The sequence below is a fragment of the Streptomyces sp. CNB091 genome (assembly GCF_000377965.1).
The window spans coordinates 1-112,979 of the sequence record NZ_KB899002.1 but is presented as its reverse complement, the minus strand read 5'-3'; the positions used below and the strand labels follow the sequence as shown (position 1 = coordinate 112,979).

At 72.4% G+C, this 112,979-nt stretch carries 104 protein-coding genes and 4 tRNA genes (1 of these 108 running past the window's edge); 72 read left to right on the top strand and 36 right to left on the bottom strand.

Annotated elements, in window-relative coordinates; genetic code table 11:
• The 8 genes from D581_RS0122840 to D581_RS0122805 form a co-directional block, all read left to right on the top strand.
• Positions 1 to 307: the 3' end of a helix-turn-helix transcriptional regulator gene (locus D581_RS0122840; RefSeq protein WP_018959519.1), read on the top strand. 647 nt of this gene lie to the left of the window's left edge; only the last 307 of its 954 coding nucleotides appear in the window; its start codon lies beyond the left edge, outside the window; the stop codon is at positions 305 to 307.
• Positions 308 to 320: 13 nt separating this feature from the next.
• Positions 321 to 1,277: a WYL domain-containing protein gene (locus D581_RS0122835; protein ID WP_018959518.1), complete on the top strand. Its 957-nt coding sequence runs from the start codon at positions 321 to 323 to the stop codon at positions 1,275 to 1,277.
• 22 nt (positions 1,278 to 1,299) lie between these two features.
• Positions 1,300 to 1,611: a hypothetical protein gene (locus D581_RS0122830; RefSeq protein WP_018959517.1), complete on the top strand. Its 312-nt coding sequence runs from the start codon at positions 1,300 to 1,302 to the stop codon at positions 1,609 to 1,611.
• 75 nt (positions 1,612 to 1,686) lie between these two features.
• Positions 1,687 to 1,884 (top strand): hypothetical protein, encoded by a 198-nt coding sequence (locus D581_RS0122825; protein WP_018959516.1) that lies wholly within the window; start codon positions 1,687 to 1,689, stop codon positions 1,882 to 1,884.
• A 219-nt stretch (positions 1,885 to 2,103) separates the two neighbouring features.
• Positions 2,104 to 2,400 (top strand): Sec-independent protein translocase subunit TatA, encoded by a 297-nt coding sequence (tatA, locus tag D581_RS0122820; RefSeq protein WP_018959515.1) that lies wholly within the window; start codon positions 2,104 to 2,106, stop codon positions 2,398 to 2,400.
• 49 nt (positions 2,401 to 2,449) lie between these two features.
• Positions 2,450 to 3,415, top strand: coding sequence for a twin-arginine translocase subunit TatC (tatC, locus tag D581_RS0122815; RefSeq protein WP_026290806.1), 966 nt, complete (start codon positions 2,450 to 2,452; stop codon positions 3,413 to 3,415).
• An 18-nt stretch (positions 3,416 to 3,433) separates the two neighbouring features.
• Entirely contained in the window at positions 3,434 to 4,327 is an 894-nt protein-coding gene (locus tag D581_RS0122810; RefSeq protein ID WP_018959513.1) for a diacylglycerol kinase, read from the top strand.
• A 94-nt stretch (positions 4,328 to 4,421) separates the two neighbouring features.
• On the top strand, positions 4,422 to 7,262 hold the full coding sequence (locus tag D581_RS0122805) for a DEAD/DEAH box helicase (RefSeq protein WP_026290805.1): 2,841 nt from the start codon (positions 4,422 to 4,424) through the stop codon (positions 7,260 to 7,262).
• A gap of 196 nt (positions 7,263 to 7,458) precedes the next feature.
• Here D581_RS0122805 and D581_RS0122800 read toward each other — a convergent pair whose 3' ends face one another.
• Positions 7,459 to 7,896 (bottom strand): SPW repeat protein, encoded by a 438-nt coding sequence (locus D581_RS0122800; RefSeq protein WP_026290804.1) that lies wholly within the window; start codon positions 7,894 to 7,896, stop codon positions 7,459 to 7,461.
• 249 nt (positions 7,897 to 8,145) lie between these two features.
• A complete protein-coding gene (locus tag D581_RS0122795) occupies positions 8,146 to 8,793 on the bottom strand; it encodes a fasciclin domain-containing protein (protein ID WP_018959510.1) in 648 nt (215 codons plus the stop codon).
• A gap of 304 nt (positions 8,794 to 9,097) precedes the next feature.
• Here D581_RS0122795 and D581_RS0122790 point away from each other — a divergent pair, with 304 nt between their 5' ends.
• Genes D581_RS0122790 through D581_RS0122770 form a run of 5 tightly spaced genes read left to right on the top strand, consistent with a single transcriptional unit; the run spans position 9,098 to position 14,583 of the window.
• Positions 9,098 to 10,453, top strand: coding sequence for an FAD-dependent oxidoreductase (locus D581_RS0122790; protein ID WP_026290803.1), 1,356 nt, complete (start codon positions 9,098 to 9,100; stop codon positions 10,451 to 10,453).
• Positions 10,450 to 11,172, top strand: a complete 723-nt coding sequence (locus tag D581_RS0122785) for a DUF1365 domain-containing protein (RefSeq protein WP_026290802.1) — start codon at positions 10,450 to 10,452, stop codon at positions 11,170 to 11,172. Before D581_RS0122790 ends, D581_RS0122785 begins: the two co-directional genes overlap by 4 nt.
• Positions 11,169 to 12,434 carry a class I SAM-dependent methyltransferase gene (locus tag D581_RS0122780; RefSeq protein ID WP_018959507.1) on the top strand — a complete coding sequence of 422 codons (1,266 nt, stop codon included), beginning with the start codon at positions 11,169 to 11,171 and terminating at the stop codon, positions 12,432 to 12,434. The genes D581_RS0122785 and D581_RS0122780 overlap by 4 nt, the downstream gene beginning before the upstream one ends.
• A complete protein-coding gene (locus D581_RS0122775; protein ID WP_018959506.1) occupies positions 12,431 to 13,783 on the top strand; it encodes an SAM-dependent methyltransferase in 1,353 nt (450 codons plus the stop codon). Before D581_RS0122780 ends, D581_RS0122775 begins: the two co-directional genes overlap by 4 nt.
• Positions 13,780 to 14,583 carry a DUF1295 domain-containing protein gene (locus D581_RS0122770; protein WP_018959505.1) on the top strand — a complete coding sequence of 268 codons (804 nt, stop codon included), beginning with the start codon at positions 13,780 to 13,782 and terminating at the stop codon, positions 14,581 to 14,583. The genes D581_RS0122775 and D581_RS0122770 overlap by 4 nt, the downstream gene beginning before the upstream one ends.
• A 72-nt stretch (positions 14,584 to 14,655) precedes the next feature.
• Here D581_RS0122770 and D581_RS0122765 read toward each other — a convergent pair whose 3' ends face one another.
• The 5 genes from D581_RS0122765 to D581_RS0122745 form a co-directional block, all read right to left on the bottom strand.
• Positions 14,656 to 16,023 carry a cryptochrome/photolyase family protein gene (locus D581_RS0122765; RefSeq protein WP_018959504.1) on the bottom strand — a complete coding sequence of 456 codons (1,368 nt, stop codon included), beginning with the start codon at positions 16,021 to 16,023 and terminating at the stop codon, positions 14,656 to 14,658.
• A gap of 50 nt (positions 16,024 to 16,073) precedes the next feature.
• Positions 16,074 to 16,829, bottom strand: coding sequence for an anti-sigma factor (locus D581_RS0122760; protein ID WP_018959503.1), 756 nt, complete (start codon positions 16,827 to 16,829; stop codon positions 16,074 to 16,076).
• Positions 16,826 to 17,410 carry a sigma-70 family RNA polymerase sigma factor gene (locus D581_RS0122755; protein WP_018959502.1) on the bottom strand — a complete coding sequence of 195 codons (585 nt, stop codon included), beginning with the start codon at positions 17,408 to 17,410 and terminating at the stop codon, positions 16,826 to 16,828. Before D581_RS0122755 ends, D581_RS0122760 begins: the two co-directional genes overlap by 4 nt.
• A gap of 113 nt (positions 17,411 to 17,523) precedes the next feature.
• Positions 17,524 to 17,961, bottom strand: a complete 438-nt coding sequence (locus tag D581_RS0122750) for an ABA4-like family protein (protein ID WP_018959501.1) — start codon at positions 17,959 to 17,961, stop codon at positions 17,524 to 17,526.
• The gene (locus D581_RS0122745) at positions 17,958 to 18,875 is read right to left on the bottom strand and encodes a hypothetical protein (RefSeq protein ID WP_486585873.1); all 918 of its coding nucleotides are present in this window, start codon (positions 18,873 to 18,875) and stop codon (positions 17,958 to 17,960) included. The genes D581_RS0122750 and D581_RS0122745 overlap by 4 nt, the downstream gene beginning before the upstream one ends.
• A gap of 208 nt (positions 18,876 to 19,083) precedes the next feature.
• Here D581_RS0122745 and D581_RS0122740 point away from each other — a divergent pair, with 208 nt between their 5' ends.
• A complete protein-coding gene (locus tag D581_RS0122740; protein ID WP_018959499.1) occupies positions 19,084 to 19,788 on the top strand; it encodes a MerR family transcriptional regulator in 705 nt (234 codons plus the stop codon).
• Positions 19,789 to 19,996: 208 nt separating this feature from the next.
• On the opposite strand, the gene D581_RS0122735 is transcribed toward D581_RS0122740, so the two are convergent.
• The gene (locus tag D581_RS0122735; RefSeq protein ID WP_018959498.1) at positions 19,997 to 20,848 is read right to left on the bottom strand and encodes a siderophore-interacting protein; all 852 of its coding nucleotides are present in this window, start codon (positions 20,846 to 20,848) and stop codon (positions 19,997 to 19,999) included.
• A 52-nt stretch (positions 20,849 to 20,900) separates the two neighbouring features.
• Complete coding sequence (locus tag D581_RS0122730) at positions 20,901 to 21,809, bottom strand: 5'-3' exonuclease (protein WP_018959497.1); 909 nt, start codon at positions 21,807 to 21,809, stop codon at positions 20,901 to 20,903.
• Between the two features lie 320 nt (positions 21,810 to 22,129).
• Here D581_RS0122730 and D581_RS0122725 point away from each other — a divergent pair, with 320 nt between their 5' ends.
• The 4 genes from D581_RS0122725 to D581_RS0122710 all read left to right on the top strand — a co-directional run bounded on the left by D581_RS0122725 (position 22,130) and on the right by D581_RS0122710 (position 27,373).
• A complete protein-coding gene (locus D581_RS0122725; RefSeq protein WP_018959496.1) occupies positions 22,130 to 23,206 on the top strand; it encodes a betaine/proline/choline family ABC transporter ATP-binding protein in 1,077 nt (358 codons plus the stop codon).
• A complete protein-coding gene (locus D581_RS0122720) occupies positions 23,199 to 25,820 on the top strand; it encodes an ABC transporter permease/substrate binding protein (RefSeq protein WP_018959495.1) in 2,622 nt (873 codons plus the stop codon). The genes D581_RS0122725 and D581_RS0122720 overlap by 8 nt, the downstream gene beginning before the upstream one ends.
• A 163-nt stretch (positions 25,821 to 25,983) precedes the next feature.
• On the top strand, positions 25,984 to 26,538 hold the full coding sequence (locus D581_RS0122715) for a helix-turn-helix domain-containing protein (protein ID WP_018959494.1): 555 nt from the start codon (positions 25,984 to 25,986) through the stop codon (positions 26,536 to 26,538).
• A 124-nt stretch (positions 26,539 to 26,662) separates the two neighbouring features.
• Positions 26,663 to 27,373, top strand: coding sequence for a helical backbone metal receptor (locus D581_RS0122710; RefSeq protein WP_018959493.1), 711 nt, complete (start codon positions 26,663 to 26,665; stop codon positions 27,371 to 27,373).
• Here the strand turns inward: D581_RS0122710 and D581_RS0122705 are convergent.
• Positions 27,312 to 28,499 (bottom strand): TDT family transporter, encoded by a 1,188-nt coding sequence (locus tag D581_RS0122705; RefSeq protein ID WP_018959492.1) that lies wholly within the window; start codon positions 28,497 to 28,499, stop codon positions 27,312 to 27,314. The genes D581_RS0122710 and D581_RS0122705 overlap by 62 nt on opposite strands.
• Positions 28,500 to 28,569: 70 nt before the next feature.
• Between D581_RS0122705 and D581_RS0122700 the strand changes: the two genes are divergently transcribed.
• Complete coding sequence (locus D581_RS0122700; protein WP_018959491.1) at positions 28,570 to 29,505, top strand: LysR family transcriptional regulator; 936 nt, start codon at positions 28,570 to 28,572, stop codon at positions 29,503 to 29,505.
• A gap of 58 nt (positions 29,506 to 29,563) precedes the next feature.
• Positions 29,564 to 30,538, top strand: coding sequence for a DUF2510 domain-containing protein (locus tag D581_RS0122695; RefSeq protein WP_018959490.1), 975 nt, complete (start codon positions 29,564 to 29,566; stop codon positions 30,536 to 30,538).
• Positions 30,539 to 30,602: 64 nt separating this feature from the next.
• Here the strand turns inward: D581_RS0122695 and D581_RS0122690 are convergent, their stop codons facing one another.
• Positions 30,603 to 31,805 carry an amino acid deaminase/aldolase gene (locus tag D581_RS0122690; RefSeq protein WP_018959489.1) on the bottom strand — a complete coding sequence of 401 codons (1,203 nt, stop codon included), beginning with the start codon at positions 31,803 to 31,805 and terminating at the stop codon, positions 30,603 to 30,605.
• Between the two features lie 1,043 nt (positions 31,806 to 32,848).
• Between D581_RS0122690 and D581_RS0122685 the strand changes: the two genes are divergently transcribed.
• Positions 32,849 to 33,718: a hypothetical protein gene (locus tag D581_RS0122685; protein ID WP_026290799.1), complete on the top strand. Its 870-nt coding sequence runs from the start codon at positions 32,849 to 32,851 to the stop codon at positions 33,716 to 33,718.
• Entirely contained in the window at positions 33,715 to 34,896 is a 1,182-nt protein-coding gene (gene mycP / locus D581_RS0122680; RefSeq protein WP_018959487.1) for a type VII secretion-associated serine protease mycosin, read from the top strand. The genes D581_RS0122685 and mycP overlap by 4 nt, the downstream gene beginning before the upstream one ends.
• Before the next feature lie 115 nt (positions 34,897 to 35,011).
• Here mycP and D581_RS0122675 read toward each other — a convergent pair whose 3' ends face one another.
• Positions 35,012 to 35,962: a DMT family transporter gene (locus D581_RS0122675; RefSeq protein WP_018959486.1), complete on the bottom strand. Its 951-nt coding sequence runs from the start codon at positions 35,960 to 35,962 to the stop codon at positions 35,012 to 35,014.
• Between the two features lie 65 nt (positions 35,963 to 36,027).
• On the opposite strand from D581_RS0122675, the gene D581_RS0122670 reads away from it, so the two are divergent.
• The 3 genes from D581_RS0122670 (at position 36,028) to D581_RS0122660 (ending at position 38,250) form a co-directional block, all read left to right on the top strand.
• Entirely contained in the window at positions 36,028 to 36,633 is a 606-nt protein-coding gene (locus D581_RS0122670) for a TetR/AcrR family transcriptional regulator (protein WP_032752888.1), read from the top strand.
• A 59-nt stretch (positions 36,634 to 36,692) separates the two neighbouring features.
• Positions 36,693 to 37,421, top strand: coding sequence for an SseB family protein (locus D581_RS0122665; RefSeq protein WP_018959484.1), 729 nt, complete (start codon positions 36,693 to 36,695; stop codon positions 37,419 to 37,421).
• Positions 37,422 to 37,536: 115 nt separating this feature from the next.
• The gene (locus D581_RS0122660; protein WP_018959483.1) at positions 37,537 to 38,250 is read left to right on the top strand and encodes an MIP family channel protein; all 714 of its coding nucleotides are present in this window, start codon (positions 37,537 to 37,539) and stop codon (positions 38,248 to 38,250) included.
• Between the two features lie 87 nt (positions 38,251 to 38,337).
• On the opposite strand, the gene D581_RS0122655 is transcribed toward D581_RS0122660, so the two are convergent.
• A complete protein-coding gene (locus D581_RS0122655; RefSeq protein ID WP_018959482.1) occupies positions 38,338 to 38,700 on the bottom strand; it encodes a DUF1844 domain-containing protein in 363 nt (120 codons plus the stop codon).
• 364 nt (positions 38,701 to 39,064) lie between these two features.
• On the opposite strand from D581_RS0122655, the gene infC reads away from it, so the two are divergent.
• The 12 genes from infC to D581_RS1000000142215 all read left to right on the top strand — a co-directional run bounded on the left by infC (position 39,065) and on the right by D581_RS1000000142215 (position 50,236).
• Positions 39,065 to 39,790 (top strand): translation initiation factor IF-3, encoded by a 726-nt coding sequence (gene infC, locus D581_RS0122650; RefSeq protein ID WP_469224443.1) that lies wholly within the window; start codon positions 39,065 to 39,067, stop codon positions 39,788 to 39,790.
• 120 nt (positions 39,791 to 39,910) lie between these two features.
• Entirely contained in the window at positions 39,911 to 40,105 is a 195-nt protein-coding gene (rpmI, locus tag D581_RS0122645) for a 50S ribosomal protein L35 (RefSeq protein WP_003970213.1), read from the top strand.
• Between the two features lie 107 nt (positions 40,106 to 40,212).
• Positions 40,213 to 40,596 carry a 50S ribosomal protein L20 gene (rplT, locus tag D581_RS0122640; RefSeq protein ID WP_007457565.1) on the top strand — a complete coding sequence of 128 codons (384 nt, stop codon included), beginning with the start codon at positions 40,213 to 40,215 and terminating at the stop codon, positions 40,594 to 40,596.
• Positions 40,597 to 40,741: 145 nt separating this feature from the next.
• The gene (locus D581_RS0122635) at positions 40,742 to 41,587 is read left to right on the top strand and encodes a TrmH family RNA methyltransferase (RefSeq protein ID WP_018959480.1); all 846 of its coding nucleotides are present in this window, start codon (positions 40,742 to 40,744) and stop codon (positions 41,585 to 41,587) included.
• Between the two features lie 172 nt (positions 41,588 to 41,759).
• Positions 41,760 to 42,938: an ATP-binding protein gene (locus D581_RS0122630; protein ID WP_018959479.1), complete on the top strand. Its 1,179-nt coding sequence runs from the start codon at positions 41,760 to 41,762 to the stop codon at positions 42,936 to 42,938.
• 168 nt (positions 42,939 to 43,106) lie between these two features.
• Positions 43,107 to 44,246 (top strand): phenylalanine--tRNA ligase subunit alpha, encoded by a 1,140-nt coding sequence (pheS, locus tag D581_RS0122625; RefSeq protein WP_018959478.1) that lies wholly within the window; start codon positions 43,107 to 43,109, stop codon positions 44,244 to 44,246.
• Positions 44,246 to 46,759 carry a phenylalanine--tRNA ligase subunit beta gene (gene pheT, locus D581_RS0122620; RefSeq protein ID WP_018959477.1) on the top strand — a complete coding sequence of 838 codons (2,514 nt, stop codon included), beginning with the start codon at positions 44,246 to 44,248 and terminating at the stop codon, positions 46,757 to 46,759. The genes pheS and pheT overlap by 1 nt, the downstream gene beginning before the upstream one ends.
• A gap of 417 nt (positions 46,760 to 47,176) precedes the next feature.
• Positions 47,177 to 48,529: an NsdA family TPR-like regulatory protein gene (locus D581_RS0122615; protein WP_018959476.1), complete on the top strand. Its 1,353-nt coding sequence runs from the start codon at positions 47,177 to 47,179 to the stop codon at positions 48,527 to 48,529.
• Between the two features lie 86 nt (positions 48,530 to 48,615).
• On the top strand, positions 48,616 to 49,146 hold the full coding sequence (locus D581_RS0122610) for an NUDIX hydrolase (RefSeq protein WP_026290797.1): 531 nt from the start codon (positions 48,616 to 48,618) through the stop codon (positions 49,144 to 49,146).
• A 190-nt stretch (positions 49,147 to 49,336) separates the two neighbouring features.
• Positions 49,337 to 49,516 (top strand): hypothetical protein, encoded by a 180-nt coding sequence (locus D581_RS0122605; RefSeq protein ID WP_018959474.1) that lies wholly within the window; start codon positions 49,337 to 49,339, stop codon positions 49,514 to 49,516.
• A gap of 43 nt (positions 49,517 to 49,559) precedes the next feature.
• On the top strand, positions 49,560 to 50,021 hold the full coding sequence (locus D581_RS0122600; RefSeq protein WP_486585872.1) for a hypothetical protein: 462 nt from the start codon (positions 49,560 to 49,562) through the stop codon (positions 50,019 to 50,021).
• A gap of 83 nt (positions 50,022 to 50,104) precedes the next feature.
• Entirely contained in the window at positions 50,105 to 50,236 is a 132-nt protein-coding gene (locus tag D581_RS1000000142215) for a hypothetical protein (protein WP_018959472.1), read from the top strand.
• Positions 50,237 to 50,795: 559 nt separating this feature from the next.
• Here D581_RS1000000142215 and D581_RS0122590 read toward each other — a convergent pair.
• The 4 genes from D581_RS0122590 to D581_RS0122575 all read right to left on the bottom strand — a co-directional run bounded on the left by D581_RS0122590 (position 50,796) and on the right by D581_RS0122575 (position 54,748).
• A complete protein-coding gene (locus tag D581_RS0122590) occupies positions 50,796 to 51,542 on the bottom strand; it encodes a methyltransferase domain-containing protein (RefSeq protein ID WP_018959471.1) in 747 nt (248 codons plus the stop codon).
• A 17-nt stretch (positions 51,543 to 51,559) separates the two neighbouring features.
• On the bottom strand, positions 51,560 to 52,675 hold the full coding sequence (gene rsgA / locus D581_RS0122585; protein ID WP_032752886.1) for a ribosome small subunit-dependent GTPase A: 1,116 nt from the start codon (positions 52,673 to 52,675) through the stop codon (positions 51,560 to 51,562).
• A 492-nt stretch (positions 52,676 to 53,167) separates the two neighbouring features.
• Positions 53,168 to 53,719, bottom strand: a complete 552-nt coding sequence (locus D581_RS1000000138675; protein WP_469224447.1) for a serine hydrolase domain-containing protein — start codon at positions 53,717 to 53,719, stop codon at positions 53,168 to 53,170.
• A gap of 168 nt (positions 53,720 to 53,887) precedes the next feature.
• On the bottom strand, positions 53,888 to 54,748 hold the full coding sequence (locus tag D581_RS0122575) for a 3-hydroxybutyryl-CoA dehydrogenase (RefSeq protein ID WP_026290794.1): 861 nt from the start codon (positions 54,746 to 54,748) through the stop codon (positions 53,888 to 53,890).
• A 200-nt stretch (positions 54,749 to 54,948) separates the two neighbouring features.
• On the opposite strand from D581_RS0122575, the gene D581_RS0122570 reads away from it, so the two are divergent.
• A complete protein-coding gene (locus D581_RS0122570) occupies positions 54,949 to 56,253 on the top strand; it encodes a glycoside hydrolase family 10-like protein (protein ID WP_469224448.1) in 1,305 nt (434 codons plus the stop codon).
• A 159-nt stretch (positions 56,254 to 56,412) separates the two neighbouring features.
• Here D581_RS0122570 and D581_RS0122565 read toward each other — a convergent pair whose 3' ends face one another.
• The gene (locus D581_RS0122565; protein WP_018959466.1) at positions 56,413 to 56,616 is read right to left on the bottom strand and encodes a DUF1918 domain-containing protein; all 204 of its coding nucleotides are present in this window, start codon (positions 56,614 to 56,616) and stop codon (positions 56,413 to 56,415) included.
• A 47-nt stretch (positions 56,617 to 56,663) separates the two neighbouring features.
• On the bottom strand, positions 56,664 to 57,704 hold the full coding sequence (locus tag D581_RS0122560) for a DMT family transporter (RefSeq protein ID WP_078625904.1): 1,041 nt from the start codon (positions 57,702 to 57,704) through the stop codon (positions 56,664 to 56,666).
• Here D581_RS0122560 and D581_RS0122555 point away from each other — a divergent pair.
• The 4 genes from D581_RS0122555 to D581_RS0122535 all read left to right on the top strand — a co-directional run bounded on the left by D581_RS0122555 (position 57,703) and on the right by D581_RS0122535 (position 61,354).
• Positions 57,703 to 59,157 (top strand): aminotransferase-like domain-containing protein, encoded by a 1,455-nt coding sequence (locus tag D581_RS0122555; protein ID WP_018959464.1) that lies wholly within the window; start codon positions 57,703 to 57,705, stop codon positions 59,155 to 59,157. The two genes, D581_RS0122560 and D581_RS0122555, sit on opposite strands and share 2 nt — an antisense overlap.
• Before the next feature lie 63 nt (positions 59,158 to 59,220).
• Positions 59,221 to 59,796 carry a histidine phosphatase family protein gene (locus tag D581_RS0122550; protein ID WP_018959463.1) on the top strand — a complete coding sequence of 192 codons (576 nt, stop codon included), beginning with the start codon at positions 59,221 to 59,223 and terminating at the stop codon, positions 59,794 to 59,796.
• Between the two features lie 358 nt (positions 59,797 to 60,154).
• The gene (locus D581_RS0122540; RefSeq protein ID WP_018959462.1) at positions 60,155 to 60,652 is read left to right on the top strand and encodes a peptidylprolyl isomerase; all 498 of its coding nucleotides are present in this window, start codon (positions 60,155 to 60,157) and stop codon (positions 60,650 to 60,652) included.
• A gap of 162 nt (positions 60,653 to 60,814) precedes the next feature.
• Positions 60,815 to 61,354, top strand: coding sequence for a hypothetical protein (locus D581_RS0122535; protein WP_018959461.1), 540 nt, complete (start codon positions 60,815 to 60,817; stop codon positions 61,352 to 61,354).
• Positions 61,355 to 61,408: 54 nt separating this feature from the next.
• On the opposite strand, the gene D581_RS0122530 is transcribed toward D581_RS0122535, so the two are convergent.
• Entirely contained in the window at positions 61,409 to 61,807 is a 399-nt protein-coding gene (locus D581_RS0122530; protein ID WP_018959460.1) for a DUF5997 family protein, read from the bottom strand.
• Between the two features lie 58 nt (positions 61,808 to 61,865).
• On the opposite strand from D581_RS0122530, the gene D581_RS0122525 reads away from it, so the two are divergent.
• Both D581_RS0122525 and D581_RS0122520 read left to right on the top strand, forming a co-directional pair.
• A complete protein-coding gene (locus D581_RS0122525; protein ID WP_018959459.1) occupies positions 61,866 to 62,702 on the top strand; it encodes a LysR family substrate-binding domain-containing protein in 837 nt (278 codons plus the stop codon).
• 177 nt (positions 62,703 to 62,879) lie between these two features.
• On the top strand, positions 62,880 to 64,271 hold the full coding sequence (locus D581_RS0122520) for a hypothetical protein (RefSeq protein WP_063738209.1): 1,392 nt from the start codon (positions 62,880 to 62,882) through the stop codon (positions 64,269 to 64,271).
• Here the strand turns inward: D581_RS0122520 and D581_RS0122515 are convergent.
• From D581_RS0122515 to D581_RS0122505, 3 genes are all read right to left on the bottom strand, one after another.
• The gene (locus D581_RS0122515) at positions 64,250 to 65,248 is read right to left on the bottom strand and encodes a MerR family transcriptional regulator (RefSeq protein ID WP_018959457.1); all 999 of its coding nucleotides are present in this window, start codon (positions 65,246 to 65,248) and stop codon (positions 64,250 to 64,252) included. The genes D581_RS0122520 and D581_RS0122515 overlap by 22 nt on opposite strands.
• Before the next feature lie 3 nt (positions 65,249 to 65,251).
• Positions 65,252 to 65,986: a HEAT repeat domain-containing protein gene (locus D581_RS0122510; protein WP_018959456.1), complete on the bottom strand. Its 735-nt coding sequence runs from the start codon at positions 65,984 to 65,986 to the stop codon at positions 65,252 to 65,254.
• 84 nt (positions 65,987 to 66,070) lie between these two features.
• Positions 66,071 to 66,679 (bottom strand): GOLPH3/VPS74 family protein, encoded by a 609-nt coding sequence (locus D581_RS0122505; RefSeq protein ID WP_018959455.1) that lies wholly within the window; start codon positions 66,677 to 66,679, stop codon positions 66,071 to 66,073.
• A gap of 184 nt (positions 66,680 to 66,863) precedes the next feature.
• Between D581_RS0122505 and D581_RS1000000142210 the strand changes: the two genes are divergently transcribed.
• Positions 66,864 to 67,193 (top strand): deoxyxylulose-5-phosphate synthase, encoded by a 330-nt coding sequence (locus D581_RS1000000142210; protein WP_078625909.1) that lies wholly within the window; start codon positions 66,864 to 66,866, stop codon positions 67,191 to 67,193.
• Positions 67,194 to 68,562: 1,369 nt separating this feature from the next.
• Positions 68,563 to 68,907 (top strand): hypothetical protein, encoded by a 345-nt coding sequence (locus D581_RS0122495; protein ID WP_018959453.1) that lies wholly within the window; start codon positions 68,563 to 68,565, stop codon positions 68,905 to 68,907.
• A gap of 85 nt (positions 68,908 to 68,992) precedes the next feature.
• Here the strand turns inward: D581_RS0122495 and D581_RS0122490 are convergent, their stop codons facing one another.
• Together D581_RS0122490 and D581_RS0122485 are read right to left on the bottom strand one after the other, a co-directional pair.
• The gene (locus D581_RS0122490; protein WP_018959452.1) at positions 68,993 to 70,570 is read right to left on the bottom strand and encodes an MFS transporter; all 1,578 of its coding nucleotides are present in this window, start codon (positions 70,568 to 70,570) and stop codon (positions 68,993 to 68,995) included.
• Positions 70,571 to 70,643: 73 nt separating this feature from the next.
• Positions 70,644 to 71,228, bottom strand: a complete 585-nt coding sequence (locus tag D581_RS0122485) for an NADPH-dependent FMN reductase (protein ID WP_018959451.1) — start codon at positions 71,226 to 71,228, stop codon at positions 70,644 to 70,646.
• Between the two features lie 141 nt (positions 71,229 to 71,369).
• Here D581_RS0122485 and D581_RS0122480 point away from each other — a divergent pair, with 141 nt between their 5' ends.
• A complete protein-coding gene (locus D581_RS0122480) occupies positions 71,370 to 74,723 on the top strand; it encodes a BTAD domain-containing putative transcriptional regulator (protein WP_018959450.1) in 3,354 nt (1,117 codons plus the stop codon).
• Positions 74,724 to 75,021: 298 nt separating this feature from the next.
• Here D581_RS0122480 and D581_RS0122475 read toward each other — a convergent pair whose 3' ends face one another.
• Complete coding sequence (locus tag D581_RS0122475; protein ID WP_026290792.1) at positions 75,022 to 75,375, bottom strand: VOC family protein; 354 nt, start codon at positions 75,373 to 75,375, stop codon at positions 75,022 to 75,024.
• A gap of 199 nt (positions 75,376 to 75,574) precedes the next feature.
• On the opposite strand from D581_RS0122475, the gene argC reads away from it, so the two are divergent.
• From argC to D581_RS1000000139035, 6 genes are all read left to right on the top strand, one after another.
• A complete protein-coding gene (argC, locus tag D581_RS0122470; protein ID WP_026290791.1) occupies positions 75,575 to 76,603 on the top strand; it encodes an N-acetyl-gamma-glutamyl-phosphate reductase in 1,029 nt (342 codons plus the stop codon).
• Positions 76,600 to 77,754 (top strand): bifunctional glutamate N-acetyltransferase/amino-acid acetyltransferase ArgJ, encoded by a 1,155-nt coding sequence (argJ, locus tag D581_RS0122465; RefSeq protein ID WP_018959447.1) that lies wholly within the window; start codon positions 76,600 to 76,602, stop codon positions 77,752 to 77,754. Before argC ends, argJ begins: the two co-directional genes overlap by 4 nt.
• Entirely contained in the window at positions 77,751 to 78,680 is a 930-nt protein-coding gene (gene argB, locus D581_RS0122460; protein ID WP_018959446.1) for an acetylglutamate kinase, read from the top strand. The genes argJ and argB overlap by 4 nt, the downstream gene beginning before the upstream one ends.
• Complete coding sequence (locus tag D581_RS0122455; RefSeq protein WP_018959445.1) at positions 78,677 to 79,894, top strand: acetylornithine transaminase; 1,218 nt, start codon at positions 78,677 to 78,679, stop codon at positions 79,892 to 79,894. The genes argB and D581_RS0122455 overlap by 4 nt, the downstream gene beginning before the upstream one ends.
• A gap of 25 nt (positions 79,895 to 79,919) precedes the next feature.
• Entirely contained in the window at positions 79,920 to 80,462 is a 543-nt protein-coding gene (locus D581_RS0122450; protein ID WP_018959444.1) for an arginine repressor, read from the top strand.
• Between the two features lie 365 nt (positions 80,463 to 80,827).
• Positions 80,828 to 82,804, top strand: a complete 1,977-nt coding sequence (locus tag D581_RS1000000139035) for a protein kinase domain-containing protein (protein WP_158688624.1) — start codon at positions 80,828 to 80,830, stop codon at positions 82,802 to 82,804.
• A 73-nt stretch (positions 82,805 to 82,877) separates the two neighbouring features.
• Here the strand turns inward: D581_RS1000000139035 and D581_RS0122440 are convergent, their stop codons facing one another.
• On the bottom strand, positions 82,878 to 83,585 hold the full coding sequence (locus tag D581_RS0122440) for a L,D-transpeptidase family protein (RefSeq protein ID WP_026290790.1): 708 nt from the start codon (positions 83,583 to 83,585) through the stop codon (positions 82,878 to 82,880).
• A 208-nt stretch (positions 83,586 to 83,793) separates the two neighbouring features.
• On the opposite strand from D581_RS0122440, the gene D581_RS0122435 reads away from it, so the two are divergent.
• The 3 genes from D581_RS0122435 (at position 83,794) to D581_RS0122425 (ending at position 87,632) form a co-directional block, all read left to right on the top strand.
• A complete protein-coding gene (locus D581_RS0122435; protein WP_018959442.1) occupies positions 83,794 to 84,990 on the top strand; it encodes an argininosuccinate synthase in 1,197 nt (398 codons plus the stop codon).
• A 134-nt stretch (positions 84,991 to 85,124) separates the two neighbouring features.
• Positions 85,125 to 86,552, top strand: a complete 1,428-nt coding sequence (gene argH / locus D581_RS0122430; RefSeq protein ID WP_018959441.1) for an argininosuccinate lyase — start codon at positions 85,125 to 85,127, stop codon at positions 86,550 to 86,552.
• A gap of 108 nt (positions 86,553 to 86,660) precedes the next feature.
• Positions 86,661 to 87,632 carry an aldo/keto reductase gene (locus D581_RS0122425; RefSeq protein WP_018959440.1) on the top strand — a complete coding sequence of 324 codons (972 nt, stop codon included), beginning with the start codon at positions 86,661 to 86,663 and terminating at the stop codon, positions 87,630 to 87,632.
• A gap of 43 nt (positions 87,633 to 87,675) precedes the next feature.
• On the opposite strand, the gene helR is transcribed toward D581_RS0122425, so the two are convergent.
• The gene (gene helR, locus D581_RS0122420) at positions 87,676 to 89,841 is read right to left on the bottom strand and encodes an RNA polymerase recycling motor ATPase HelR (RefSeq protein ID WP_018959439.1); all 2,166 of its coding nucleotides are present in this window, start codon (positions 89,839 to 89,841) and stop codon (positions 87,676 to 87,678) included.
• Between the two features lie 260 nt (positions 89,842 to 90,101).
• Between helR and D581_RS0122415 the strand changes: the two genes are divergently transcribed.
• Positions 90,102 to 90,653, top strand: coding sequence for a TetR/AcrR family transcriptional regulator (locus D581_RS0122415; protein WP_018959438.1), 552 nt, complete (start codon positions 90,102 to 90,104; stop codon positions 90,651 to 90,653).
• Entirely contained in the window at positions 90,650 to 92,194 is a 1,545-nt protein-coding gene (locus D581_RS0122410; RefSeq protein WP_018959437.1) for an MFS transporter, read from the top strand. Before D581_RS0122415 ends, D581_RS0122410 begins: the two co-directional genes overlap by 4 nt.
• Before the next feature lie 96 nt (positions 92,195 to 92,290).
• Here D581_RS0122410 and D581_RS0122405 read toward each other — a convergent pair whose 3' ends face one another.
• Entirely contained in the window at positions 92,291 to 92,962 is a 672-nt protein-coding gene (locus tag D581_RS0122405; protein WP_026290789.1) for a lysophospholipid acyltransferase family protein, read from the bottom strand.
• A gap of 263 nt (positions 92,963 to 93,225) precedes the next feature.
• On the opposite strand from D581_RS0122405, the gene D581_RS0122400 reads away from it, so the two are divergent.
• The 3 genes from D581_RS0122400 to D581_RS0122390 all read left to right on the top strand — a co-directional run bounded on the left by D581_RS0122400 (position 93,226) and on the right by D581_RS0122390 (position 95,623).
• Positions 93,226 to 94,395 (top strand): glycerophosphodiester phosphodiesterase, encoded by a 1,170-nt coding sequence (locus D581_RS0122400; RefSeq protein ID WP_018959435.1) that lies wholly within the window; start codon positions 93,226 to 93,228, stop codon positions 94,393 to 94,395.
• A gap of 134 nt (positions 94,396 to 94,529) precedes the next feature.
• The gene (locus D581_RS0122395; protein ID WP_018959434.1) at positions 94,530 to 95,102 is read left to right on the top strand and encodes a sigma-70 family RNA polymerase sigma factor; all 573 of its coding nucleotides are present in this window, start codon (positions 94,530 to 94,532) and stop codon (positions 95,100 to 95,102) included.
• A 17-nt stretch (positions 95,103 to 95,119) separates the two neighbouring features.
• Positions 95,120 to 95,623, top strand: coding sequence for a GNAT family N-acetyltransferase (locus D581_RS0122390; RefSeq protein ID WP_018959433.1), 504 nt, complete (start codon positions 95,120 to 95,122; stop codon positions 95,621 to 95,623).
• A gap of 42 nt (positions 95,624 to 95,665) precedes the next feature.
• On the opposite strand, the gene D581_RS0122385 is transcribed toward D581_RS0122390, so the two are convergent.
• Both D581_RS0122385 and D581_RS0122380 read right to left on the bottom strand, forming a co-directional pair.
• The gene (locus D581_RS0122385) at positions 95,666 to 96,106 is read right to left on the bottom strand and encodes a hypothetical protein (RefSeq protein ID WP_018959432.1); all 441 of its coding nucleotides are present in this window, start codon (positions 96,104 to 96,106) and stop codon (positions 95,666 to 95,668) included.
• A gap of 1 nt (position 96,107) precedes the next feature.
• Complete coding sequence (locus D581_RS0122380) at positions 96,108 to 96,467, bottom strand: hypothetical protein (protein WP_018959431.1); 360 nt, start codon at positions 96,465 to 96,467, stop codon at positions 96,108 to 96,110.
• A gap of 597 nt (positions 96,468 to 97,064) precedes the next feature.
• Between D581_RS0122380 and D581_RS0122375 the strand changes: the two genes are divergently transcribed.
• The 8 genes from D581_RS0122375 to D581_RS0122340 all read left to right on the top strand — a co-directional run bounded on the left by D581_RS0122375 (position 97,065) and on the right by D581_RS0122340 (position 108,530).
• Positions 97,065 to 98,162: a methionine ABC transporter ATP-binding protein gene (locus D581_RS0122375; protein WP_018959430.1), complete on the top strand. Its 1,098-nt coding sequence runs from the start codon at positions 97,065 to 97,067 to the stop codon at positions 98,160 to 98,162.
• The gene (locus D581_RS0122370; RefSeq protein ID WP_018959429.1) at positions 98,159 to 98,830 is read left to right on the top strand and encodes a methionine ABC transporter permease; all 672 of its coding nucleotides are present in this window, start codon (positions 98,159 to 98,161) and stop codon (positions 98,828 to 98,830) included. Before D581_RS0122375 ends, D581_RS0122370 begins: the two co-directional genes overlap by 4 nt.
• Positions 98,831 to 98,914: 84 nt before the next feature.
• Positions 98,915 to 99,781, top strand: a complete 867-nt coding sequence (locus tag D581_RS0122365) for a MetQ/NlpA family ABC transporter substrate-binding protein (protein WP_018959428.1) — start codon at positions 98,915 to 98,917, stop codon at positions 99,779 to 99,781.
• Positions 99,782 to 99,882: 101 nt separating this feature from the next.
• The gene (locus D581_RS0122360; protein WP_018959427.1) at positions 99,883 to 100,569 is read left to right on the top strand and encodes a GNAT family N-acetyltransferase; all 687 of its coding nucleotides are present in this window, start codon (positions 99,883 to 99,885) and stop codon (positions 100,567 to 100,569) included.
• Positions 100,570 to 100,743: 174 nt separating this feature from the next.
• Positions 100,744 to 101,982, top strand: coding sequence for a precorrin-6y C5,15-methyltransferase (decarboxylating) subunit CbiE (cbiE, locus tag D581_RS0122355; RefSeq protein ID WP_018959426.1), 1,239 nt, complete (start codon positions 100,744 to 100,746; stop codon positions 101,980 to 101,982).
• A 333-nt stretch (positions 101,983 to 102,315) separates the two neighbouring features.
• Positions 102,316 to 106,062: a nicotinate-nucleotide--dimethylbenzimidazole phosphoribosyltransferase gene (gene cobT / locus D581_RS0122350; RefSeq protein ID WP_018959425.1), complete on the top strand. Its 3,747-nt coding sequence runs from the start codon at positions 102,316 to 102,318 to the stop codon at positions 106,060 to 106,062.
• 260 nt (positions 106,063 to 106,322) lie between these two features.
• Entirely contained in the window at positions 106,323 to 107,642 is a 1,320-nt protein-coding gene (gene cobA / locus D581_RS0122345; RefSeq protein ID WP_018959424.1) for a uroporphyrinogen-III C-methyltransferase, read from the top strand.
• 69 nt (positions 107,643 to 107,711) lie between these two features.
• A complete protein-coding gene (locus D581_RS0122340; protein ID WP_018959423.1) occupies positions 107,712 to 108,530 on the top strand; it encodes a TrmH family RNA methyltransferase in 819 nt (272 codons plus the stop codon).
• A 55-nt stretch (positions 108,531 to 108,585) separates the two neighbouring features.
• Here the strand turns inward: D581_RS0122340 and D581_RS0122335 are convergent, their stop codons facing one another.
• On the bottom strand, positions 108,586 to 109,920 hold the full coding sequence (locus D581_RS0122335) for a serine/threonine protein kinase (protein WP_018959422.1): 1,335 nt from the start codon (positions 109,918 to 109,920) through the stop codon (positions 108,586 to 108,588).
• Positions 109,921 to 110,537: 617 nt separating this feature from the next.
• On the opposite strand from D581_RS0122335, the gene D581_RS0122330 reads away from it, so the two are divergent.
• The 3 genes from D581_RS0122330 (at position 110,538) to D581_RS0122320 (ending at position 112,454) form a co-directional block, all read left to right on the top strand.
• A complete protein-coding gene (locus D581_RS0122330) occupies positions 110,538 to 110,744 on the top strand; it encodes a hypothetical protein (RefSeq protein ID WP_018959421.1) in 207 nt (68 codons plus the stop codon).
• A 349-nt stretch (positions 110,745 to 111,093) separates the two neighbouring features.
• Entirely contained in the window at positions 111,094 to 112,074 is a 981-nt protein-coding gene (locus D581_RS0122325; RefSeq protein ID WP_018959420.1) for an aminoglycoside phosphotransferase family protein, read from the top strand.
• A 65-nt stretch (positions 112,075 to 112,139) separates the two neighbouring features.
• Entirely contained in the window at positions 112,140 to 112,454 is a 315-nt protein-coding gene (locus D581_RS0122320) for a TFIIB-type zinc ribbon-containing protein (protein WP_018959419.1), read from the top strand.
• 118 nt (positions 112,455 to 112,572) lie between these two features.
• Here D581_RS0122320 and D581_RS0122315 read toward each other — a convergent pair.
• From D581_RS0122315 to D581_RS0122300, 4 genes are all read right to left on the bottom strand, one after another.
• A tRNA-Val gene (locus tag D581_RS0122315) sits at positions 112,573 to 112,647 on the bottom strand.
• Positions 112,648 to 112,679: 32 nt separating this feature from the next.
• A tRNA-Val gene (locus D581_RS0122310) sits at positions 112,680 to 112,751 on the bottom strand.
• Between the two features lie 19 nt (positions 112,752 to 112,770).
• Positions 112,771 to 112,842, bottom strand: a tRNA-Val gene (locus D581_RS0122305).
• A 1-nt stretch (position 112,843) separates the two neighbouring features.
• Positions 112,844 to 112,917: transfer RNA gene (locus D581_RS0122300), tRNA-Cys, on the bottom strand.
• Positions 112,918 to 112,979: the final 62 nt, after the last annotated feature.

Below are 112,979 nucleotides of genomic sequence, written 5' to 3'. Positions count from 1 at the left end.
CCGCGCCGGGGCCTTCAGCGCCGAGGTGCCCGACGTCGTCACCGTCCGCGAGACCGTCGAGAGCTGGGCCGGCGAGACCGCGACCCGTACCGCCCGGATCAGGCTGCGCGCCGGAGCCGGCTACCCGCTGCGGTCGCGGGCGATAGCCGTGAGGGAACGCGGCGACGGCTGGGACGAGCTGGAGATCCCGTACGGGCACGGACTCGACGCCTGGCTCGTGGAGTTCGGCCCGGACGTCGTCGTGGAGGAACCCGCCGATCTGCGGGCCGATGTGGTGGACCGGCTCCGTGCCGTGGCCAAGGACTAGGGGCAGGGAAACGATGGCCACGAACGCGATCGACCAGACCCGCCGGATGCTGTCCCTGGTGACGTATCTGCGCGAACGCCCCGGCGCCCACGTCCAGGACGTGGCACGCGCCTTCGGGATCACCGAGGACGAGCTGATCTCCGACCTCGACGTCCTGCCCATGTGCGGCACCAGCTTCCGCGGCGGCGACCTCCTCGACATCGACACCGACGGCGACCGGATCTGGTGGCACAACCCGGACGACGTCGCCGAGCCGCTCCGCCTCGCCGCCGACGAGGCCACCGCGCTGCTCGTCGCGGCCCGCGCCGTCGCCACCCTGCCCGGCCTGCGCGAGAGCGACCGGCTCGCCCTCGTCCGCGCCACCGCCAAGCTGGAGACGGCGGCCGGCGAGTCCGGCGCGGCCAGCTCCCGCCTCTCGGTGACCTTCGAGGCGGAGGGCGGCGTCTTCGCCGACGTCGACCGGGCCATCTCCGAGCGCCGCCGGCTCTGGCTGCGCTACTACTCGCCCGCCCGCGACGAACTCACCGAGCGCGAGGTCGACCCGATCCGGCTCTTCGCCGTCGGCCACACCTATATGGAGGGCTGGTGCCGGCTCTCCGAGGCCCGCCGGACCTTCCGGCTGGACCGGGTTGCCGAGATCCGCCTCCTCGACGCCCCCGCCGCCCCGCCCGAGCTGGAGCTGCGCGACCTGTCCGCGGGGCTGGTCCAGCCCGCCGCCGAGGACCCGGAAGTCGTGATCGAGGTCGGCACCGGCGGCCGCTGGGTCGCCGAGTACTACCCGCACGACTCCGCCGACGAGCTCCCCGACGGCGGCCTGCGGATCACCCTGCGCACCCCGGACCCGGCCTCCCTGCGCCGGCTCGCCCTGCGCCTCGGCGGCGACGGCCGCATCGTCACCCCGCCGGAGCTCGCGGACAGCGCCAGCGAGGCCGCCCGCGAGGCACTCGCCGCCTACGAGGACGCGGTCTGAGACCCGAGGAGGGGAGACGACGATGAACCGGACGCCCCTGTTCGCGGCCACCACCCCCGGGATCCGCCCGGCGCCCCTGCCCGGCGCCGGACCCGTCCCGGTGCCCGTACCCGCCGCCGTACGCTTCCGGGCCGCCTGCCCCGACTGCCGCGGGCGCTTCGAGCTGGCCGCCGCGGCACTGCGCCTCGCGATCGGCGCCACCAGCCGCACCACCTTCTACACCTTCACCTGCCCCGAATGCGGCGCCTCGGTCCGTAAGCCCGCCGGGGAGCGCATCATCGAACTGCTCACCGGCGGCGGCGTACGGACGCTGCGCCTGCACACCGCCCAGTAGCGACCCGACCGCCGCGCTCGTCGGAAGCCCCGTAGGAAGTCCTGTAGGAAGCCCCGTAGGAAGAGGCACCGTCGTATGTTCTGGCCCATGCTCGCCATCGCCCTGGGGTTCCTGGGCATCGCCGTGCTCGGCGTGCTCGGCGTCAAGGTCTTCGTCGAGGCCCAGCGTCTCGGCCGGCAGGTCACGGTCACCACGGAGCGGATCAACCGGGCGTCCGAGGACCTCGAACGGGCGGCCACCCGCCTCGCGACCACCGGCGAAGGCCTGCGATAACGGCCCTTGAGGCCTGATGTTCGCCCGCACCGGGGGGTACGCTGCATGGGTCGGCCCAGGCTAGGGAGGCGCGGGTCGCAAGCAGGAGTACGCACGGGCATTGCCTCGCGTTTACCCCTGCGGGTTACGATCGCTGCCAAGCGCAACGATCGGACGTATGCCCGGTCGAACGGGTAGCGAGCCCACCCTCCAGCCGCCTCAGTGAGAAGGAAGTCGCACATGATCGGCAATCTGAAGCCCCTCGAGATCGTTCTGATCATCGCTGTCATCCTGCTGCTCTTCGGTGCCAAGAAGCTTCCCGACATGGCGCGCTCGCTCGGCAAGTCGGCCCGCATCCTCAAGAGCGAGGCCAAGGCCATGAAGAAGGACGACGCGCCGGCCGCGGCGCCCACGACGGAGACCGTCGAGGACCCGACGCCCCCGCAGTCCACCACCGCGCGCACCATCCAGGCCGCTCCGGGAGACGTCACCAGCTCCCGTCCGGTCAGCGAGGCCAAGCCCACCACCCAGAGCTGACAGCTGACGCGCTCCGCCGACAGCCGCCGCACGAGACGAGGGAAGTGGGTTGCTCAAGTCTGCCCGCAAGCAGGATAAGGACGACGAGGGGCGGATGCCTCTCCTCGATCACCTGCGTGAGCTGCGTAACCGGCTGCTGAAGGCCGTGCTGGCGATCTTGATCGCCGTCATCGGGGCCGCCTTCTTCCATAAGGAGATCTTCGAGTTCTTGATGAAGCCGATCCTTGATTCGGTCGGCTGCAAGAACGGCGTCGAAACGATGGTCAACGGCCGCCCGTGCGCGGAAATGACCACCAACGGCCTGCTGTCGCCCTTCACCATCGCGCTGAAGGTGTCCCTCATGGCGGGCGTTCTCCTCGCCACGCCTGTCTGGCTGTACCAGCTCTGGGCTTTCGTCGCTCCCGGTCTCCACCAGAAGGAGAAGCGGTATTCCCTGGGCTTCGTGGCCGCGGGAGTTCCGCTGTTCGCCGCAGGTGCCTACCTCGCGTACACGATCCTGCCGCAGACGGCCGAGATCATGCTCGGCTTCACGCCGGACAACGTGACGAACCTCCTGCCGCTCGACGACTTTCTCGACCTGATCACCCGCATGGTGATCGTCTTCGGCCTCGCCTTCGAACTGCCCCTGCTGCTCATCGCCCTCAACATGACCGGGGTCCTCACCGGCACCCGCATGTTGCGCTGGTGGCGCGGCATGATCATCGGCCTCACCGGATTCGCGGCCATCGCGACCCCCGGTGGCGAGCCCATCTCCATGCTGCTTCTCGCCGGGCCGCTCGCGGTCCTCTATTTCATCGCCGTCGGTTTCTCCCTGCTGAACGACAAGCGGCGCAACCGCAGGAACCCCGACGCCGAGCTCAGTGACGACGAGGCATCGGATCTCGATCTGACGCCCGAGCCCGTCGGGAGCGTGGAGCGTGTCTCCGGCTCTCGCCCCGCACTCCCGGGGCAGGCGTCCGGTGAGGCGGACGGTCCCGGATCGCACCGGATGAACGGTTACGACGACATCACCTGACCTTGTAGGGTCCGGCGGGTGACCAGCGAGATCACCCTCTTCGTCAATCCCACCGCAGGACGCGGCCGGGGCGCGCACGCCGCGCAGCCGGCCGCTTCCGCTCTGCGGGACGCCGGATTCTCCGTCGTGACGGTGCTGGGCCAGGACGCCGACGACGCCCTGCGCCGGGCCCGTGAGGCCGTCGCGGCGGGGACCGGGGCGCTGATAGCCGTGGGCGGGGACGGGCTGGTGTCCCTCGCCCTCCAGGCCGTCGCCGGGACCGCCACCCCGCTCGGCGTCGTCGCCGTCGGCACCGGCAACGACTTCGCCCGCGCGCTGGGGCTGCCGATATGCGACCCGGCCGCCGGCGGGCGGCTGGCCGCGCGGGCGCTCAAGGAGGGCGGTCACCGCGACATCGACCTCGGGCGGGTCGGGGAGCGCTGGTTCGGCTCGGTCCTCGCCTCCGGCTTCGACTCCCGGGTCAACGACCGGGGCAACCGGATGCGGTTCGTCGGCGGCCGGTTCACGTACGACCTCGCGATCCTCGCCGAACTCGCCGCCTTCCGGCCGATCCCGTACCGGATCCGGCTCGACGGGGGAGAGCCCGCCGAGATCGAGGCCACCCTCATAGCGGTCGGCAACGGAACCACGTACGGCGGGGGCATGCGGATCTGTGCCGACGCCGAGATGGACGACGGGCTCTTCGACGTGACCGTGGTGGGACGGTGCACCCGCACCACGCTCCTCAAGGTCTTCCCGAAGGTCTACAAGGGCACGCATCTGGGTCACCCGGCCGTCACCGTGCACCGGGTCTTTTCGATCGAGCTGGCGGCGGCCGGGGTCACGGCGTACGCGGACGGTGAACCGCTGGGCGAGCTGCCGCTCACCGCCACCTGCGTACCGGGGGCCGTGCGGGTGCTCACCGGGGGCTGAGCAGGCGCCGGCCGGGCCCGGGCGCGGGGACGGGCCGAGCGGCATTTAAAGATCGGGCTGAGTGTCAGAGGTGACGGGTAGGCTCGTACGCAAGATGACAGAGGACCTCTCACCAGCTGAGCGATACCAGGCGTCTCAGGTCCGTGCGGCCGAGATGGCGACGGCCCTCGGGCCCTTCCGCGAGATGTACGAGTTCGGTCTGGACCCGTTCCAGATCGAGGCCTGCCAGGCCCTGGAGGCGGGCAAGGGGGTGCTGGTCGCGGCCCCCACCGGGTCGGGCAAGACGATCGTCGGCGAGTTCGCCGTGCACCTGGCGTTGGAGCAGGGCCGCAAGTGCTTCTACACCACACCGATCAAGGCGCTCTCCAACCAGAAGTTCGCCGATCTGGTCAAGCGCTACGGCGCCGACAAGGTCGGTCTGCTGACCGGTGACAACAGCGTCAACTCCGAGGCGCCGGTGGTCGTGATGACCACCGAGGTCCTGCGGAACATGCTGTACGCGGGCTCCCAGTCGCTGTCCGGCCTCGGCTATGTGGTCATGGACGAGGTGCACTACCTCTCCGACCGCTTCCGGGGCGCGGTGTGGGAGGAAGTGATCATTCACCTCCCCGAGTCGGTGACGCTGGTCTCCCTGTCGGCGACCGTCTCCAACGCGGAGGAGTTCGGCGACTGGCTGGACACCGTGCGCGGCGACACCGAGGTCATCGTCTCCGAGCACCGTCCTGTGCCGCTCTGGCAGCACGTGATGGCCGGACGCAAGATGTACGACCTCTTCGAGGAGGCGACCGATCACGGAGGCCGGGGCGCCGGACGGCGTGAGGTCAACCCCGACCTGGTCCGTCTCGCCCGGCAGGAGAGCCAGAACGTCTACAACCCCCGTGACCGCCGCCGGGGCAAGATGGTGCGCGAGGCCGACCGTGAGCGCGAGAGGCGTCAGCGCGGCCGGATCTGGACGCCCGGCCGGCCCGAGGTCATCGACCGGCTGGACAACGAGGGCCTGCTCCCCGCCATCACCTTCATCTTCAGCCGGGCCGGCTGCGAGGCCGCCGTCCAGCAGTGTTTGTACGCTGGTCTGCGGCTCAACGACGAGGACAAGCGCCGGCTGGTCCGGGAGATCGTCGAGGAGCGGACCGCGTCCATCCCCGGCGAGGACCTGCACGTCCTGGGTTACTACGAGTGGCTCGAAGGCCTGGAGCGGGGCATCGCCGCACACCACGCGGGCATGCTGCCGACGTTCAAGGAAGTCGTCGAGGAACTGTTCGTCCGCGGTCTGGTGAAGGCCGTCTTCGCCACCGAGACGCTGGCGCTCGGCATCAACATGCCCGCGCGCTCCGTGGTGCTGGAGAAGCTCGTCAAGTGGAACGGTGAGCAGCACGCCGACATCACCCCCGGCGAGTACACCCAGCTCACCGGCCGGGCCGGACGCCGCGGCATCGACGTCGAGGGCCACGCGGTGGTCCTGTGGCAGCGTGGCATGGACCCGACGGCGCTGGCCGGCCTCGCGGGCACCCGTACGTACCCCCTGCGCTCCAGCTTCCGCCCCTCGTACAACATGGCGGTCAACCTGGTGCAGCAGTTCGGGCGGCACCGCTCGCGGGAGCTGCTGGAGACCTCGTTCGCCCAGTTCCAGGCGGACAAGTCCGTCGTGGGGATCTCGCGTCAGGTCCAGCGCAACGAGGAGGGCCTGGAGGGCTACCAGGAGGGCATGACCTGCCACCTCGGTGACTTCGAGGAGTACGCGCGCCTGCGGCGCGACCTCAAGGACCGTGAGACGGAGCTGGCCAAGCAGGGCGCGGCGCAACGTCGGGCGGCGGCGGCCTCCTCGCTGGAGAAGCTGAAGGCCGGGGACGTCATCCATGTGCCGACGGGGAAGTTCGCGGGGCTCGCCCTCGTGCTGGACCCGGGGCTCCCCGCCGGGCGGGCCAACGGGCACCGCGGGTTCGACCACCACGACGGACCGCGTCCGCTGGTGCTGACCGCCGAGCGCCAGGTCAAGCGGCTGGCCTCGATGGACTTCCCGGTGCCGGTGGAGGCGCTGGACCGGATGCGCGTCCCGAAGTCGTTCAACCCGCGCTCGCCGCAGTCCCGGCGTGATCTGGCCTCCGCGCTGCGGACGAAGGCCGGGCACGTCGTGCCCGACCGGCACCGCAAGGGGCGGGCGCCGGCCGCCGACGACCGCGAGATCGCGCGGCTGCGGACCGAGCTGCGCGCCCACCCGTGCCACGGGTGCGACGAGCGGGAGGACCACGCGCGGTGGGCCGAGCGCTACCACCGACTGCAGCGGGACACCCGGCAGCTGGAGAAGCGGATCGAGGGGCGGACGAACACGATCGCCCGGACCTTCGACCGGATCGTCGCGCTCCTCACCGAGCTGGACTACCTCCGGGGCAACGAGGTCACCGCGAACGGGCGGCGGCTGGCCCGGCTGTACGGGGAGCTGGATCTGCTCGCCAGCGAGTGCCTTCGGGAGGGCGTCTGGGAGGGGCTCAACCCCGCTGAACTGGCGGCTTGCGTATCGGCGCTGGTGTACGAGGCGCGGCAGGCCGACGACGCCGTCGCGCCGAAGCTGCCGTCCGGTCCCGCCAAGCTCGCCATGGGTGAGATGGTGCGGATCTGGGGGCGGCTGGACGCCCTGGAGGAGGACTTCAAGATCAACCAGACGGAAGGGGTCGGGCAGCGTGAACCCGATCTCGGCTTCGCCTGGGCGGTCTACATGTGGGCCTCCGGCCGGACGCTGGACGAGGTGCTGCGCGAGGCGGAGATGCCGGCGGGGGACTTCGTACGGTGGTGCAAGCAGGTGATCGATGTGCTGGGGCAGGTGGCCGCGGCGGCTCCTCGCGATGCGGGAGAGGGGGCGAGTTCCGTGGCGAAGAACGCGCGTAAGGCGGTGGATGCGGTGTTGCGGGGGGTCGTGGCGTACAGCTCTGTCGGCTGACGGCCGTGGGGTGGGTCGTGCGGGTGCGCCTGCGGCGGGCTTGTTCCCCTACCCATCCCCGAGCTCTCAACTTCGTTCGAGCAGGGGAGACCCCACTCTTCCCGGAACCGGGGCTCTGCCCCGGACCCCGCTCCTCAAGCGCCGGAGGGGCTGGAGTGGGCTCGACGAGGAGCGGGGCCGTCTGGGTGCTTCGGGGTCAGGTCTTGCGGGTTTTGGCCGCTGCTCCCGCGCAGACCATGCCCAGCAGTACGGTCAGGCCGCCGACGATGATGTTGTTGACCACGATTCCGGCGTCCGGGCTGCTGCCCACCACCCAGCTCGACACGATGATCCACGCGCCCATGGCGCAGATCGCCCAGCTCAGGCCGTACATGCGCTCCGGCATCGCCGTGAAGCCGAGAGCCAGTACCGCGATGGCGATGCCCATCACCAGGTTGTGCGTGACCAGGGCCGGCTGGCTGGCCGTGAAGTGGAGCACCCACGGGGAAACGGCGCAGTAGAGGCCGACGAGGAACACCGGCGCGTCCACCAGCGCCACATCGCGACCACCCATCACCCGGTCGTACCGCGCACGCATTTCGGAGGCATCGGGGTGGCCCGATATGTCACTCCTCGCGTGTGAGACGTTGCTCATGAGATTTCGTCTCCTTCGTCTCGCGGGCCCCGCCGCCGCGCGGATCGATGTGGCAGGCACCCTCATCCCCATAGTGCTCTTATCTGGCACTTATGTGTACTTTTCGGGCGATTTTATCGGTGGGGATTCTCAGGTGCTCCGAGGTCAGCGCCGCGATCCGACGGTAGGCAGCGCCCGCGCACGACGAGGGGCGGGGAGACGCGGCGTACCGCGGCTCCCCGCCCCTCGTCCGTGGGGGATCAGTGGGGGCTACTTCGGGGGCATCAGGACCGAGTCGACGATGTAGACCGTGGCATTGGCGGTCGGGACGTTGCCGCAGACGACCTTCGATGCGTCGTTCACGGTGTACTCGACGCCCGAGCCGGCCGTGGTCAGCTTGCTCTTCTCCAGCGTGTCGAAGGAGCCCTTCTCCAGCTGCTGGGGCGTCAGCTTCTCGCCCACCACGTGGTAGGTGAGGACCTTGGTGAGCTCGGCCTTGTTCGCCAGCAGTGCGTCCAGGTCGGCCTTCGGGATCTTGGCGAAGGCGTCGTTGGTCGGGGCGAACACCGTGATGTTCTCCGCGTTGTTGAGCGTGTCGACCAGGCCTGCCTGCTTGACGGCGGCCACCAGCGTCGACAGCTCCTCGTTGTTCGAGGCGGCCGTGGCGACCGGGTCCTTCGCCATGCCGTCGAACGAGCCCGCGCCTTCCGTCGGCACCGACGAACAGGCCGGGCCGAACGGCTCGTCCATGGTCGCCGAGTCATCGGCCGAGGGGCTCGCCGGCGCGGACGAGCTGGGGGTCGAACCTGCCGCCGAGTCCTTGGAGGAGTCGTCCGACGAGCAGGCGGTCAGGGCGAGCGGCAGCACGGCCGCTGCGGAGACGGCGACGGCTGCGCGGCGGAAGAGGAGCGTGTTCATGGCGTTTCTCCTGGATCGAAGGTCTGGTGCGAAGAGAGAAAGAGAAAAGAAAAGGGGGCGTGGGGCATGCGGCCTGCGGGACCGGCGGGGCGGAAGTGCCCCGGCCGATCGCGCGTCGTTCCGAATCTGCTCTCACACAAGGGGTTCGACGCCGGTCGGCCAGCGGATTGGTCCGGGACCCTCATTCACCCGTTCGGAGTAGATCCGTCGGCCGACCAATCCATCCGGCCACCGGCCACGAATGCCGGGTGAGGAGCGCTCCAGCAGCGCTCCGACCTGTGTGGAAGGACCGGAGGGAGCCGGAATGGCAGGGGAACGACGGCGGACGGCGGTGGTCGGATCCGGAGTGGCGGGACTGACCGCCGCCCACGTTCTCCGGAACGCCCACGAGGTGACGCTGTACGAGGCGGAGGACCGCGTCGGAGGCCACGCCCACACGCATGACCTGATCGCGTCCGACGGCCGGGTGCACCGTGTCGACTCCGGGTTCATCGTGCACAACCGGCGGACCTATCCCCGTCTGCTGCGGCTCTTCGACGAACTGGGCGTCGCCACCCAGGAGTCCGAGATGTCGATGTCCGTACGGTGCGAGGGATGCGGCCTCGAATACGCCGGGGCGCGCGGCCCGGCCGGGCTCTTCGCGCAGCCGCGCTCCGCCGTGCGCGGCCCCTACCTGCGGATGCTCGCCGAGGTGCCGCGCTTCCACCGCGCGGCCCGGGCCCTCCTGGAACTGCCGGAGAGCGGGACGGGCGGGGCGGGCGGGACGGGTGGGACGAGCGAGACGGGCGAGACGGGCGAGACGGGCAGGACGGGCGAGACGGGCAGGACGGGCGGGATGACGCTGGCGGAGTTCGCCCGGCGCGGGCGCTTCTCGCCCTACTTCCACGCCCACTTCCTCACGCCCATGGTCTCCGCCGTCTGGTCCTGCGACCCGGTCACCGCCCTGCGCTACCCGGCCCGCTACCTCTTCCGCTTCCTCGCCCACCACGGCATGCTCGCCGTCGGCGGCTCCCCGGTCTGGCGCACCGTCACCGGCGGCTCGCGCGCCTACGTCGACCTCCTCGTCAAGCAGCTCACCGCCGTGCACAGCTCGACCCCGGTACGCGCCATCACCCGGCACGCGGACGGCGTCGAGATCACCACGGAGGACGGCACGAGAACCCCGTACGACTCCGTCGTCATCGCCACCCACCCCGACCAGGCGCTGCGGCTGCTCACCGACTCCACCGACGCCGAGCGCGACACGCTCGGCGCGTTCCACTACTCCCGCAACCCGACGCTGCTGCACACGGACACCACGCTGCTGCCGCGCGCCCGGGGGGCCAGGGCTTCCTGGAACTACCTGATGCCCTCGTGCGCCGCCGACGCCGACCGCGTCACCGTCAGCTACGACATGAACCGGCTTCAGCGGCTCGACGCGCCCGAGACCTTCGTCGTCACGCTGAACGGCTCCGACCGCGTCGACCCCGCCTCCGTACGCGCCCGCATGGTCTACGAGCACCCCGTCTACACACCCGAGTCCGTCGCCGCGCAGGACCGCCTGCCCGCCCTCTCCGGTCCCGTCACCGCCTACGCGGGGGCGTACCACGGCTGGGGGTTCCACGAGGACGGCTGCCGTTCGGGGGTCGAGGCCGCGGAGGCCCTGGGGGTGAGGTGGTGAACGCCCTCTATCCGTGCACGATCACGCACGTACGGAACCGGCCGACGAGGTACGCGTTCCGGCACCGTACGTATCTGTGGCTCATCGACCTCGACCGGCCGCCCCGGCTGCCCCGCCTCCTGCGACCGCTGGCCCGGTTCGACCCCCGCGACCACTTCGGCGGCACCGCCCCCACCATCCGGGCCGGGCTGGAGCGCTTCCTGCGGGCGCGGGGCGTGGAGCTGGGCGAGGGCACCGTCACCATGCTCACCCAGGCCCGGGTGTTCGGCCACGTCTTCAACCCGATCACCGTCTACTGGTGCCACCGGGCCGACGGGAGCCCCCTCTGCGTCGTCGCCGAGGTGCACAACACGTACGGCGGACGCCACGGCTACCTCCTGCGCCCCGACAAGCATGACCGGGCCGTGGCCGACAAGGAGTTCTACGTCTCGCCGTTCTTCCCCGTGGACGGCGGCTACCGGATGCGGCTGCCCGAGCCCGGGCCCCGGCTCGACCTGAGCATCCACCTGGAGCGCGACGGAGCCCGCCCGTTCACCGCGACCGTCCGGGGCCGGCGTCGGCCCGCCGCCCCCCGGGAGCTGGTGCGGCTCGCCCTGCGCCACCCCCTCTCCACCGTCCTCGTCTCCGCCGCGATCCGCCTGCACGGCATCCGGCTCTATCTGCGCGGGCTCCCCGTGCAGCCCCGTCCCCCGCACCGCCCACAGGAAGGCATGCAGTGACCGCGCCCACCTCCGCGCCGCCGGCAGAGCACACCCCCGGGACCGACCCGCAACGCTGGCCCGACATCGTCGAGCAGCCCCGGGCCTCCCGCGCCCGGACCGCCCTCGCCGAGCGCATCGTCCGCCACGCGCTCGGCCGCCTTCCTCTGCGCGCCCGCCTCGCGGGCCGGGACGCCATAGGCCTCGGCGGGCCGCTCATGGACATCCGCGACCCCGACGCCTTCTTCCGGCGGATCGGCGCGAGCGGACTCATCGGCTTCGGCGAGTCCTACATGGCGGGGGAGTGGGACGCGCCCGACCTGGTCGGCGTGCTGACCGTGCTGGCCGACCACGCCGCCGACCTCGTCCCCCGGCCGCTGCAACGCCTGCGCGGCGTCTGGGCGCTGCGCAGGCCCGCCGCGCAGCTGAACACCCCCGAAGGCTCCCGGGACAACATCAGCCACCACTACGACCTGTCCAACGAGCTGTTCGCCCTCTTCCTCGACGAGACGCTCTCCTACTCCTCCGCCGTCTTCCGCGGCTTCCCCGCCGAACACGACCTGCTGCCCGCCGCCCAGCACCGCAAGATCGACCGGCTGCTGGACGCCGCCGGGGTCACCGAGGGCACCCGCCTCCTGGAGATCGGCACCGGCTGGGGCGAACTGGCCATTCGCGCGGCGGCCCGCGGCGCCCGGGTCGTCACCGTCACCCTCTCCGCCGAACAGCGCGAACTGGCCCGCGCCCGGATCCGCGAGGCCGGGTACGAGGACCGCGTCGAGGTGCGGCTGAGCGACTACCGCCACGTCACCGGCGACTACGACGCGATCGTCAGCGTCGAGATGGTCGAGGCGGTCGGCGAGGAGTTCTGGCCGGTCTACTTCCAGACCCTGGACCGGCTGCTCGCCCCCGGCGGGCGGGTCGCCCTCCAGGCCATCACGATGCCCGATGACCGGCTGCGCGCCAGCCGCTCCACGTACACCTGGATCCACAAGTACATCTTCCCCGGCGGACTGCTGCCCTCCACCGAGGCCGTGGAGCGGATCACCACCGGCCACACCCGCCTGCGCACCACGCAGCGCATCCGCTTCGGCGCGCACTACGCCGAGACGCTCCGGCTGTGGCGGGAGAGGTTCACCGGGCGGGCGGCCGAGGTCGACGCCCTCGGCTTCGACGCCGTCTTCCGCCGGATGTGGACCTTCTACCTCGCCTACTCCGAAGCGGGCTTCCGCTCCGGCTATCTCGATGTGCAGCAGCTGCTTCTGACCCGCGAGGAGACCGCGTGACCACCACCGCACCCCAACCCCCCGCCCGGCGAACCCCGACCGGGGCCGCCCAGCGCGTCGAACCGCTGATCGAGCGGTTCCTCGGCGGCCCGCCGCCGGTCCGGGTACGGATGTGGGACGGCAGCGAGACCGGGCCCAGGGACGCCCCCACCGTCCATGTGCGGACCCGCAGAGCGCTGCGCCGCCTGCTGTGGGAGCCGGGCGAACTCGGCCTCGCCGAGGCCTACATCACCGGCGACATCGACCTCGACACCGATCTCGGCGAAGGGCTGCGCGCCATGCGCCGCGCCGCGCGCGACCGCGGCCTGACCGCGCCCGCGCCCGCCCTCGCCGACCGGCTCAGGGCGGCGGGCCTCGCCCTGCGGCTCGGCGCGGTCGGCCCCCGGCCACCGGTGCCCGCCGCCCGCGCCGGACTGCGCGGGGCCCTGCACAGCAAGGCCCGGGACCGGGCGGCGATCAGCCACCACTACGACCTGTCCAACGCCTTCTACACGCTGCTCCTCGACGAGACGATGGCGTACTCCTGCGGCTACTGGACCAGCGAGGCGCCCGGCTACGGCCCGGCCGACGCGCAGCGTGACAAGCTGGAGCTGATCTGCCGCAAGCTCGGACTGCGCCCCGGCGCCCGGCTGCTGGACATCGGCTGCGGCTGGGGTTCGCTGACCCTGTACGCGGCGGAGCGCCACGGTGTCCGCGTCACCGCCGTCACCCTCGCCGCCGAACAGGCCGCGTACGTACGGGAGCAGGTCACCGCACGTGGCCTCGGCGAGCTCGTCGAGGTGCTGAACATCGACTACCGGGACATCGCGGGGCGGCCGGAGACCCGGGGCGCGTACGACGCCGTGTCCACGATCGAGATGGGCGAGCACGTCGGGGACGCCGAGTACCCGGCGTTCACCGCGATCCTGCACGACGTGCTGCGGCCGAAGGGCCGGGCCCTGGTCCAGCAGATGTCCCGGGGGACGACCGCGCCGGGCGGCGGCGCGTTCATCGAGTCGTACATCGCCCCGGACATGCACATGCGGCCGCTCGGTGAGACCGTCGCCCTGCTGGAGGGCGCCGGTCTTGAGGTGCGTGACGTCGAATCGCTGCGCGAGCACTACGTGTGGACGGTGGAGGCCTGGCGGCGCACCCTGGAGGAGCGCTGGGCACAGTTCGTCGCGCTGGTGGGGGAGGAGACCGCGCGGGTGTGGCGGCTCTACCTCGTCGGCGGCGCGCTCGCGTTCGAGGAACGCCGGATGGGCGTCGACCAGATCCTCTCCGTACGGCCCGACCCGGTCGGCTCCGCCGCGATGCCGCCCACCCGGCGCGACTGGTACGCGCCGGGTGCCCCGGAGGTGAGCCCGTGAGCGGCTTCGGCTGGTCCGCGTTCGCGAGCGGGCTCGCGGGCGCGGCCATCGCCGCGCTCGGCGTCATGCTCGTCACCTTCGCCGTCGCCCTGAAGAAGGGCGTGCACCGGATCGTCGACGTCGCCTGGGGCATCGGGTTCGCCGTCGTCGCCCTGGTCTCCTACGGCCTGTCGGCGGGCGACGGCGACGACGGCCGCCGGCTCCTGGTCACGGCGCTGACCGTGGTCTGGGGGCTGCGCCTCGCCGTCCACATCGGCCGGCGCGGACGGGGCCACGGAGAGGATCCGCGCTACGAGAAGATGCTGGCCAAGGCTCCCGGCAACCCGAATCTCTACGCCCTGCGCAAGGTGTATCTCCTCCAGGGGGCGCTGGTCTGGCTGGTCTCGCTCCCGGTGCAGGCCGCGCAGTACCTCACCGCGCCGCTCGCCTGGTGGGCCTGGTCGGGGGCGCTCCTGTGGGCGGTCGGTCTGGCCTTCGAGGCGATCGGCGACGCGCAGCTCGCCCGGTTCAAGGCCGACCCCGCCAACAGGGGGAAGATCATGGACCGGGGGCTGTGGTCCTGGACCCGCCACCCGAACTACTTCGGCGACTTCTGCGTCTGGTGGGGCCTCTTCCTCTTCGTCTGCCAGGCCCCCGCCGCCGCTGCCGTCACCGTCGTCGCCCCGCTGGTGATGAGCTTCCTGCTGACCAAGGGCAGCGGCGCGGCCCTGCTGGAGCGTCATATGGCCGACCGGCCCGGGTTCGACGCCTACGTGGCGCGGACGAGCGGCTTCTTCCCCCGGCCGCCGCGCCGGGCCTGAGCACATCGAGGAGGGCCCCGTTCCGCGGGCCTGCGGAACGGGGCCCTCCTCGTGCGTCGTGCCGTCGTCCGGTCAGTCCAGGCCCCGGGCGCGTTCGAAGCGGGCCCGGGCCTCGGCCAGGTCCACCACCGGGTCCGGGTAGTCCAGGCCCGCAATGTCCAGGCCCTGAAGCTTCCAGGGCTCGTGGATCGCGGCCCCCTCCAGCTCCGCCAGCTCCGGCACCCAGCGCCGTACGTAGGCGCCGCGCGGATCGAAGCGCTTGCCCTGGATCACCGGGTTGAGCACGCGGTTGGGCCGGGTGTCCGTGCCGGTGCCCGCCACCCACTGCCAGTTGAGCTGGTTGTTCGCCAGGTCGCCGTCGACCAGCAGGTCCAGGAAGTGCCGGGCGCCCACCCGCCAGTCCACGTACAGCGTCTTGGTGAGGAAACTCGCGGCCAGCATCCGGCCCCGGTTGTGCATCCAGCCCTCGTGCGCGAGCTGCCGCATCGCCGCGTCCACCAGCGGATAGCCCGTACGCCCGGACTTCCAGGCGTCGATCTCGTCCTCGTCGGAGCGCCAGCGGTCGTGGCGCGGCCGGTAGTCGGACCAGGAGGCGTCCGGCCGGTCCGCGAGGACCTGGTGGTGGAAGTCGCGCCAGGCCAGTTGCCGTACGAACGCCTCGCCGCCGGGCCCGCCCTTCTCCCGGGCACGGTGGACCAGTTCGGCGGCGGAGACCGTACCGAAGTGCAGATGCGGGGAGAGCCGGGACGTCGCGTCGCCGGCCAGGTCGTCGTGGCCGTCCGCGTAGTCGGCCATCGGCCCGTTCAGCCAGGCTGTCACCAGCTTGCGGCCCGCCTCCTCGCCGCCCCGGGCGAGGCCGGGGGAGAGGTTCTCGACGGTGTCCCGGTCCGGGAGCGGGTCGCTCGCCACACCGTCCGGCACCCGCACCGTGCGGGGAGCGGTCAGTGTGCCCCGTACTCCCTCCGCCTCCCAACGGCGGAAGTACGGGGTGAACACCGCGAAGTGGTCCTTGCCGCCCGTCGGGACCACCCGGCCCGGCGCGAGCGCGGTGACCACCGCGTCGTGGACGCGCAGCTCGCCGCCGGTGCCCGCCAGGGCCTCCCGGATCCGTTGCTCGCGCCGCGTCGCGTACCGGCTGACCCCGGCGGCGACGTGCACGGCGGCCGCCCCGGTCTCCTCGGCCACCCGCCTCACCGCCTCGGCCACCTCGCCCCGGCGGACGACCAGCCGGCCGCCCCGGTGGCGGAGTCCGGCGTCCAGGGCGGCCAGGCAGTCGGCGAGGAAGGCCAGCCGGTTGGGCGCGTCGAACCCGGCGCGGTGGACGGCGTCGTCCCGGACGAACAGCGGGACGACCTCGTCCGCGTCCCGCAGGGCGGCACGCAGCACCGGGTTGTCGTGCAGCCGCAGATCGGAGGTGAACAGCACCACCGCGACACTCATGGAACAAACGCTCCCTTGCATGGTTCGTGGGTGAGTGGGCAGGTGAGCGGTCAGGCCGTCGGGAAGTTCATCAACGCCACCGGGGACGACGTCGGTTCGTCGGAGCCTCCGGCGGGCTCGACCGTGATGCCCATCCCGGACGCCCGGTCCACCGGCCCGTCCAGCAGGACCGCGTCGTCGCTCGCCTTCGGGTCCATCAGGCCGGCCGAGCGCATCGTGCCCTCGTCGTTGAACCAGAGCTGGTAGACCTTGCCGCTCGGCGGCCGGTCCATCCCCGAGGCCAGGAACACGGCACGGTTCTGGCTCCGCGAGACGACGACGGTGCCGTGCGCGCCGCCCGTCAGCTCACTCGACGTGGTCTTCGCGTCCGGGGCCGAGAGCACCTGGGCCAGCTGCTCGTTCTGCCGCTGCGCCTGGTTCGCCTCCTGCCGCGCGTCCTGCGCCACCTGGTTCTGCCAGACCGCGACCCCGCCGAACGCGGCGGCCGCGGCGACGCAGGCGGCGAGCGCGTAGGAGTACCACCGGCCGGCGGTGCGTCCGCCCCCGCCGGTCCGTGCCCGTCTGCCGGGCGCCGGAGCCTCCTGGCGTACGGTCGTGATCTCCCGCAGCACGCGGTCGCGCAGCTCGCGCGGCGGGGTCTCGGCGACGGCGAGGCCGAGCCGGGCGGCGGTGGCCGACAGCTCCCGCACCTCCTGGGTGCAGGCCTCGCAGTCCTCCAGGTGCCGCTCGAACGCCTGCCGTTCGGAGTCCGGCAGCGCGTGCAGGGCATAGGCACCGGTCAGCGTGTGCAGTTCGGCCGTACTCATGCGCTCACCCCCAGGCAGTCGCGCAGGCGGATGAGGCCGTCGCGGAGTCGTGTCTTGATGGTGCCCAGCGGCACGGCGAGCAGCTCGGAGACCTCACGGTAGGTCAGGCCCCGGTAGTAGGCCAGGGTCACCGACTCCCGTTGCAGCTCGGACAGGGTGCGCATACAGCGCCGTACCTGTTCCCTCTCCAACCGGGTCTCGACCTGCTCGGACACCTCGTCGAAGGCGGGCGTCCGGTCCAGCAGCGCCGCCTTGTGCTCCCGGGCGGCGGCGGCCTCCGCCGAGCGGACCCGGTCGACTGCCCGGTGGTGGGCCACGGTCAGCACCCAGTTCATCGCGCTGCCCCGGGAGGCCCGGAAACGGGGCGCGGTGCGCCACACCTCCACCAGCACCTCCTGCGCCACCTCCTCCGACTGGGCCGGATCGCGGAGCACGCTGCGCACCAGGCCGAGCACGGGCCCGCTCACCGCGTCGTACACCGAGGCGAACGCGTCCTGGTCGCCCCGCGCGACCCGCACCAGGAGTTCCTGGAGGTCGGGGCCGGGCGAGGGCACCCCACTGATGTGTACGGCTTCCTTCACGCGGGTTTCCTCCCGGGACGATCGTCGCTTCCGGCAGTGATTCGGAGCCGACGGCCGTACGGATTGGTCGGATGCCCGCGATCTTCGCAGACCGGGCCCCGGGAGGACGTGACTCAGCCGGTGGGCGTTTCGCGCCGTCGCAGGCGGACGGCGCGGACGGCGAGGAAGATCGCCAGCCCGAACGGCGACAGCAGGATCGTCAGGACCAGAAGCGGCCCCATCAGCAGGGGCGACAGCCCCAGCTTCCGGCTCTGGAGGTACATCCACTGACCGAGCAGCAGGTCCCAGGCGAGCACCTGTGCCCAGATGGTCCCCGCGCCGCCGGCCAGCGCCGTCAGATCACGGAACGCGTCGAGGTCCGGGCTGCTCACCGCCGTCCAGAGCTCCGGGAACACCGGCACGGCCATGACGACGTAGACGGCGAGCACGGGCAGCACGGTCAGCGGCGAGGCGGCGACGCGCGCGGTGCCGGACCAGGTGGGGGCGAAGATCATCAGCAGCCAGAACGGGGCGGCCAGATAGAACGTGATCTCGAACAGTGCGCCGGTCATGCCACGGGCTCCCTGTCGTCGGCGGTGTTGGAGGAGGGGTGGTCCGGGGCGGCCGTGCGCAGCGCGCTCCACGTTGCGCACGCCACCGCCGCGAGGACGGCTCCGGCGGCGGCCAGCGTGGCACCGTCCGGGTGGATCAGCGGCTGCCCCCGGAGCGCCTGCCAGGTGATGAGCGCGACGAGCGCCGCGTAGCCGGTCACGGCGACCCGCACGAGACGCAGCCGCACCCCGGCGTCGCGCAGCGGGGCGAAGCGGGGTGCGAGGAGCACCAGGACGATCACGAGGAGCGGCAGCAGTTGGAGGGCGTGCATGCCCACGAAGTGCGGGGCCCGCAGATCTCCGCCGGTCGTCGACCAGCCGGTCAGCGGCATGGCAGGGCCGCCGTCCGGTACGCCCACGGAGTGCGCGCCGACGATGTCGGCGGTGTCGAGGTTCCCCGCCGCCCGCTGGCTCTCGCTCGGCAGCGGCATCAGGAAACCGAGGGCCGCACCGGCCAGGGCGATCAGCAGCCCGCCCCGGACGGCCAGGGCCGTCGCCCGGTCGGCGAGGCGGGTGCGCAGCAGCAGGACGGCGATCACCAGGGTGGCCGCCCACAGGACGACGATGGTCACCCCCATCGCGTCCCACAGCACCGCGTCGAACGTGGTCGCGAAATTGAAGTGGCTGCGTCGGCCCCGGACGACCTGCACCGTGATCAGCACCATCTCGGTCAGACTCGTCAGGGCGACGACGTGCCCCGCCCACCGGCCGGCCCGCCGCCCCCGGGTGAGATGGGCCAGCATCCAGGCCAGGGTCAGGCCGTACGCGGCGAAGGACACGGCGAACTTGAACGGCTTCGCCCAGATCGGCGCCCCCACCAGGACCCGGTCGTCGACCACGAGGCCCACGGCGGAAACGAGGGCCATGACGGCCATCGCGGCGGAGAAGACGACTAATGGACGATGCCAGGAACGCCATGACGACATGAGGGACCCCCTGTGTGTTGATGCGGTGAGTATTGGATAGTCGCGCTGTCTGCTATCCGATAGAGGGACTGTCTATGATGAGGGCGGTTTCTGGCAAGGGTGAAAGGGCGAACACACGGTGCGCATCGGTGAATTGAGTCGCAGGTCCGGGGTCCCGGTGCCGACGATCAAGTACTACCTACGGGAAGGGCTGCTGCCCGCAGGGGAGTTGACCAGCCCGAATCAGGCCCACTACGGCCCCGGGCACGAGCGCAGGCTGCGCCTGATCCGGGCGCTCCTGGATGTGGGCGGCCTCTCGCTCGCCGGCATCGGTGAGGTCCTGGCGGTCATGGACGACCCCGAACAGCCGGTGCACAAGGTCCTCGGCATCGCGGCGGACGGCGTCACCCCGGCAGGTGGGGAGGGCGCGGGGCCGGAGCTGGAGGAGGCGCGGGAGGAGGTGGCCGGGCTGCTGTTGCGGCGCGGCTGGCATGCCGACGAGCGGGGTTCCGCCGCCGAGTCCTTGGCGGGGGTGCTGGCCGCGCTGCGCAGGGCTGGGCACGGCGGATACATCGCCCTGCTGGACGTCTACGCGGATGCCGCCGAGCCGCTCGCCCGCGCCGACCTCGACTACGTACAGCGGCGGGTGGCCCGCGAGGACCTGGTCGAGAGCGTCGTCGTGGGCACCGTCCTCGGCGAGGCGATGTTCGGCGCGCTGCGGAGGCTGGCGCACATCGATGTGTCCTACCGGCGCTTCGAGTCCCCGCAGAACCTCTCGGGGCCGGTCGATCGGGAGGACTCCCGCGCCACGGAAGAGGGCGCGGGCGGGGAGTGGGGCGGCGGGGCCGGGGGCGGCGGTGCGGAGCCGGGCCCTGCGGGCTGACCCCGGTGCGGGCCCGGTGTGCGGCCCGGCGGGTGCGTTGCGGTGTGCGTGGGCGGCCCCGGCGCGGCCGCCACGCGTCGGGCCACCCCCGAAGTGCGGGCCCTGTCCGCCGCAGATACGGCGGACAGGGCCCGGTGGTCCGTTCGGCAGGGCCGCCCGGCGCGGGCCCGGCAGATGACCCAGGGGGCGGCCGGCGTCGGGGCGGGTGCTACGGAGCGGTCGTGCCGCTCTCCTGCTCGCGCTCCACCTGCTCGTTCCACTCGCGCTTGACGGCGCGCCAGGCGTCGTCGTTCTGGCCGAGACGCCAGTAACCCGAGATCGACAGCCGCGCCAGGGGGATCTGCCGCTCCACGCGCAGATACCGCCGGATCTCCTTCACGAAGCCCGCCTCCCCGTGCACGAAGGCCTGGATCTCGCCCTCCGGGAAGTCCAGCCCCTTCACGGCGGCGGTCAGCAGCTCGCCGACGGGCCGGTCGCCACGGTGCAGCCAGGTCACGGCCACCCCGTCGGGCGTCACGATCTTCTGCTCCTCGGAGGCGTCCGACACCTCGACGAAGGCGTGTACCAGCGCACCCGACGGCATCTGCTCCAGCGCCGCCGCGATCGCCGGCAGCGCGCTCTCGTCGCCGACCAGCAGGTGCCAGTCCGCCGACGCCTCGGGACCGTAACCGCCGCCGGGGCCGAGGAAGGTCACCTGCTCACCCACCCGGGCCCGCTGCGCCCACGGTCCCGCGAGTCCCGCGTCGCCGTGCACGACGAAGTCGACGGCCATCTCCCGGGCGGCCGGGTCCCACGAGCGCACCGTGTACGTACGGGTGGTGGGCCACAGCTCGCGTGGGTACCGCTCCCGGATCGCGGCCATGTCGAACGGGTGCGCGTAGTCCGCGCCCTCGGGCGCGAAGCACAGCTTGATGTAGTGGTCGGTGAAGCCGGAGAGGGCGAAGTCCGCGAGCCCTTCGCCGCCGAGGACCACCCGCACCATGTGCGGGGTGATCTGCTCGGTGCGCACGACCTGCGCCCCCTGAGCCTTGGGTCCCTGCCGCGCCGGCCGCTCTGCCACGAGGTACTCCCTGATTCGAAAACTTGAGCTTAGGTATGCCTAAGTTAACACCTCAGTGCTGAAGGGTGGTGAGGAGCCGCTGAAGCGCTCCGCCCAGCCCCCACTGCTCCGCCAGCGCCTCCAGGGCGGCGGGGTCGCGCGGCTCGCGGGGCAGCGCCGGGTCGAAGTCGGGCAGGGGGACGTCCCCGGCCACCCGGACCACCTTCGGCGCGACGGCCACATAGGCGCGCGACTCGTCCAGCCGCTTGCGCTGCGAGGGCGTCAGCTTCGCCTTCGGATCGTCCACCGCCGCCATGATCCCGGCGAGATCGCCGTACGCGTCCAGCAGCTTCGCCGCCGTCTTCTCGCCGATGCCGGGGACGCCCGGGAGCCCGTCGCTCGGGTCGCCGCGGAGCAGCGCCAGGTCGACGTAGCCCGCGCCGTCCACGCCGTACTTCTCGCGGAGCCAGGCCTCGTCGGTCACCTGAAGGGTGCCGACGCCCTTGAGCGGGTAGAGCACGCGCACCTGGCGGGCGTCGTCGACCAGCTGATACAGATCGCGGTCGCCGGTGACGATGTCCACCGGCCCGGTCGCCCGCCCCGCGAGGGTGCCGATGACGTCGTCCGCCTCGTACGGCGTGACGCCGACCCGGGCGATCCCGAGCGCCGCCAGCACGTCCTCGATGATCGGGACCTGCGGGGACAGCGTGTCGGGGATCTCCTCCTCGTCCGTCTGCCCGGCGGGCGTCTCCTCGGCGACCCGGTGCGCCTTGTACGTCGGGATCAGGTCGACCCGCCACTGCGGCCGCCAGTCGTTGTCCCAGCAGGCGACCAGATCGTCCGGCCGGTGGTCCTGCACCAGGCGGCCGATGAAGTCGAGGAGGCCGCGCACGGCGTTCACCGGCGTACCGTCCGGCGCGCGCACCGAGTCGGGTACGCCGAAGTAGGCGCGGAAGTAGAGGGAGGCGGTGTCGAGGAGCATCAGGCGTCGCGTCACAGACCCGATGATGCCCCACCGCACCGACAGTCGCTCCGGGTAACCGCTTACTGTCGCTCCGTCGCAGGTCAGTGACGTGGGTCACTGTTGTGTTTGGGCTGTGTAAGCGAGGGCAGGCGCGCCACCGGAGCGAACCACGTCGCATTTTCAACTAGTGCATGTGCCACGCGGACAGAACCCGCACCGCTCCACGGTCTGCCGGAGGGGGTGGCAGACCGTTTTTCGGTTCAACGCGTGAGGTGTATGTGTCCAGGCTGCAAGCCGAACACTTGTACAAAGTCTTCGGAAGACGACCCGATGAGGCCGTGCGGAAGCTCGAGAGCGGCTCCGACCGCGACGAGTTGCGCGCCGAGGGAACGACCGCAGCGGTGATCGACGCCTCGTTCACCGTGGAGCCGGGGCAGATCTTCGTCGTCATGGGGTTGTCCGGCTCGGGCAAGTCCACCCTGCTGCGGATGCTCAACGGTCTGCTCGACCCCACCGCGGGCCGGGTGCTCTTCGACGGCCAGGACCTGACCGCCCTGAGCCCCCGCGAACTGCGGCACGTCCGCTCCACCAAGATCAGCATGGTGTTCCAGCACTTCGCGCTCTTCCCCCACCGGAGCGTCCTGGACAACGCCGCGTACGGCCTGGAGGTCCAGGGCGTGCCGCGCGAGGAACGTGAGGTGCGCGCCACCGAGGCGCTGCGGATGACCGGCCTCGAAGGCTGGGAGAAGTCCTGGCCCGACGAGCTGTCCGGCGGTATGCAGCAGCGCGTGGGCCTCGCCCGCGCGCTGGCCACCGACGCCGACCTGCTGCTCATGGACGAGTCCTTCAGCGCGCTCGACCCGCTGATCCGCCGTGACATGCAGGACCAGCTGCTGGAGCTCCAGAAGCGCCTGAAGAAGACCATCGTCTTCATCACCCACGACCTCAACGAGGCCATGCGCCTGGGCGACCGGATCGCCGTCATGCGCGACGGGGAGATCGTCCAGCTCGGCACCGCCGAGGACATCCTCGTCACCCCGGCCAACGACTACGTCGCCTCCTTCACCCAGGACGTCGACCGCTCGCGGGTCCTCACCGCCGGCGCGATCATGGCCGAGGCCCACACCGTGATGGGCACCATGGCGGCGGACGGCAAGGAACTGCGCACCCCGCAGGACGTGCTGGCCGCGGCCCCCGCCACGGTCCCGGAGTCCACGCCGATCATCGACCTGTTCACGCCCTGCTCGCAGAGCTCGAACCCGGTCGCCGTGACCGACGCCAAGGGCAAGCTCGTCGGCGTCGTCCCCAGCTCCCGGCTGCTCGCCGTCCTCGGTGAGCCGATGACCCCGGCCGAGCCCCCTCGCGACACCGAACCCGCGGCAGCGGACGGCGCGAAGAAGGTGGCCAGTGTTTAGGCTCCCCCTCGGCGAATGGGTCGACTCCGCGGTCGACTGGCTGCAGACCCACCTCGCCTGGCTCTTCGACGCCATCAGCTCCATCGTCAGCGGCATGTTCGACGGCATAGCAGCCGTCCTGTCCGCCCCCGCACCGCTGCTCTTCGCGGGCATCGTCGCCGTCATCGCCTGGTGGCTGCGCGGCCTGCCCGCGGCGCTGCTCACCTTCGTCGGGTTCGCCCTCATCGACTCCGTCGAACTGTGGGACGAAGCGATGGACACCCTCACCCTGGTGCTCGTCGCGACCCTGGTCACCCTGGTCATCGCCGTGCCGCTGGGCATCTGGGCCTCCCGGTCCAGGACGGTCAGCGCGATCACCCGGCCGGTCCTGGACTTCATGCAGACCATGCCCGCCATGGTCTACCTGATCCCCGGCGTCATCTTCTTCGGCGTCGGCGTGGTCCCCGGCATCATCGCCACCATCATCTTCGCCCTGCCCCCGGGCGTCCGGATGACCGAACTCGGCATCCGCCAGGTCGACGGCGAACTCGTCGAGGCGGCCGAGGCCTTCGGCACCACCTCGCGCAACACGCTGCTGCGCGTCCAGCTGCCGCTCGCCCTGCCCACGATCATGGCCGGCATCAACCAGGTCATCATGCTCGGCCTGTCCATGGTCGTCATCGCGGGCATGGTCGGCGGCGGCGGCCTCGGCGGCTCCGTCTACCGCGCCATCGGCAACGTCGACGTCGGCCTCGGTTTCGAGGCGGGCATCTCCATCGTCATCCTCGCCATGTACCTGGACCGGATGACCGGCGCGCTCGGCGCCGAGGTCTCCCCGCTGGGCCGCCGCGCGGTCGCCAAGGCCCAGGCCATGGCCGAGGGCTGGAAGATCTGGACCTACCGTCCGCAGCCCCGTGTCGCGGCCGTCGGCATCGTCGTCCTCGCGCTCGTCGCGGGCAGCATGAGCATGTTCGGCGGCTCGAAGGACGACACCGCCGGCCAGGTCGCGCGGATCGGCGACGGCAAGAAGGTCAGCATCGGCTACATCCCGTGGGACGAGGGCATCGCCTCCACGTTCCTCTGGAAGGAGATGCTGGAGCGGCGCGGCTTCGAGGTCGACGTCAAGCAGTACGAGGCCGGCGCGCTGTACACCGGTATGGCCAACGGGCAGATCGACTTCCAGACCGACTCGTGGCTGCCGGTCACCCACGCCAGCTACTGGGCGAAGTACAAGGACCGCCTGGAGGACCTCGGAGCGTGGTACGCCCCGACCTCGCTGGAGCTCGCCGTCCCCGCGTACATGAAGGACGTCCAGACGATGGACGACCTGAAGGGCCGGGCGTCCGAGTTCAAGGGCCGGATCGTCGGCATCGAGCCGAGCGCCGGCGAGATGGGCCTGCTCAAGGACAAGCTGCTGCCGGGCTACGGCCTGGACAAGGAGTACAAGCTCATCGACGGCTCCACGCCGTCCATGCTGGCCGAGCTGAAGCGCGCGTACGCCAAGAAGGAGCCGATCGTGGTTCCGCTCTGGTCGCCGCACTGGGCGTACAACGAGTACGACCTCACCAAGCTGAAGGACCCCAAGGGTCTCTGGGGCAAGGGCGACGGCGTCCACACCCTGGCGCGCAAGGGCTTCTCCGCCGAGAACCCCGTGGTCAGCAAGTGGCTCAAGGACTTCAAGATGAGCGAGAAGCAGCTCACCAGCCTTGAGGCCGAGATCCAGAAGTCCGGCTCCGGCAAGGAGCAGGAAGCCGTCCGCACCTGGCTGAAGGACAACCCGGGCGTCGCCGACAAGTGGTCCCCGGTCCCGAAGGACGCCAAGGCCGACGGCGGCAAAGACGAGCGTGACCGTGCCGTCGAGGTCGCCTGGTTCCCCTGGGAGGAGGACATCGCCGCCACGTACCTGTGGAAGGCGGTCCTGGAGGAGCGCGGCTACAAGATCAACCTCAAGCAGTTCGAGGTCGGCCCGATGTACGCCGCGATGTCACGCGGCCAGATCGACGTGCAGTTCGACGGCTGGCTGCCGTACACCCAGAAGAATTACTGGGACAAGTACGGCGACAAGCTGACCGACCTCGGCTCCTGGTACGGGCCGACCTCCATCGAGGTCGCCGTCCCCGACTACGTCAAGGACGTCAAGACCCTCGACGACCTCAAGGGCAAGGGCTCCGACTTCAAGGGCCGGATCGTCGGCATCGAGCCCGGCACCGCCACCATGGAGAACCTCAAGAAGAACGTCCTGCCGAGTTACGGCCTGGACAAGGAGTACGAGGTCCTCGACTCCTCCACGCCCGGCATGCTGGCCGAGCTGAAGCGCGCGTACGCCAAGAAGGAGCCCATCGCCGTCCTGCTGTGGACCCCGCACTGGGCGTACAACGAGTACGGCATGACCAAGCTGAAGGACCCGAAGAAGGCGTTCGGTGAGGGCGACCGCCTGCACACCATCGCCTCCAAGGAGTTCCCGAAGCAGTACCCGCAGCTGACGAAGTGGTTCAAGGACTTCAAGCTCACCGAGAAGCAGCTCGGTGGCCTGGAGAACGAGATCCAGAAGCGCGGCGTGGGTCACGAGGAGGAAGCCGTGAAGGCCTGGATGGACGACAACCCGGGCATCGCGGACACCATGGCGCCCCAGTAAGGGCCCACGGGCACGAAAGCAGCAGGTCGTGAGGGGTGGTCCCCGCCTTCGGGCGGGGCCACCCCTTCCGGCTGCCCGGGGGCGTTTACCGGACGTCGTGCGCAACCATGTGCGTAAGGTGCTGGCAACCGGGAGGATGGCGGAGGCGGGAGGGAGCCGGGACATGGACGACAAGGACACACCGCGGGTGGGCGCCGCCGTCCGCCGACGGCGCAGAACCCTGGGACTCACGCTGGCCGCGGTCGCCGCGCGCAGCGGCCTCTCCGTGCCCTTCCTCAGCCAGATCGAGAACGAGCGCGCCCGCCCCAGCGCCCGCTCCCTGGACCGGGTCGCCGAGGCGCTGGAGACCACCACCAAGAAGCTTCACGCCGCCGCCGACTCCGCGCGCGCCGTCGACGTCGTCCGGGCCGAAGGGGTCGAGGGGGGCGAGGGCGTACGCCGCCTGGTGCGCGGCCGGCACCAGCTCAGCGCCCTGGAGTTCACCGGCGAACCGGACCTCGGCCGTGAGTTCCAGCACCGCAACGACGAACTGATGTACGTCGTCGCGGGCGCCGTGGACGTCGAGGCCGAGGGCCAGGTCCACCGCCTGGAGCACGGCGACACCCTGTTCCTCTCCGGCGGGGTCCGCCACCGCTGGCGCGCCACCGTGCCCGGCACCCGGCTGCTGGTCGTCGCGGTGGCCGAACACATCGACGCCACGTTCGACTCGCGCCGCTGAGCCCGTACGCCGTCCGTACGGTGCTTAGCCTGTACGCCGTCCGTACGGTGCCGAGCCCGTACGGGTCCGTACGGGGCCGTCCGTACGGGGAGAATCCGCCCCTCCTCCAGCGAAAGGCCCGTCCGTGCGTGTCGTCTCCCTGGTCCCCTCGCTCACCGAGGCCGTCGCCCACACCGCACCCGGGCTGCTCGTCGGGGTCACCGACTGGTGCACGCACCCCGCGGATCTCACCGCCGCCCGCGTCGGCGGCACGAAGAACCCGGACGTGGCCGCGATCGCCGCCCTCGCCCCCGACCTCGTGATCGCCAACGAGGAGGAGAACCGGGCCCCCGACCTCGAAGCGCTCCGGACGGCCGGACTCGACGTCCTGGTCACCGAGGTCCGCACCCTGGATCAGGCACTCGCCGAACTGCACCGGGTCCTCGTCGACGGCTGCGGGCTGGCCCGGCCCCGCTGGCTGGACGAGGCGGAGGCCGCCTGGGCCGCGCTGCCCGTGCCCTCCGGAAGCCCGCGCCCCGCCGCCGTACCGATCTGGCGGAGGCCCTGGATGGTTCTCGGCCACGACACCTTCGCCGGCGACCTCCTCGCCCGCCTCGGCATCCGCAACGTGTACGCCGACCACGCCGAGCGCTACCCGCGCATCCCGCTCGACGAGCTGAACGCCTCCGGGGCCGAGCTGATCGTGCTGCCCGACGAGCCCTACCGCTTCACCGCGGACGACGGGCCCGAGGCCTTCCCCGCCCTGCCCGCCGCACTCGTCGACGGGCGGCTGCTCACGTGGTACGGGCCGTCGCTGGCCGAGGCGGCACGGGCGCTGCCGTCAGCGCTCCGCTGAGCACCCCGAGCGCCGTCCGCGTCCCGGCCGCCGCCCAGGCCGCCACCAGGAGGACGTACAGCCCCACCGCCAGCCAGGTCAGCGCGTCGAGCCCCGTGTGCCGCGCCAGACCGGCCGCGCCCGTCACACACGTGCCGACGGGGAAGGTGAACGCCCACCACGTCATCGCGAACCCCATGCCGTTCCGGGCGGCCCGCACCACCATCGCGGTCGCCAGGGCCAGCCACAGCAGCGCGAAGCCCATCACCGGCACCCCGTACAGCACGGCGAACGCGCCGAACGCGGAGGCGTAGGGGGCCCCGACCGCCCCCGGGGCGACGGCGGCCAGTTGGTTGACGGCGGTCGTCGACTGTCCGAGCGGGCCCAGCACCAGAAAGAGCGTCGGGGTCAGCGCGAGCGGCAGCGGACCGTGGTGGACCAGCCGGGAGAAGACCAGCGGCAGTACGACCAGCGTGGCCAGCAGCGACAGGCCGAACATCGCGTAGCAGGCCAGCAACAGCGCCTCGCGCCCCTGTCCGGCGGCGACGTGCGGCACCAGCAGTGCGCCCTGCGAGGCCGACACCATCGGGGCGACCAGCGGCAGCAGCCACACCGGCGACGCGGTTCCGGGCGCGGGGCGGTGGCGTACGACCATCAGATACGGCACCACGACAGCGGCTACCAGGCCGATCGCCGTACCCGCCACGAACAGCACCACGTCCACCGCGAGCGCGGCCCGCGCCCCCACCACGTCCTGGCCCACCGTCAGCGTGGCCCCGCCGACGGCCAGCAACGCCATCGACAGACAGCCGTAGAACGGGGCGACGGCCGGGTCCAGCAGATGGGCGCGGGCCTGGTCGCGGTGGCGGAGCCAGTGCCCGGCACGGGCGGCGAGGACGGCCAGCAGCAGCACGGCCGACAGCGCCCACACCACGGTGCACGCGGCCCGCAGCCCGGGAACGTCCCCCGGAAGCATCGCGCCGGCGCTCGCGACGATCGCGGTGCCCATGACACTCGCGTACCAGTTGGGGCCGATGTGCCGGAGGGACGGCAGCCGCGTCGCGTCCCCGGGCGCCTTGGCCGGGCGGGTCGGAAGCGCGGCGGGCGGCGACGGTGCGGCGGTCCGGGTCACCGGAAAGATGGTCATGCCACGATTCTTCGCGGCGGGGCCCCCGCCCACCAGGGACCCCGCGCCTATGAGGTCATAAGCTGGCTTTATGACCGGCGACGACGCACACGCACCCCACGTTTCCCTCTCCCACCGGGTCCCCGACCTCGGGGCGCTGCAACTGCTGCTCGCCGTCGCCCGGCACGGCAGCCTCGGACGGGCCGCACGGGACGTCGGCATCACCCAGCCCGCCGCCTCCAGCCGCGTCCGGTCCATGGAACGCCAGCTCGGCGTCGCCCTCCTGGACCGCTCCCCACGCGGCTCCCGGCTCACCGACGCGGGCGCCCTGGTCACCGACTGGGCACGCCGGGTCGTCGAGGCGGCGGAGGCCTTCGACGCCGGCGCCCAGGCGCTGCGCGACCGCCGCGACTCCCGGCTGCGGGTCGCCGCCAGCATGACGATCGCCGAGTACCTGCTGCCGGGCTGGCTGATCGCGCTGCGCGGCGAGCGGCCGGACACCGCGGTCTCGCTCCTCGTCGGCAACTCGGCGGCCGTCGCCCGCCGCCTGGTCACCGGCGAGGCCGACCTCGGCTTCGTCGAGGGCCTGTCGATACCGGAGGGCCTCGACGGCACCGTCATCGCCCACGACCGCCTCGTCGTCGTGGTCGCCCCCAGCCACCCCTGGGCCCGCCGCCGCACCCCACTGCTGCCCGGCGAACTCGCCGCCACCCCGCTGATCCTGCGCGAACACGGCTCCGGCACCCGCCAGGTCCTGGACGCGGCGCTCGCCGTGCACGGCGGACTGGCCCAGCCCCTGCTGGAGCTCTCCTCGACCACGGCGGTCAAGGGCGCGGCGGAGAGCGGCGCGGGCCCCTGCGTCCTGAGCGAACTGGCCCTGGGCGAGGAGTTGTCGTCCCGACGCCTCGTCAAGGTCCCCATCGCGGGCGTACGGCTGCGACGCCAACTGCGCGCGGTCTGGCCCGGGGGCCACCGCCCCACCGGCCCCGCCCGCGACCTGCTGTCCCTGACCGGCCGCGACGCCTGACCCCGCGAACCCTCCGAACCCCGGCCGCCGTGTCGGAGCCGGACCCTAGAGTGGGGGCATGAGCTACGCGACGCCGCCCGGCTGGTATCCGGACACGGGCGCACCCGGCTTCGAGCGCTGGTGGGACGGGACGGCCTGGACCGCGCACACCCGCCGGTCCGACGCTGCCCACGCCGCACCGGGACAGCCGCCCGCACCCGCGGCGTTCGGCCCGCCGTCGCCTCCGCTCCCGCAGCGGCGCGGCCCCCGGGACGAGGCCGGCGGCGGCCCCCGGACGAAGGTCCTGGCGATCACGCTCTCCGGGGTGCTGGTCCTGGGCGCGGCCGTCGCCGGGGCCGTGCTGCTCGGGCGCGACGAGGGCGGTAACCCCGCGGCTCCGACGACGACCGCCTCGCCCCAGGCCCCCGTCACCGCCCCCACGGCCACCGCCTCCTCCGCCGAGCCGGCCCAGGACTCCGACTCGGACGAGGACCCCACTGTCCTCGTCGACCAGCTCAACGGGGTCACCCTGCCGGTGCCCGAGGGCTGGGAGAAGCCGGAGAGCACTTCCGACGACGCCGCCACCATCCGCACCGAGCAGTCCTACGACTGCCCCGGAGGCGCGGCGTTCTGCTACCACGGCACGGTCACCACCCGCACCGCCCGGGGCGGCGAGACCGACGTCAGAGCCCTGGCCGAGGCCGACATCGTCACCGCGGCCGACAAGGCCTACGAGGAGGACAGCCTCGGCCGGCGCACCCACGGCGGCATCACGTCCCACAAGGTGCTCAAGACGCAGGAGCTGACCGTCGCCGGCCGCACCGGCTACCTGGTGCGCTGGCAGGTCACCACCGGCAAGGGGCCCGGCGGGTACGTGCAGTCCCTGGTCTTCCCCTCCTCGGTCGGCGCCGGGACACCGGTGATCGTCCGGTTCGCCTTCGACGCCGGGGCACCCGGCCTGCCGCTGTCCCTGATGGACACCATCACCCGGGGCATCCGCCCGCTCGGCGACAGCGCGACGAGCGGTGGAGTGGGCGCGTCCATCGGCCCGTGAAGCCCGCATCGCGCGTGAAGCCCGTATCGCCAGCGGGCCCGAGGGCCGGCCCGCCGGCCCGAGGTCAGAGGAAGGTCTGCCCCTCGCCCCGGTACGTCGGAACGCTCGCCGTGACCCTGTCGCCCTCGACCAGGTGCAGCGCGTCGAAGCGCTCGCACAGTTCCCCGGCCTTGGCGTGCCGGAACCACACCTTGTCGCCGATCAGCAGGTCGTCGGCGGGGGAGCCCCGCAGCGGCGTCTGTACCTCGCCCGCGCCCTCCTGCGCGCCGTAGCGCAGCCCCTCCGGCAGATACGGCACCGGCGAGCGGTCGGCGCCGGCCGGACCCGACGCCGGATAGCCGCCCCCGAGTACCGTCACCACGCCGACGCCGGGCCGGCGCACCACGGGCTGCGCGAACAGGGCCGCCGGCCGGCCGGTGAACGACGTGTAGTTGTCGAAGAGCCGGGGCACGTACAGCCCCGAACCCGCCGCGATCTCCGTCACCGCGGCCTCGGCGGCCGTGTGCTGCACACTGCCGGTCCCGCCACCGTTGACGAACTCCAGCTCCGGTGCGACCGCGCGGACCGTCCGGACCACCTCGGCCCGGCGCACCGCCAGCTCCTTGCGGGCGGCCGACTGCATCAGCCGGATCGCCCGGGACAGCAGCGGTCGCCCCGCCAGCGCGTCGCCGACCCCGGCGACATGCCCCTCGTACGCCATCAGCCCCACCAGCCGGAAGCCCGGTCTGCGGGCCACCGAGCGGGCCAGCTCGGCGAGTTGCGCGGGGGAGCGCAGAGGTGAGCGCAGCGCCCCGATCCGGACCCGGCCGCCCAGCATCCGCAGCGAGGTGTCCAGCTCCAGGCAGACCCGGATCTCCTCCCGGCCGCCCGCCCGGGAGGCGTCGATCAGCTCCAGCTGGGCGTGGTCGTCGACCATCACGGTCACGGCCCCGGCGAGCTCGGGATCGGCCGCCAGCTCGGCGAAGGCGGACCGGTCGGCCGACGGGTAGGCCAGCAGGACGTCGTCGAACCCGGCCCGCGCGAGCCACAGCGACTCCGCCAGCGTGTACGACATGATCCCGGCGAACCCGGGACGCGCGAGGACCCGCTCCAGCAGGGCCCGGCACCGCACCGACTTGCTCGCCACCCGGACCGGCTTCCCGGCCGCCCGCCGCACCAGATCGTCCGCGTTGGCGTCGAACGCCTCAAGGTCGACGATCGCGATCGGGGCGTCGAGATGGGCGGTGGCCCGGTCGTAGCGGGTCCGGTCAGCTGCGCGGGCAGTCATGGCCGCAGCTTGCCAGAGAGCCGCTACGGCTGGGTAGGGGGCTGATCGCGACAGTTCTGCGCCGACCGGGGCGTCCCGTTCCCCGCCGCCCGCCCGCAGCCCGTAGAGTGACGTGCACGCGAGCACCAACGGGCCTGTCAGCGGCGGTGATCCGTGGTCGGTACGAGGACGTGTATGCAGGGGGCCGGATGAGTACCGAAGCGCAGCGCGCCCCTGTGCCGCCCCGCCCGACCACCCCTCCCACGACGTCGGCCGGCCCTCCGGCACCCGCTTCCATGCCCACGCCCGCCTCACGGACCGCGCCGCCTCAGCAGGTTCGGCCGACGGTGGCTCCGCAGACGGCTCAGGCCGCACCGGCCCACCCGCCGGCTCCGGCCCCACAGGAAGCGTCTTCGGCCACGGCCGCTGCTCCGGCCCGGCAGGAAGCGTCTCCGGCCACGGCGGTTGCTGCGGCCCAGCAGTCGGCCCAGCACCCTTCCCCTCCCCGCCCGGCCGCACCGGCCCACCACGTACCGCCGACGCGTCCGGCCGCGCCTGCCGCGACTGCCGCGCCGGACCCGAAGGCCCCGCCGGCCCGCTTCACCCTGGCGGCCCGCGCCGTCCCACCAGCCCGTCCGGCCGCACCGGCAGCCCCTGCCCCGGCCCCTTCCGCCCGGGCGGTCCCACAGGGAGGACCGGTCGCTCAGGCCGGCTCGGCCCCGCAGGCCGCACCAGCAGCTCGTGCCCCGCAGGCCGGGCCGGCAGCCCGCGCCCCGCAGGCCGGACTCGCCTCGCAGGCGACACCGACAGCCCCCGCCCCGCAGGGAGGGCCGGCCCCGCAGGCCGGACCCGGGACGCAGGCCGCACCGGCCGCCCCCGCCCCGCAGGCCGCACCGGCCCAGCGGCCCACGCACCCCAGGGCGCCCGCGCCCCCGCAGCCCTCCACGATCCCCACCCCGAAGCAGCCGGGCCCGCCCCCCGCGGCTTCGCCGAGCCCGTCGCTTCCCGGCCCGCCCGACGGCCCACCGCCCGTCACCCGGCGCAGGCCCGTCGGGGCCGTCGACCTGACGCCCGCGCCGGGAGCCGTTCCGCCGCCCCCCGGCGGCTACCGGACGCCGGTCCGTTACGGCTACCCGGAGACGCCTGCCGAGACCACCACCCGGCTGCGGCCGGTCCGCCCCCGGCAGCGGTGGCGTACCGCGGCGGCCGCCGCCTGCGTCGTGCTCGGCCTCGGGCTGATCGGCGGGGCGGCCACCGGGGCCTGGCTGACCGGCGACTCCTCGGCCGAGACCACCGGGAACCCGTACACCGCCGCACGCGGCGCCTGGCACAGCGTCCCCGTCGACACGCTTTTCCCGCGCGCCCTCCAGGGCAAGGGCGCGGGCCCCGGTGGCACCCACCGCACCTGGACCCGGGTCGCCGTCGCCGCCGACAGCACCTGCGAGAGCGGGCTCGACCCGCTGCTCCTGACCACGCTCCGCTCCGTGGGCTGCGAGCGGCTGGTGCGCGCCACCTACACCGACGCCACCCGCTCCGCCGTCACCACCGTCGGCCTGGTCTTCACCGAGGCCGACGCCGCGGGTATGCGGGCCCTGCACACCCGGTTCACCGAGCAGAAGCTCGGCGCGCGCAAGGACCTCATGCCCCGTACGTACGCTCCCGAGGGCACGCCGGCGGCCTCCTTCGGCGACGGGCAGCGCGCCAGCTGGACGGTCAACCCGCTCACCGAGATCCCGGTCGTCGTCCTCGCCGTCTCCGGCTTCGCGGACGGCCGCACCGTCGCCGAGCCGCAGCCCGCGCCCGCCGCCATGGCCCCGGGCACCACGACGGACATCGCCCAGGCCGGGCTCGGCCACGAGGCGAAGGGCATCGCGGACCGCGTGGAGCGCGGGCTGCGCACGCACATCGCCGAACTCACGGAGCCGCCCGGATGACCCGACGACCCCACCGCGTCCTCGCCGCGGTCTGCGCCGCCGCCGTCCTCGCGCTCACCCCCGCCGCACCCGCCCACGCGGACGCCATCCGCGACCAGCAGTGGGCGCTGGACGCCCTGCACACCGACCGGGCCTGGGAGACCACCCGGGGCCAGGGCGTCACCGTCGCCGTCCTGGACACCGGGGTCGACGACGCCCACCCCGACCTGACGGGCCAGGTGCTCCCCGGCAAGGACCTCGTCGGCTTCGGCGCCGCCCGCGGCGACTCCTCCTGGGCCCTGCACGGCACCGCGATGGCCGGCATCATCGCCGGACGCGGCAACGGCCCCGGACGCTCCGACGGCGTCCTCGGCATAGCCCCCGAGGCCCGGATCCTGCCGGTCCGGGTCATTCTGGAGTCCAAGGACCCCGCCCGCGCCAAGGCCCGCAAGTCCCGCGGCCCCGCCCTCGCCGACGGCATCCGCTGGGCCACGGACAACGGCGCCGACGTCATCAACCTCTCCCTGGGCGACGACAGCAAGTCCGCTCACCCCGACCCCGGAGAGGACGCGGCCATCCAGTACGCCCTGTCCAAGGGCGTCCCCGTCGTCGCGTCGGCGGGCAACGGCGGCGAGAAGGGGGACCGGATCTCCTACCCGGCCGCCTACCCCGGGGTGATCGCGGTCGCCGCGGTCGACGAGTACGGCACGCACGCCTCGTTCTCCACCCGCCGCTGGTACGCCACCGTCAGCGCCCCCGGCGTCGACATCGTGGTCGCCAACCCGGACGGGCACTATTACATCGAGTGGGGTACGTCGGCCGCCGCCGCGTTCGTCTCCGGCGCGGTCGCCCTGGTCCGGGCCGCCCACCCCGGCCTGGACCCGGCCCAGATCAAGAAGCTTCTCGCCGACACCGCCCGGGACGCCCCCGCCGAGGGCCGCGACGACGCCCGCGGCTACGGGATCGTCGACCCGGCGGAGGCCATCGAGGAGGGCTCCCGGCTGCGTCCGGCCGACCTGGACGCCAAGGCCGCCCCGGCGGGACACCGGGGGCGGTACTTCGGCGATGGCCCGGCCCCGGCCCGTACCGCCGACGCGACGGCCAACTGGGCCGCCCCGCTCGCCGGCGGCCTCGGCGCGGCGCTGCTGGCCGCGGCCGTCGTTCTGTGGCGCGGCCGGAACGCCCCCGGCCGCCGCTGAACGCACCGCGCCCGGACCGGCCGCCGCTGAACGCACCGCGCCCGGACCGGCCGCCGCTGAACGCACCGCGCCCGGACCGGCCCCCGCCGACTCACCGACTCACCGACTCACCGACTCACCGGCTCGCCCCGGACACCGCGTCCGACCGGTCGCGCGCGGCCGTCTTCCGAGCCTGATCACCGGTGGGTCCGTCGCACCGCGGGGCGGCCCCGCGGTGCACCACGACCACCGCCACCAGCCCCAGCGCCAGGCCAAGCACGGTCCGGGGGCCGAACGGCTCCCCGAACATCAGGGCTCCCCACACCGCAGTGACCGGGGCCATCAGGAACATGAGCGTGTTGACCGCCGTGACGCCCGAGCGCCTCAGGATCAGCCAGTACAGCCCGTACCCGCCGAAGGTGGACAGCACGACCAGCCAGCCGACCGCGCCCCAGAACGCGAGCTCGGCGGGCGGCAGCGCGGTCCCCGTGCCGACGGCGAGCGCGGTGAAGATCACGGTGCTGGCGGCGCAGTGCACGGTCAGGGACACCGAAGGGGCCACCCGGGTGGCGGAACGGCTCTCCAGGAAGGTGGCCGCCACCAGCGACAGCATGCCGGCGAACGGCAGGGCGTAGGCCCACCCGGCCACCCCGGCGGCGGCCGAGGCGTCGGCCGTCGTCACCACGACGACCCCGGCCACCCCCAGACACAGGCCGAGCCACTGCCGGGGGGTCACGTGACTCCGCAGCAGCGGTCCGGCCAGCGCCCCCGCCACCAGGGGCTGGACCCCGTCGATCAGGGCCGTGGTGCCCGTGGAGACCCCGAGGTGGATCGCGTAGTAGACGGTCAGCAGATAGCCGCTCTGCGACAACGCGCCGATCACCGCCTGCCGGACCACGTCCCGGGCGCCGATGCCCCGCCAGGAGGCGCGCGCCACGGTCACCGCGACCACGGCCAGGACGACCGTCAGCGGCAGGAACCGCCACATCAGGATCGTGAGGGCGGAAGCGCTGCCGGCGCCGAGCTTGGCCCCGATGAACCCGGAGCTCCAGCACAGCACGAAGGCGACCGGGAGCAGGACGTTCATGACGCACCTCGCTATACAGATCGGTATACCTGCCCTCGACTATACAGATCGGTATACTCGCTGCCATGGGTACTTCCGATGAACTGCGCCGGATCACCATGACGCCTGCCGCGCGCCGGGCCCTGGCGGCCGCCGAGCGGCTCTTCTACGACCGGGGCATCCATGCCGTCGGGGTGGACCTGATCGCCGCCGAGGCCGGGGTGACCAAGAAGACCCTCTACGACCGCTTCGGCTCCAAGGAGCAGATCGTCGTGGAGTACCTCGCCGACCGCGACGAGCGCTGGCGCGCCTTCCTCGCCGAGCGCCTCGACGCCGCGCCGCCCGCGCCGCGCGCCCGGGTCCTGGCCGTCTTCGACGCCTCGCGCGCCTGGATGGCGGAGAACGGCTCCAAGGGGTGCAGCATGGTCAACGCCCATGCGGAGATCAGCGACCCGTCCCACCCGGCGCACGCGGTCATCACCGGCCAGAAGCAGTGGATGCTGGGCCTGTTCACCCGGCTCGCCCGGGGCGTCGAGGGCCTCGGCCCCGAGGCCGCCGACCGGCTGGGCCGGACGCTCATGCTGCTGCACGAAGGGGCCCTGGTCGCCCACGGACTGAAGGTCTTCCCGAACCCCGTCGCCCACGCCCGCGAGGAGGTGGCCGGCCTGCTGGCCGGGGTCACCGGGCGCTGAGCCCCGCGCCCGCCCCACCTGCGGGCAGGCGGCCGGACCCCAGGCACTACCCTCGTGCCGTGGAGCTCAAGAACATCCCGGACCCCGGTTTCTCCGACGACGACGGCTCGGCGTCCCCCGCCCTGACCAGGGCCCTGGACGCGTGGTCCCGCGACCGGAGTGCCGTCGGCCCGGTCCTCACGGCCCTGCGCGACGCCCGGCTCCTGGTTCCCGTCGTCGCCGTGCTCGGCGAGGTCGAGGAGGACGAGAACGGGCTCCGCCGCGAGAAGACCAGCGACATGGCCGTGCCCACCCTCCGGGCCGGCGGCCGGCGCGCGCTCCCCGCCTTCACCTCGACCGCGGCGCTCGCGCTCTGGGACCCCGAGGCGCGCCCCGTGGCCGTACCGCTGCACCAGGCGCTCCAGGCCGCCGCCCACGAGAAGGCCGACACCGTCGTGCTGGACCTCGCCGGACCCGTCGCCTTCGAGCTGAGCGGTCAGGCGCTCCTGGCCCTCGCCGAGAACCGCACCAGCACCGACCCGCTCCAGGACCCCGCCGTCATCGCGGCCGTACGGGAGACCGTGGCCGCCGACCCCGCCGTGGTCCGCGCCCACCTCGGGCCCGGCAGCGCGGACGGCACCCTCGCCCTCGTCCTCGCGCCCGACGCCGTGCCCGCCGAGGCGGCCCGCCGCATCGCGCAGGCGCTGTCGGCCAGCGAGGTGCTGCGAGCCCGGCTGGTGAGCGGCCTGGACCTGGCCGTTCTCCCCGCCGGCACGCCCATGCAGGGGGAGCCCCTCTTCGCCCGCTGACGCGGCGGGCCGCACCGGGGCGACCCGGTCGGCGCGCGCCAAGCGCCCGCCGCCGTGAGAATTGTCGGGAATGCGGAGAAATCCGACCAACCGATCAAGCTCGCGAGGTGGTTCCATGCAGAAGCGGATCGTGGCGTCAGAGTTCCTCGGCACCGTGCTGCTGGTGTTCTTCGCCGTGGGGTCCGCGGTGGTCGCCGTCGAATACCTCGGCACGGTGGGCATCGCCCTCACCTTCGGCTTCACCCTGCTCGCGCTGGCCTACGCGCTCGGCCCGATCTCCGGCTGCCACGTCAACCCCGCGGTCACGCTGGGCATGTATATGGCGGGCCGGATCGGCATCCGTACGGCCGTCGAGCGCTGGGTGGCCCAGTTCCTCGGCGCGGTCGTCGGCGCGGCCCTGCTGTTCCTGCTGGCGAAGCAGATTCCGGGGCTGGAGACCAGTGGCGAGTTCGGCACCAACGGCTACGACGACCGGTCGGCCGTCGGCATCAACATCGGCGGCGCGTTCCTCGCCGAGGTGGTCCTGACGTTCCTGCTCGTCTACGTGGTCCTCGCGGTGACCCACAAGGTGGCGGTCACCGGCTTCGACGGGCTGCCCATCGGCCTGGCGCTCGCCGCGATCCACCTGGTGGGCATCCCGCTGACCGGCACGTCGGTCAACCCGGCGCGCAGCTTCGGCCCGGCGCTCTTCGCGGGCGGCGCGGCCCTCTCCCAGCTCTGGCTGTTCATCCTCGCGCCCCTGGTCGGCGGAGCGATCGCCGCCTACGCCCACCGGCTCACCCACCCCTACCCCAACGTCCTGCCCACGGAGACCGAGGACGCCATCTGACGAACGCCGCGCCCCGTACCCACGCGGAAGCCCGCCGCCCCACGGGGGGACGGCGGGCTTCCTGGTGTACGGGGGAGGGGCGGGAGGCTAGCCGTAGACGGGACCGGTGTACTTCTCGCCGGGGCCGTGGCCGGGCTCGTCCGGCACCAGCGACGCCTCACGGAAGGCGAGCTGGAGGGACTTCAGGCCGTCGCGCAGCGGGGAGGCGTGGAAGGTGCTGATCTCCGTGGCGCTCGCGTCCAGCAGTCCGGCCAGCGCCTGGACCAGCTTGCGGGCCTCGTCGAGGTCCTTGTGCTCCTCGCCCTCCTCGGTGAGGCCGAGCTTCACGGCGGCTGCGCTCATCAGGTTGACGGCGACCGTCACGATCACCTCGACCGCGGGGACCTCCGCGATGTCGCGGGCCATGTCGTCGAAGCCGGGGTTCTCACTGCTGGGGGTCGCGTCACTCATGCCCACACGATAAGGCCAGGCCACCGCCCTCCCGCGCCCGGGAGCCGCTTCGGGACCCGCCGGGGCGGAGAGGGAGGCGATGGCGGGGGAGGCGGGGGATTAGCGCCCCCGGGGCCGGGCTGCTAACCTTGTGTAACGACCGGCCGGACATCTATGTGCCCGGCCCACAAGTGGAGGCTCCGATCTCCCACCTGACCGTCCTCACAGGACGGCGGGTCACCGGTCAGACGGTCCCCATCGTTCCGTACGGACGATGGAGCCGTCCGATGCGCCCCGCGGTTGACCGCGGCGGTGTTCCGGTAGTTCCTGGAGCCCCGCCTGTGTCCCGTCCGGGGCATTTTTTGTGCTCCCGGCTCGGTTGGTCTTGACGTTAGTAAGACGTTACGCGGCTGTCCGCCAGGCGGTCGCGTGGTGCTACCGAGGAGGATCCATCAGCGCCGAGCCCCGCATCAACGACCGGATTCGCGTTCCCGAGGTCCGACTTGTCGGTCCCAGCGGCGAGCAGGTCGGGATCGTTCCGCTTGCCAAGGCCCTGGAACTCGCACAGGAGTATGACCTCGACCTGGTCGAGGTGGCGGCGACAGCCCGTCCGCCCGTGTGCAAGCTCATGGACTACGGGAAGTTCAAGTACGAGTCGGCCATGAAGGCCCGTGAGGCGCGCAAGAACCAGGCGCACACGGTCATCAAGGAGATGAAGCTCCGGCCGAAGATCGACCCGCACGACTATGACACCAAGAAGGGTCACGTCGTCCGGTTCCTCAAGCAGGGCGACAAGGTCAAGATCACGATCATGTTCCGTGGTCGTGAGCAGTCCCGCCCCGAGCTGGGCTTCCGACTGCTCCAGCGTCTCGCTTCGGACGTGGAGGACCTGGGCTTCATCGAGTCCAACCCGAAGCAGGACGGCCGGAACATGATCATGGTTCTGGGCCCGCACAAGAAGAAGACCGAAGCCATGGCCGAGGCCCGTGAGGCCCAGGCCGCCCGCAAGGCCGAGCGTCAGGGTACGACCGACGCGCCGACCGAGGGCGACACCGCCGAGGCTCCGGCCGAAGCGGTCGAGGCTCCGGCCGAGACACCCTCCGAGACGTGACCTCAGGGGCTGCCATCCAGGCGGCCCCGGGTCCCCCCGGAATCCCATAGAGATCTGACGCCCCTGCAGTCCGGTGCCCCGCACCGTGAGGGGCGCCACTGACGAGGAGAGAACGGCGCGATGCCGAAGAACAAGACGCACAGCGGTGCCAGCAAGCGCTTCAAGATCACCGGCTCCGGCAAGGTGCTCCGCGAGAGGGCCGGCAAGCGCCACCTTCTCGAGCACAAGTCGTCCAAGAAGACCCGCTCGCTGACCGGCACGGTCGTCGTGGCTCCGGCCGACGCCAAGAAGATCAAGAAGCTTCTCGGCAAGTGAGGCTCGGCCTCCGGCTCGCCCCGGAGGCACGACCTCGATCACACCGGGACCAATTCGTTTCCGGGCCGTGTGAAGACACCCACGGCCCCGCTACAAGGAGTTAACAAGTGGCACGCGTCAAGCGGGCAGTCAACGCCCACAAGAAGCGCCGGGCAATTCTCGAGGCGGCCAAGGGCTACCGCGGGCAGCGTTCGCGTCTGTACCGCAAGGCCAAGGAGCAGGTCACCCACTCCCTGGTCTACAACTACAACGACCGCAAGAAGCGCAAGGGCGACTTCCGTCAGCTGTGGATCCAGCGCATCAACGCCGCTGCCCGCCAGAACGGCATGACGTACAACCGCCTCATCCAGGGTCTGAAGGCCGCCAACATCGAGGTGGACCGCAAGATCCTGGCCGAGCTCGCGGTCAACGACGCCAACGCGTTCGCCGCCCTCGTCGAGGTCGCTCAGAAGGCCCTCCCGAGCGACGTCAACGCCCCGAAGGCCGCCTGATCCAGGCCCCCCTTCCAGGTAACGCACCGGACCCGCAGGCGTACGCCGCCTGCGGGTCCGGTGCGTTGGACCCGCCGACGGCACACACCGGCCGACGACACCCCCACACCGCCACAGCCGTACGCAGAGAGGCTCGCCGCCGACCATGGGCACCCCCGAACTGATCTCCCCGCGTTCTCCCCGTGTCGCCGCCGCCCGCCGGCTGGCCCGCCGCAACTTCCGCGGCAAGGAGCGCAGGTTCATCGCCGAGGGGCCCCAGGCCGTACGCGAGGCCGCCGCCCACCGGGGCGGTGACGGCGAGCCGACGCTCATCGAGCTGTTCGCCACGCCCGACGCCGCCGACCGGTACGCCGACATCGTCGAGGCCGCCCACACCGCGGGCGCCCGGGTGCACCTGGCCGACGACGACGTCCTCGCCGACGTCTCGCAGACCGTCACCCCGCAGGGCCTCATCGGCGTCTGCCGCTTCCTGGACACCCCGTTCCAGGAGATCCTCGCCGCGAAACCCACCCTGGTGGCCGTTCTGGCCAACGTGCGGGACCCCGGGAACGCCGGGACGGTACTGCGCTGCGCGGACGCGGCCGGCGCGGACGCGGTGATCCTGACCGACGCCTCGGTCGACCTCTACAACCCCAAGTCCGTACGGGCCTCGGTCGGTTCGCTCTACCACCTGCCCGTCGCCGTCGGCGTCCCCGTCGAACAGGCCGTGCGGGGCCTGAGGGACGCCGGGGTGCGCATCCTCGCCGCCGACGGGGCCGGGGCCGCCGACCTGGACGACGAGCTGGACGCGGGCACCATGGGAACCCCCACCGCCTGGGTCTTCGGCAACGAGGCCTGGGGGCTCCCCGAGGAGACCCGCGCGCTCGCCGACGCCGTCGTCCGCGTCCCCATCCACGGCAGGGCGGAGAGCCTCAACCTCGCCACCGCCGCCGCCGTCTGCCTGTACGCCTCCGCCCGCGCGCAGCGTCCCCGGCGCACCCCCGACGCGTAGCGCGGCGCCGCTCCGACGCCCCGTCAGCACACGATCCCAGCCATTCCCGCGCCCCTCCCACCGGCGCACTCCTCTCCGCGCCCCCACAGGGTGTCGCCGGTTCACCACCGCCTAGTAGGGTGACGAACTCGGGGGCCCACTGCACCGGTTCGAGAGGTGGGGATACGGGAAGATGGCTGTCGGCATGAGCTCGCCGCGACCGGCGCACACCACCGCGGCACGCGCTGCGGAAGAGGAGCCGGACGGGTCGGCGGCCGGTCCGGACGGCCTCGGCGCCGGCCTCCGCCAGGAAGCCCCCGGCATCGACCCGGACGACCTTCCCGACGGTCTCGTCGTCGCCGACGCGAGCGGGCGCGTCGTCTGCTTCAACACCGCCGCCGCCCGCATCACCGCCACCCCCCGCGCCGACGCCATCGGACGCCCCCTGGACGTCGCCCTCCCGCTGGAGGACCTCAAGGGGAAGCGCTGGTGGGAGCTGACCGACCCGTACGGCGGTCTCGCCACCCGCAAGGCCCAGCCCGAGCGCAACCTGCTGCTGCCCGGCGGCCGTGAGGTGCTGGTCTCCGCCCGTTACGTACGCGAGCACCCCCTCGGCCCGGTGCGACGGGTCGTGGTCTCGCTGCGGGGCACCGAGGCCCGCCGGCGTACCGAACGCAGCCATGCCGAGCTGATCGCCACCGTCGCCCACGAACTGCGCTCCCCGCTGACCTCCGTCAAGGGGTTCACCGCCACGCTGCTCGCCAAGTGGGAACGTTTCACCGACGACCAGAAGCGGCTGATGCTGGAGACCGTCGACGCGGACGCCGGCCGGGTCACCCGGCTCATCGCCGAACTGCTCGACATCTCCCGCATCGACTCCGGCCGGCTGGAGCTGCGCCGCCAGCCCGTCGACGTCTCCGCCGCCGTGGCACGGCACATCCAGGCGCTCATCACGGGCGGCCAGGCACCCGACCGCTTCCGGGTCCGGGCCCGGGGACCCCTGCCGGCCCTGTGGGCCGATCCCGACAAGGTCGACCAGGTCCTCGGCAACCTCCTGGAAAACGCGGTGCGCCACGGCGAGGGAACCGTCACCATTGAGATCGCCCCGGCACCCGCGCCGGGGGCGGACGACGAGACGGGAACGGCTGTCACCGTGAGCGACGAAGGCCCCGGCATCCCCGAGGAGTCGATGGGCCGTGTCTTCACCCGCTTCTGGCGGGGAAGCAAGCGCGGCGGCACGGGCCTGGGCCTCTACATCGTCAAGGGCATCGTCGAGGCCCACGGCGGCACCATCACCGTCGACCGGGGACCCGGCGGCGGAGCCCGGTTCCGATTTATTCTGCCCGTGAGCATGCCCGCCTATCTGAAGTAGAGGGGTTTGCGTAGCAATCAGGCAGGGCCGTGGTGGGCGACGGGAGGGCTGAGCGGCCCACGGGCTCCCCGACCGTCCTGCGGCCTTTAGACTCGACCTTTGGCACCTTTGCGTCCTCCAGTCGTCGAGCGGGGTCGCGCCACCAGCCAATCGGAAGCACGGGAAGAGATGTCGGCACCGAACAAGTCGTACGACCCAGTCGAGGTCGAGGCACTGAAACCGGAAGAGATCGAGCGCCTGCGGGACGAGGCGTTCGCCGCCTTCGCCGCCGCGGGCGACCTCGACGCGCTCGCCCAGGCGAAGACCGCGCACACCGGAGGTACCTCGCCGCTGTCCCTCGCCAACCGCGAGATCGGCGCCCTGCCCCCGCAGGCCAAGGCCGAGGCGGGCAAGCGCGTGGGCCAGGCCCGCGGAGCCGTCTCCAAGGCGCTCGCCGCCCGCCAGGCGGAGCTGGAGGCCGAGCGGGACGCCCGGGTGCTCGTCGAGGAGGCCGTGGACGTCACGCTGCCCTACGACCGCGTCCCGGCCGGCGCCCGCCACCCCCTGACGACCATCATGGAGCGTGTCGCGGACGTCTTCGTGGCCATGGGCTACGAGATCGCCGAGGGCCCGGAGGTCGAGGCGGAGTGGTTCAACTTCGACGCCCTGAACTTCGTGCCCGACCACCCGGCCCGCCAGATGCAGGACACCTTCTTCGTGCAGGGCACCACGCCCGACGGGAAGGCGACCGAGGGCGACGAGTCCGGCGTCGTGCTGCGTACGCACACCTCCCCGGTCCAGGCCCGCTCGCTGCTGGAGCGCAAGCCCCCCGTCTACGTGGTCTGCCCCGGCCGGGTCTACCGCACCGACGAGCTCGACGCCACGCACACCCCGGTCTTCCACCAGATCGAGCTGCTCGCCGTCGACGAGGGCCTCACCATGGCCGACCTCAAGGGCACCCTCGACCACATGGTCCAGGCGCTCTTCGGACCGGACATGAAGACCCGGCTGCGGCCGAACTTCTTCCCGTTCACCGAGCCGTCCGCCGAGATGGACATGGTCTGCTACGTCTGCCGCGGCGAGTCCGTCGGCAACCCGGACCGCCCCTGCCGTACCTGCGGCAGCGAGGGCTGGATCGAGCTCGGCGGCTGCGGCATGGTCAACCCCAAGGTGCTCGTCGCCTGCGGCGTCGACCCCCAGAAGTACAGCGGATTCGCCTTCGGGTTCGGCATCGAACGGATGCTGATGTTCCGCCACAACGTCGAAGACATGCGAGACATGGTCGAGGGTGACGTCCGGTTCACCCGGCCGTTCGGGATGGAGATCTGATGCGCGTCCCGCTTTCCTGGCTGCGGGAGTACGTCGACCTGCCGGCGACGGAGACCGGCCGTGACGTACAGGCCAAGCTCGTCTCCGTAGGCCTCGAAGTCGAGACCGTCGAGCAGATCGGCGCGGGCCTCAAGGGCCCCCTGGTCGTCGGCAAGGTCCTGACCATCGAGGAGCTGGAGGGCTTCAAGAAGCCCATCCGCTTCTGCACGGTCGACGTCGGCGCCGCCAACGGCACCGGCGAACCGCAGGAGATCGTCTGCGGCGCCCGTAACTTCTCGGTCGGCGACAAGGTCGTCGTGGTCCTCCCGGGCGCGGTCCTGCCCGGCGACTTCGCGATCGCCGCCCGCAAGACGTACGGCAAGACCTCGCACGGAATGATCTGCTCCACCGACGAGCTCGGCATGGGCGACGACGGAACGCACGGCATCATCGTGCTGCCGCCGGAGCACGAGGTCGGCACCGACGCGATCGAGCTGCTCCAGCTCGTCGACGAGGTCCTCGACATCGCCGTCACCCCGGACCGCGGCTACTGCCTCTCGATGCGCGGTGTCGCCCGGGAGACCGCCATCGCGTACGGGCTGCCGCTGCGCGACCCGGCGCTGCTGGACGTGCCCGCGCCGAACGCGTACGGCTACCCGGTCAAGATCAGTGACCCGATCGGCTGCGACCGGTTCACCGCGCGCACCGTCACCGGTCTCCAGCCCGAGGCCCGCTCCCCGATCTGGATGCGCCGCCGCCTCCAGAAGGCCGGGATGCGGCCGATCTCGCTGGCCGTCGACATCACCAACTACGTGATGCTGGAGCTCGGCCAGCCCTTGCACGCCTACGACCGCACCCGGGTCGAGGGGCCGATCGGCGTGCGCCGCGCCGCGCAGGGCGAGAAGCTCACCACGCTGGACGGCACCGTGCGCGTGCTGGACGCCGAGGACCTCGTCATCACCGACGACCGCGGGCCCATCGGCCTCGCGGGCGTCATGGGCGGGGCCAACACCGAGATCGCCGACGTGGACGGCGAGCACGCCCTCACCACCGAGGTCGTCATCGAGGCCGCGCACTTCGACGCGATCTCGATCGCCCGCACCGCGCGCCGCCACAAGCTGTCCTCCGAGGCGTCCAAGCGCTTCGAGCGCGGCGTCGACCCGCAGGCCGCCGCCGCTGCCGCGCAGCGCACGGTGGATCTGCTGGTCCTCCTCGCGGGCGGCACCGCCGAGGCCGGGGTCACCGAGATCACCGCCCCGTCCGCGCCGCGCACCATCGCGATGCCCGCCGACCACCCGGACCGGGTCGCCGGTATGGGTTACGGCCGCGAGACCGTCGTCCGCCGCCTCCAGCAGGTCGGCTGCGACGTCTACGGGCAGGACGAGCTGATCGTCACCGTCCCGTCCTGGCGGCCCGACCTGAACGAGCCGAATGACCTGGCCGAAGAGGTCATCCGTCTTGAGGGCTACGAGAACCTGCCCTCCACGCTGCCCACGCCCCCCTCCGGGCGTGGTCTCACCGACCGCCAGCGGCTGCACCGCCGCATCGGTCGGGTGCTGGCCGGAGCCGGTTACGTCGAGGCGCTGAGCTACCCGTTCATCGGCGACGCGGTCCTGGACCAGCTCGGCCTGGAGGCGGACGACGCCCGCCGCCGCACGGTCGAGCTCGTCAACCCGATCTCCGACGAGGAGCCGGCGCTGCGCACCACGCTGCTGCCGGGCCTCCTCGGCGCCCTGCGGCGCAACGACGGTCGCGGCAGCCACGACCTGGCGCTCTTCGAGACCGGTCTGGTCTTCAGGCCGACGGGCCAGGAGACGCAGGCGGTCCGGCTGCCCGTCGACCGCCGGCCCACCGACGAGGAGATCGCCTCTCTCGACGCGGCCCTGCCGCGTCAGCCGCGCCGCGCAGCCGTCGTCCTCGCGGGCGCCCGCGAGCAGTCCGGCTGGTGGGGCAAGGGCACCCCGGCGACCTGGGCGGACGCCGTCGAGGCCGCTCGCTCGATCGCCGCGGAGGCCGGTGTGGAGGTCATCGTCCGCGCCGACCGGCACGCCCCGTGGCACCCGGGCCGCTGCGCCGCGCTCTACGTCACCGTGAACGGCGAGGAGACCCTCTTCGGACACGCGGGCGAACTGCATCCGCGCGTCATCAAGGCGCTCCACCTGCCCGAGCGGACCTGCGCCGCCGAGGTCGAGCTGGACGTCCTGGAGCAGGCCGTCGACGGAGCGCTCCAGGCGCCCCGGATCTCCACCTTCCCGGTGGCGACCCAGGACGTCGCGCTCGTCGTCGCCGGGGACGTCCCGGCCGCCGACGTGGAGCGGGCCCTGCGCGAGGGCGCGGGTGAACTCCTCGAATCGCTGCGGCTGTTCGACGTCTTCACCGGTGAGCAGATCGGCGGGGGCAACAAGTCCCTGGCGTACGCGCTGCGCTTCCGCGCCGCCGACCGCACCCTGACCGTCGAGGAGGCGTCCGCCGCCCGCGACAGCGCGGTGGCCCTGGCCGCCGAGCGCACGGGCGCGGTGCTGCGCGGCGCGTAGCCCGTGCCGCAACGTTGAGAAGGGGCGTATCCGGCCACCGGATACGCCCCTTCTCCATCCCGCCGAGCGACGGAGGGACCACACGCCGGAGCCGGCACCGGAACCGGGAGGAACGCGGTTCCGGTGTCCGTTCCGCAGCCACCCTCCTTCGTCGTCGGTCAGTGGGCCGTGCGGTCCGGGCGCCGTCCGCGCTGCCTCGGAGTGTCGGGCAGGTCAGCAGCGCGGACGGCGCGGGTGTGGGTCGTAGGCCGTTACGAGGGGGAGCCGACGACCCGGCCGCCTCTTGCGAGGGAGCTCATTCAACCGAGCCCGGGACCCGCGCGGCAGAGCGCACAGCAGGAGGGTTCGGGCATTCCGTTCACACCCCGTGTGAATCGTGCTCCACTAGGCTCATTGCGACACGCACCTGGGGGGACGATGGAGCCCAATGTCCTGCTCGAAGCCCTGATCGAGGAGGCCGGTGTGTCCCGCGCGGGCCTCGCCGGTCACGTCAACCGGGCGGGCCTGACCCGTGGGCTGAGCCTGCGGTACGAACACACGGCGGTCTCCCGCTGGCTCAAGGGCCAGCGCCCGCGGGGGCAGGTGCCCGACCTGATCTGCGAGGTGCTGGCCGGCCGGCTGGGTCGGCCCGTCGGGCTCGACGACGTCGGGATGGGCGCGTCGGCCGCTTCCGCCGGGGCGGACGGCGGCGCCGGGAGCGGCTCCCTCGGCGGGTTCGTCGAGCGGGCCACCGCCCTGTGGCGCTCCGACGAACAGCAGCGCCCGCACCTGGCCACCGTGCCCGCCGTCACCGGCACGCCGGCGGTGATGCCGGTCTGGGAGTGGGAGAACCCCCCGGAGGACACCGACGTCTCGCGGCCGGGACCGGGCCGGGTCAGCGCGGGCGACATAGCGATGCTCAAGTCGGCCCGCGACCACTACGAGCAGATGTACCGCAAGACGGGCGGCCTCGCGACCAGATCCCGGATCGTCCGCTTCCTCAACGCCGAGGCCGCGCCGCTGCTGCGCGGCGGCTACAGCGACGCGCTGGGCCGGAGCCTGCACCGGGCGACGGCGGGACTCGTGGCGGTGGCGGGCATCTGCGCCTACGACTCCGACGCCCACGGACTCGCCCAGCGCTACTTCCACCAGGCGCTGCGGCTCGCCAAGTCCAGTGGGGACCGGGGGCTGGGCGGCTATGTGATCGCGCTGCTGGTCACCCAGTCGCTGTTCCTCGGCGACTACCGCCGCTCCATCGCCTTCGCCGAGGCCGCGCTGCGGGCCGCCGGCGGTCACATCACCCCTGCCCTCGCCGCCGATCTGCACGCGATGCAGGCCAAGGCGTACGCCCGGCTGGGTGACGCGGCGAACGCCCGGGCCTGCATCGGGCGGGCCGAGGCGCAGGCGGGCCGGATCCACACCGGCCGGGAGCCGGACGAGACCGGGTACGTCCAGCCGGGCCTGGTCGACGTCCAGGTGGCGGAGGCGCTGCTCGGTCTCGGGGACCTGCCCGCCGCCCGGGAGCACGCGGCCTCCGCCGTGCGCGCCCCGGCGCACGACCGGGGGCGCGTGCACCGTCTCGCGATGTTGAGTCATATCGAGCTGCTTCAGGGCGAGGCCGACCGCGCGGCCGGTACAGCTGCCGAAATGGCGATGAGGGCCCGGGGGATGGAGTCCCAGCGGCTGCGCGACCGGCTGCGGCAGGTCCGGAGCGAACTGGCCGCGAGCGGCTGCTCCGACGCGGTGGGGACCACCGACCTCATCGACGAGGCGCTCCGCGTGCCTCTGTGAGCTCTGCCGACGCCCCGTCGTCCGCTCCCCGTGACAGCCGAGCCTGTTGACATGTTGACCCCAACATGTCGAAAGGCGGCAGAACCGTGCAGTGGACGAACTTGAGCGAACGGAATGTGTATCAGAACCCGTGGTTCCGGGTGAATCTGGCGGACGTCCAGCTCCCCGACGGCAGTCGCCTCGACCACTTCGTCATCCGGCTGCGACCCGTCGCGGCCGCCACCGTCGTCAACGAGGCGAACGAGGTGCTGCTGCTCTGGCGGCACCGGTTCATCACCGACAGCTGGGGGTGGGAACTGGCCGCGGGCGTCGTCGAGGACGGCGAGGACATCGCGTTGGCGGCGGCCCGCGAGATGGAGGAGGAGACCGGCTGGCGCCCCGGCGAGCTGCGCCCGCTGCTCACCGTGGAACCGTCGAACGGCCTCACCGACGCCCGCCACCACCTCTTCTGGTCCGACGAGGCCCACTGGACCGGGCCCCCGCAGGACGCCTTCGAGTCCTCGCGCCGCGAGTGGATACCGCTCAAGGTGGTCCCGGACATGATCGCCCGGGGCGAGGTGCCCGCCGCGAACATGGCGGCCGCCCTGCTGATGCTGCACCACCTGAGACTGGGCTGACCCGGCCGCGCACGAGCACCCCGCACGCACGAGCACCCCGCACGCGCGAGGAGCCGGCCCGGGGTGACCGGGACCGGCTCCCGACAGCGCATCGCGGAGCCGGTCTTGCGGCCGAGCCGGCCCGAGGCGGCCATCCATCGAGGCGTACTGGCAGACCTACGAGTTCGACGCGTCCGGCAACCGCACCAAGATGGTCGAGCACGACCCCGCCGGGAACGTCGCCAAGGACATCACCCGCACCTACAGCTACGGCGCCGACGCGGGCGGTTCGAACCGGCTGAAGGAGATCACCTCCACCGGCATCGACGGCACCACCAAGTCCACCTTCGGCTACGACAAGGTCGCGCATCGGTTCGCAAGACAGCGATAAGGTCCCCCGGTGGCGGAATGTCGACCTGGCTGAGGCGGAACGTATGACCGACGGTAATTCCTACGCGAGTAACCCGGAGTATCTTCCGAAATTCATGAACGACCCTCGCGACGATGACGGTCGCCAGGTCGTGAAGTTGAATCTCGCTGAGAACAGCGAACTGACGGCGATCGGCCTGAGCAGGTTCCCGGCCGGCGCGGGCGACGTGATCGACTTCACATCCATTCCGTACGAAGAGCGCCTCTGGTGGGACGACGAGGAGCACTGGGTGAGTATGGCGGTGGAAATGCTCTCCTCGTACGTGCAGCGAGGCGAGCGGGTCGCCATCATCTGGGGAAACTATGCGATGCCAACCGTGGTCATGCCTGCGGATGTCGCAGTCCGGCATGCGCGGGACATCCTGGACGCCGGCCCGCACTTCTGGATCCATCCGATCGGCGGTTCAGTGCTCATCGAATGCCTGATAGATGGCCAGGTGACGATCGTGACGATTCCGTCAGACTGAACACGGAAACGTGAGAACGTCCCGCTCGAAAATTGTGCAAGGCGGCGAGCGGAGCGAATCGTGATGCGAAAGGGACGTTCGTGATGAGCGATCGGTGGAATGACCCGGGGCTTCTGCGGGGCGCGGTGAGCGGGGCCGACGCGTTCAGTCTGCCGTCCGCGGACGCTGCGGCCGGGTCCTTCGAGGTCGAGTTCTGGTCGCCGGTGCGGGCGTGAGCGAGATTTCTTACGTTACGGGGCCCGGCGATGCGGGTGAAGGGGTGGTCGAGGGGCCGCACCTCCCCTGGCGCACCTCGGTGCGTATACCGGGCGTGGAGGCCGTGCCGGTGCTGAGCGTGACAGTGGTCGAGGACGAGGGCGGATCGAGAGCGTGATCCGTGTCGACGGCCTGGAGGCGATGCGGTCCACGGCTGCGGGAGCTTCGGGTACGTCGGTGTGCGTCGCGGAGCCCGGCGGGGACTGGTGACGCCCGCGCCGGGCGGCAACTCGGGCGGCGGCGGTGGATCCCTCGCCCTGGCCTCCGCCGGGGACGAGGCCGGAAGGCCGGCAAGGTCCGCTTCGGCCACGAGGCCCCCGGCCGCGTGACCCTACGTCAGATAACCCGCCTGTCACGCAAGCCCGGCATAGGGCGCTACGAAGGGGTCGCGGAGGATCGCCCTCGCCGCCGTAGTCACCCCTTCACGCGTGACCGACGTGTCGAGCTGCGCCGCGGTGATGTGGTGTCCCGTGCGAGGCCCGGACGGTATGACGTCGGGACCCACACGGGACGGGTGGGTCAGCGCTTCATGAGGGCGAAGACGCCCCAGCTGAGGTACTCACGTCCGTAGCGGGCGTAGTGGGCGGGCTCGGTGGTGAGTTCTTCCCGTACCTCGGGGGCGAGTTCGTCTTCCGGGTTCGCGTCGAGCCAGCGGCGCATGCTGAGCCACTGGGCCGCGGCGTAGCGGTCCCAGCTGTCCTGGTCGGCCAGCATCATTTCCACGACGTCGTACCCGAGTTCCTGGAACTGCTCGATGAGTTCGGGGAGGAGCAGGAAGTCGGAGATGGAGGTGGCGTGGCATGCCTTGGCGGTCTCCTCGTCCGGCGGGGTCTGCCGCCAGAAGGGCTCGCCGATCAGCATCATTCCTCCGGGGCGGAGGCTGCGCTGGAGCAGTTTGATCGTTCCGGGGACGCCGTTGCCGATCCAGGTGGCGCCGACGCAGGCGGCCAGATCGACCGGCTGCTCTGCGACATGGCCGGCGGCGTCACCGTGGACGAACGCGACCTGTTCGGCGACGCCGAGTTCGGCGGCGCGGGCCTGGGCCTGCTCGGTGAAGAGCGTGCTGATGTCGACTCCGGTGCCGGTGAAGCCCAGGTCGCGAGCCCAGGTGCACAGCATTTCGCCCGAGCCGCTGGCCAGGTCGAGCACCCGGGTCCCGGCGGGAAGGCGGAGGGATTCGCCCAGAGTGGCGAACTTGTCCGCGGTCAGCGGGTTGTGGATGCGGTGGCCGCTCTCGCGGATGGTGAAGATGCGGGGAAGGTCCATGACCGTATTCCTTTCCGTCATGCCTTGAAGTGGGGGGACCGCTTGAGGGCGCGCACCTGGCGCGAGATCTGCTTCATCGGCCGTTCCAGCTCGGCGCGCAGGCGCGCGTCCGTGCGGGCGGTGGCATGGGTGTTCTCGCGTTGCAGCCGGTGGTAGCTGTCGAGGCGCCGCCGGGTGAGGCGGCCGTCCTCGACGGCCGCCGTCGCCGCGCAGCCCGGCTCGGTGGTGTGGGCGCAGTCCGCGAAGCGGCAGTCGCGGGCCAGTTCGGTGATCTCGGCGAAGACATGGTCCAGGCCATCGTCGGCGTCGTGCAGGCCGACGCCGCGCAGGCCCGGGGTGTCCAGCAGGACCCCGCCGTGGGGCAGGGGCACCAGTTCGCGCCACGCGGTGGTGTGCCGGCCCTTGCCGTCGCTGCCGCGTACCGAGCCGGTGGCCAGGAGGTCCTCGCCCAGCAGGCGGTTGCCGAGGGTGGACTTGCCCGCGCCCGAAGGCCCGAGCAGGACGACCGTGCCCGACAGGACCGCGGTCAGGACGTCGAGACCCTCACCGGTGGCGGCGCTGGTGACCAGCACCTCCACGCCCGGGGCCGCCTCGGCCACCTCGGACGCGGCCGAGGCGGGGTCGGTGCACCGGTCGGCCTTGGTGAGCATGATCACGGGTGTGGCACCGCTGTCCCAGGCCAGGGCGAGCATTCGCTCGACCCGCCCGAGCTTGAGCGGGTCGGCGAGGGAGACGGCCACCGCGACGGTGTCGACGTTGGCGGCCAGTACCTGGGCCTGTGAGGTGCGGGAGGCGGTGGAGCGGACCACGGCGGTCCGGCGCTGAAGAACCTCCACCACGGTGGCGGAGGTCGCCCGGCCGGCCGGACGGACGGCCACCCAGTCGCCGGTGCACGGCGTCAGCCGGTCACCGGTGCCCGAAGAGGGGAGGACCATCGCGCGGACGGGGCCGGTCTCGGCGACGACGTCGCACAGACCGCGCTCGGCCCGCACGACACGGCCCGGGATCAGTCCCTCGTCCCTCGACGGGGCGAAGGACCGCTCACGCTCCGTGTCCCAGCCGTAGTCGGCCGGCGTCAGAAGGCGCGAAGGATGGGAGAGAGCAGATGGGTGTGAAGTGTGTTGATGAAACAAAGTGGAGACCCTCGAAAGGGGGTCCCGCCGGACGGCAGACATGCCGAAACCACTCCCGCGGAGGGGAGGCAGGCAGGGGAAAGGTCAGGCCGAGACCCGAGAGATGCGAACGAGTCGGGCACCGCACACAGCGGTGGTCACCACGACCGTCATCGCGCATCTCCTCCGATCTCCATGAGTGGCATGGTCGCCACGTCCACGGAAACCGTAGCATCCTCCGTGAACCTCTGCGGCGGCGCCGGTTCGAGCTGGACACGAACCCACACCTAGCCCCCGCCGCGGCATGCTCAAGCACGGAACCTCAACGTGCTCGGCCGCTACAGCTTCCGTTCCTCTACCCCGGTCGACGGCGGCCTGCGCCCGCTGCGCGACCCCAGACCGTTTCCCCGCAGGGCAGGCTCACTGAGGAAATGCCGAGGCCATAGGCGGCGTTGGGAATCCAGTCTCGGGTGGGCACGGTAGTGAACATGTCGCGTTGTTGGTCGGGTGGCACTATCCGGCCCCCCAGCAGGCACGGAAGAACCGGTTGAGGTCCCCGGCGGTGGAGATCATGCCGCCGGCTGCCCGGAACATGGATGGATCGAGCTCGGTGCCGTCGTGGACCGGCGCGCCGGGGTCGGTTCGGAACAGCTTCGTGTAGTGCCGGGAGTGGGGCCCGTGGATCGTCGGGTCGCTGCCGTGCGGCAGGTACGTACCAGTCAGGCCGAACGGGTGCGAGATCCGCTCTGTGATCTCCTCGGCGAGCGCGCGGCCCGTGGCCCGTTCGATGATCAAGCCTGCGAGGACGTAGTTGGTGTTGGAATACGCCCACGCCCAGCCCGAACCCGGTGTGAAGGTGGGCGTGTGGGACGTGGCGATCTGCACCAGTGACTCGGGCGGGCGCGTCTCGTAGCGGTTCAGTGCTTCCTGGTCATCGGTGTAGTTAAAGATCCCGCTGGTGTGGTTGCAGCACGAGGTAACAGGGGGCAGCCCGTTGCGTGTGCTCTGATCAGGCATGACATCACCCGACGGCAGCACGCGGCATCCGGTGGCATGATCGCTCACGGTCTCGTCATGCGTAGGTCCCAGGTCTGAGTCACCAGGGACTTTTCAGCTCCGTCGGAGGGACATCCGAGGGAGTTTTCGCAGTACATGCACGGAAGGCTGCGACAGCGCCGAAAGGCCCGGGGTTTCGGGCCCGGCGGCGTGAGAGCCGGGCCCGCGGACGGGCGGTCAGCCGTACGGGTAGAAGCCCGACCCCGTCTTGCGGCCGAGGCGGCCCGCGTCGACCATGCGCTGGAGCAGCGGGGGAGCGGCGTACAGCGGCTCCTTGTACTCGGCGTACATCGAGTCCGCGACCGAGGCCACGGTGTCCAGGCCGATCAGATCGGCCAGCTTGAGCGGACCCATCGGGTGGGCGCAGCCCATCTCCATGCCGTTGTCGATGTCCTCTCGGCTGGCGATGCCCGACTCGAACATCCGGATCGCGGAGAGGAGGTACGGGATCAGCAGCGCGTTCACGACGAAGCCGGACCGGTCCTGGGCGCGGATCGGGTGCTTGCCGAGCACGTCCTGCACGACGGCCTCGGCGCGGGCGATCGTCTCGTCCGAGGTGGTCAGCGCCGGGATCAGCTCGACGAGCTTCTGCACCGGGGCCGGGTTGAAGAAGTGGATGCCGATGACCCGGTCCGGGCGCGAGGTGGCGACGGCCAGCTTCACCAGCGGGATCGAGGAGGTGTTGGAAGCCAGAATCGCGTCCTGCCGGGTCACCACCTGGTCGAGCACCTGGAAGATCTCGGTCTTGACCTGCTCGTTCTCCACGACGGCCTCGATGACGAGGTCGCGGTCGGCGAACTCCCCGAGGTCGGTCGTGAAGCTCAGCCGGCCGAGGGTCTCGTCCCGCTCCTCCGCGCTGATCTTGCCGCGCTCGGCGGCCTTCGAGAGGGAGTTGTACAGACGGGTGCGGCCGATCTCCAGCGCTTCGCCGGTGGTCTCGGCGACCTTCACTTCGAGGCCGCTGCGCGCGCACACCTCCGCGATACCTGCGCCCATCTGGCCACAGCCCACCACTCCGACGCGTGCAATGTCGGCCATAGAGTCCGTCACCTCGTGCCTTTCGCCGTTCTCCGTATCGCAGGGTCCCGTGTGATTCCGGTGCCCGCCTCGACCCCACGACGTTACTCCGAATGCCGCTGCGGACGTCCCGCGGGTCATGGCGGCCACGGGTGGGAATGATGCGGTTACGTAGAGCTATCGACGTTGGAGCGGGACATGGTGGAGAGAGGTGGGCCAGGATGAGGCGAACGGGAGTGGCGAGGAGGGCGTTCGTGCTGGGTGCGGCCGGACTGCTGGCGGCGATGACGTCGGCCGGTGACGCGGTCGCCTCGCCGGCGGGGAGGAGAGGGGGCGGCGGAGGGTTCGCGGCGCCGGGTCAGATGCGCGGTATGTGGATCGCGACGGTCGCCAACATCGACTGGCCGTCCAAGCCGGGGCTCACGGCGGCGCGACAGGAGACCGAGCTGCTCGCGTATCTGGACCGGGCGGTCGAGCTGCGGCTCAACGCGGTGGTGTTCCAGGTCCGGCCGACCGCCGACGCCCTGTGGCCCTCGCCGCACGAGCCGTGGGCCGCCTGCCTCACCGGGACCCAGGGGAAGGACCCGGGCTGGGACCCGCTCGGCACGGCGGTGCGCGCGGCGCACGACCGGAGCCTGGAACTGCACGCCTGGTTCAACCCCTACCGGGTGGCGAACCACACCGACCCCACCCGCCTCACCGCCTCCCACCCGGCCCGGCTGAACCCGAGCTGGGTCGTGCCGTACGGGGGGAAGCTCTACTACAACCCCGGGCTGCCGGAGGTCCGCCGCTTCGTCCAGGACGCGATGCTGGACGCCGTGCGGCGCTACGACATCGACGCGGTGCACTGGGACGACTACTTCTACCCGTATCCGGTGGCCGGTCAGACCTTCGACGACGACGCGGAGTTCGAGCGGTACGGCGGCGGCTTCGCCGACCGGGCGGCCTGGCGGCGCGACAACATCGACCGGCTCGTGCGCGAGACGGGGGAGCGGATCCGGCAGATCAAGCCCCACGTCCGCTTCGGCGTCAGCCCCTTCGCGGTCTGGCGCAACGCGGCGACCGATCCGCTGGGTTCGGACACCCGGGCGGGAGTGCAGACCTATGACGACCTGTACGCCGACACCCGCAAGTGGGTCAGGGAAGGGTGGATCGACTACATCTGCCCGCAGATCTACTGGCACGTCGGCCAGGCCGCCGCCGACTACGCCAAGGTCCTCGCCTGGTGGAGCCGGACCGTCCGGGGCACGGGCGTCGAGCTGTACGTGGGCGAGGCGCTGTACAAGGCGGGTGACCCCGCCCAGGCGGATCCCTGGCAGGACCCGGCGGAGCTCTCCCGCCACCTCACCCTCGCCCGGGACCACGCGGAGGTGGGCGGCCATGTCTTCTTCTCCGGGAAGAGCGTGATGGCGGACCGGATCGGCGCGATGCGACGCGTGGTGGCCGACCACTACACGGACCGGGTCCGGCTCTATCCGGACCGGGGCCGCACGTATCCGCACCGCGGGCGCCCTTCGGCGAGGTGATCCGGGTCCCGGGTCCCGGGTCCGGTCTCCGGCGGTGCGCGCGGGGGCCGGGCCGACCGGGGCAGCGCATGGCTGAGGGCAGCGCATGAGCGCATGGCTGACGGGCGCGCGGGGGCCGGGGCACGGGTGTGCGGGCCCCGGCCACCGCGCATCCTGCCGCTACGGCCCGTCCTTCGGCGCCTCCCTGTGCTGGACGACGCTGTCGGGGCCCGGTGACATCAGGTGTTCACGGCCGTCCTCGAAGCGGAGCCGGTACGGGGGAGCGCCCCCGTCGCCGAGCACCTCGATGATCTCGGCGACCCGGTCGTGCTGTCCCACGGTCCTGCCGTGCATCAGCAGCCGGTCGCCCGTGTGTGCCTCCATCGGGAGCGCCCTCCTCACAGGGGGAGACGGTGTCCGTGTCGACAAGTCTATGACCGTACGCGCCGGGATTCCCCCGCTGCGCCGCGGCCGGCCCGCTGGGTGGCGGCGATGCAGACGAGCACGGCCACCGCCGCGACCGGAGCCGCGGCGGACATCTCCTCGCCGAGCAGGAGGAAGGACCACACGAGCGTGAGCAGCGGCTGGGCGAGCTGGAGCTGACTGGCCCGGGCGACCCCGATCGCCGCCATGCCCCGGTACCAGACGTACAGCCCGAGGAAGGTCGACCCGGCGGCGACCCACACCAGGCCGAGGACGCCGTGGGCGTTCAGGTGCACGGGTTCGAGGGGCAGGGCCACCAGGGCGCCCGCCACCGCGAGCGGCAGGCACAGGACCAGGGCCCAGCCGATCACGTGCCATCCCGGCATCAGTCGGGCCAGCCGGCCGCCCTCGGTATACCCGGCCGCGCACACGAGGAGCGCGCCGAACAGGTACAGGTCGCCGGGGGCGAGAGCCCCGCCGCTCTGCTGCACGGTGAAGGCGATCACCACGGTGGCCCCGGCGAGAGCCGCGGTCCAGAACGTGCGTGAAGGGCGCTCGCCGGTGCGCAGGGACCCCAGCACCGCCGTGGTCAGCGGCAGCAGGCCCACGACCACGGCCGCGTGCGAGGTGGTGGAGGTCTCCAGGGCCAGCGTCGTCAGCAGGGGGAAGCCCACCACCACCCCGCCCCCGACGACCGCGAGGCCGGCCCAGTGCCGGCGTTCGGGCAACGGGACGCGCGCGGCCAGCAGCACACTGCCCGCGATCAGGGCCGCGAGCACGCTGCGCAGAGCGACCAGGGACCAGGGGCCGAAACTCTCCAGCCCCCAGGCCGTGGCCGGGAAGGTGAGCGAGAACGCCACCACGCCGAGCCCGGCGAGCACGGTGCCGCTCCGGCTGGCCGAGGACCCCGTCGCGGGGCTGCCTCCCGACCTGTCCGCGGCCGAAGCCGTGGCCGCTTCCGACGGGATCGCCCGAGCGGTCCGAGGGGTGCCGACCGACTCGGCAACCGCTATCGACGACGACGGGATAGCGCTATTATCTGCTCTCATGCAAGAGCGTAGCAGCGTCGCCGAACTGGTTACTTCCCTGCGGGGGGATCTGAACCGCTACTCTCCTGGTGGAAAGCTGCCGTCCAGTCGCGCGCTCGTCGAGCGGTTCCGGGTCAGCCCCGTCACCGTCTCCCGCGCCATCGCCCAGCTCGCCGCCGAGGGGCTCGTCGTCACCCGCCCCGGCTCCGGCGCCTTCCGGGCGCATCCGCGCGTCGCGCCGCCCGCGCCGGGCGACACGTCCTGGCAGGAGGTGTCGCTGAGCGGCGACGGCGGGCCCGAGGTGGTGCCGCGCACCGTGGACGCCTCCGGCGTGCTGGTCACCCTCGCCGCGCCGCCGCCCGGCGTCATCGAGTTCAACGGCGGCTACCTCCACGCCTCCCTCCAGCCCGAGCGGGCGCTCTCCGCGGCCCTGGCCCGCGCGGGCCGCAGGCCCGGCGCCTGGGGCCGCCCCCCGACGGACGGACTGCCCGAACTGCGTTCCTGGTTCGCCCGCGAGATCGGCCCCGCCGTCTCGGGCACCGACGTCCTGATCACCGCGGGTGGCCAGAGCGCCCTGGCCACCGCGCTGCGCGCGCTCGCCCCGCCCGGTGCCCCGGTCCTCGTGGAGTCGCCCACCTACCCCGGGATGCTCGCCGCCGCCCGTGCCACCGGGCTGCGCCCCGTCCCCGTGCCGATGGACGCCGACGGGGTACGGCCCGAGCTGCTCGCCGACGCCTTCCGGGCCACCGGCGCCCGGGTCTTCGTCACCCAGCCGCTCTTCCAGAACCCCACCGGGACCACCCTCGCCCCCTCCCGCCGCCCCCAGGTCCTGGCGATCGCCCGCGCGGCCGGGGCCTTCGTGGTCGAGGACGACTTCGCCCGCCGGCTCGTCCACGACGACGCCGGACCGCTTCCGGCGCCGCTGGCCGCCGACGATCCCGACGGCGTCGTCGTCCACGTCTGCTCGCTGACCAAGGTCACCTCGCCCAGCCTGCGGGTCGGTGCCCTGGCCGCCCGCGGGCCGGTGCTGGAGCGCCTGCGGGCCATCCAGGTCGTCGACAGCTTCTTCGTGCCCCGGCCGCTCCAGGAAGCCGCGCTGGAACTCGTCGGCTCCCCGTCCTGGGACCGCCACCTCGCCGCCGTCGCCACCGAGCTGAGGCACCGCCGTACGGCCATGGCGGCGGCTCTCGGCGGCGAGCTGCCGGAACTCGCGCTGCCGCATCTCCCGGCGGGCGGCGGCAGCCTCTGGCTCCGGCTCCCCGGAGGCGCCGCGGGAGCGGCCACCGACGAGCCGGCCGTCGTCTCGGCCGCCCTGCGCGCCTCCGTCGCCATCGCCCCCGGGCGCCCCTACTTCTGCGCCGAACCCCCGGCCGGCCACGTCCGCCTGAGCTTCGCCGCGGTCTCCGGGGCGGCCGAGATCGCGGAGGGCGTCCGCCGCCTTCGTACCGCCTTCGACGGGCTCCTGGGCGGCTGACGCGGCGCGCCCCGACGTGCGCGCCCTCTTGACCAAACAGGCGTTCGGCCCCACGATCCCGCCATGACGCTTCGGGTCTCCCTGGTCGCAGCGGCGCGCAGCTCCTCCCGGCTGGCCGAACGCTTCGACGACGACCGGCCGCTCGATCAGGCCGGCTGGCACGAGGTGCAGCTCGTCGCCCACAGGCTCGTGCCGCTCGGCGCCGCCGAGCTGCGGTACTGCTCGCCCACCCCGCGCAGCCGTGCCACCGGGGACGCCCTCGGCTTCGCGCCCATGGCGCAGCCGGCCCTGCGCGACTGGGACATGGGCCGCTGGCGTGGGCTGACGCTGGGCGAGGTCACCGCCCGGGAACCGGCCGCCGTGGACCACTGGTTGGCGGACCCGCGCAGCGCGCCGCACGGCGGCGAGTCGATGCTCGGCTTCATCGGGCGGGTCGGCGGCTGGCTGGACACCCGTCCCGCCGCCGACGGCCTCGTCGTCGCGGTCGCCGAACCCGCCGTGATCAGGGCCGCCCTCGTCTACGCCCTGAACGCTCCGCCCTCCGCGTACTGGAACGTCGACGTCCGTCCGTTGTCCACCATCACGCTGACCGGCCTGCCGGGCCGCTGGAGCCTGAGCCTGGAGGCGGGCATCCGCTGACCCGGGCGGGGCCGGGGAGGCGGCCAGGGCCTGGTGTGCAGCCCCTTCCAACGCGCCCCCGACCTCTGGCCGAGCGGTGCGAACCGCTCCTACGGCCCCGGCCCCGGCCCACGGGCGCTCGGCCGCGACGGTGCGGGCGGCTCCTGCGTCCGGCCGGCTCGGATGCACCGATCGCCGTCGGGTACGTCATGAACCGGATGGGCTCCCAGCTCCCCGACGCCCCGCGCGGGACGGCCCTGGTGGACGCCGTCCGAGCGGCCCACGGGGAGACCACCGCGAGGTGAGCGGAACAGGTCGTCCGCGGTGCCGAGCCAACCCGGGTTTCGCCTGCGGTTGCCAGGAATGTGAGGATGTCACCATGACAACCAAGGTCTACTTCGACATCACCATCGACAATGCGCCCGCAGGGCGGATCACGTTCAACCTGTTCGACGACGTCGTCCCTAAGACGGCGGAGAACTTCCGCGCGCTCGCCACCGGCGAGAAGGGCTTCGGCTACGCCGGCTCCTCCTTCCACCGCGTCATCACGGACTTCATGCTCCAGGGCGGCGACTTCACCCGCGGTGACGGCACCGGCGGCAAGAGCATCTACGGCGAGAAGTTCGCCGACGAGAACTTCACGCTCAAGCACGACCGTGTGGGCCTGCTCTCGATGGCCAACGCCGGGAAGAACACCAACGGTTCGCAGTTCTTCATCACCACGGTGCTCACCCCGTGGCTGGACGGCAAGCACGTGGTCTTCGGTGAGGTCGCCGACGACGACAGCATGGCCCTGGTCCGCAAGATCGAGGCGCTCGGCTCCTCCAGCGGCAAGACCCGCGCCAAGGTCACCATCGACAAGTCCGGCGTTCTCTGACCGGTCCGATAACCCGACGGGCCCGTGGCGGGGCCGTTCCACCGACGTACGCGTCGGCGGGGCGGAACCCGGCCACGGGCCCGTGGTGTGCGGCCGCCGGTTTCCCTGCCACGTACCCCGGACTCGGGCATAATTTGACGTGTCCACAACGGGGGAGACGTGATGCGACGCACCGATGCCGCACGAGAACTGGGCGGATTCGTCCGGGAGCACCGCACGGACGGCAGCAGACGTCTGCGCCTGGCAGCAATCCTTCTGGTCGTCGGCGCCGTCGGCGCCGCCCTGGGAGCGCCCGTGACCATCGCCTCCATCGGGACCACCGACGGCGCGCCCGAACTGGCGGGCCTGCTGCTCGGGGTGGGACTGGTCGGGCTGGGCCTCGGAGTGTGGCGCCTGATACAGGCCCGCCGCACCCGGGAGCAGTGTTTCGACGTCCACGAGCGGGGGCTCACCCACCGGGTCGCGGGCAACGCCACGCTGATCCCCTGGACGGACATCGAGCGGATCGGCTCCGCCTCGACCGAGGACGGACGCCCGCTCGCCGAGGCCCGGGGGACGGGCTTCGGCTTCGCCATCGAACTGCGCGACGCGCGGAAGATCCGGGTGGACACGTTCACCGAGGACGCGCGGGAACTGGCCGGGACGATTCACCGTGCGGTGAACCTGGGCCAGTTCCCTCAGGGACGGGGCCGTCGCCCCTGACGCCAGGCGCGTTCGTCCGCCGGTCCGCTGATGGCCGGATTACCGATGATGGGATTACTGTCGGCCGGACTGCGCGGCCCGCTCGGCGTTGCGCTCCTTGATCCGGGCGGACTCCTTGCGCACCTCGGCCTGCGTGGCGCGCTCCTTCTCGAGCCACTCGGGCATCTCGTCCTTCAGCGCGTCGATCTGCTCGGTGGTGAGCGCCTCGGTGACCCCGCCGCGGGCGAGCCCCGCGATGGAGATGCCGAGCTTCGCGGCGACGACCGGGCGGGGGTGCGGGCCGGTGCGGCGCAGCTCCACCAGCCAGGCGGGCGGGTCGGTCTGGAGGGCGTTGAGCTCGGTGCGGGAGACGGCACCCTCCTGGAACTCGGCGGGGGTGGCCTGGAGGTACACACCCAGCTTCTTCGCCGCCGTGGCGGGCTTCATGGTCTGGGCGGTCTTGTGCGACGTCATGGGTCCAGGGTATCGACCATGGGACATACCTCCGACCACCTGCCGGTAGCCTGGTTCCGTGACAGGCTCGGACATCCCCTCATCCTTCAGGCTCGCGTACGTTCCCGGCGTGACGCCCACCAAGTGGGTGAGGGTCTGGCGCGAGCGGCTGCCCCACACCTCTCTGGAACTCGTCCAGGCCACCGCGGCCGAGGCGCCGGAGCTGCTGGCGGACGGCGGCGCGGACGCCGGTCTCGTACGGCTCCCGGTCGACCGGGACGTCCTGAGCGCCATCCCCCTCTACACCGAGACGACCGTCGTCGTGATCCCCAAGGACCACGTCGCGACCGCCGCGGAGGAGGTGTCGCTCGCCGAGCTGTCCGACGAGATCGTGCTGCACCCGCTGGACGACCTCCTCGCCTGGGAGACCCTGCCCGGCCGCCCCGCCGTCGAGCGCCCGGCGACCACGGCGGACGCGATCGAGCTGGTGGCGGCGGGCGTGGGCGTCCTCCTCGTCCCGCAGTCCCTGGCCCGCCTCCACCACCGTAAGGACCTCACCTACCGTCCGGTCCCGGACGCTCCCGAGTCACGCGTCGCCCTGTCCTGGCCCGAGGCGGAGGCCACCCCCGACCTGGTGGAGGAGTTCATCGGGATCGTCCGGGGGCGCACCGTGAACAGCACCCGTGGCCGCGCGGCCACCCCGCCGCGTCCGGCGAAGAACAAAGCGAAGGACAAGGGCAAGGACAAGGGCAACAAGAGCAAGGACAACAAGGGCAAGGACAACAAGGCCAAGCGGGCTGGGGCGGGCGGTGGCGCTGGCGGCGCCCGGAACAGGTCCGCGGCGGGCAGGAAGCCCCAGTCGGGCGGCCGGACCGGCGGCCAGGGCGGCAAGCGCGGAAAGCCGCGGGACCGGTAGCGTACCGAGCTCCGGCCCGCGAGGCGTCGCATCCGGATTCGGCCCGCGAACGCCACCACACGCCGGTTGTCTCGTTGATGGGGCAACCGCCGTATGCAGGGGAGCGTCCGTCCGATGCCGAACATCCGCAGACCGATCCCGAACATCCGCAGGTGGTCGTCGACCGCGCGCGGGCCGTTGCCGAGCACCCGCAGAGCCCAGCGCCTCGGCCTCGTCGGGATGCTGCTCATCGCCGTGGCCTTCGCCGGGTTCCAGCTGACAGCCGTCACCGGTCGGGCCTCGCCCGACACGAAGAACTACCTCTCCTACGCCCTGAGCCTCAGCGGCGCGGACCGCCAGGAGGCGGGCCGGCTGGCCATCGACTACTCCTGCGCCAGCGGCCAGCACCAACTGGACTTCATCCCCTGGACCAGCAGGAAGGCCGCGGGAGAGTCGGAGGAGAGTTGCGTACGCCGGTTGAACGACTCGGTCGCGTACTGGTCGGACCACGGCAACACGTCGGGGATGACCGCACCGTTCGCCAACCAGCGCTTCATGGCCATCTTCGAGGCCAGGCCCGGCTATCCGCTGTTCCTGGTCCCCTTCGTGGCCGCCTTCGGAGCGACCTGGGGTCTCTGGCTCGCCGGGCTCGTCGTCGCGCTGGCCGGAAGCGTCTGCGTCCTGCTCACCCTGCGGGCCGCGGGGGCTTCCCGGCGGGCCGGGCTGGCCGGGCAGGCCCTGTACCTCGCCCTGCCCACCGGCACCGTCGCCATGAACCCCCTGAGCGACGGGCTCTCCCTGGCGCTCGGCACGGCGGTCGCCCTCGGCTGCGTCCTGCTGCTGCGGGACCGGCCCCGTACGGGCACGGCGCTCGTGACGGGCGGCCTCGCCCTGATGTTCCTCGTCCGCTACTCGCAGGCACTGCTGCTGGCGGCCGCTCTCGCGGGCGTCTTCCTGGCCCGGGCCGGGTGGCTCCGGTGGAAGCGACGGGCGCTCGCCCCCGCACTCCGGGCGGCCGGACTGTGCGGTGCGCTGGCGGCGATCGTCTACGCCGGGGCGCATCTCCTGTCCTGGCCCATGGGCGAGGACAGCGCCCAGGACCTGCTGACCCACCACTACCAGCGCCCCGACCGGCCCGACCCCTGGCCCGAGTTCTTCGTCCAGGAGCGGGTCTTCTGGTCGGCGTGGCTCCGGCGCCAGGCCACCTACCCGGTCCTCCCCGTCCTGCTCGCGCTCTCGGCCTGGGCGCTGCTGAGACGGCGCTCCGTGGTGCTGCCCGTCGCCCTGGCGGCAGGGGCGGCGGGCCTCCTCAACCAGGCGGGCCACCCGAACCTCGACCAACTGCTGGGCCACCGCCTCATCGTGTTCGTCTGGCTGCTGCCCGTCCTGGCGATTCCGCTGCTCCTGGACCGGCCGCCGACCGACCCCCCGCCCCACGACGACACCACGCCACACGCCGCACCGGTTTCCGTGGGCGACGTCCCGGGTGAGGTCCCGAGCGACGTCGCGGGCGAGGTCCCGGGTGAGGTCCCGAGCGACGTCGCGGGCGACGTCCCGGGCGAGGTCCGTCACCCCACGTCGCGCAGCTGAAGAAGGTAGGCGGCGGTCAGCGCGACGGCGCGGTCCTCGTCGTGCAGCAGCTCCCGGAGAGCACGTGAGGAAGCCGTCCCCGGGACGCCCGCCAGCGCCTGGGTCAGCCGCCCGCGCGCCGACGCGCCGGTGGTGTCCCGGGAGAGGCGGTCCATGAGCACGGCCGCGATCCGGTCCGCCGCCGTGTCGTCGCCGGCCAGCAGGCTCAGCGCGTCGGCCGCATCGGTGTCGTTCGTCCCCGCCACGACCAGGTCGACGAGCGCCGGGACCGCATCGGCCTCGCCGCGCGTCCCGAGGGCCAGGGCGGCGCAGCCGCGGACCACGGCATCGGGGCTCGCCAGGGCGTCCCGCAGCAGCGCGGTGGCCTCACCGCCGGGCATCTCGGCGAGGGACCGTACGGCGCGTTCCCGCACCGCGGCCTCCGGTGAGCCGAGCCCCTCCGCCAGCAGCGCCGGGCCGCGGCCGCCCGATCGCGCCAGCGCCCAGCGAAGGGCCCCGGCCACCTGCGGGTCGCCCTCGCCGAGCGCCGCCTCGACCAGGGCCTCCACCGGTACCTCGTCCACCGAGGCGAGGGCGGCGCGCTGGCGGGCGTCGGCGCTCGTGGACCCCAACGCCCCCAGGAGCGTGACGACCTGGAGGACGTCCTCCCAGCCGGCCGGATCCGTGGCGTGGACGCGATGCAGCCGGGTGAGCAACTCGGTCTCCACCGCGATGCGTTCGCGCGTCCGACGGATCAGGTCGTCGACGAGTGCCGAGGGTGCGAAGCCGGGGTCGTCGAGGGCACGCCCGATCTCGCGCAACGACAGCCCCACCGCCCGCAGGCTCTCGACATGGAAGATCCGCTGGATGTCCTTCCCGGAGTACTCCCGGTAACCGGACCCCGTGCGGCCCGACGGCCGCACCAGACCGAGCGACTCGTAGTGCCGGAGCATGCGGGCACTGACTCCGGACCGCCGCGCGACTTCACCGATCAACATGCCTTAGGGACCTTCCTCCCCGGAGTGACCGGAGCCAGCGGAGCCGTCCCCGGTGTTCCCGGTGTTCCCGGTGTCCCCGGGGCCGCCGAGGGCCACGACGCGCTTCGCCTCCTCCACGGCGAGCGTGAATCCGGCGTCCGGGTCGCGCAGCAGCCGTTGGGTGGCGAGCGCGTGCGCGTGGACGAGCGGGTCGGGGCTCCTCGTCGCGGCGGCCAGTGCCGGCGCCGTCGCGTCTCCCAGGGCGACCAGCGCCTGGCTGAGACTCAGCCGGGTCTCCCGCCCGCCGCGCCCGAGCTGCGTCGCCAGCAGTACGGCCAACGCGGCCTCCTCTCCGTCCGGTACGAGTACCACCGCCGCCCGCCAGGCACTCCGCGCCACCTCGTCGTCGGCGTCGGTCAGGTGCGCCCGGGTGATCGCCGGCCACGCCCGCCGGTCCCCGATCTTGGACAGCGTGTGCAGCGCCTGGCTCCGCGCCCGCGTGCGCTCGGAGCGGAGCTCGCGGAGCAGCGGGGGAAGGGTGACGGACACCGGGTGACGGGTGAGCGCCCAGGTCAGCATGTCCCGTACGAAGAACTCCGGCTCGACCGCGCACCGCGCGACGAGCGTGCCGACGCAGCGCGGGTCCGGCGCCGAGCCGACCGCCAGAGCCGCGCGCAGCCGCACCGACGCACGGTCGTCCTCCAGCCCCCGCAGAGCTCGTACCGTGTCCGTGTCCGTGTCGTGTCCCGTGACCGTCATCGAGACCACCTCCTCGGCAAGCAGTGAAGAGCTTGTCACCGTGTCAAGGTCAACCCTGCCGTGTGCCTCGGCCGGGGGCCCGGCTCACGGGCCGCGCCAGACGTTGGCGAAAGCCGTGTTCTCGATGGTGCGCCGCTGGCGTACGGCCTCCAGCTCCATCACCGCTTCGTGGACGGTGGCGACCACGGTCGTCACCGTCTCGTCGTCGAGGCCGGGTTCGTCGTCGCCGGACCGCCCGTCGTCGATGCCCACGGCCGACGCGAGGGCGGCGAGGACGGGCTCCCTCTCCTCCCGGCGGTCGATGGCCCGGCGGCGGCCGGGGGTGTCGACCAGCTCTACGCGCCTGGGGCCGAAGGGCAGTCGGCCGCTCCTCTTCTGTGTGAGCTCGCCGTCCTTCTCCAGAGCGTCCTGGTAGGTGGCCGCGAGGTCCCGGCCGCGGCGCCACAGCCAGTCCTCGATCCGCTCGTGGGGCGGTTGCCGGGTGATCAGTGCGGCGGCCTCGCCGAGAAGCCGGTCGTCCGGCGTCGACGGCCCGTCCGGCACGATCAGGTCGCCGTCCACGGTGACGGTTCCCGTACCGATGAGATCGAGCAGTTCGGCTCCCGCGAGGGCGAGAGACAGGTCGCCCTGCCCCACGGTGTGCTCCGGTACCGGATCCATGGCGATGATGAACAGGTCTTTCGCCGTGGTCATGAACGGCTCCCCTCAGAGGCATCGGCAAGGCGGGCCCCGCCGGCCGCCCCGGCCAGGAGCCGGTTCGGCGGCGGGGCGACTGCTGCGACCAGTATCGCCCCCACCCGGACCATCCGGCCCTGGACCAGGGCCAGGTCCGGAGAAGTCGATGGCCCTCTCCCGGTGTGATCCCTAGGCTGGGCCGGTGAGCCATGGGAAAACCTCGTACGTCTGCCTCCCCTGCCGGGCCTCCTTCAAGCAGCCCCACGACCGGGCAAGGCAGCGGAACTGTCCGCGCTGTGCGGAGCCGATGATCCACGTGGGCTCGGCGTTCGCGGCGCCGAGGAGGCGGGACTCCGCGGCCTGGCGGGCCCTCGCTGTCCTGCTGAACGCGGGTGTGGGGTTCCACAAGAGCTGCTGCGGCGGGCCCGGATTCCGTCCACGGACCCCGAGTGAGGTGCGCGAGCGGCTGACGTACGCGCGGCGCAGCGGCACCCCGGTCGCCGAGGCGCTCGTCCGGTTCAACGTGCCGTAGGGCGTGATGGCCGTGGCTCGGACCCGGTCGGGCGGGCAGGCAGCCGTGTCCCCGGGGCTCCGTGGCGAGGCGGAGGGAACCCGCAGCCGGTCGTGGAGGACCGCGAAGGCGGTGCACGTGACGGGGAGGGTCACGGCCGCCGCGATCAGGAGCCCGACGATGACGGGGGCGAGGATGCCGGCGTAGTACGCGGCGAAGAAGTTGCCCGTGGCCTGTTCGACGAGGTCGCGGACGAGGGGCCGCAGGGGCAGGGCGATCTGTGCCACCAGCCGGAAAACCCCGGCGGCGAGAGCGGCCGACGGCAGCGCGAGGGCCGACGCGGGCCGCGCCGGCCCGTGTCCACGTCAGCGACCAGGAACGGCGCAGGGCCGCGCGGGGGCCGAGACCGGCGGCCGCGGCCGCCGGGGCGAGGGCGAGCGCGAGGCGCAGCAGCACGGCGATGAACAGGGCGGCCGCGGGGGAGACCATGACGAGCGTATGGGGCCACGATCCGCGTTCCAGGGGCTCCGGGGTGTCGAGGTGGTAGCCGGTGAGCCGGTCCGACACGGCGAAGACGAGCAGGGGCAGGGGCCAGACGATCAGGCCACGCAGCGTGTACACGGCGAGCACCGGTCGCAGCCGTCCGGGCACCGGGCTCCACGAGCGGTTTTCCCGGGCTGTCGCGGTGCAGTCGGCAGACTCCGCCGCGACAGCCCGGGAGCACACAGCCTGTAGGGCCGCGCTGCCGACGCCGAGGAGAAGCAGGAAGAGCGGGAGCGTGCCCAGGGCGACCGACGCCAGGTCGGTGTGGTCGTGCAAGCAGGGGTCCTCGGCTTGGTGGTACCAGACGCGTTGGTCGCGCATACGGGTGAAGACGGGCCAGGCGAGTGCGAAGACCGCGCCGGTCATCAGTAGCCCGGCCAGCCCGGACAGGCCGACGACGCGCGCCGTTTCACCCGCCAGGGTCCCCCGCCGCCGCAGGACGGCGAACGTCGCTGCGGCGAGGCCGGGTTGAGGGCTCCCACTCCTCGGCGGCGCGGGGTGGTCGTGCGGTGGGCGCATGGGACGACCTTCCTCCGCTCTACGTTCCGTACCGCACGGCTCCGTCATGTCCCCGGGGAGGACACCGGGCGGGCCCGGCGCGATTCTCCGCCGGGCGTCGACGCACCTGTCGTGCCACTGCTCGCCGAGCCCCGCGCCGGCTCCGGATCATGACCCGTCGCTTTGTGTGTCACCATATGTGCGCAGTGTCACGACGCCGTCACCTCGGTGGCCCGTGCGTCGGCGCGCCTGCGGAAACACGTTTCCCCGCCCGGCCCCACCCGCGACCGGCCCTGCCTGCCGGGAAGAGGGCCACGGCAACACCCTCATCACCAGAAGGATTTCACCCATGCGCTTCCGCTCCACCTTTGTCGCCGCTCTCGGCGCCGCTCTGCTGCTCGCCGCCGTCCCCTCCTCCGCCTCGGCCGCCGAGGGGCAGTTCCGCTACGACTACGTGACCGTCGAGGGGTATGAGGCGACCGGCTTCCTGAACAGCCCGCCCAGCGGCGAGTGCGTCAACCTCCCGGGCGTCGGCCTGGAGAACCCTGAGCCCGGGCACTCCCCGAAGAACCGCACGGACGCCTGGGCGGAGGTCTTCACGGACGTCGACTGCGAGGGTGCTTCCTTCCCCCTCCGCCCGCACACCGGCGGGGCCTCGGAGCGGCTGAAGGTGCGTTCGGTCGTCTTCCACTGACGCACTGACGCACTGACGCACTGTCGTATACCGAACCGTCGCCCACCCCTGAACCACCGCTGCACCCGCCGCCGTCCGTGACCCCCTACGGAGCCACGGGCGGCCGGACGTGCTGGGGGGCATCCTGTGCGGGGTCGGCCTTGGGGGAGCCCACGCCCCGCAGGGCGGTCATCGCGATGACCGCGGTGGTGGCGGCGACCAGAGCGCAGACGACGGCGACGATGTTCAGCCCACCGGTGTACGCGTCACGGGCGGCGGCCAGCGCCTGGTCGCCCAGCTCCGGGGAGAGCCGGCCTGCCGCGACGATGGTGCTCTCCAGGCTGTCCCCGGTGGCCCGGGCGGCTTCCTCGGGCAGCCCCTCGGGCACCTGGACCTGGCTGCGGTAGACGACGCTGCCGACGCTGCCCAGGGCTGCGATGCCCAGGGCGACGCCCAGGTCACCGCTGATCGAGGAGAGCGCCGCGGCGGATCCGCCCCTCTCCGGGGGGGCGGAACTGACCACCAGGTTGGTGCCGAGCGCCCCGGCGGGGCCGCTGCCGAAGAACACGACGATGAAACCGGACACCAGCAGCGGCAGTCCGCCGATCGGGTCGACGAAGGCGATCAGTACGTAGCCGACCGCGCCGATGCCGAGGCCCATGCCGACGACGAGCCCGAGCGGCAGCCGCTTCAGCAGCGTCGGGGCGATCTGCGCGGAGATGATGGAGGCGATGGCGGAGGGCACCATCCACAGCCCCGCCTCCATCGGGGACAGTCCCTCGACCATCTGGAAGTAGCCGGTGATGAACAGGTAGAACCCGCCCATGGCGACCATCGAGACCAGCAGGACCACCAGCGCGAAGCTGAACGAGGCGCTGCTGAACAGGCGCAGGTCCAGCAGCGGGCTTTCCAGCTTCCGCTGCCGCGAGACGAACAGTGTGCCCACCACGAGACCGACCAGGACCGCCCCGGCCGCCAGCGGGTCCCAGCCGTACTTGGCGAGCTCCTTGAGACCGTAGATGACCGGCAGGATCGTGCCGAGCGAGAGGGCCACGCTCAGCAGGTCCACCTTCCCTGCCTCGGCGTCCCGGTACTCGGGCAGCAGGATCGGCGCCAGGACCAGCAGAATCACCATGATCGGCACGCCCAGCAGGAAGACCGAGCCCCACCAGAAGTACTCCAGGAGCGCACCGCCGACCACGGGGCCCAGGGCGGTGCCGGCCATGAAGCAGCTGGCCCACACCGCGATGGCTCGGCCACGCTCCTGCGGGTCGTGGAACATGTTGCTGATCAGGGCGAGGGTGGACGGCATCAGCGTCGCCGCGGAGATGCCCAGCAGCGCGCGGGTGGCGATCAGCGTCTCGGCGCTGGTGGAGTAGGCGGCGAGCAGGGAGGTGAGACCGACGCAGGCGGCACCGATCATCAGGAGCTTGCGGCGGCCCACCCGGTCGCCGAGCGTGCCCATGGTGATCAGGAAGCCGGCGATCATGAAGCCGTAGATGTCCATCATCCACAGCGTCTGGGTCCCGGTGGGCTCCAGTGCCTCGGCGAGGTGCGGCAGGGCCAGGAAGAGGACGCTCTGGTCCAGTGAGATCAGCAGCGTGGGCAGGGCCAGCACGGCCAGCCCGGTCCATTCCCGGGCGCCCGCTTTGGGCGCGGAGGGCGCGGCGGCCTTCGATGACATGCGGTGTTCCTTCCGTGGTTTCCGTACGTGGATTTCGTACGTGGTTTCCGTACGTGCGGGTTCCGCGGGCGGCTCAGCCCGGGTAGGCGCCCTCGGCGCGGGCGTCCCGGAGCATGCGTCCCCACCAGGTCAGCTGGTCGAGCATCGACGTGGCCGCGGCGAGGGGGCCCTCGGGGTCCATCGGTCGGCCCCGGTCGTCGAACTGCTCCCGGCAGTCGGGGAAGGCGACGGAGTCGCGCACCGTGACGGCGTGCAGTCCGGGGAAGATCTGGCGCAGCTGCGCCACCGCCCGCAGACCGCCCGCGATGCCGCCGTAGGAGACGAAGCCCACCGGCTTGGCCTTCCACTCGTCGACGTACCAGTCGATGGCGTTCTTCAGCGAGGCGGGGAAGCTGTGGTTGTACTCCGGTGTCACGATCACGAACGCGTCGGACGCCGCCAGCCACGGTGCGAGGTCCCGCACCGCCTGCGGGGCGGGGGACCCGGCTGCCTCGGGGAGGACGTCGGGCAGCCACGCCTCGGCCAGGTCGATCACATCGACGTCGAGGTCGCCGCGCTTGGCGGCCTCGGCGGCGATCCAGTCGGCCGGAGCGGGGCCGAACCTGCCGGACCTGACGCTGCCGATGATGACGGCCACGCGCAGCCTGCGCTCGGGCATCCGGGTCTCCTTCGGTCGGCCGGCTTCTCCCGGCCGCCACTGTGCGCCCGGCCGCTCCCGGACTTCTCCCGGTTCGGTCTCGACCGGTGGCAGGACCGCGAGGGCCTGTCGATCGCCCCCTCGCCGGGATAGCGTGATCACATGCGTTTCGGTGTGCTCGGTCCCTTGGCGGTGTGGACGACGGACGGGCGGACGGTCCGCGTACCCGAGCTGAAGGTCCGCGCGCTGCTGGCCCTCCTCCTGGTCGAGCAGGGGCGGCCGGTCTCGGCCGACCGGCTGATCCACGAGCTGTGGGGCTCCAAACTGCCCAGCAACCCGACAGGGGTGCTCCAGACCAAGGTCTGGCAGCTGCGCCGCGCGCTGGAGGACGCCGAGCCCGGGGGGCGTGAGCTCGTGGTCTCCCTTGCCCCGGGGTATCGCCTGCGCGCGGACGGGGACGCGGTGGATTCCGGCCGGTTCCACCGGCTGGCGGCCGGAGCCCGGTCCGCCGGCGACCCGCGCGAGCGGGCGGCGCTGCTCGCGGACGCCCTGGCCGTGTGGCGTGGGCCGGCTTTCGCCGACTTCGCGGACGAGGAGTTCGCCCGTGCCGCACGGGACCGGCTGGACGAACAGCGGCTGACCGTTCTGGAGGAACAGGCGGAAGCGCGGCTGGAGTTGGGGGATCACGCGCTGGTCGCCGACGAGCTGGGCGACCTGGTCGCCCAGCACCCGTTGCGCGAGCGGCTGCGCACCGCGCACGTCCGGGCCCTGTACCTCGCGGGCCGGCAGGGGGCGGCGTTGAGCAGCTACGCTGAGCTGCGCGAGCAGTTGGCGGAGAACCTCGGGGTGGACCCCAGCCCCGGACTGGCGGCGCTGCACCGGTCGATCCTCGACCAGGACCCCCGGCTGACCGCGCCTCCCTCGCCCACGACCAGTGCTGTGCGTCCGGCGACGAACATCCCTGCCGCCCTCACCGAGCTCATCGGCCGGTCCGGGGCGATGGACGAGCTCCGCTCACTGCTGGCCGCCAACCGGCTGGTGACGCTCACGGGGGCGGGCGGTGTCGGCAAGACGCGGCTCGCCCTGGCGATGGCCTCCCAGGTCGTCGACCGGTTCCCGGGCGGGGTGCGTCTTGCCGAGTTCGCCGTGCTCGACCCGCCCCGGGGGACGGGGCGGCCGGGGACGTCCGTTCCGCCCGCCGGGGTGCACGAGGTGGTCGGCGCGGTGCTCGGGTTGCGCGACGACTCCGTCCCGAACCCGGTCGGGGGTGCGCCGCTCTCACCGGTGGACCGACTGGCGCACGCGCTGGGCGACGAACCCGCGCTGCTGGTCCTCGACAACTGTGAGCACGTGATCGAGGAGGTCGCCGAGCTGGCCGAGCGTCTGCTCAAGGCCGCACCCCGGCTGAGGATCCTGGCGACCAGTCAGAAGCCGTTGGGGATCACCGGCGAACACCTCCAGGAGGTACCGCCGCTGCGGCGCCCCGGCCCTGGGGCCGATCTCGGCCCGGCGGCCGTACGCCGCTTCAGCGCGGTAAGGTTGTTCGAGGCGCGTGCCAAGGCGGCGGCCCCCCGGTTCGTCCTCGACCGCGGCAATGTGGAGGCGGTCGTCTCGATCTGCCGCCGCCTGGACGGTATCCCGTTGGCCCTGGAGATGGCCGCGACCCGGGTCCGGTCCCTGGGGGTGGCCGAGCTGGAGGCCCGTCTGGACGACCGGTTCCCGCTGCTCGCGGCGGGCTCGCGCGGCGCTCCGGAACGGCATCGGACCCTGCGGGCGGTGATCGACTGGAGCTGGGGCCTCCTCGACGAGCAGGAACGCACGGTGCTGCGGCGGCTGGCCGTGCACGGCGACGGAGCCACCCTGGACGCGGCCGAGGCGGTCTGCGGGACCGAAGGGCCCGATCGCGCCCCGGTGATGGACCTGCTGGCCCGGCTGGTGGACTGCTCGCTGGTCGTCATGTCCGAGGGAACCGACGGCCCCCGTTACCGGCTGCTCGAATCGGTGGCGGCCTACTGCGTCGAACGCCTGCGGGGGAGCGGCGAGTTCGACGGGACGAGGCGGCTGCACCGGGCGTACTACACGGAGCTCGCCGAGCGCGCCGACCCGCATCTGCGGGGCCACGGTCAGCGGCAGTGGCTGCGCCGCCTGGACACTGAGACCGCCAACATACGGGCGGCGCTCGACAGCGCCGTACAGGGAGGGGACGCGGACCGGGCGCTGCGGCTGGTGAACGCCCTGGCCTGGTACTGGCGCCTGCGCGGCCGCAACCACGAGGCCGAGCGGTCCCTGGCCCTCGCGCTGTCGACGGCCGAAGACGCCGGCCCCCCGGCCCCCGAGGACACCGGAGCCCGCGCCCTCTCGGTGGCTCGGGCCACCGCCTGGCTGGGGGGCTTCCGGCTGACGATCCACGGCAGCACCGATCCCCGGACGGCTTACGAGGCCGCGCTCCGGCCCTACGCGGCGGTGGACGACCCCGCCGGACGGGCCAGGTCCCAGTGGTTCCTGGCCTCCACCCTCTACGGCATCGGGGACATGGCACCGAGCGAGGAGCTGGTCGCCCGCGCCCTGGACGGCTTCCGGTCGCTCGGCGACAGCTGGGGCACGGCCGCGGCCCTGGGCAGCCACACCTACCACGCGAAACTGCGCGGGGACTTCGGCGCCGTGCGGCACGACGGCGAGCGGAGTCTCGCCCTCTTCCGGGACCTGGGCGACCAGTGGGGGCAGCTCCAGGCCATGGTTCCGCTCCAGACCCTGGCGGAGGCCGTCGGCGACTACGCGTACGCCGGGCGGCTGTACCGGGAAGGGCTGCGCATGGCGGAGGCCCTCGGCCTGTGGCGGGATGTCGCCTTCCAGCTCTCGGGACTCGGACGGCTCGCGCTGCTCACCGGCGACCTGCCGGGGGCCCGGGAGCTGCACGAGAGGGCGCGCCGCCTCGCGGCCGAGCAGTCGGACACGTTCGGGGAACAGTACGCCGAGATCGGGCTCGGGCTGGGGGCCCGCAGAGCCGGCGAACTCGACGCGGCCGAGGCCCACCTGCGCCAGGTACTCGAACTGCACCGGCGGGTGGGGTACGAACCGGGAACGCCCCCGCTGATCCTGGTCGAGCTGGGGTTCATCGCCGAACTGCGGGGCGACGCGGACGAGGCCCTGCGCCTGCAGCGCGAGGGCCTGTCGGTGGCCCGCGCCACCGGCGACCCGCGGTCGGTCGCGCTGGCGCTGGAAGGGCTGGCCGGAGCGGAACTGCTGAGGGGGCGGCCCGAGGGGGCAGCCCGGTACCTGGGAGCCGCGGCGGCGGCCAGGGACGCGGTCGGGCTGCCGCTGCCCGCAGGGGAGCGGCACGACGTCGACCGCGTCTCGGCCCGGACCGTGGACCTCCTCGGCCGGGAGGCCTACGAGGCCCGGTTCGCCGAAGGCGGCGAGACGGTGGAACAGCTCCCGGGCCCAGACGTGCGCACCGGGCAGCAGCGCTCCCTCTCGTCCCACGCCAGGGGAGCCGTGGGCACGACGAACGCGTAGAGGAAGGTGTCCGCGACGCTCCCCACGCCGGGCAACGGCGGCACCGCGCGGCCGGCTTCGGCGCTCATATCGGCCCGCCGACCGCCAAGGTCGGAAGCGCCGTTTCGGAGCCTCCCCCTGTCAGGGTATGACGCTGAGCAAGGGGCATGTCCCGTTGTCGTGGTGCGGCCCGGTCGAGCCGGCCGATGTCCTGGGGGCAGATCGTGTTCTTGTCGCCCTCGGGGAGACAGCGGCGGGGGCGGCTGCGGGCGGGCGAAAGCGTCAGGCAACCTCCGCCCGAACGGCTGCCCGGCCCCGCTCAGCTCCTCCGCTCGCCCAGGAAGCAGAATTCGTTGCCCTCCGGGTCGAGGAGGGTCACCCAGCGCTGCCCGTCCTGCGCGGTGTCGCGGCGCCGGGCGCCGAGGGAGAGCAGCCGGGCTACCTCGGCCTCCTGGTCGTCGGGGCGGAAGTCGGGGTGCAGCCGGTTCTTCGACGTCCTGCCCTCGGGGACGGGAGCGAAGAGCAGCCCCGGCATCCGGTCCGGCTCGGGCCCGATCTCGATGATCTCCTCCGATTCGTCGATCACTGCCCAGCCGAGAGCCTCGGCCCACCAGCGCCCGAGGGTGATGGGGTCGGAGGAGTCGACGATGATCTGTTCCCATGCGAGTGCCATGGGTGTGAGCTTGAACAGGGTCTGCGGAGTACGGACCGCGGCCTTCATGTCTCCGGAACAGCCCGCTCGCCCCGCCTCCCGTACGGCTTCCCGAAGGCTCAGCCGCTCGGTCTCGACGGGCCGCTGCCCGCAGCCGGTACACCTTTGCATAAAAGTGCGTCGATGCGTATAGTCATGCCATCGATCAGGAGGGTTACCGATGGTGGTACGAGCAGCAGTGGCAGGGGCGAGCGGCTACGCCGGCGGGGAGTTGCTCCGTCTTCTGCTGGCGCACCCGGACGTCGAGATCGGCGCCCTCACCGGGCACTCCAACGCCGGGCAGACGCTCGGCTCGCTCCAGCCGCATCTGCGGCCCCTGGCCGACCGGGTGCTGGAACCCACCACCGCCGAGGTGCTCGCCGGCCACGACGTCGTCTTCCTGGCGCTTCCGCACGGGCAGTCCGCCGCCGTCGCCGAGCAGTTGGGGCAGGAGGTTCTCGTCGTCGACATGGGGGCCGACTTCCGGCTGAAGGACGCCGGTGACTGGGAGACGTTCTACGGGTCCCCGCACGCCGGGACCTGGCCGTACGGCCTGCCCGAGCTGCCGGGCGGGCGGGCCGCGCTCGCCGGGACCCGGCGCATCGCCGTGCCCGGGTGCTACCCGACCGCCGTCTCCCTCGCGCTCTTCCCGGCGTACGAGGCCGGCCTCACCGAGCCGGAGGCCGTGATCGTCGCCGCGTCCGGCACCTCGGGTGCGGGCAAGGCGGCCAAGCCGCATCTGCTCGGCTCCGAGGTGATGGGCAACATGACCCCGTACGGCGTCGGCGGCGGGCACCGCCACACGCCGGAGATGATCCAGAACCTCAGCGCCGCCGCCGGGCAGCCGGTCACCGTCTCCTTCACGCCCACCCTCGCGCCCATGCCCCGCGGCATCCTCGCCACGTGCAGCGCGAAGGCCAAGCCCGGCGTGAGTGCGGAGGGCCTGCGGGCCGTGTACGAGAAGGCGTTCGCGGACGAGCCGTTCGTGGACCTGCTGCCCGAGGGGCAGTGGCCCGCCACCGCCGCGGTGTACGGCTCCAACGCCGTCCAGCTCCAGGTCGCGTACGACGCTGCCGCCGGGCGGATCATCGTGATCAGCGCCATCGACAACCTCGCCAAGGGCACCGCGGGCGGCGCCCTCCAGAGCATGAACATCGCCCTCGGACTCCCCGAGGACACAGGTCTTTCGACGATCGGAGTGGCACCGTGAGCGTCACGGCAGCACAGGGGTTCTCCGCGGCGGGCATCGCCGCGGGAATCAAGGAGAGCGGCGGCCCGGACCTGGCCCTCGTGGTCAACGACGGCCCGCGCCGCGCCGCCGCGGGCGTCTTCACCTCCAACCGCGTCAAGGCCGCCCCGGTGCTCTGGTCGGAGCAGGTCCTCAAGGGTGGCGAGGTCACCGCCGTCGTCCTCAACTCCGGTGGCGCCAACGCCTGCACGGGGCCCCAGGGCTTCCAGGACACCCACGCCACCGCCGAGAAGGCGGCGGCAGTGCTGGACGGCCACAGCGCGGGCGAGATCGCCGTCGCCTCCACCGGGCTCATCGGCCTGCTGCTCCCCATGGACAAGCTGCTCCCCGGCATCGAGCAGGCGGCCGCCGCGCTCAGCGAACACGGCGGTGAGAAGGCCGCCATCGCCATCAAGACCACCGACACCGTGCACAAGACGGCCGTCGCGGGCGGCGAGGGCTGGACCGTCGGCGGCATGGCCAAGGGCGCGGGCATGCTCGCCCCGGGCCTGGCCACCATGCTCGTCGTCCTCACCACCGACGCCGACGTCCCCGCACCCGCACTGGACGCCGCCCTGCGCGAGGCCACCCGGACCACCTTCGACCGGGTCGACTCCGACGGCTGCATGTCCACCAACGACACCGTGCTGCTGCTGGCCTCCGGCGCCAGCGGCATCACCCCGGAACAGGGCGAGTTCGCCGAGGCCGTACGGGCCGTCTGCGCGGACCTGGCCCGGCAGCTCATCGGCGACGCCGAGGGCGCGTCCAAGGACATCCGGATCGAGGTGATCAACGCGGCCACCGAGGACGACGCCGTCGAGGTCGGCCGGTCCATCGCCCGCAACAACCTCCTCAAGTGCGCCATCCACGGCGAGGACCCCAACTGGGGCCGGGTCCTCTCCGCGATCGGCACCACGCGGGCCGCCTTCGAGCCGGACCGGCTCAACGTCGCCATCAACGACGTCTGGGTCTGCAAGAACGGCAGCGTGGGCGAGGACCGCGAACGCGTCGACATGCGCTACCGGGAGGTCAGGATCACCGCCGACCTCGCCGCCGGCGCCGAGTCGGCCGTCATCTGGGCCAACGACCTCACCGCGGAGTACGTCCACGAGAACAGCGCGTACAGCTCATGACCACAGCGCGGAAGCACACCGCACTCCCGAAGGCGCAGATCCTCATCGAGGCGCTGCCCTGGCTGACCCGGCACCACGGCAGGACCGTCGTCATCAAGTTCGGCGGCAACGCCATGATCGACGAGGAGCTGAAGGCCGCCTTCGCCCAGGACGTCGTCTTCCTGCGGCACGCCGGCCTCAAGCCCGTCGTCGTGCACGGCGGCGGCCCGCAGATCAGCGCGCAGCTCGACAAGCAGGGCCTGGTCAGCGAGTTCAAGGCGGGGCTGCGGGTCACCACCCCCGAGGCGATGGACGTCGTCCGGATGGTGCTCGCCGGACAGGTCCAGCGTGAACTCGTCGGCCTCCTCAACCAGCACGGCCCCCTCGCCGTCGGCATGACCGGCGAGGACGCCCACACCATCACCGCCGTCCAGCACCGGCCCACCATCGACGGCGAGCGCGTCGACATCGGCCGGGTCGGCGAGATCACCGCCATCGACACGGGGGCCATCCAGGCGCTGCTGGACGACGGCCGCATCCCGGTCATCTCCTCCATCGCCCGCTCCGCCGACGACCACCACGTCTACAACGTCAACGCCGACACCGCGGCCGCCGCACTCGCCGCCGCGCTGAACGCCGAGACGCTGATGGTCCTCACCGACGTCGAGGGCCTGTACGAGGACTGGCCCAACAGCGACGACGTCATCAGCCGGCTCACCGCGAGCCAACTGGAGAAGCTGCTGCCCGAGCTGTCCAGCGGCATGGTCCCCAAGATGCGGGGCTGTCTGCACGCCGTGCGCAACGGCGTCGAGACCGCCCGCGTCATCGACGGCCGCGTCCAGCACTCGATCCTGCTGGAGATCTTCACCGACGAGGGCATCGGCACGATGGTCGTGCCGGACGCCCCCATCGACGTACACACAGGGCCTGAACGGGGGGAATCATGACCGGCGCAGAGACCGTCACAGAGACTGCCGGACTCATCTCGCGGTGGCAGGGCGCGCTCATGGACAACTACGGCACGCCCCGGCTGCCGCTCGTCCGCGGCGAGGGCGCCTACGTCTGGGACGCGGAAGGCACCCGCCACCTCGACTTCGTCGGCGGTATCGCGGTCAACGCCCTCGGACACGCCCACCCCGCCGTCGTCGAGGCCGTCTCCACCCAGATCGCCTCCCTCGGACACGTGTCGAACCTGTTCATCGCCGAGCCGCCCATCGCGCTCGCCGAGCGGCTGCTCCAGCTGTTCGGCCGTCAGGGGCGGGTCTTCTTCGCCAACTCCGGCGCGGAGGCCAACGAGGCCGCCTTCAAGATCGGGCGGCTCACCGGGCGCACCCATATGGTCGCCACCGACGGCGGCTTCCACGGCAGGACGATGGGCGCGCTCGCCCTCACCGGCCAGCCCGGGAAGCAGGAGCCCTTCCGCCCGCTGCCCGGTGACGTCACCCACGTTCCTTACGGGGACGCCGCCGCGCTGAAGGCCGCGGTGACCACCGACACCGCGCTGGTCATCATCGAGCCGATGCAGGGCGAGAACGGCGTCGTCGTCCCGCCAAAGGGCTATCTGGAGGCCGCCCGGGAGATCACCCGGGCGACCGGCACCCTGCTCGTCCTGGACGAGGTCCAGACGGGCGTCGGCCGCTGCGGCCAGTGGTTCGAGCACCAGGCCCACCAGGGAGTCGAGCCGGACATCGTCACTCTCGCCAAGGGCCTCGGCGGCGGACTGCCGATCGGCGCGACGGTCGCCTTCGGACCGGCGGCCGACCTGCTGAAGCCGGGGCACCACGGCACGACGTTCGGCGGCAACCCGGTCGCCTGCGCCGCCGGGCTCGCCGTCATCGACACCCTCGCGGCCGACGGCGTGCTCGCCGAGGTCAAGCGGCTCGGGGAGAAGATCCGCGACGGCGTCGAGGCGCTGGGACACCCACTGGTCTCCCACGTCCGCGGCGCGGGCCTGCTGCTGGGTATCGTGCTCACCGGACCCCTCGCACCGCAGGTGCAGCAGGCGGCCCAGGGAGCCGGCCTCCTGGTGAACGCGCCCGCCCCCGATGTCGTACGGCTCATGCCGCCGCTGATCATCGGTGACGCGGAGGTGGACGCGTTCCTGGAGATCCTGCCGAGCGCTCTCGACGCGGCATACGGGGACGGACGATCCGGAGCATGACCCTCCGGAGAATGAGGCGACGACGATGACCGAGGCGCAGGAATCCGAGCACGGCGGGCCGTCCGTGCCGCAGACCCGCACCGCCCGCCACCGCCGGATCGTGGACATTCTGAACCGGCAGCCGGTCCGCTCGCAGAGCCAGCTGGCCAAGCTTCTCGCCGACGACGGGCTGAGCGTCACCCAGGCGACGCTCTCCCGCGACCTCGACGAGCTGGGCGCGGTGAAGATCCGCAACACCGGCGGCGAGCTGATCTACGCGGTGCCGAGCGAGGGCGGATTCCGCACCCCGCAGGCCCCGCTGGGCGGTTCGGCCAAGGAGGAGCGGATGCGTCGGCTCTCGGCCGAGCTGCTCATCTCGGCGGAGGCCTCGGCCAACCTCGTGGTGCTGCGCACTCCGCCGGGCGCGGCCCAGTTCCTCGCCTCGGCCATCGACCAGGCCGAACTGCACGACGTCCTCGGCACCATCGCGGGCGACGACACGCTGATGCTGATCAGCCGCGACCCGAACGGCGGCCAGGCGCTCGCCGACCACCTGCTGAGGCTCGCTCAGAACGACCGTCAGGCGTAACGAGGGCCGGATGGGTTGATGCCGTGGGCGGCGGACCCCACCCTCGCACGGGCGAGGAACGCCGCTGCGGTGAAACCCTTCTCGTCGTCCAGGGGTTCGGTGCGGACGAGCCGGGAGGCGGTCGTCGACGATGGAGCGCAGGCGGATGCGGCCGCGCTTCGCGTCGGCCGCGTCCGCCCGTGCCGTCACCTTGGCCCGGTCGCTGTTGCGGCTGTGGACCCGTCGGCCTCCGCCGTCGGGGATCCGGCCGTGAGCCGGACCTGACCAACCAGAAAGAGAACCTCAACCAACCCTCAATTCGGCCTCGTTCGATGCTCGTGAGAAATACTGTGCGACATGTGATCACAGAGGCAGAGAGGGCTCCGATGCAGCCATTGACGGACGACGATCCGCGCCAGGTCGGACCTTTCCGCATCATCGAGCGGCTGGGCACGGGCGGTATGGGCCGGGTCTATCTCGGCCGGGCCGCGGACGGGCGGGCGGTGGCGGTGAAGACGGCGCGGCGCGAACTCGCCGACGGCGGCAGCTTCCGGAAGCGCTTCGCCCGCGAAGTGGCCGCGGCCCAACGGGTCGGTGGACCGTTCGTGGCACCGGTGATCGACGCCGCCCCCGAGGCCGATGTGCCGTGGATGGCCACCGAGTACGTACCGGGCCTCTCCCTGACCGTCGTCGTGGACCGCTACGGGCCCTTACCCGAACACACCGTCACCCTGCTGGCCTCAGGTCTCCTGCAGGCACTCTCCGCCGTGCACGACCAGGGACTGGTCCATCGCGACCTCAAACCCTCCAACATCATCCTCACCTCCGCCGGGCCGCGCGTCATCGACTTCGGGATCGCCTACTCCGCGATCGACACCGTGCTGACGACGTACGGTGCCGTCCTCGGCACCCCCGGATTCATGGCCCCCGAACAACTCGCGATGGGCTCGGAGATCACGGAAGCGACGGACGTCTTCGCCTTCGGCAGCGTCCTCGTCTTCGCCGCGACCGGCAACGGCCCCTTCGGAACCGGTCATCCGCAGGTCCTGATGTACCGCACCATGAACGACGCCCCCCGGCTGGACAGCGTCCCCGGAGACCTGGCACGGACCGTGGCGGCCTGCCTGGACAAGCAGCCGGACCGGCGGCCAACGGTCGCGGCCCTCGGACGGCACTTCGGCACGCACCGCTTCGACAACTGGCTCACGGGTCCCCTCGACTCCGATCTGCGCCGACTCCTCGCGCGGCTGAACGACCCCAGAGTCGCCTTCTCGCCGCGGGCCGCGGACAGCATGCCCACAGCTCCCGGCACGGCACGGCCCACGGAGGGGCCGATCGCCGTGAACGAAGCGAAGACCGCCGTCGGCGCCTCCGCCCCGGGCGGTGGCGGCTCAGCAGCATCCACCCTTGGCCCCGGAACCCGGCCGGCGTCCCCGAGGATGAGCCGACGCGGCGCGCTGGCCGCCCTCTCCCTCGCCGGGATCGCAGCGGGAGGCGGGGCGCTTTCCTGGGTCCTGCGGCCCGAGGACAAGGAGAACGGCGCGAACGGGGACGAGGCCGCGCCCAGGAGTCCGGACGGGGACACCGAGGGCGACGGGGAATCCAGCGAGCCCCCGCCCCCCGAAACCGGTGAGGCCGTCTTCGAACTGCCCAGCGGCAAAGTGAAGATCGACGCGGTCATGCCGGTGCCGGACGACCCGGTAGGGCACGCCCCGAGCGGGTACTGGCTGTTCACCGGCGACCAGTACCTCCGCGTCAGGCTCTCCACCGACGGCTACCCGGTACGGAAGAACCTGAAGGAACCCTCCGGGCTGGACGCGTGGAACACCATCGGGAAGCAACCCGCTTTCCGGGACGGAATCGATGCCGTGCTCCGCGTTCCGGGAAGGGCCGACGAGTACTGGCTCTTCTCCCGGGACAGATACATGCACATCAGGGTCGACCCCCACTATTCCTACTACGACAGTCTGAAGGCGGGCCCCCGCCCCATCAGCGACTGGTCGGAAGCCTTCGGCGGTATCTCGCGCGATGGCGTCGACGCCATCGTTCCGGTGCCGGACGACCCCCATCAGGTCTGGGTGTTCTCGGGCTCCCAGTACGTCCGGACGCGGCTGAACGAGGACGGAACCCTGGGCGGCGAAATCGAGATCAACAGGCGGGCCGTCAGGGACGGCTGGCCGAAGACCCTGGGATCGACGGAGGGATTCAGCGACGGATTCGACGCGGCGCTTCCCCTGCCGGGCGAACCGAACAAGTACTGGGTGTTCTCCGGGTCGCAGTACATGAAGATCAACGTGACCGACGTGGAGTACGACGACACCGTGCTCCAGCCACCGCGCGAACTCCGCACCGAGCAGGTGTGACGTACGGCAGCCGTCGGCCCTCCACCGCCGGTTGCCCGGCACCGGCGGACGACGCCGGGCGGCCCGGGGCCGTTCAGTAGCGCGTGATCGCGGTGGGGCCCGAGGAGGTGCCGACCGCGATGTGCGGTTCGCGCTCCGGGTCCGCCCAGGCGAGGATCTCCGCCATGGCGTCGGCCGGGACCGAGACGCACCCGGCCGTCGCCCCGCGCCCGTTCACATGCAGGAAGATTCCCGCGCCCCTGCCCCGTACCGGACGGTCGTAGTTGAAGCCGATCACCAGGGCGCGGGCGTACTGCGTGCCGTAGGAGACCAGGTGCTCGGCCTCCGCCGCCCGGCAGTCCGCCGGACGTGGCTCCACCCAGCGGTTGTACGCGCGCGCGTCGTTGTCCTGGCACCACCAGGAGTCCTCGGTGACCTCGCGGTACGGATACGTCGTGCCGGCCGGGGCGTCCTCGGTGCCGAAGGCGTACGGCAGGTCGTACAGGCCGGTGGGCGTGGTGCCGGTGCCCTGCTCCCGGGCCTTCCCCTCGGCCAGCCCGCCTTCCCCGAACCGCGCCGGCGCCGACCCGGCCTCTGTCCACCGGCCCCCGCGCCGCTCCCACCAGGTCACGGTCCCCGTCGTGGAGCGGCTGTCCGGGGCCTCGGCGGTGATCAGCTGGGAACCGCCGCCCGTGTCCGCCAGCCGGTACGGCAGGGGAGGGGCGTCGGTCCGGCCGGGCCCGGCCCCGAGCGAGCCGGCCAGGGCGAGGAGTACGGCGGCGGTCACCAGTGATCTGCGCATGCTCCGGACCGTACGGCGGCCGGCGGGCACGCCCCACCGGACCTGCTCCGTACGGCCCAGCCGCTCACTCCGGACGGCACGCTCACTCCGCCTGCCGCCTCCGTGCGCCCGTACGGCCGAGCACGCTGCGCTGACCTGCTCTTTTGACAAACAATACGGTGGACCGCATAGTTATGCCTAACAGTGATTGCACCGTAAGGAGAAACCCGTGACCGAGCGCGTCGTTCTCGCCTACTCGGGCGGCCTGGACACCTCCGTCGCCATCGGCTGGATCGCCGAGGAGACGGGCGCCGAGGTCATCGCCGTCGCCGTGGACGTCGGCCAGGGCGGCGAGGACCTGGACGTCATCCGCAAGCGCGCGCTCGCCTGCGGTGCCGTCGAAGCCGAGGTCGCGGACGCCAAGGACGAGTTCGCCGAGGAGTACTGCCTCCCGGCGATCAAGGCCAACGCCCTCTACATGGACCGCTACCCGCTGGTCTCGGCCCTCTCCCGGCCGACCATCGTCAAGCACCTCGTCGCCGCCGCCCGCAAGCACGACGCCGGGATCGTCGCCCACGGCTGCACCGGCAAGGGCAACGACCAGGTCCGCTTCGAGGCCGGCATCTCCGCACTCGGCCCCGACCTGAAGTGCATCGCCCCGGTCCGCGACTACGCGATGACCCGGGACAAGGCGATCGCCTTCTGCGAGAAGAAGAACCTCCCGATCGCGACCACCAAGAAGTCCCCGTACTCCATCGACCAGAACGTCTTCGGGCGCGCCGTCGAGACGGGCTTCCTGGAGGACATCTGGAACGCGCCGATCGAGGACATCTACGAGTACACCGACAACCCCGCCGTCCAGCGCGAGGCCGACGAGGTCGTCATCTCCTTCAAGGAGGGCGTGCCCGTAGCCGTCGACGGCCGTCCCGTCACCGTCCTCCAGGCGATCCAGCAGCTCAACGAGCGGGCCGGCGCACAGGGCATCGGCCGGATCGACATCGTCGAGGACCGGCTCGTGGGCATCAAGTCCCGCGAGGTGTACGAGGCGCCCGGCGCGATCGCGCTGATCACCGCCCACCAGGAGCTGGAGAACGTCACCGTCGAGCGCGAGCTGGCCCGCTACAAGCGGCAGGTCGAGCAGCGTTGGGGCGAGATGGTCTACGACGGCCTGTGGTTCTCCCCGCTGAAGCGCGCCCTGGACGGCTTCATCAACGAGGCCAACCAGCACGTCACCGGCGACATCCGGATGACCCTGCACGGCGGCCGCGCCGTCGTCACCGGCCGGAAGTCCGAGGAGTCGCTGTACGACTTCAACCTCGCCACCTACGACTCGGGCGACACCTTCGACCAGTCCAAGGCGCAGGGCTTCATCGAGATCTTCGGCCTCTCCGCCAAGATCGCGGCGAAGCGTGATCTGCAGGCATAGCCTGACGCTTACCTCGCCTGACCCTCCCTCGTTGTACAGCCGCCTCCCCGTCGTCACGCGGCAGGGAGGCGGCCGCATATCCGCACCCTGGCCCATGTTCCGGCCTTGGCCTTTGCCTTTTTGAGGAGTACGCAGTGAGCAGCAACAACGGTGACGTCCGGCTCTGGGGCGCGCGTTTCGCCGACGGACCGGCCGAGGCGCTGGCCAAGCTGTCCGCGTCCGTCCACTTCGACTGGCGGCTCGCGCCGTACGACATCGCCGGCTCCCGAGCCCACGCACGCGTGCTCAACAAGGCGGGCCTGCTCAGCGAGGACGAGCTGACCCGGATGCTCGCCGGGCTCGACCGGCTCGAAGCGGACGTCGCGGACGGCTCCTTCACCGGGACCGTCGCCGACGAGGACGTCCACACCGCCCTGGAGCGCGGACTCCTTGAGCGCCTCGGCGCCGACCTCGGCGGCAAGCTGCGGGCCGGGCGGTCGCGGAACGACCAGATCGCCACGCTCTTCCGGATGTACCTGCGCGACCACGCCCGGACCATCGGCGGCCTGATCGCCGATCTCCAGAGCGCCCTGGTCGGCCTCGCCGAGGCCCACGCGGACGTCGCGATGCCGGGCCGCACCCACCTCCAGCACGCCCAGCCCGTGCTCTTCGCCCACCATGTGCTCGCCCACGTGCAGTCCCTGTCCCGGGACGCCGAGCGGCTGCGCCAGTGGGACGAGCGCACCGCCGTCTCCCCGTACGGCTCCGGGGCCCTCGCCGGGTCCTCGCTCGGCCTCGACCCGGAGGCGGTCGCCGCCGACCTCGGGTTCGAGCGCGGCTCGGTCGCCAACTCCATCGACGGCACCGCCTCGCGGGACTTCGTCGCGGAGTTCGCCTTCATCACCGCGATGATCGGCGTCAACCTCTCCCGGATCGCGGAGGAGGTCATCATCTGGAACACGAAGGAGTTCTCCTTCGTCACCCTCCACGACGCCTTCTCCACCGGCTCCTCGATCATGCCGCAGAAGAAGAACCCGGACATCGCGGAGCTGGCCCGGGGCAAGTCCGGCCGCCTCATCGGCAACCTGACCGGCCTGCTCGCCACGCTCAAGGCCCTCCCGCTCGCGTACAACCGGGACCTCCAGGAGGACAAGGAGCCCGTCTTCGACTCCTGCGACCAGCTGGAGGTCCTGCTCCCCGCCTTCACCGGGATGATGGCCACCCTCACCGTCAACCGCGAGCGCATGGAGGAGCTGGCCCCGGCGGGCTTCTCGCTCGCGACCGACATCGCGGAATGGCTGGTCAAGCAGGGCGTTCCGTTCCGGGTGGCGCACGAGGTGGCCGGCGCCTGCGTCAAGGAGTGCGAGCAGCAGGGCATCGAGCTCGACCAGCTCACCGACGAACAGTTCGCCAGGATCTCCGAGCACCTCACCCCCGAGGTCCGCACCGTGCTCAACGTGCGGGGCGCCCTCGCCTCCCGCGACGGCCGGGGCGGAACGGCCCCCTCCGCCGTCGCCGTACAGCTCGCCGAGGTGAAGGAAGACCTGGCCGCCCAGCACGCCTGGGCCACCGCCCGCCAGTAGGGAGGCCGGTCGGGTGCGCGCGGGGAGCCGTGCCGCACCGGATGGACGAAGAGCATCGCGCGCTCACCGGGGTAGGAGTAACCGAAACCCGACCCCGAGGAGCCCGCGATGCCCTTCGCCGCCCTGGCCGCCGCGACGACCCCGACCGCCCACATCGGGTTGGGCCTTGCCGCCGTCGGGAGGCCCGGCTACATCAATCTCCACCGAGACCGGGACCTGCCCGCCGACCGAGACCCCGACGCCCTGCGCGCCCGCACCCACGAACTGCTGGACGCCGCCTACGCCCAGGGTGTCCGGTACGTCGACACCGCCCGCTCCTACGGCCGCGCGGAGGAGTTCCTGGGGGAGTGGCTGGACGCCCGGCCCTCGTTCACCGACCTCGTCGTCGGCAGCAAGTGGGGGTACACCTACACCGCCGACTGGGCCGCCGAGGCCGAGGAACACGAGGTCAAGGACCACAGCCTCACCGCCTTCGAGCGCCAGTACGCCGAGACCCGGGCCCTCCTCGGCGACCGGCTCAGCCTCTACCAGGTCCACTCGGTCACCCCGGACAGCCCCGCGCTCACCGACAAGGAGCTGCTCGGCCGGCTCGCCGCCCTGGCCGCGGACGGCGTCACCGTCGGCCTCTCCACCAGCGGGCCCGCCCAGGCCGACGCGATCCGGGCCGCCCTCGCCGTCACGGTCGACGGCGAACCCCTCTTCCGTACGGTCCAGGCCACCTACAACGCCCTGGAGACCTCGGCCGCGCCCGCGCTGGCCGAGGCCCACGACGCCGGGCTCACCGTGATCGTCAAGGAGGGCATGGCCAACGGGCGCCTCGCCGGGGCCGAGGCCCCCGCCGTGTTCCAGGAGATCGCCGCCGCCGCGGGCGTGGGCGGCGACGCGGTCGCCCTCGCGCTGGTCCTGCACCAGCCCTGGGCGGACGTCGTGCTCTCCGGCGCCGCCACGGTGGGCCAGCTCTCCGGCAATCTGCACGCCGCCGTCGTCGACCTGGACGACGAGCAGCGCGCCGGCCTCGACGCCCTGGTCGAGGAGCCGGAGGCGTACTGGCGGCACCGGGCAGGACTGCCCTGGCACTGAAGCCCGCACGCGGGGCCGCCCCCGACGGCCCGGCCCCGACGCCTCAGGAGCTCGTCAGGACGATGAGCTCCCGGGTCGCCCGCGTCATCGCGACATAGCGGTCCACCGCCCCCTCGACGCCCGCGCCGAAGTTTTCCGGGTCGACGAGGACGACCAGGTCGAACTCCAGGCCCTTGGACAGCTCCGGGGTCAGCGACCGCACGCGGGGCGTCGCCCGGAACGCGGGGTCGCCGATGACACAGGCGATCCCGTCGTCGTGCGCGGCGAGCCACCCGGCGAGGACGGCGTCCAGGTCCGCGACGGAGCCGTACCTGACGGGGATGCCGCTGCCGCGGACCGAGACCGGCACGTTGGCGTCGGGGAGCGCGGCCCGGACCACCGGTTCCGCCTCCGCCATGATCTCCTCCGGCGTCCGGTAGTTGATGGTCAGGGAGGCCAGGGTGATCCGGTCGAGCCCGACCCGCTCCAGCCGCTCCTGCCACGACTCGGTGAACCCGTGCCGGGCCTGCGCACGGTCCCCGACGACGGTGAAACTCCGGGACGGGCACCGCTGGAGCAGCATCTGCCACTGGGCGTCGGTCAGCTCCTGCGCCTCGTCCACGACGATGTGCGCGAACGGCCCGGCCAACAGGTCGGGTTCGGTGCCGCTCGGCCGGTCGGCGGTTGCCAGGGACTCCCGGAGATCCGCCCCGCGCAGCATCACCAGCGCACCCTCGCCGTCCGCGTCCGCGTCGGCCAGGGTCTCGTCGGCGAGCAGACTCTCGACGACCCGGTCCATCTGCTCCCGCTCAGCGGCGGCTGCCGCCTCGTGACGACGTCTGCGCCGGGACGCCTCCGGGTCTCCGAGCCGCTGCCGTGCCGCGTCCAGGAGAGGGAGGTCGGACACCGTCCAGGCGTGGGCGTCCGGGCGCTGCAACCGCCCGACCTCCTCCGAGGTCAGCCAGGGGGCGCACTTACGCAGATAGGCGGGTACGGACCAGAGGTCGCCGACCAGGTCGGCCGCCTCGACCAGCGGCCAGGCGCGGTCGAAGAGGGCGAACAGCTCCCGGTCGCGCCGCAGCGAGGCCCGCAACTGTTCCTCCGGGGCGTCGCCGTCGTGCTTGTCCACGAGGATCGTGAGCAGCTCCTCCCAGATCACCTTCCGCGCCTCGTTGTGGGGTGTGCCCGGGTCAGCCGCCCCGAACGCCGCGGCCCAGTCGGCGGCGCTCAGCCAGATGTCGGACCAGTGCGTCTGGACCCGTACACCCGTGGCGGGCGGCTCCTCGTAGAACCGCACGGCCGGCTCGACCGCCTTCACCAGCTCCGCCGACGCCTTCAGCCGCGCCACCTCAGGGTCGGTCTCGGCGCCCGCCTCCGCCCCCTCGGCGACCAGGTCCCGCAGAGTGCACGTCTGCACGCCCTCCTCCCCGAGGCTGGGCAGGACATCGGCGACGTACCCCAGATAGGGCTCGTGCGGCCCGACGAACAGCACGCCACCGCGGCGGTGGCCCAGGCGCGGGTCGGAGTACAGCAGAAAGGCGGAGCGGTGCAGGGCGACGACGGTCTTCCCGGTGCCGGGCCCGCCGTCGACGACGAGCGCGCCCCGGGAGCCCGCCCGGATGATGGCGTCCTGGTCGGCCTGGATGGTGCCCAGCACATCGCGCATCCGGGCCGACCGGTTGCCGCCCAGGCTGGCGATGAACGCCGACTGGTCATCCAGCGCGGCATGACCGGCGAAGCCCTCCGGTGCGAACACCTCGTCCCAGTAGTCGCTGATCCGGCCGCCGGCCCAGCGGTAGCGGCGGCGGCTCGCCAGGCCCATCGGGTCGGCGTGGGTGGCCCCGAAGAACGGCTCGGCGGCGGGGGAGCGCCAGTCGAGCAGCAGCCGGCGGCCCGTGCTGTCGGTCAGCCCGAGCCGTCCCACGTACAGCGGTCCGGAGCCGTCCGCGGCGACCATGTGCCCGAGGCACAGGTCGAGGCCGAACCGCCGCAGGGCGCGCAGCCGACCGGTCAGCCGGTGGATCTCCACATCCCGGTCCATCGCCTGCCGGCTCGCTCCGCCGGGCGCCCGGCGTTCGGCCGCGAGCCGGTCGGTCAGCTCGGCGATCGACTGTTCCAGGCAGTGGGCGACGGCCGCGAAGTGCTGCTCGTCATCGGCGATCAGCGCCGGGTCGGCCTTGGAGGAGAGGCGGTCGGGGAGGTCGAACGCGCTGGCGGTCAGGGGTGTCACGGCATCGGTTCCGATCTGCGGTACGTACGGGGGGCGGCGTACCGTCCCGGCTACGGCCGACGATTCTGCGGCATATGGGGGGTCTTGCCGCAAGGCCCCCCATGAGCTATAAGTTGAGAGTGGCAAGGAGTGGTTTCACCTCCGGCCACTTTTTTGTTTCCCGCCTCGCTCCGCCCCTCCCTCGTGCCTGCCCTCGCCTGCTGCACACCCGCGCACCTCGCAATGAGACGAACGTGTCTCAGTTGGGCTATGGTTGTCTCATGACTCTCGACCGTGAGCAGGTGCTGCGCACCGCCGCCGCCCTGCTGACCCGTAAATCGACCGCCACCATGGACGAGGTCGCCAGGGCGGCGGGCATCGGCCGGGCCACCCTCCACCGCCACTTCGCCGGGCGCGACGCCCTGGTGAAGGCGCTGGAGAATCTCGGCATCCAGGAGTTCGAGGCGGCCCTTGACGCCGCCCGGCTCGACGAGGACACCTCCGAGGAGGGGCTGCGCCGCCTCATCGCGGCCGTCGAGCCCAGCGCCGGACTGCTGTCCTTCCTCGTCAACGAGAACCAGCTCTTCGAGGGCGACGAGGTCAACGAGGGCTGGGACCGGGCCGACGCCCGCGTCTCCGCCTTCTTCCGCCGCGGCCAGGAGCGCGGCGAGTTCCGTATCGACCTCACCCCCGCCTGGCTGACGGAGGCCCTCTACGGGCTCGTCGGCACCGGTGCCTGGGCCGTTCAGGCGGGGCGGGTCGCCGCACAGGATTTCCAACACATGATCGTCGAGTTGCTGCTCGGCGGAGCACGCCGGAGCGTAGAGCAATGACCAGCATCGACCAGAACCCGGACACCCCGGACGCCGTACGCCGCCCAGGGCGGTGGATCGCGCTCGCGGTCCTCGTCCTCGCCGTGCTGCTGGTGGCCGTGGACGCGACCGTTCTCGGTCTCGCCACCCCGTTCCTCAGCGAGGACCTCGAACCGACCGGCACCCAGCTGCTCTGGATCGGTGACGTCTACTCCTTCGTCATCGCCGGCCTGCTCGTCTCGATGGGCAGCCTCGGCGACCGCATCGGCCGCAAGAAGCTGCTGCTGGTCGGCGCCGTCGCGTTCGGCGCGGTCTCCGTGCTCAACGCGTACGCGACCACGCCCGAGATGATGATCGTGGCCCGGGCGCTGCTGGGTGTCGCGGGCGCCACCCTGATGCCGTCCACCCTGGCCCTGATCCGCAACCTCTTCCACGACCCGCGCGAGCGCAGCCTCGCCATCGGGATCTGGGGCGCGATGGCCTCGGCGGGCGCGGCCGTCGGTCCGGTCGTCGGCGGGGCCCTGCTCGAACACTTCTGGTGGGGCTCGGTCTTCCTCATCAACCTGCCCGTGATGGCCGTCCTCGTCGTCGTCGGCGTCAAGCTGATCCCGGAGTCCAAGAACCCGGCCCCGGGCCCGTGGGACATGCTCAGCGTCGGGCTCTCCCTGGTCGGCATGATCGGTGTGGTGTACGCCATCAAGGAGGCGGCCGCGCACGGGGTGAGCTGGGAGGCCGGGGCGGCGGCCGTCGTCGGCGTCCTGGCGCTCACCTGGTTCGTCCGCAGGCAACTGCGGCTGCCCGCGCCCCTGCTGGACATGCGGCTCTTCCACCACCGGGGCTTCTCCGGCGCGGTCCTCGCCGACCTGCTGACCATCCTCGGCCTGTCGGGTCTCGTCTTCTTCCTCTCCCAGTTCCTGCAACTGGTGCAGGGCCGCGGACCGCTGGAGGCCGGGCTCGCCGAACTGCCCGCCGCCATCGGCGCGGTGACCGCGGGTCTGCTGGCCGGGTTCGCCGCCCGCCGCTTCTCGGTCCGCTCCGTCGTCTCGGGCGGCCTGGCCGCGGTCGGTCTCGCCCTGGGCAGTGTGACGCTGCTCGACCAGAACACCGGGTATCCGCTGCTCGGCTCCATGCTGCTGGTCGTCGGCGTCGGCGCGGGCTTCGCCTTCACCGTCACCGCCGACGTGATCCTCTCCAGCGTCCCGAAGGAGCAGGCGGGCTCCGCGTCCGCCGTCTCCGAGACCGCGTACGAACTGGGCGCGGCCCTCGGCATCGCCCTGCTCGGCTCCATCGTCACCGGCGTCTACCGGGGCTTCCCGACCCCGTCCGGCATCCCCGCCGACGTCGAGGCGGCCTCCCACGAGTCACTGGGCGGCGCGGTCGAGGCCGCCGGGGCGCTGCCCGCCGCCCAGGCCGGGCCGTTGGTCTCGGCGGCCCAGGAGGCGTTCGTCGACGGACTGCGGTCGGCCGCGGGCATCGGCGCGGCGGTACTGCTGGCGGCGGCGGTCGCCTCCTGGTTCCTGCTGCGGGGCCAGAAGCTGGAGGACGGCGTCGAGCACCCGTGACCGTACGGCGAAGGGTCCGCACCTCAGGGGTGCGGACCCTTCGCCGTGAGCGTCGTACGGGCCGGGCGGCCTTCTCCGTAACCGTCGTACGGGCGGTCAGGCAGCCTTCGCCTTCGTCGCGTACATGTCCACGTACTCCTGGCCGGACAGCCGCATCACCTCGGCCATCACCGAGTCGGTCACCGCTCGCAGCACATAGCGGTCGCGGTCCATGCCCTCGTAGCGCGAGAACTCCATCGGCTCACCGAAGCGCACCGTGACCTTGCCCGGCCGGGGCAGGCCGGCGCCGCCCGGCTGCAGCTTGTCGGTCCCGATCATCGCGAACGGGATCACCGGAGCGCCCGTCATCAGCGTCAGCCGCGCGATGCCCGTACGGCCCCGGTAGAGCCGGCCGTCGGGGGAGCGGGTGCCCTCCGGGTAGATGGCGAAGGCCTGACCCTGCTCCAGCACCCTGCGTCCCGTCATCAGCGCCGCGACCCCGCCCCGGCCGCCGTCCCGGTCCACCGGGATCATGCCGCAGCCGGTGAAGAACCAGGCCATCAGCTTGCCCTTGAGGCCCTTGCCCGTGACGTACTCGTCCTTGCCGATGTAGAACACCGGCCGGTCGCAGCAGATCGGCATGATCATCGAGTCGATGAACGTGAGGTGATTGCCCGCGAGGATCACCGGCCCGGTCCCGGGAATGTTCTCGGCGCCTTCCACCTGTGGGCGGAACATCAGGCGCAGAATCGGTCCGAGCACTGCCTTGATGACCGTGAGACGGGACAACGGTTCCTCCGGTGTCGTGGCCTGGCCGGCCGCGATGGAATGGGTCGTACGGGCGGTGGCCGGTGCCGACGGGTGATGGTCGGTGCAGGTGAGGACGATACTCGCGGGTATGCCCTGATCGCACATCGGGTTCACGAAGCGGATACACGGTGTTGACGTGTGTTTCCGCCATGTTGGCCGACGGTCCGCCTTCTCGTACACCTCCCAGCCTACGATCGGGCCTCGCTCGACCGGTCCCGGACATCACCAAGCGAGGAGCATTCATGACGGAGCGTGCGTGGAAGACCCCTGGCCGGCGGAGCCTCCTGGGCGCCGCGGTCCTCGGCACCGCGGCCCTGGGCCTGCCCGCGACCGCCCAGGCGGCCGAGCGGGGCCGCGGCCACGGCGGCGGCCACGGCGGCGGCCACGGATCGCTGCGCGACCTGCCCGTGCCGACGGTGATCGGCCACCGCGGGGCCAGCGGCTACCGGCCCGAGCACACCCTCGGCTCCTACCAGCTGGCCCTCGACATGGGTGCGCACATCATCGAGCAGGACCTCGTGCCGACCAAGGACGGCCACCTCGTCTGCCGCCACGAGAACGACATCACCGCCACCACCGACGTCGCCGACCACCCCGAGTTCGCCGGCCGCAGGACGACCAAGAGCATCGACGGCCTCTCCCTGACCGGCTGGTTCACCGAGGACTTCACCCTCGCCGAGCTGAAGACCCTGCGGGCCAAGGAGCGCATCCCGGGCAACCGTCCGGACAACACCCTCTACGACGGCCGCTGGAGCGTCCCCACCTTCGAGGAGGTGCTGCGCTGGGCGGAGAAGGAGGGCCGCAAGCGCTCCCGGCCGGTCTGGCTGTACGTGGAGACCAAGCACCCCACCTACTTCCGCAAGCTGGGCCTCGGCCTGGAGGAGCCGCTCGCCCGGCTGCTGCGCCGCTACGGCCGGGACCGCCGGAACTCCGCGCTCATCCTCCAGTCCTTCGAGCCCGGCTCCGTCCAGCGCCTCGCGCGCCTCGTCGACACCCCGCGCATCGTCCTGCTCTCCGGCCCGAAGGAGCGCCCCTGGGACTTCGTCGAGTCGGGCGACCCGCGCACCGTCGCCGACCTGGTGACCCCCGCCGGGCTGGCGTGGATGGCCTCCTTCGCCCAGGGCATCGGCCCCACCCTCGACCTCGTCATCCCCAAGGACGCCTCGGGACGGCTCACCACCCCGACCACGCTGGTGCGGGACGCGCACGCCAAGGGCCTGCGGCTGCACCCGTACACGCTGCGCAACGAGAACAGCTTCCTGCCCGCCGACTTCCGGCGTGGCACCGACCCCAACGCCTACGGTGACGTGTTCGGCGCCTGCGCCGCCTACCTCGCCACCGGCATCGACGGCATCTTCGCCGACCATCCGGACACGGCGCTGCTCGCGGCGGCGGACCACGCCGGGCGCTGACCCGGTACGGAGGCGGGCGCGGCGCACCACTCGTACCGGGGTGCGCCGTCAGCCGCCCGCCCCGGCATACCCCGGTCGGGTGGTGGAGCGCCGCCCGGGGCAACCGGTGGCCGTCCCGGCACGTCCGCCGGGGCATGACGCTTCCCGATCACGACACCGGCCCGGCCGCTTCCACCGCCCTCGTCGTCCGCGCCTTACAACCCCTGGTGCGCGCGGAGGCGAGGGCCGAGGCCCCGGCCGCCGGGCTCGACCCCGCCGACCTCGAACAGAGCGTCTGGGTGCGGCTGCTGGAGCGCCCGGCCGCCGCCGGACCACCCGCCGACGCGGCCCGCTGGGTGCGCGACACCGTACGGGGCGAGGCCCGCCGAGGCCGCCGGACGGCCCGGCGGGAACGCCCGTACGCCGGAACGGAACCCGCCGCCGGACCGGCCGACTGCCCGGAACGCGCCGCCCTCGGGGCCGCCGAACGCCGGGCGTTGCGCTCCGCGCTGGCCCGGCTGCCTGGCCGCTGCCCCCGGCTGCTGGAGGCGATGCTGGCCCCCAGCGACCCGACCTACCGGGAAATCGCAGGGGAGTTGGGTATGTCACAGGGGAGCTTGGGCCCGATCCGTTCCCGTTGCCTTGGATGTCTGCGCAGAATGCTGGCTGCGGAGGTTGTCGCTCCTTCCGTGCGGGAAGGGAGCGGTAGGCAACCGGCGAACAGGTGAGCGGGAGGCGTGCACACATGGGCATGAGCGTGACCATCTCGGCGGCGACGGCACAGGACGTCGAGCAGATCTTCAGACTTCAGTACCTCTGCTTCCAGCGCGAGGCGGAGCTCTACGACAACTACCGGATCGACCCGCTCGTCCAGAGCCTCGCGTCCCTGCGCTCCGAAGTCGCCGACGACCTGGTGTTCGTGGCCCGGCTCGGGGACGAGGTCGTCGGCTCGGTCCGAGGGGGCACCGACCCGGACGGCACGGGCCTCATCGGCAAGCTCTGCGTCCATCCCCGGCTCCAGGGTCACGGCCTCGGTGCCAGGCTGCTGCTCGCTGCCGAGTCCGCGCTCTCCGCCGAGCGGGCGGCGACCCGCTTCCGGCTGCACAGCGGACACCGCAGCGAGGGCAATCTGCGGCTCTACCGGCGGGCCGGATACGCCCAGGTCGGGGCCGTCACCGGAGCCGACGGCGTCCGGATGGTCCTGCTGGAGAAGGACGCCGCCGACCGGGACTACGTGGCCAGCGCCTGACCGTGCGCCGCGCGGCGGGGCCGAAACGGCGTCGACAGGTCCTTAGACCGCGACCGTCTTCGCGCGGCGCAGCCAGATCATCCCGGTGACCGGCAGGATCACCGGGATGAAGAGGTAGCCCATCCCGAAGTCCGACCACACCGTCGAGTCCGGGAAGGCGGCCGGCTCGACCAGCGTCCACGCGCCGACGACCAGCACACCGAGCAGCTCCGCGGCACAGCACACCAGCGCCGCCCGGCGGGCCTTCTCACCGCCGCGCACCAGCGAGTACGTGATGAAGCCGTACACCAGGGCCGCGACGGCCGAGAGCGTGTACGCCAGCGGCGCACGGTCGAAACCCCTGACCATCTCGACGATCGTCCGCGAGGCCGCCGCGACCGTGAACACCCCGTAGAACCACACCAGGACCCGGCCGGGACCGGTGCCCAGTTCGAAGGACGGCTTCGGGGCCGTGGCCACCTCGGGGCGGTCGGTGTCGCTCACGTCAGTTTCCCCAGATGTCATAGAGCCGGACCTCCAGAACCGCCAGCACGACCGCGCCGGCCGCGACGGTGACCGAACCCCAGCGGGTCCGCTCGGTCAACGACAGGAATCCGGCCGCGGGCACGGCGGCGAACGAACCGATCAGATAGGCGACGAACACCGCCATTCCCTGCTCCGGCCGCTCCCCGCGCGCCAGCTGCACGACGCCCACGGCCAACTGGGCCAACGCCAGCACGGAGACGACCGCCATCCCGATGAAGTGCCAGTCCTTCGTCGGCTGGTCCCGGTAGGCGGCATGTCCGCACCAGGCGGCGAGGGCGAGCGCGGTCACGGCGACCGCGACCGTCAGGGCGTCAAGCATGAGTCGAGGGTATTACGGACGGAACGCCCGCCCGCGTGCGGCCCCGGCCACCACGGAGGCGGCCACCGCACCGGGGCCCCCATCGTGGCCTTGGCCACAACCGGCGGCCGAGGTTCCGCTCCCCGGCCACCCGGTCACTCCTGAAGCCGCCCCGGCGATCACCCTGTCATCGCAGGTCACAGCGGTGCGCCGCGCGCCTTCCGGCGTAAACGGAAGGTCAGCGTCCGGCCATCCAGTACTGTCCGCTATGCGGACAGCAGGGATCGCGGAGACCTCACGTCTGTTTTACTTGGCCCATGACCACGACGAGCAGCCGCACCCTTGCGACCGAGGCGATCAGCACGCCCGGTGCTCGTTGTATGTGTCGAATGCGCGCCTTCTGAGGGCCCCCGCCTGAGCCTCGCGCCCCGAAGCGAGACCGAGCCTGCGCCGTCCGCCCCCTGCGGAACGAGCGCGCCCGCGCATGCGCTGCCCCGGCCGACCGCCGCGTACAGCCGTGCCGAGACACCCGGCCGACCAGCCCGAAAAGTCTCTTCAGACGAATGCCCCGTGCCCGGCGGACACCGCGCCGCGCACTCGACAGTGACGGAAACCCCTGTGATCACCACGACGGGCCTCACGAAGGTCTACCAGTCGCGCGACCGTGAGGTCACCGCACTCGACGGCGTCGACCTGCACGTCCGCGAAGGCGAGGTGTACGGCGTCATCGGACAGAGCGGCGCCGGCAAATCCTCCCTGATCCGCTGCGTCAACCTCCTGGAACGCCCCACCTCCGGCACCGTGACGGTGGCCGGCCAGGACCTCACCGCCCTCGCCGGCCGCGGCCGGCGGGCGAGCGCCGAGCTGCGCCGGGCCCGCACCCGCATCGGCATGGTCTTCCAGCACTTCAACCTGCTCGACTCCCGCACCGTGCTGGACAACGTGGAGCTGCCGCTGGAGATCCTCGGCGTCTCCGGCCGGGAACGTACCCGCAAGGCCGGGGAACTCCTCGACCTGGTCGGCCTCGCCGACAAGGCGAAGGTCTACCCCGGCCAGCTCTCCGGCGGTCAGAAACAGCGCGTGGGCATCGCCCGCGCCCTGGCGGGCGACCCCCAGGTGCTGCTCTCGGACGAGGCGACCTCCGCACTCGACCCCGAGACCACCCGCTCCGTCCTCCAGCTGCTGCGCGACCTCAACCAGCAGCTCGGCCTGACCGTCCTGCTCATCACCCACGAGATGGACGTCGTCAAGACCGTCTGCGACTCCGCGGCCCTCATGCGGCGCGGCCGGATCGTCGAGTCCGGGACCGTCGCGGAACTCCTCGCCACCCCCGGCTCCGAACTGGCCCACGAGCTGTTCCCGGTCGGCGGGACCGCCTCCGGCCCCGACCGTACGGTCGTCGACGTCACCTTCCAGGGGGAATCGGCTTCCCGGCCGGTCATCTCCCAGCTCTCCCGTACGTACAACATCGACATCTCGATCCTCGGCGCCGCGATGGACACCGTCGGCGGCAAGCAGATCGGCCGGATGCGCATCGAGCTGCCCGGCCGCTTCGAGGAGAACGTCGTTCCCATCGGCTTCCTGCGCGAGCAGGGCCTCCAGGCCGAGGTCGTCGAGGACGCGACCGACCCGGCGGCCGGCGCCGGGACCGATGCGCCCGCCCCCGTAGTGCCGGAGCAGACGTCCGCCGCGCTCACCAAGGAGGTCGTCAAGTGACCTGGTCCGAAATGCAGCCCCTGCTGACCCAGGGCACCGTCGACACCCTCTACATGGTGCTGTGGTCCGCGCTGGTCACCGTCGCCGGCGGACTGCCGCTCGGCATCCTCCTGGTCCTCACCGACAAGGGCGGACTGCTCCAGAACACCCTGGTGAACAAGGTCGTCGGCGTGATCGTGAACATCGGCCGCTCCCTGCCGTTCATCATCCTGCTGATCGCCCTGATCCCCTTCACCACCTGGGTCGTCGGCACCTTCATCGGTCCCACCGCGATGATCGTGCCGCTCGCCGTCGGAGCCATCCCGTTCTTCGCCCGGCTCGTCGAGACGGCGATCCGCGAGGTCGACCACGGACTCGTCGAGGCGGTGCAGTCGATGGGCGGCTCCATCCCCACGATCGTCCGCAAGGTGCTCCTCCCACAGGCCCTGCCCTCGCTCGTCTCGGGTGTCACCACCACCCTCATCGTGCTCATCGGCTACTCCGCGATGGCCGGCGCGGTCGGCGGCGAAGGGCTCGGCTCCCAGGCCATCACCAACGGATTCCAGCGCTTCGACAACCGGTTCATGCTGGTCACCGTCGCGCTCCTGGTCGTCATCGTCACGGTGATCCAGCTGATCGGCGACCTCGCCGTCCGACTGCTGGCCCGCCGCGGCCGCACCGCCTCCTGAGGCCCGGCCCTCCCCAGAACTCTCTGTCCCACCGAGCTCGAACTCCTTGTCCGGGCGCACCACCACAAGAAAGAGGCACTTTTCGTGCGCAAGAACATCAAGATCACCGCAACCGTCGCTTCCGCCGCCGCCCTCGCCCTGGGCCTGAGCGCCTGCGGCACGGCCTCCGACCCGGCCGCCAAGAGCGAGACCGGCGCGAACGCCGACACCTCCAAGGCCCTGGTCGTCGCCGCGTCCCCGACGCCGCACGCCGACATCCTGAACTTCGTCAAGAAGAACCTGGCGAAGAAGGAGGGCCTCAACCTGGAGGTCAAGGAGTTCACGGACTACGTCCTGCCGAACACCGCCACCCAGAACGGCCAGGTCGACGCCAACTTCTTCCAGCACAAGCCCTACCTGGACGACTTCAACGCGAAGCAGAAGACCACCATCGTGCCCGTGGCCGACGTCCACCTGGAGCCGCTGGGCCTCTACTCCAAGACGGTCAAGGACCTCAAGGACATCAAGGCCGGCCAGACCGTCGCCGTCCCCAACGACACCACCAACGGCGGCCGAGCCCTCCAGCTGCTCGCCGAGAACGGCCTCATCACCCTCAAGGACGGCGTCGGCACCAGCGCCAAGCTGAGCGACATCACCGACAAGAAGGGCCTGGAGTTCAAGGAGCTGGAGGCCGCCACCGTGCCTCGCGCGCTGGGCGACGTGGACGCCGCCGTCATCAACGGCAACTACGCCATCGAGGCCGACCTGAAGCCCGGTGAGGACTCCCTCGCCCTGGAGAAGGCCGAGGGCAACCCGTACGCCAACATCCTGGCGGTCAAGGACGGCAACGAGAAGGACCCGCGCGTCGAGAAGCTCGCGAAGCTCCTCAACTCCGACGAGGTCAAGAAGTTCATCGAGGACACCTACCAGGGCTCGATCATCCCGGCCTTCGGCGCCCCCGCCAAGTCCTGACGCCCACCCGGCACTTGCCGACGGAGCCCCGCACTTCCCTCCCGGAGGCGCGGGGCTCCGTCGTGCGGCCCCGCCCATGCGCACCACGCACCCGATGCTGCATGCTGTGCTTTTCACCGGTCTTCGGCATGGAGCTGCGCATGACTACCACCTTTCCGTCCATCTCCATCAGCACGGACAGGTTGGTGATGCGCCCCTTCGAGATGGCCGACATCCCCGCGTACATCGAGATGATGAACGACGAGGCGGTCGTCGCGTGGATGGACGGGCCGAACCCGTACACCCAGGTCGACGCCGAACGCTGGGTACGCAGGATCGCTTCTGCCGAGCGCACCGGGGGCCACGGCATCGCCCTCGCCGTCACCGAGTTCCTCACCCAGCGGCTCGTCGGCAGCGTCCGCCTCCTCGACACCGACTGGCGTACCCGCTCCACCGAGGTCCGCTACATCACCGCCCCCTGGGCGCGCGGCGAGGGGTACGCCACCGAATCCGTGCTCGCCATAGCCCAGTGGCTCTTCCGGGACCAGGGCTTCGAACGCATCGAACTGCGCACTCCCGCCGACAACACGGCCTCCCAGCAGGTCGCCCAGAAGCTCGGCTGCATCAGCGAGGGCGTCCTGCGCAACGCCCGTATCGCCCGCACCCGGACCGAGAACGGCACCGACGGCGGCTGGACCGACATCCGCACCGACCTGATCGTCTGGGGACTCCTCCCCGAGGACCTCGAAGGGGTCGCGGAACAGCTCGCCGACGCCGGCGACTACGGCACGTACAACACCTGGAAGTAGAGCCCGAGGCCTGCCGCGAGCCCGAGGTCCGGACCAGGTACTCTCACCCCTGCCCGGCACCGCACGGGAAACGCCGCACGGGAAACGCCGCACGGGAAACGCCGCACGGGAAACGTCCGCACCGCACGGGCGTACGCGCCCCGCCCCCTCCGACACCTCAGGAGACAGACGACGATGGCCGACCGGGTCACGGTGATCGGCTGGGACGGCTCGCCACTGACCAGAGCGGCCACGGCCGCGCTCTCGGCCGCCACGCTCGTCGCCGGCGCCGCCCACCACCTCGCCCTGCCGGAAGTGCCCCCGCAGGCCGAACGCATCCGCCTCGGCAGCGTCGACCTCGCCGCCCGCAGGATCGCGGGACACCGCGGCAGCGCCGTGGTCCTCGCCGACGGCGACCCCGGCTTCTTCGGCGTCGTCCGCACCCTGCGCGCCCGCGAACACGGCCTGGAGGTCGAGGTCGTCCCCGCCGTCTCCTCCGTGGCCACCGCCTTCGCCCGGGCCGGCATGCCCTGGGACGACGCCCAGGTCGTCGTCGCCCACCCCCGCACCCTGCGCCGCGCGGTCAACGTCTGCCGGGCCCACCACAAGGTCGCCGTCCTCACCTCACCGGGCGCCGGACCCGCCGAACTGGCCCTGCTCCTCGACGGCGTCCACCGCACCTTCGTGATCTGCGAGGAACTCGGCGCCGCCCGCGAGCGCGTCACCGTCCTCACCTCCGACAAGGCGGCCGACCACGCCTGGCGCGACCCCAACGTCGTCATCGTCATCGGCGGCGGCCCCGAGACCACCGCCGCCGGCGCCTGGATCGCCGGCCGCCAGCCCGCCTACCCCCAGGGGATACGGGGCTGGGCCCTGCCCGCGGAGGCCTACCGGGCCGCCGGGGCCGAGCGGATGCAGGAGTCCGGCGAGGGCGAGTTCCCCGGCCTGCGCGCCGCCCAGCTCGCCCGCCTCGGCCCCCGCACCGGCGACCTGGTCTGGGACATCGGCTCCGGCAGCGGCGCCCTCGCCGTCGAGGCGGCCCGCTTCGGCGCGGCGGTCCTGGCCGTGGACGACGACCCGGCCGCCTGTGCCCGCACCGAGGCCGCGGCCCGCGCCTTCGGCGTCCCCGTCCAGGTCGTCCGCGGCCGCGCCCCGCACGTCCTGGAGCGGCTGCCCGAACCGGACGTCGTACGGATCGGCGGCGGCGGAGTCCCCGTGGCCACGGCGGTCGCCGACCGCCGCCCCGAACGCATCGTGACCCACGCCTCGACCCGCGACGAGGCCGAGGCCCTGGGCGGGGCGCTCACCGGCAACGGCTACACGGTCGAATGCGCGCTGCTCCAGTCCGTCGACCTGGACACCACCGCCTGGACCGAGCGCGAGAGGTCGGTCGTGTTCCTGCTGTCCGGACGCCGTTCGGACCTCGCCCCCTGACCCGCTCGGCCCGGTGCGGAAGGTAGGCTGGCGGATTGTTGTACCGCACCCGGCCGTTCGTCGCTTCGTTCGTCAATGTCCGGAAAAGTGGACCGTTTTGGTCCGCACTGTGGTACGGCACAACCCGGGGGACGCGCAACGTGGCGCAGTCCACAGTGAGCCGTGGCGGAACAGCCTGCCGCGGCGGCGAACGGCCGCGAGAATAGGAAGCCCCGCGGGCGTTTCGTGCCGCGCGGCGAGCCCGCTCGTTCTTGATGACGAGCACCGGCGTGCCGTGGTTCGGCGTCCCGGGCGAAGGGCCGAAGGAGCACTGACGATGGGCGAGGGGTACGCATGACTGACACCGGCCAGATCCCGGGCGAGGGACTGCCGGAGAACGCAGGCATGGTGGAGCAGCCGGGCATCCCCGCCCCGGACGCGTACACCTTCCTCGACCCCTCCGAGCACACTCCCGAGGACGACGACCTTCTGCTGATGCCGACCTCCCAGGGCGCCTGGAGCGACCCGCAGGCAGCCCCGGCCCCCGCGCAGGGCCAGTCCGCCGCGCAGACCGCGGTGGCGCAGCCCGCCGCTCTCCAACAGGGTGCGCCCCAGGCCCAGGCCCAGCAGCTCCCCGCGCAGCAGGGCCAGTTCGCTCCCGCCGCCCCCGCCGAGACGCACAGCACCCATGAGTCCGGTGGCCGCGACTCCGGCTCCGTGGACCTCGACGGCGTACGTAACCCGGCACCCGCACCGGTCGGCGCGGCCACCGCGACCGCCCCCGCCCGCCGCCCGTTGCACCGGGGCCCCGCCTCCGCCGAGGCCCCGACGTACGGGGGTACGCAGGGCGGCGTCGTGCGCTCGCTGGCCGACCGTGGCCCCGCCGGAGCCACCCGGACCGCCGCCCCCGCACGCCACGCGGGCCCGCCGACGGCCGGCCCCGCGCACGTCGAGGTCCCGGCCGAGGACCCCTCGGCCCTGCCCGGCCCGCAGTTGGGCGAGATCCCGCCGCAGGCCGGCGCCCCGTGGGGGGCTCAGCCGCCGCAGCCGGAGCCGGAGCAGGTCATCGTGGAGCCGGCGCAGGCCGACACGGCTCGGCAGCCGGAGCAGGTTCAGGCTGTCGAGGCCGAGCAGCCGGCGGCCGAGCCCGTCGTGGTCGAGCAGGCCCTGGCGGTCGAACAGGCCGAGGCCGTGGTCGAGGCCGAGGAGCCGGTTCAGGAGGTTCCGCCGGTCGAGACTGCTGAGGCGGTCGAGACGGTACAGCCGACCGAGTCGGCTGAGCCGGTACTGCCGGCCGAGCCGGTGGCCGTGCCCGCCCCGGCGGCGGTTTCGGCGGCCCCGATCGAGCAGCCGGTGCGGCCGGAGCAGCCCGCCGCCGCCGCGCAGCCCGAAGAGGCCCCGCAGGCAGCCCCGGCAGAAACGGTCGTCCCCGAGCCGGCCGCCGTGGAGACGCCCCCCGCCGGCCCCGTCGTCGTCCCGGAGCCCGAGGCGGCCCGGCCGGAGGCTCCGGCAGAGGCACCCGCTCAGGCTCCGGCCGACGAGGTGGCCCCATCCGGGCCGTCGGAGCCGATGGCGGCGCAGCACGATGCCGCCACGGCCCCGGAGCCCGAGGCCCAGGCCGTCCCGGTGGAGGCCGCGGCCCCCGAGGCCCAGGCCCCGGCACAGGAAACGCCTCTCGTCGCGCCGGTGGTACAGCCCGAGGCAGTGGTGCCCGAGCAGGAGCGGCCCGTCGAACCGGCTCCTGAGCCGGCCCCGGCGGCAGCGGTGACCGAGAGCGCGGAAGCCCTCGCTGCTCCGGAAGCCGCTGTGGCCCCGGAAGCGGTTGTGGCCCCGGAAGTGGTTGCGCCGGAGCCGGCTCCCGAGCCGCTCGCTCCCGAGCCCGTGCAGCCCGTCGCTGTGGAGCCGGTGGAGTCGGTGGAACCTGTGGGATCGGTGGAGTCGGCCGAGCCCGCGACGGAGGAAGCGGAGGGAGTTGAGGGAACGGAGGCGCAGGAGCCGACGGCCCAGCAACTCCCCGTAACGGAGCAGGAAACCACCCCCGCCCCCGCCCCCGCCCCCGAGCCCGCCGGCGCAACGGCGGCAGCAGCGGACGACGTGGCCGCGCCCGAGGCCGAGGACGGCACCGGCCCCGAGGTCATCGAGACACCGGAGCTCCCGGAGCCGCCCGCGCCCGACCACCAGGCGCCCGCCGCCGACCACCAGGCACAGGCTGAAGCACCGCAGCGCATCGAAGCACCGCAGCACACCGAGGCACCGCCGCAGTCGGAGTCGGCAGAGCAACCGCAGGCGGCACAGCAGTCGGAGGCGGCACAGCAGATCGAAGGGCCCACCGAAGCCGCAGAACCCGCCGGACAGGCCGAGCCGTTCACCCCGCCCGCCCCCGGTTACGACGACGCCGAACGGGAAGCGGTCCTGCGGGTCATGCGCGAGCGCCGGGACATCCGCAACGGCTTCCGCAGCGACCCGATTCCGCACGAGGTCCTGCTCCGGGTGCTGGAGGCGGCGCATACCGCGCCGAGCGTCGGCCACTCGCAGCCGTGGGACTTCGTCGTCATCCGCTCCGCGGAGACCCGCCGCTCCATGCACGAACTGGCCCAGAGCCAGCGCGACGCCTACGCCAAGTCGCTGCCCAGGGGCCGGGCGAAGCAGTTCAAGGAACTGAAGATCGAGGCGATCCTCGACACCCCGGTCAACATCGTCGTGACCGCCGACCCCACCCGCGGCGGCCGTCACACCCTCGGCCGGCACACTCAGCCCCAGATGGCCCCGTACTCCTCGGCCCTCGCCGTCGAGAACCTGTGGCTCGCCGCGCGCGCCGAAGGCCTCGGCGTCGGCTGGGTCAGCTTCTTCGACGAGCGGGAGATGGTCCGCGCGCTCGGCCTCCCCGAGCACCTGGAGGTCGTGGCCTACCTGTGCGTCGGTTACGTCGACGAGTTCCCTGAGGAGCCCGAGCTGATGCAGGCGGGCTGGTCCAAGCGCCGCCCGCTGTCCTGGGTCGTCCACGAGGAGACGTACGGCCGTCGCGCGCTGCCCGGCGCCGAGCCGCACGACCTGCTCCAGGAGACGATCTCCGCGATCCGCCCGCTCGACGCGAAGGCGCTCGGCGAGGCGTGGGAACGCCAGAAGCGGATGACGAAGCCCGCCGGCGCGCTCGGCATGCTGGAGATCATCTCCGCACAGCTGTCCGGGCTCTCCCGGATGTGCCCGCCGCCGATCCCGGAGCCCGCGGCCGTCGCGATCTTCGCCGGCGACCACGGGGTACACGCCCAGGGCGTCACCGCCTGGCCGCAGGAGGTCACCGCCCAGATGGTGGCGAACTTCCTGGGCGGCGGAGCGGTGTGCAACGCCTTCGCGGCCCAGGTCGGCGCCGAGGTCTGCGTCGTGGACGTGGGCGTGGCGACGGACCTGCCGGCGACCCCGGGTCTGCTGCCCCGCAAGGTACGCGCGGGAACAGCGGACTTCACGACGGGCCCCGCACTCTCCCGCGAAGAGGTCCTCGCGGCGATCGAGGTGGGCATCGAGACCGCCCGGGACCTGGTGGCGGCAGGCAACAAGGCCCTGCTCACCGGCGAGATGGGCATCGCCAACACCACCGCGTCGGCGGCCCTGATCTGCGTGTACACAGGGACCGACGCCTCCGAGGTGACGGGCCGGGGGACCGGCATCAACGACGAGATGCACGCCCGTAAGGTCGACGTCGTCCGTCGCGCCCTGGACCTGCACCAGCCGGACCCGGCCGACCCGATCGGTGTACTCGCGGCGGTCGGAGGCCTGGAGCACGCGGCGATGGCCGGCTTCCTCCTGGGCGGAGCCTCCCTGCGCACGCCGGTGATCCTGGACGGCGTGAGCGCGGGCGCGGCGGCCCTGGTGGCCCGTGCCATCGCCCCCGAAGCGCTGGCGGCCTGCATCGCCGGCCACCGCAGCGCGGAGCCCGGCCACGTGGCCGCGCTCAACAAGCTGGGCCTGCGCCCGCTGGTCGACCTCGACCTGCGACTGGGCGAGGGAACCGGCGCGCTGCTGGCGCTCCCGATCGTGCAGAGCGCGGCGCGCGCGATGCACGAAGTGGCGACGTTCGACTCGGCGGGCGTGACGGAGAAGTAGCCGCCCGACCAGCCCCTCCGGCGTTTGAGGAGCGGGGTCCGGGGCGGAGCCCCGAATCCAGCCGGTCCGGCGCTTGAGGACGAAGGGGGACCGGGGCGGAGCTCCGGTCCCGGGAAGGGGCGGGGGAGGGGACAGGCCCGCCGCGGGCGCCCCCCACCCCGTATCGTGTTCCCGACCCAGACCTCAGCTTTCCGCACGTCACAGCCGCTCCACCGCCGCAGCGGCCCTACGCAGCACCCGCACGAGGAGCCCGTACCGCCATGGCCGAGCACGCAGCCCACGCCGAGCACGCAGGTCACGCCGACCGCGCAGGTCACGCCGACCACCCCGCGTACCCCGTAGGACTGCGTCTGCACGGCCGCCGCGTCGTCGTCGTCGGCGGCGGTCAGGTCGCGCAGCGCAGGCTGCCGCAGCTCATCGCCACCGGGGCCGTCATCACTCTGGTCTCCCCCTCCGCGACACCCTCCGTCGAGGCCATGGCGGACGCCGGGGAGATCCGCTGGGAGCGCCGCCGCTACCAGGACGGCGACCTCGCCGACACCTGGTACGCCCTGATCGCCTCCTCCGACACCACGGCCAACGACGCCGCCTCCGCCGAGGCCGAGCGCACCCGTACCTGGTGCGTCCGGGCCGACGACGCCGAGGCCGCCACCGCCTGGACCCCGGCCACCGGCCGCAGCGAGAACGTGACCGTCGCCGTCCTCACCACCACCTCCCAGGGCCGTGACCCCCGGCACTCCGCCGCCATCCGCGACGCCATCGTCGAGGGCCTGCGCGACGGCACCCTCGCCGCCCCGCACCACCGCACCCGCACCCCCGGCGTCGCGCTCGTCGGCGGCGGCCCCGGCGACCCGGACCTGATCACGGTGCGCGGCCGCCGCCTCCTCGCCGAGGCCGACGTGGTCATCGCCGACCGCCTCGGCCCCCGCGACCTGCTCGACGAACTCCCGCCGCACGTCGAGGTGATCGACGCCGCGAAGATCCCGTACGGGCGGTTCATGGCCCAGGAGGCGATCAACCAGGCGCTCATCGAGCACGCCAAGGCGGGCAAGTCCGTGGTCCGGCTCAAGGGCGGCGACCCGTTCGTCTTCGGCCGCGGCATGGAAGAGGCCCAGGCGCTGGCCGCCGAGGGCATCCCCTGCACGGTCGTGCCCGGGATCTCCAGCACCATCTCCGTCCCCGGTGCGGCCGGCATCCCGGTCACCCACCGGGGCGTCGCCCATGAGTTCACCGTGGTCAGCGGTCATGTCGCCCCCGAGGACCCGCGCTCGCTGGTCGACTGGGAGGCCATCGCCCGGCTGCGCGGCACCCTCGTCCTGCTGATGGCCGTCGACAAGATCGGCGCCATCGCCGCCGCCCTCATCGCCCACGGCAAGGACCCGGCCACGCCGGTCGCCCTCGTCCAGGAGGGCACCACCGCCACTCAGCGCCGGGTCGACGCGACCCTCGCGGACGTCGGCGAGCGCGCGGTCGCCGAGGACGTGCGCCCGCCCGCCGTGATCGTCATCGGCGAGGTCGTCGCGGTCGGCCCGCACTCCGCACCGGGGACCGGCCGGAACCGGCCGGGCGACCGGGCGTGAAGTAACCCGCGGTTACCCATCTTCATCCCAGGCGTTGGCACCACACACCGGACAAGGCAGTATCACCCTGTGGCAGAACTCATCACCGTCGACGACCCCGACGACCCGCGGCTGAGCGACTACATCGGCCTGACCGACGTCGAGCTGCGACGACGACGCGAACCCGCCGAAGGCCTCTTCATCGCCGAGGGCGAGAAGGTGATCCGGCGCGCCCGGCAGACCGGGTACGAGATGCGGTCGATGCTGCTCTCGGCCAAGTGGGTCGACGTCATGCGCGACGTCATCGACGAGGTCCCGGCCCCGGTGTACGCCGTCGCCCCCGACCTGGCCGAACGCGTCACCGGCTACCACGTCCACCGCGGCGCGCTCGCCTCCATGCAGCGCAAGCCGCTGCCCGCGTCCGACGAACTGCTCGCCACCGCGCGCCGGGTGGTGGTCATGGAATCGGTGAACGACCACACCAACATCGGCGCCATCTTCCGCAGCGCGGCGGCCCTGGGCATGGACGCGGTCCTGCTCTCCCCGGACTGCGCCGACCCGCTCTACCGGCGCTCCGTCAAGGTCTCCATGGGCGCGGTCTTCTCCGTCCCCTACGCCCGGCTCGAAGCCTGGCCCAAGGCGCTGGAAGGGGTACGGGAGGCCGGCTTCCGGCTCCTCGCCCTCACCCCGGACGCCAAGGCGACCAGCATCGACGAGGCGGCCCCGCACCGACTGGACCGGGTGGCGCTGATGCTCGGCGCGGAGGGCGACGGGCTGTCCACGCGGGCTCTGATGGCCGCCGACGCATGGGTCCGCATCCCGATGGCACACGGCGTCGACTCACTGAACGTGGGCGCGGCGGCGGCCGTCGCCTTCTACGCGGTGGCCACGGGACGCCCCGAGAGCTGAGCACGGCCGCCCCGCCTGTCCCGGAGCCAAAACCCTGCCCCGGCCTGTCCCGGCGTCAGGACGCCCGCGGCTCCTGCGCGGCCTGTGCCTGTGCCGGCGTCTGCGGCACCCGATACTGCTGCTCGGCCCCGGTCCCGGTCCCGCCGCCCAGCCCACGCGCCGGCCCCTGGCAGCCCTGCGCCGCCGCGATGCCCAGCGCCACCAGCAGCGTCACCACGACGAACACCACCAGCCGCTGGCGCAGCAGCCGCGGGTTGGCCGGACGCCGCCCCGCCGAGGTCGTGCGCCCCCCGGAGCGGGTCCCCGGCCGGCCGTTCGTCCCGGCCGGGGACCCCTGCCGCTTCCCGGAGCGCGTCGTGTCACGCGAAGCCTGCTGAGGGCGCGAGCCACCGGTGCGCGGCGACCCCGGACGCGCGGGTGCGCCCCGCCTGCCCGGCTGGGGGCGCGAGGCGGAGGGCCCCTCCGAGCGGCGGGTGTGCTGATCGGCGTACGGGTCGGCCATCCGGCCGGTCGGCCGGTCGGCTTCCTGGGCCGAGCGCTGGGCGGGCGGCCGGCTCTCGTGCAGCCCCTGCGCCTCGCGCGCCGCGATCTCCTTGAGCCGCATGGACAGTTGCAGCGTGCTGGGCCGCTCCTCCGGGTCCTTCGCCAGACAGGCGCTGATCAGCGGGGCCAACGCGTCGTGCACCCCGTGGAGCTGCGCCTCCTCGTGCACGACGCGGTACAGCATCACCTCGGAACTGCCGTGCCCGAAGGGGGAGTCGGCCATCGCCGCGTACGCCAGTGTCGCGCCGAGCGAGAAGACGTCCGTCGCGGGCGTCACGGCCGCGCCCCGGACCTGCTCGGGCGCGAGGAAGCCGGGTGACCCCACCGCCGTACCGACATGGGTGAGCGTGCTCGCCCCGGTCGCCCAGGCGATGCCGAAGTCGATGATGCGGGGGCCCTTGGGGGAGAGGAGGATGTTCGACGGCTTCAGATCGCGGTGGACCACCCCCGCCTCGTGCACCGCCACCAGACCCTCGGAGAGCGCGGCCCCGATCGAGGCGACCTCGGCGGCGGCCAGCGGGCCCTCCTCGGCGACCTTGTCGTGGAGCGAGGGGCCGGGCACGTACTGCGTGGCGAACCACGGGCGGTCCGCCTCCAGATCGGCGGCGACCAGCCGGGCCGTGCAGCCGCCGCGGATCCGCCGGGCGGCCGACACCTCGCGCGCGAACCGCGAACGGAACTCCTGATCCTCCGCCAGGTCGGGCCGGATCACCTTGAGCGCCACCCGCTGACCGCGACGGTCGGAGCCGAGGTAGACGACGCCCATGCCGCCCGCGCCGAGCCGTCGGTGCAGCCGGAACGAGCCGACGAGACGCGGGTCCTCGCGCCGGAGCCGCATCATCGCCATCGTCTGCCCATCCCCGCTGCCTGGTCCGCCTGACGAGGCACAGCTTACGTACCCCGCGCCCGGCGCGCTCAGAGGCCGCGCCCTCGCGGGGGATTCGATTGTCCGTGCCGGGCGGGAGAGGTGAAGAGGGGGCAGGGCGCGGTGGATCCGGGCCCCTCGACCGATCGGTCCGCTCAAAGGGCCGCCGGGCAGGGGAGATTGGACCACCGCGGGAACGCGCGGGCACGGCCGTCCCGGAGGCCGTGACCGCCGCCCGGGCCCGCGGCGTGGTGGTGTCCCGCAGGGGGCCCGGCCCCGGGGCGGCAGCCCGCCGGGGCGGTGGGCGTGAGTGAAGTCACCCGGCGCGCACGCCCCCGGGGCAGGCCGACAGGCACCGGAAGCGTGCCGGACGGGTCCGGGCATCCCCTCCGGGATGACCCCAACCTCCGGTGGTCCGTCTCCACCCAGGGGAGTACGCCGATCGACGACGGCTCATCCTCCGGGAGGCCCGGGATTAGGTACGCGGGCATGACGCCCCGTGCTCGCCGGTTACCTAATGTTGAGGTCAAGCGGCGGGCGCAGCACTCGTCCCCCGAGGTCACACGCCCGCCGCTCCCCATCAGGTCAGGAGAGGAACCATGTCGGACACGGCAACGCGGACCATGGTCCGTACGCAGGGACGCAGGGCGTACGCCGCGTTCGGCACCCGTTCGTCCGGCACCCGTCACCCCTTGGTGGCGACGGCGATGGTCCTTCCCCTGGCGGCCCTGCTCGCGGTCGTCTTCGGCGGCTGGGAAGCGGTGGTCACACAGGCGTCGTCCGTGGCGGTGATGCTGGGGCGCTGAGCGGCGCCCGGGGTCCGGAAGAGCGGTCCGGACCCGCACATCCGGCCAACAGCCCCGTGGGGACGGGGGTGCGGCGGACGGCAGCGTTTGTCCGGTCAGCTGGGGAGCTGACCGGGCATCGCGCTGTCCGGGCCCGGGTCCGGGCCCGTGAGTTCCCCCGCCGGGCCGACGCACACGGCACCGACCGCCCCGGGACGTGTCCTGACGTGCCGGCCCCGGAGGGGCAGGCACCAGGGACTCCGGCCCGGGCAGAGGCTTCCCGACCGGGTCGGAGCCCCGGGCGGGCTCTCGCGTTACGCTCACGGCGGGACCGGTGCCACGGCCGGGCCGACCGCCGCCGGGGGAGCCGTTGACCACCACCCAGACCTCAGTCGTCCATGACCTGGGCACCCTGGCGCACCGCCTCTCCCACCCCGCCGGGGCGCGTTGCGTGTGCGAGCCGCCGCAGGTCCTCGCGGACCGGCCCGACGGCACGGTCGTCCGCAGCGGCGCGATCGTCGCGAAGGCCCACGCGGCCGACACCGACCGCGAGGCGCTCGCGGCCCGGATCGCCCTGGCCGCCGCCCCGCGACTCACCGGGATCCTGCTCCCGCCGCTCACCGCCCCGGGGTACGCGGAGCCCTTCGGGCACTCCACTCCCGCCCCGCGGCCGGTCACCCTCTGGCCGCTCGGCGCGCCCGTGGACCCCACCGACCCCGACGCCGCCCCCTGGGCCGAGGCAGCGGTGCTGCTCGCCCGCCTCCACCGGACGGAGCCCCCGTTCCGGCTCCCGCCGATGCGTGGACCGGCCAAGGCCGCGCGGGCCGTCGCCAGGATGTCCGCCGCGATTCCCGGCGACCCGGCCGTCCTGCCCGTGCTGGCCGGCTGGCGGGCCCTGCCGGCCTGGGCCCGGGGCGAGGCCCCGGCACCCGCCCGGAGGGCCGGCTTCCTGTGCCACGGGGACCTGCACCTCGGCCAACTCGTCCGCCACCCCGCTCCGGACGGGCCCTGGCTGCTCATCGACGTGGACGACGCGGGAACGGGCGACCCGGCCTGGGACCTCGGCCGGCCCGCCGCCTGGTACGCCGCCGGACTCCTGCCCCCCGAGGACTGGTCCGCCTTCCTGGACGCCTACCGGTCCGCCGGGGGGCCCGCGGTGCCCGCCGCCGGGGACCCCTGGCCCGAACTGGACGTCCCGGCCCGCGCGCTGACGGTGCAGACGGCGGCGCTCGCCCTGGCCAAGTGCGCCGCGGAGCAACGGGATCCGGACGAGCTCGAACAGCTGATGATCGAATCCTGTGCCCGAATCGCTACGTTGCCGCCCGAGTTGGCCGCCGACCACGCGTCGTAGGGTGAACGGACCGTCGCCGGGCAGACATTCCGGCGACGGCACAACGAGGGCGAGGAGCCGAGCCGATGATGCAGTGTCCGAAGTGTCGCGCGCAGATGAACACGTACAACCGCAACGGCGTCCAGATCGAGCAGTGCAGCGGTTGCCGGGGGATATTCCTCGACTACGGCGAGCTGGAGTCGCTCACCCGCCTGGAGTCCCAGTGGTCCCAGCAGGCCCCGCCCGCACCCCCCGCCCCGCAGGCCTACCCGGCCGCGCCTGCCGCCCACGCCCCCGCCCCCGCCTGGGGCGCGCCGCAGCACGGCGGTCACGGCGGGCATGGCGGGCACTACGGCCACCACCGTCAGAAGGGCTTCGGCCGGATGCTGTTCTCGTCCTGATCGTTCTGATCGTCCCTCCGTCCCTCCGTGCCTCGGCGGCCTGCGCGCCACCGGGGCACGGAGGGGGCGGACCGCACGACGAAAGAACCCCGGTCGTGGAGACGACCGGGGTTCTCGGTGGTGCGCGATACTGGGATTGAACCAGTGACCTCTTCCGTGTCAGGGAAGCGCTCTCCCGCTGAGCTAATCGCGCAGGGGCGAACCTGCGTGTTACTTGTTACTGCGTGCGCGATACTGGGATTGAACCAGTGACCTCTTCCGTGTCAGGGAAGCGCTCTCCCGCTGAGCTAATCGCGCGGGGATCCTTGCGGATCAGTGGACGATACTGGGATTGAACCAGTGACCTCTTCCGTGTCAGGGAAGCGCTCTCCCGCTGAGCTAATCGTCCTTGGAGGTGGAGACGGGATTTGAACCCGTGTAGACGGCTTTGCAGGCCGTTGCCTCGCCTCTCGGCCACTCCACCAGGGATGGGGGCTCGGAAAGAATCCCCCACCTTCTGCGAGCGGACGACCAGGTTCGAACTGG

Bases quoted from the DNA above. Each gene is read 5' to 3' on its own strand.
- D581_RS0122835 (WP_018959518.1), top strand. From the start codon at position 321: ATGGCCACGAACGCGATCGACCAGACCCGCCGGATGCTGTCCCTGGTG.
- D581_RS0122830 (WP_018959517.1), top strand. From the start codon at position 1,300: ATGAACCGGACGCCCCTGTTCGCGGCCACCACCCCCGGGATCCGCCCG.
- D581_RS0122825 (WP_018959516.1), top strand. From the start codon at position 1,687: ATGTTCTGGCCCATGCTCGCCATCGCCCTGGGGTTCCTGGGCATCGCC.
- tatA (WP_018959515.1), top strand. From the start codon at position 2,104: ATGATCGGCAATCTGAAGCCCCTCGAGATCGTTCTGATCATCGCTGTC.
- D581_RS0122805 (WP_026290805.1), top strand. From the start codon at position 4,422: ATGACAGAGGACCTCTCACCAGCTGAGCGATACCAGGCGTCTCAGGTC.
- D581_RS0122800 (WP_026290804.1), bottom strand. From the start codon at position 7,896: ATGAGCAACGTCTCACACGCGAGGAGTGACATATCGGGCCACCCCGAT.
- D581_RS0122795 (WP_018959510.1), bottom strand. From the start codon at position 8,793: ATGAACACGCTCCTCTTCCGCCGCGCAGCCGTCGCCGTCTCCGCAGCG.
- D581_RS0122790 (WP_026290803.1), top strand. From the start codon at position 9,098: ATGGCAGGGGAACGACGGCGGACGGCGGTGGTCGGATCCGGAGTGGCG.
- D581_RS0122765 (WP_018959504.1), bottom strand. From the start codon at position 16,023: ATGAGTGTCGCGGTGGTGCTGTTCACCTCCGATCTGCGGCTGCACGAC.
- D581_RS0122760 (WP_018959503.1), bottom strand. From the start codon at position 16,829: ATGAGTACGGCCGAACTGCACACGCTGACCGGTGCCTATGCCCTGCAC.
- D581_RS0122750 (WP_018959501.1), bottom strand. From the start codon at position 17,961: ATGACCGGCGCACTGTTCGAGATCACGTTCTATCTGGCCGCCCCGTTC.
- D581_RS0122745 (WP_486585873.1), bottom strand. From the start codon at position 18,875: ATGGCCGTCATGGCCCTCGTTTCCGCCGTGGGCCTCGTGGTCGACGAC.
- D581_RS0122730 (WP_018959497.1), bottom strand. From the start codon at position 21,809: ATGCTCCTCGACACCGCCTCCCTCTACTTCCGCGCCTACTTCGGCGTA.
- D581_RS0122715 (WP_018959494.1), top strand. From the start codon at position 25,984: ATGGACGACAAGGACACACCGCGGGTGGGCGCCGCCGTCCGCCGACGG.
- D581_RS0122705 (WP_018959492.1), bottom strand. From the start codon at position 28,499: ATGACCATCTTTCCGGTGACCCGGACCGCCGCACCGTCGCCGCCCGCC.
- D581_RS0122700 (WP_018959491.1), top strand. From the start codon at position 28,570: ATGACCGGCGACGACGCACACGCACCCCACGTTTCCCTCTCCCACCGG.
- D581_RS0122695 (WP_018959490.1), top strand. From the start codon at position 29,564: ATGAGCTACGCGACGCCGCCCGGCTGGTATCCGGACACGGGCGCACCC.
- D581_RS0122690 (WP_018959489.1), bottom strand. From the start codon at position 31,805: ATGACTGCCCGCGCAGCTGACCGGACCCGCTACGACCGGGCCACCGCC.
- mycP (WP_018959487.1), top strand. From the start codon at position 33,715: ATGACCCGACGACCCCACCGCGTCCTCGCCGCGGTCTGCGCCGCCGCC.
- D581_RS0122675 (WP_018959486.1), bottom strand. From the start codon at position 35,962: ATGAACGTCCTGCTCCCGGTCGCCTTCGTGCTGTGCTGGAGCTCCGGG.
- D581_RS0122670 (WP_032752888.1), top strand. From the start codon at position 36,028: ATGGGTACTTCCGATGAACTGCGCCGGATCACCATGACGCCTGCCGCG.
- D581_RS0122660 (WP_018959483.1), top strand. From the start codon at position 37,537: ATGCAGAAGCGGATCGTGGCGTCAGAGTTCCTCGGCACCGTGCTGCTG.
- D581_RS0122655 (WP_018959482.1), bottom strand. From the start codon at position 38,700: ATGAGTGACGCGACCCCCAGCAGTGAGAACCCCGGCTTCGACGACATG.
- rpmI (WP_003970213.1), top strand. From the start codon at position 39,911: ATGCCGAAGAACAAGACGCACAGCGGTGCCAGCAAGCGCTTCAAGATC.
- D581_RS0122635 (WP_018959480.1), top strand. From the start codon at position 40,742: ATGGGCACCCCCGAACTGATCTCCCCGCGTTCTCCCCGTGTCGCCGCC.
- D581_RS0122630 (WP_018959479.1), top strand. From the start codon at position 41,760: ATGGCTGTCGGCATGAGCTCGCCGCGACCGGCGCACACCACCGCGGCA.
- pheS (WP_018959478.1), top strand. From the start codon at position 43,107: ATGTCGGCACCGAACAAGTCGTACGACCCAGTCGAGGTCGAGGCACTG.
- pheT (WP_018959477.1), top strand. From the start codon at position 44,246: ATGCGCGTCCCGCTTTCCTGGCTGCGGGAGTACGTCGACCTGCCGGCG.
- D581_RS0122615 (WP_018959476.1), top strand. From the start codon at position 47,177: ATGGAGCCCAATGTCCTGCTCGAAGCCCTGATCGAGGAGGCCGGTGTG.
- D581_RS0122605 (WP_018959474.1), top strand. From the start codon at position 49,337: ATGGTCGAGCACGACCCCGCCGGGAACGTCGCCAAGGACATCACCCGC.
- D581_RS0122600 (WP_486585872.1), top strand. From the start codon at position 49,560: ATGACCGACGGTAATTCCTACGCGAGTAACCCGGAGTATCTTCCGAAA.
- D581_RS1000000142215 (WP_018959472.1), top strand. From the start codon at position 50,105: ATGAGCGATCGGTGGAATGACCCGGGGCTTCTGCGGGGCGCGGTGAGC.
- D581_RS0122590 (WP_018959471.1), bottom strand. From the start codon at position 51,542: ATGGACCTTCCCCGCATCTTCACCATCCGCGAGAGCGGCCACCGCATC.
- D581_RS0122575 (WP_026290794.1), bottom strand. From the start codon at position 54,748: ATGGCCGACATTGCACGCGTCGGAGTGGTGGGCTGTGGCCAGATGGGC.
- D581_RS0122570 (WP_469224448.1), top strand. From the start codon at position 54,949: ATGAGGCGAACGGGAGTGGCGAGGAGGGCGTTCGTGCTGGGTGCGGCC.
- D581_RS0122565 (WP_018959466.1), bottom strand. From the start codon at position 56,616: ATGGAGGCACACACGGGCGACCGGCTGCTGATGCACGGCAGGACCGTG.
- D581_RS0122555 (WP_018959464.1), top strand. From the start codon at position 57,703: ATGCAAGAGCGTAGCAGCGTCGCCGAACTGGTTACTTCCCTGCGGGGG.
- D581_RS0122560 (WP_078625904.1), bottom strand. From the start codon at position 57,704: ATGAGAGCAGATAATAGCGCTATCCCGTCGTCGTCGATAGCGGTTGCC.
- D581_RS0122550 (WP_018959463.1), top strand. From the start codon at position 59,221: ATGACGCTTCGGGTCTCCCTGGTCGCAGCGGCGCGCAGCTCCTCCCGG.
- D581_RS0122540 (WP_018959462.1), top strand. From the start codon at position 60,155: ATGACAACCAAGGTCTACTTCGACATCACCATCGACAATGCGCCCGCA.
- D581_RS0122535 (WP_018959461.1), top strand. From the start codon at position 60,815: ATGCGACGCACCGATGCCGCACGAGAACTGGGCGGATTCGTCCGGGAG.
- D581_RS0122530 (WP_018959460.1), bottom strand. From the start codon at position 61,807: ATGACGTCGCACAAGACCGCCCAGACCATGAAGCCCGCCACGGCGGCG.
- D581_RS0122515 (WP_018959457.1), bottom strand. From the start codon at position 65,248: ATGTTGATCGGTGAAGTCGCGCGGCGGTCCGGAGTCAGTGCCCGCATG.
- D581_RS0122510 (WP_018959456.1), bottom strand. From the start codon at position 65,986: ATGACGGTCACGGGACACGACACGGACACGGACACGGTACGAGCTCTG.
- D581_RS0122505 (WP_018959455.1), bottom strand. From the start codon at position 66,679: ATGACCACGGCGAAAGACCTGTTCATCATCGCCATGGATCCGGTACCG.
- D581_RS0122495 (WP_018959453.1), top strand. From the start codon at position 68,563: ATGCGCTTCCGCTCCACCTTTGTCGCCGCTCTCGGCGCCGCTCTGCTG.
- D581_RS0122490 (WP_018959452.1), bottom strand. From the start codon at position 70,570: ATGTCATCGAAGGCCGCCGCGCCCTCCGCGCCCAAAGCGGGCGCCCGG.
- D581_RS0122485 (WP_018959451.1), bottom strand. From the start codon at position 71,228: ATGCCCGAGCGCAGGCTGCGCGTGGCCGTCATCATCGGCAGCGTCAGG.
- D581_RS0122480 (WP_018959450.1), top strand. From the start codon at position 71,370: ATGCGTTTCGGTGTGCTCGGTCCCTTGGCGGTGTGGACGACGGACGGG.
- D581_RS0122475 (WP_026290792.1), bottom strand. From the start codon at position 75,375: ATGGCACTCGCATGGGAACAGATCATCGTCGACTCCTCCGACCCCATC.
- argC (WP_026290791.1), top strand. From the start codon at position 75,575: ATGGTGGTACGAGCAGCAGTGGCAGGGGCGAGCGGCTACGCCGGCGGG.
- argB (WP_018959446.1), top strand. From the start codon at position 77,751: ATGACCACAGCGCGGAAGCACACCGCACTCCCGAAGGCGCAGATCCTC.
- D581_RS0122455 (WP_018959445.1), top strand. From the start codon at position 78,677: ATGACCGGCGCAGAGACCGTCACAGAGACTGCCGGACTCATCTCGCGG.
- D581_RS0122450 (WP_018959444.1), top strand. From the start codon at position 79,920: ATGACCGAGGCGCAGGAATCCGAGCACGGCGGGCCGTCCGTGCCGCAG.
- D581_RS1000000139035 (WP_158688624.1), top strand. From the start codon at position 80,828: ATGCAGCCATTGACGGACGACGATCCGCGCCAGGTCGGACCTTTCCGC.
- D581_RS0122440 (WP_026290790.1), bottom strand. From the start codon at position 83,585: ATGCGCAGATCACTGGTGACCGCCGCCGTACTCCTCGCCCTGGCCGGC.
- D581_RS0122425 (WP_018959440.1), top strand. From the start codon at position 86,661: ATGCCCTTCGCCGCCCTGGCCGCCGCGACGACCCCGACCGCCCACATC.
- D581_RS0122415 (WP_018959438.1), top strand. From the start codon at position 90,102: ATGACTCTCGACCGTGAGCAGGTGCTGCGCACCGCCGCCGCCCTGCTG.
- D581_RS0122410 (WP_018959437.1), top strand. From the start codon at position 90,650: ATGACCAGCATCGACCAGAACCCGGACACCCCGGACGCCGTACGCCGC.
- D581_RS0122400 (WP_018959435.1), top strand. From the start codon at position 93,226: ATGACGGAGCGTGCGTGGAAGACCCCTGGCCGGCGGAGCCTCCTGGGC.
- D581_RS0122395 (WP_018959434.1), top strand. From the start codon at position 94,530: ATGACGCTTCCCGATCACGACACCGGCCCGGCCGCTTCCACCGCCCTC.
- D581_RS0122390 (WP_018959433.1), top strand. From the start codon at position 95,120: ATGGGCATGAGCGTGACCATCTCGGCGGCGACGGCACAGGACGTCGAG.
- D581_RS0122380 (WP_018959431.1), bottom strand. From the start codon at position 96,467: ATGCTTGACGCCCTGACGGTCGCGGTCGCCGTGACCGCGCTCGCCCTC.
- D581_RS0122360 (WP_018959427.1), top strand. From the start codon at position 99,883: ATGCTGTGCTTTTCACCGGTCTTCGGCATGGAGCTGCGCATGACTACC.
- cbiE (WP_018959426.1), top strand. From the start codon at position 100,744: ATGGCCGACCGGGTCACGGTGATCGGCTGGGACGGCTCGCCACTGACC.
- cobT (WP_018959425.1), top strand. From the start codon at position 102,316: ATGACTGACACCGGCCAGATCCCGGGCGAGGGACTGCCGGAGAACGCA.
- cobA (WP_018959424.1), top strand. From the start codon at position 106,323: ATGGCCGAGCACGCAGCCCACGCCGAGCACGCAGGTCACGCCGACCGC.
- D581_RS0122335 (WP_018959422.1), bottom strand. From the start codon at position 109,920: ATGGCGATGATGCGGCTCCGGCGCGAGGACCCGCGTCTCGTCGGCTCG.
- D581_RS0122330 (WP_018959421.1), top strand. From the start codon at position 110,538: ATGTCGGACACGGCAACGCGGACCATGGTCCGTACGCAGGGACGCAGG.
- D581_RS0122320 (WP_018959419.1), top strand. From the start codon at position 112,140: ATGATGCAGTGTCCGAAGTGTCGCGCGCAGATGAACACGTACAACCGC.